The sequence below is a fragment of the Methylobacterium sp. TK26 genome (assembly GCF_055361565.1).
Window position 1 is genome coordinate 451,144 of sequence record NZ_CM143965.1, and the last position, 110,589, is coordinate 561,732.

Annotated in this window: 109 protein-coding genes and 1 pseudogene (2 of these 110 cut by a window edge); 71 read left to right on the forward strand and 39 right to left on the reverse strand. The window is 70.9% G+C overall.

The features are described 5' to 3' along the window. From ACXJ1Y_RS02265 to ACXJ1Y_RS02295, 7 genes are all read left to right on the forward strand, one after another. Positions 1-590: the 3' portion of a hypothetical protein gene (locus tag ACXJ1Y_RS02265; protein ID WP_463848563.1), read on the forward strand. 364 nt of this gene lie to the left of the window's left edge; only the last 590 of its 954 coding nucleotides appear in the window; its start codon lies beyond the left edge, outside the window; the stop codon is at positions 588-590. 65 nt (positions 591-655) lie between these two features. After that, positions 656-1,549 carry a LysR family transcriptional regulator gene (locus ACXJ1Y_RS02270; RefSeq protein WP_463848564.1) on the forward strand — a complete coding sequence of 298 codons (894 nt, stop codon included), beginning with the start codon at positions 656-658 and terminating at the stop codon, positions 1,547-1,549. A gap of 102 nt (positions 1,550-1,651) precedes the next feature. Next, positions 1,652-2,473, forward strand: a complete 822-nt coding sequence (locus ACXJ1Y_RS02275) for a putative hydro-lyase (RefSeq protein WP_463848565.1) — start codon at positions 1,652-1,654, stop codon at positions 2,471-2,473. A 201-nt stretch (positions 2,474-2,674) separates the two neighbouring features. Further along, positions 2,675-3,946, forward strand: coding sequence for an MFS transporter (locus ACXJ1Y_RS02280; protein WP_463848566.1), 1,272 nt, complete (start codon positions 2,675-2,677; stop codon positions 3,944-3,946). Positions 3,947-3,960: 14 nt separating this feature from the next. Further along, positions 3,961-4,737 carry a LamB/YcsF family protein gene (locus ACXJ1Y_RS02285; protein ID WP_463848567.1) on the forward strand — a complete coding sequence of 259 codons (777 nt, stop codon included), beginning with the start codon at positions 3,961-3,963 and terminating at the stop codon, positions 4,735-4,737. Next, entirely contained in the window at positions 4,734-5,462 is a 729-nt protein-coding gene (locus tag ACXJ1Y_RS02290; RefSeq protein ID WP_463848568.1) for a 5-oxoprolinase subunit B family protein, read from the forward strand. Before ACXJ1Y_RS02285 ends, ACXJ1Y_RS02290 begins: the two co-directional genes overlap by 4 nt. Continuing rightward, positions 5,459-6,493: a 5-oxoprolinase subunit C family protein gene (locus tag ACXJ1Y_RS02295; RefSeq protein ID WP_463848569.1), complete on the forward strand. Its 1,035-nt coding sequence runs from the start codon at positions 5,459-5,461 to the stop codon at positions 6,491-6,493. Before ACXJ1Y_RS02290 ends, ACXJ1Y_RS02295 begins: the two co-directional genes overlap by 4 nt. A gap of 62 nt (positions 6,494-6,555) precedes the next feature. Here ACXJ1Y_RS02295 and ACXJ1Y_RS02300 read toward each other — a convergent pair whose 3' ends face one another. Together ACXJ1Y_RS02300 and ACXJ1Y_RS02305 are read right to left on the reverse strand one after the other, a co-directional pair. Next, the gene (locus tag ACXJ1Y_RS02300) at positions 6,556-6,978 is read right to left on the reverse strand and encodes a hypothetical protein (protein WP_342163830.1); all 423 of its coding nucleotides are present in this window, start codon (positions 6,976-6,978) and stop codon (positions 6,556-6,558) included. 137 nt (positions 6,979-7,115) lie between these two features. Continuing rightward, positions 7,116-7,901, reverse strand: a complete 786-nt coding sequence (locus ACXJ1Y_RS02305) for a hypothetical protein (protein ID WP_463848570.1) — start codon at positions 7,899-7,901, stop codon at positions 7,116-7,118. 329 nt (positions 7,902-8,230) lie between these two features. Here ACXJ1Y_RS02305 and ACXJ1Y_RS02310 point away from each other — a divergent pair, with 329 nt between their 5' ends. From ACXJ1Y_RS02310 to ACXJ1Y_RS02320, 3 genes are all read left to right on the forward strand, one after another. After that, a complete protein-coding gene (locus ACXJ1Y_RS02310; RefSeq protein ID WP_463848571.1) occupies positions 8,231-9,265 on the forward strand; it encodes an aspartate-semialdehyde dehydrogenase in 1,035 nt (344 codons plus the stop codon). Positions 9,266-9,377: 112 nt separating this feature from the next. Continuing rightward, on the forward strand, positions 9,378-9,665 hold the full coding sequence (locus ACXJ1Y_RS02315) for a ribbon-helix-helix domain-containing protein (protein ID WP_463848572.1): 288 nt from the start codon (positions 9,378-9,380) through the stop codon (positions 9,663-9,665). 29 nt (positions 9,666-9,694) lie between these two features. After that, positions 9,695-9,955, forward strand: a complete 261-nt coding sequence (locus ACXJ1Y_RS02320; protein ID WP_463850011.1) for a type II toxin-antitoxin system RelE/ParE family toxin — start codon at positions 9,695-9,697, stop codon at positions 9,953-9,955. 58 nt (positions 9,956-10,013) lie between these two features. On the opposite strand, the gene ACXJ1Y_RS02325 is transcribed toward ACXJ1Y_RS02320, so the two are convergent. From ACXJ1Y_RS02325 to ACXJ1Y_RS02355, 7 genes are all read right to left on the reverse strand, one after another. Beyond that, positions 10,014-10,733 carry an ABC transporter ATP-binding protein gene (locus ACXJ1Y_RS02325; protein ID WP_463848573.1) on the reverse strand — a complete coding sequence of 240 codons (720 nt, stop codon included), beginning with the start codon at positions 10,731-10,733 and terminating at the stop codon, positions 10,014-10,016. Further along, complete coding sequence (locus ACXJ1Y_RS02330) at positions 10,726-12,780, reverse strand: branched-chain amino acid ABC transporter ATP-binding protein/permease (protein WP_342163824.1); 2,055 nt, start codon at positions 12,778-12,780, stop codon at positions 10,726-10,728. The genes ACXJ1Y_RS02325 and ACXJ1Y_RS02330 overlap by 8 nt, the downstream gene beginning before the upstream one ends. Positions 12,781-12,785: 5 nt before the next feature. Further along, positions 12,786-13,658 (reverse strand): branched-chain amino acid ABC transporter permease, encoded by an 873-nt coding sequence (locus ACXJ1Y_RS02335; protein ID WP_342163823.1) that lies wholly within the window; start codon positions 13,656-13,658, stop codon positions 12,786-12,788. A gap of 234 nt (positions 13,659-13,892) precedes the next feature. Next, a complete protein-coding gene (locus ACXJ1Y_RS02340) occupies positions 13,893-15,119 on the reverse strand; it encodes an ABC transporter substrate-binding protein (protein ID WP_463848574.1) in 1,227 nt (408 codons plus the stop codon). 263 nt (positions 15,120-15,382) lie between these two features. Continuing rightward, positions 15,383-15,661, reverse strand: a complete 279-nt coding sequence (locus tag ACXJ1Y_RS02345; RefSeq protein WP_463850012.1) for a DUF2312 domain-containing protein — start codon at positions 15,659-15,661, stop codon at positions 15,383-15,385. 105 nt (positions 15,662-15,766) lie between these two features. After that, the gene (locus ACXJ1Y_RS02350; protein WP_463848575.1) at positions 15,767-16,072 is read right to left on the reverse strand and encodes a DUF1244 domain-containing protein; all 306 of its coding nucleotides are present in this window, start codon (positions 16,070-16,072) and stop codon (positions 15,767-15,769) included. A 23-nt stretch (positions 16,073-16,095) separates the two neighbouring features. Next, positions 16,096-16,851, reverse strand: a complete 756-nt coding sequence (locus tag ACXJ1Y_RS02355; RefSeq protein ID WP_463848576.1) for an N-formylglutamate amidohydrolase — start codon at positions 16,849-16,851, stop codon at positions 16,096-16,098. A 256-nt stretch (positions 16,852-17,107) separates the two neighbouring features. Here ACXJ1Y_RS02355 and ACXJ1Y_RS02360 point away from each other — a divergent pair, with 256 nt between their 5' ends. The 7 genes from ACXJ1Y_RS02360 to ACXJ1Y_RS02390 all read left to right on the forward strand — a co-directional run bounded on the left by ACXJ1Y_RS02360 (position 17,108) and on the right by ACXJ1Y_RS02390 (position 21,713). Next, positions 17,108-18,415 (forward strand): glycerate kinase type-2 family protein, encoded by a 1,308-nt coding sequence (locus ACXJ1Y_RS02360; protein ID WP_463848577.1) that lies wholly within the window; start codon positions 17,108-17,110, stop codon positions 18,413-18,415. Positions 18,416-18,578: 163 nt separating this feature from the next. Then, positions 18,579-19,007 (forward strand): DUF1036 domain-containing protein, encoded by a 429-nt coding sequence (locus ACXJ1Y_RS02365; RefSeq protein ID WP_463848578.1) that lies wholly within the window; start codon positions 18,579-18,581, stop codon positions 19,005-19,007. 152 nt (positions 19,008-19,159) lie between these two features. Next, positions 19,160-19,285 carry a type B 50S ribosomal protein L36 gene (ykgO, locus tag ACXJ1Y_RS02370; protein ID WP_238207227.1) on the forward strand — a complete coding sequence of 42 codons (126 nt, stop codon included), beginning with the start codon at positions 19,160-19,162 and terminating at the stop codon, positions 19,283-19,285. 140 nt (positions 19,286-19,425) lie between these two features. Continuing rightward, positions 19,426-20,046 (forward strand): tetratricopeptide repeat protein, encoded by a 621-nt coding sequence (locus ACXJ1Y_RS02375; protein ID WP_463848579.1) that lies wholly within the window; start codon positions 19,426-19,428, stop codon positions 20,044-20,046. A gap of 31 nt (positions 20,047-20,077) precedes the next feature. Then, positions 20,078-21,088 carry an alpha/beta fold hydrolase gene (locus tag ACXJ1Y_RS02380; RefSeq protein ID WP_463848580.1) on the forward strand — a complete coding sequence of 337 codons (1,011 nt, stop codon included), beginning with the start codon at positions 20,078-20,080 and terminating at the stop codon, positions 21,086-21,088. Between the two features lie 39 nt (positions 21,089-21,127). After that, positions 21,128-21,415: a BrnT family toxin gene (locus ACXJ1Y_RS02385; RefSeq protein WP_463848581.1), complete on the forward strand. Its 288-nt coding sequence runs from the start codon at positions 21,128-21,130 to the stop codon at positions 21,413-21,415. Then, positions 21,402-21,713 carry a BrnA antitoxin family protein gene (locus tag ACXJ1Y_RS02390; RefSeq protein WP_463848582.1) on the forward strand — a complete coding sequence of 104 codons (312 nt, stop codon included), beginning with the start codon at positions 21,402-21,404 and terminating at the stop codon, positions 21,711-21,713. Before ACXJ1Y_RS02385 ends, ACXJ1Y_RS02390 begins: the two co-directional genes overlap by 14 nt. Before the next feature lie 4 nt (positions 21,714-21,717). Here ACXJ1Y_RS02390 and pyk read toward each other — a convergent pair whose 3' ends face one another. Then, the gene (gene pyk, locus ACXJ1Y_RS02395) at positions 21,718-23,154 is read right to left on the reverse strand and encodes a pyruvate kinase (RefSeq protein WP_463848583.1); all 1,437 of its coding nucleotides are present in this window, start codon (positions 23,152-23,154) and stop codon (positions 21,718-21,720) included. 238 nt (positions 23,155-23,392) lie between these two features. Between pyk and gntA the strand changes: the two genes are divergently transcribed. Together gntA and ACXJ1Y_RS02405 are read left to right on the forward strand one after the other, a co-directional pair. Then, positions 23,393-24,148: a guanitoxin biosynthesis heme-dependent pre-guanitoxin N-hydroxylase GntA gene (gene gntA / locus ACXJ1Y_RS02400; protein ID WP_463848584.1), complete on the forward strand. Its 756-nt coding sequence runs from the start codon at positions 23,393-23,395 to the stop codon at positions 24,146-24,148. A 35-nt stretch (positions 24,149-24,183) separates the two neighbouring features. Then, positions 24,184-24,783 (forward strand): DUF1989 domain-containing protein, encoded by a 600-nt coding sequence (locus ACXJ1Y_RS02405; RefSeq protein WP_463848585.1) that lies wholly within the window; start codon positions 24,184-24,186, stop codon positions 24,781-24,783. A 3-nt stretch (positions 24,784-24,786) separates the two neighbouring features. Here ACXJ1Y_RS02405 and ACXJ1Y_RS02410 read toward each other — a convergent pair whose 3' ends face one another. Both ACXJ1Y_RS02410 and ubiG read right to left on the reverse strand, forming a co-directional pair. Then, positions 24,787-25,332 carry a YbhB/YbcL family Raf kinase inhibitor-like protein gene (locus ACXJ1Y_RS02410; RefSeq protein WP_463848586.1) on the reverse strand — a complete coding sequence of 182 codons (546 nt, stop codon included), beginning with the start codon at positions 25,330-25,332 and terminating at the stop codon, positions 24,787-24,789. 46 nt (positions 25,333-25,378) lie between these two features. After that, entirely contained in the window at positions 25,379-26,134 is a 756-nt protein-coding gene (ubiG, locus tag ACXJ1Y_RS02415; protein WP_463848587.1) for a bifunctional 2-polyprenyl-6-hydroxyphenol methylase/3-demethylubiquinol 3-O-methyltransferase UbiG, read from the reverse strand. A gap of 222 nt (positions 26,135-26,356) precedes the next feature. On the opposite strand from ubiG, the gene ACXJ1Y_RS02420 reads away from it, so the two are divergent. The 6 genes from ACXJ1Y_RS02420 (at position 26,357) to ACXJ1Y_RS02445 (ending at position 34,647) form a co-directional block, all read left to right on the forward strand. Continuing rightward, positions 26,357-27,592, forward strand: coding sequence for an aspartate kinase (locus ACXJ1Y_RS02420; protein ID WP_463848588.1), 1,236 nt, complete (start codon positions 26,357-26,359; stop codon positions 27,590-27,592). 142 nt (positions 27,593-27,734) lie between these two features. Then, positions 27,735-29,996: a phosphoenolpyruvate--protein phosphotransferase gene (gene ptsP, locus ACXJ1Y_RS02425; RefSeq protein ID WP_463848589.1), complete on the forward strand. Its 2,262-nt coding sequence runs from the start codon at positions 27,735-27,737 to the stop codon at positions 29,994-29,996. Positions 29,997-30,091: 95 nt separating this feature from the next. Further along, entirely contained in the window at positions 30,092-31,177 is a 1,086-nt protein-coding gene (prfA, locus tag ACXJ1Y_RS02430) for a peptide chain release factor 1 (protein ID WP_463848590.1), read from the forward strand. Next, positions 31,174-32,049 (forward strand): peptide chain release factor N(5)-glutamine methyltransferase, encoded by an 876-nt coding sequence (gene prmC / locus ACXJ1Y_RS02435; RefSeq protein WP_463848591.1) that lies wholly within the window; start codon positions 31,174-31,176, stop codon positions 32,047-32,049. The genes prfA and prmC overlap by 4 nt, the downstream gene beginning before the upstream one ends. 493 nt (positions 32,050-32,542) lie before the next feature. After that, on the forward strand, positions 32,543-33,676 hold the full coding sequence (locus ACXJ1Y_RS02440) for a DUF4167 domain-containing protein (protein ID WP_463848592.1): 1,134 nt from the start codon (positions 32,543-32,545) through the stop codon (positions 33,674-33,676). Positions 33,677-33,774: 98 nt separating this feature from the next. Beyond that, entirely contained in the window at positions 33,775-34,647 is an 873-nt protein-coding gene (locus ACXJ1Y_RS02445; RefSeq protein WP_463848593.1) for a cell envelope integrity EipB family protein, read from the forward strand. A 3-nt stretch (positions 34,648-34,650) separates the two neighbouring features. Here ACXJ1Y_RS02445 and ACXJ1Y_RS02450 read toward each other — a convergent pair whose 3' ends face one another. Next, positions 34,651-34,953 (reverse strand): DUF3572 domain-containing protein, encoded by a 303-nt coding sequence (locus tag ACXJ1Y_RS02450; protein WP_463848594.1) that lies wholly within the window; start codon positions 34,951-34,953, stop codon positions 34,651-34,653. A gap of 73 nt (positions 34,954-35,026) precedes the next feature. On the opposite strand from ACXJ1Y_RS02450, the gene ACXJ1Y_RS02455 reads away from it, so the two are divergent. From ACXJ1Y_RS02455 to ACXJ1Y_RS02470, 4 genes are all read left to right on the forward strand, one after another. Further along, positions 35,027-35,398 carry a response regulator gene (locus ACXJ1Y_RS02455; RefSeq protein WP_243930743.1) on the forward strand — a complete coding sequence of 124 codons (372 nt, stop codon included), beginning with the start codon at positions 35,027-35,029 and terminating at the stop codon, positions 35,396-35,398. An 84-nt stretch (positions 35,399-35,482) separates the two neighbouring features. Beyond that, positions 35,483-36,856: a PleD family two-component system response regulator gene (locus tag ACXJ1Y_RS02460; RefSeq protein ID WP_463848595.1), complete on the forward strand. Its 1,374-nt coding sequence runs from the start codon at positions 35,483-35,485 to the stop codon at positions 36,854-36,856. A 108-nt stretch (positions 36,857-36,964) separates the two neighbouring features. Continuing rightward, positions 36,965-37,927 carry an acetyl-CoA carboxylase carboxyltransferase subunit alpha gene (locus ACXJ1Y_RS02465; RefSeq protein WP_463848596.1) on the forward strand — a complete coding sequence of 321 codons (963 nt, stop codon included), beginning with the start codon at positions 36,965-36,967 and terminating at the stop codon, positions 37,925-37,927. Then, positions 37,924-38,655: a DUF1796 family putative cysteine peptidase gene (locus tag ACXJ1Y_RS02470; protein ID WP_463848597.1), complete on the forward strand. Its 732-nt coding sequence runs from the start codon at positions 37,924-37,926 to the stop codon at positions 38,653-38,655. The genes ACXJ1Y_RS02465 and ACXJ1Y_RS02470 overlap by 4 nt, the downstream gene beginning before the upstream one ends. Before the next feature lie 10 nt (positions 38,656-38,665). Here the strand turns inward: ACXJ1Y_RS02470 and ACXJ1Y_RS02475 are convergent, their stop codons facing one another. Next, positions 38,666-39,577 carry a LysR family transcriptional regulator gene (locus ACXJ1Y_RS02475; RefSeq protein ID WP_463848598.1) on the reverse strand — a complete coding sequence of 304 codons (912 nt, stop codon included), beginning with the start codon at positions 39,575-39,577 and terminating at the stop codon, positions 38,666-38,668. 99 nt (positions 39,578-39,676) lie between these two features. Between ACXJ1Y_RS02475 and ACXJ1Y_RS02480 the strand changes: the two genes are divergently transcribed. Beyond that, entirely contained in the window at positions 39,677-40,846 is a 1,170-nt protein-coding gene (locus tag ACXJ1Y_RS02480) for an MFS transporter (protein ID WP_463848599.1), read from the forward strand. 159 nt (positions 40,847-41,005) lie between these two features. Beyond that, positions 41,006-42,493 (forward strand): L,D-transpeptidase family protein, encoded by a 1,488-nt coding sequence (locus ACXJ1Y_RS02485; protein WP_463848600.1) that lies wholly within the window; start codon positions 41,006-41,008, stop codon positions 42,491-42,493. A gap of 12 nt (positions 42,494-42,505) precedes the next feature. On the opposite strand, the gene ACXJ1Y_RS02490 is transcribed toward ACXJ1Y_RS02485, so the two are convergent. Further along, entirely contained in the window at positions 42,506-42,679 is a 174-nt protein-coding gene (locus tag ACXJ1Y_RS02490; RefSeq protein WP_243953360.1) for a YqaE/Pmp3 family membrane protein, read from the reverse strand. 85 nt (positions 42,680-42,764) lie between these two features. Here ACXJ1Y_RS02490 and ACXJ1Y_RS02495 point away from each other — a divergent pair, with 85 nt between their 5' ends. Beyond that, complete coding sequence (locus tag ACXJ1Y_RS02495) at positions 42,765-43,064, forward strand: GIY-YIG nuclease family protein (protein WP_463848601.1); 300 nt, start codon at positions 42,765-42,767, stop codon at positions 43,062-43,064. 139 nt (positions 43,065-43,203) lie between these two features. Here the strand turns inward: ACXJ1Y_RS02495 and ACXJ1Y_RS02500 are convergent, their stop codons facing one another. From ACXJ1Y_RS02500 to ACXJ1Y_RS02535, 8 genes are all read right to left on the reverse strand, one after another. Further along, positions 43,204-44,781, reverse strand: coding sequence for a cytochrome c (locus ACXJ1Y_RS02500; protein ID WP_463848602.1), 1,578 nt, complete (start codon positions 44,779-44,781; stop codon positions 43,204-43,206). An 89-nt stretch (positions 44,782-44,870) separates the two neighbouring features. Further along, positions 44,871-45,191, reverse strand: coding sequence for a hypothetical protein (locus ACXJ1Y_RS02505; protein WP_463848603.1), 321 nt, complete (start codon positions 45,189-45,191; stop codon positions 44,871-44,873). Then, positions 45,191-45,682 (reverse strand): TspO/MBR family protein, encoded by a 492-nt coding sequence (locus tag ACXJ1Y_RS02510; protein WP_463848604.1) that lies wholly within the window; start codon positions 45,680-45,682, stop codon positions 45,191-45,193. Before ACXJ1Y_RS02510 ends, ACXJ1Y_RS02505 begins: the two co-directional genes overlap by 1 nt. After that, a complete protein-coding gene (locus tag ACXJ1Y_RS02515; RefSeq protein WP_463848605.1) occupies positions 45,679-46,896 on the reverse strand; it encodes a geranylgeranyl diphosphate reductase in 1,218 nt (405 codons plus the stop codon). Before ACXJ1Y_RS02515 ends, ACXJ1Y_RS02510 begins: the two co-directional genes overlap by 4 nt. Before the next feature lie 4 nt (positions 46,897-46,900). Beyond that, positions 46,901-48,223: a BCD family MFS transporter gene (locus ACXJ1Y_RS02520; protein ID WP_463848606.1), complete on the reverse strand. Its 1,323-nt coding sequence runs from the start codon at positions 48,221-48,223 to the stop codon at positions 46,901-46,903. Next, on the reverse strand, positions 48,223-49,107 hold the full coding sequence (chlG, locus tag ACXJ1Y_RS02525) for a chlorophyll synthase ChlG (RefSeq protein WP_463848607.1): 885 nt from the start codon (positions 49,105-49,107) through the stop codon (positions 48,223-48,225). Before chlG ends, ACXJ1Y_RS02520 begins: the two co-directional genes overlap by 1 nt. 124 nt (positions 49,108-49,231) lie before the next feature. After that, positions 49,232-50,677 (reverse strand): transcriptional regulator PpsR, encoded by a 1,446-nt coding sequence (gene ppsR, locus ACXJ1Y_RS02530; RefSeq protein ID WP_463850013.1) that lies wholly within the window; start codon positions 50,675-50,677, stop codon positions 49,232-49,234. A gap of 29 nt (positions 50,678-50,706) precedes the next feature. Next, the gene (locus ACXJ1Y_RS02535; RefSeq protein WP_463848608.1) at positions 50,707-51,525 is read right to left on the reverse strand and encodes a cobalamin B12-binding domain-containing protein; all 819 of its coding nucleotides are present in this window, start codon (positions 51,523-51,525) and stop codon (positions 50,707-50,709) included. Positions 51,526-51,836: 311 nt separating this feature from the next. On the opposite strand from ACXJ1Y_RS02535, the gene bchF reads away from it, so the two are divergent. The 16 genes from bchF (at position 51,837) to ACXJ1Y_RS02615 (ending at position 70,190) form a co-directional block, all read left to right on the forward strand. After that, positions 51,837-52,352, forward strand: coding sequence for a 2-vinyl bacteriochlorophyllide hydratase (gene bchF / locus ACXJ1Y_RS02540; protein WP_463848609.1), 516 nt, complete (start codon positions 51,837-51,839; stop codon positions 52,350-52,352). Then, positions 52,349-53,620, forward strand: coding sequence for a ferredoxin:protochlorophyllide reductase (ATP-dependent) subunit N (locus ACXJ1Y_RS02545; RefSeq protein WP_463848610.1), 1,272 nt, complete (start codon positions 52,349-52,351; stop codon positions 53,618-53,620). Before bchF ends, ACXJ1Y_RS02545 begins: the two co-directional genes overlap by 4 nt. A gap of 4 nt (positions 53,621-53,624) precedes the next feature. Continuing rightward, entirely contained in the window at positions 53,625-55,196 is a 1,572-nt protein-coding gene (bchB, locus tag ACXJ1Y_RS02550; protein WP_463848611.1) for a ferredoxin:protochlorophyllide reductase (ATP-dependent) subunit B, read from the forward strand. Next, positions 55,171-58,875, forward strand: coding sequence for a magnesium chelatase subunit H (locus tag ACXJ1Y_RS02555; protein ID WP_463848612.1), 3,705 nt, complete (start codon positions 55,171-55,173; stop codon positions 58,873-58,875). The genes bchB and ACXJ1Y_RS02555 overlap by 26 nt, the downstream gene beginning before the upstream one ends. Next, complete coding sequence (bchL, locus tag ACXJ1Y_RS02560) at positions 58,872-59,765, forward strand: ferredoxin:protochlorophyllide reductase (ATP-dependent) iron-sulfur ATP-binding protein (RefSeq protein WP_463848613.1); 894 nt, start codon at positions 58,872-58,874, stop codon at positions 59,763-59,765. Before ACXJ1Y_RS02555 ends, bchL begins: the two co-directional genes overlap by 4 nt. Next, positions 59,765-60,475 (forward strand): magnesium protoporphyrin IX methyltransferase, encoded by a 711-nt coding sequence (bchM, locus tag ACXJ1Y_RS02565; protein WP_463848614.1) that lies wholly within the window; start codon positions 59,765-59,767, stop codon positions 60,473-60,475. The genes bchL and bchM overlap by 1 nt, the downstream gene beginning before the upstream one ends. Continuing rightward, positions 60,472-61,863, forward strand: a complete 1,392-nt coding sequence (locus ACXJ1Y_RS02570) for a BCD family MFS transporter (protein ID WP_463848615.1) — start codon at positions 60,472-60,474, stop codon at positions 61,861-61,863. The genes bchM and ACXJ1Y_RS02570 overlap by 4 nt, the downstream gene beginning before the upstream one ends. 18 nt (positions 61,864-61,881) lie before the next feature. Next, positions 61,882-62,661, forward strand: coding sequence for a photosynthetic reaction center subunit H (gene puhA, locus ACXJ1Y_RS02575; protein WP_463848616.1), 780 nt, complete (start codon positions 61,882-61,884; stop codon positions 62,659-62,661). Continuing rightward, a complete protein-coding gene (puhB, locus tag ACXJ1Y_RS02580; RefSeq protein WP_463848617.1) occupies positions 62,658-63,308 on the forward strand; it encodes a photosynthetic complex putative assembly protein PuhB in 651 nt (216 codons plus the stop codon). The genes puhA and puhB overlap by 4 nt, the downstream gene beginning before the upstream one ends. Positions 63,309-63,318: 10 nt before the next feature. Beyond that, positions 63,319-63,813 carry a photosynthetic complex assembly protein PuhC gene (puhC, locus tag ACXJ1Y_RS02585; protein WP_463848618.1) on the forward strand — a complete coding sequence of 165 codons (495 nt, stop codon included), beginning with the start codon at positions 63,319-63,321 and terminating at the stop codon, positions 63,811-63,813. Further along, the gene (locus ACXJ1Y_RS02590) at positions 63,813-64,109 is read left to right on the forward strand and encodes an O2-dependent cyclase accessory protein (protein WP_463848619.1); all 297 of its coding nucleotides are present in this window, start codon (positions 63,813-63,815) and stop codon (positions 64,107-64,109) included. Before puhC ends, ACXJ1Y_RS02590 begins: the two co-directional genes overlap by 1 nt. Next, the gene (acsF, locus tag ACXJ1Y_RS02595) at positions 64,106-65,170 is read left to right on the forward strand and encodes a magnesium-protoporphyrin IX monomethyl ester (oxidative) cyclase (protein WP_463848620.1); all 1,065 of its coding nucleotides are present in this window, start codon (positions 64,106-64,108) and stop codon (positions 65,168-65,170) included. The genes ACXJ1Y_RS02590 and acsF overlap by 4 nt, the downstream gene beginning before the upstream one ends. A gap of 1 nt (position 65,171) precedes the next feature. Next, positions 65,172-65,960 carry a putative photosynthetic complex assembly protein PuhE gene (gene puhE / locus ACXJ1Y_RS02600; protein WP_463848621.1) on the forward strand — a complete coding sequence of 263 codons (789 nt, stop codon included), beginning with the start codon at positions 65,172-65,174 and terminating at the stop codon, positions 65,958-65,960. A 134-nt stretch (positions 65,961-66,094) separates the two neighbouring features. Beyond that, on the forward strand, positions 66,095-67,312 hold the full coding sequence (gene hemA / locus ACXJ1Y_RS02605) for a 5-aminolevulinate synthase (RefSeq protein WP_463848622.1): 1,218 nt from the start codon (positions 66,095-66,097) through the stop codon (positions 67,310-67,312). A gap of 224 nt (positions 67,313-67,536) precedes the next feature. Continuing rightward, on the forward strand, positions 67,537-68,547 hold the full coding sequence (bchI, locus tag ACXJ1Y_RS02610; RefSeq protein WP_463848623.1) for a magnesium chelatase ATPase subunit I: 1,011 nt from the start codon (positions 67,537-67,539) through the stop codon (positions 68,545-68,547). After that, on the forward strand, positions 68,544-70,190 hold the full coding sequence (locus ACXJ1Y_RS02615) for a magnesium chelatase subunit D (RefSeq protein WP_463848624.1): 1,647 nt from the start codon (positions 68,544-68,546) through the stop codon (positions 70,188-70,190). Before bchI ends, ACXJ1Y_RS02615 begins: the two co-directional genes overlap by 4 nt. Positions 70,191-70,195: 5 nt before the next feature. On the opposite strand, the gene ACXJ1Y_RS02620 is transcribed toward ACXJ1Y_RS02615, so the two are convergent. Beyond that, complete coding sequence (locus ACXJ1Y_RS02620) at positions 70,196-70,339, reverse strand: hypothetical protein (RefSeq protein WP_463848625.1); 144 nt, start codon at positions 70,337-70,339, stop codon at positions 70,196-70,198. A 242-nt stretch (positions 70,340-70,581) separates the two neighbouring features. On the opposite strand from ACXJ1Y_RS02620, the gene bchO reads away from it, so the two are divergent. The 8 genes from bchO to ACXJ1Y_RS02660 all read left to right on the forward strand — a co-directional run bounded on the left by bchO (position 70,582) and on the right by ACXJ1Y_RS02660 (position 78,385). Further along, positions 70,582-71,490 carry an alpha/beta fold hydrolase BchO gene (gene bchO / locus ACXJ1Y_RS02625; protein WP_463848626.1) on the forward strand — a complete coding sequence of 303 codons (909 nt, stop codon included), beginning with the start codon at positions 70,582-70,584 and terminating at the stop codon, positions 71,488-71,490. Between the two features lie 65 nt (positions 71,491-71,555). Continuing rightward, positions 71,556-72,329 carry a gamma-glutamyl-gamma-aminobutyrate hydrolase family protein gene (locus ACXJ1Y_RS02630; RefSeq protein ID WP_463848627.1) on the forward strand — a complete coding sequence of 258 codons (774 nt, stop codon included), beginning with the start codon at positions 71,556-71,558 and terminating at the stop codon, positions 72,327-72,329. 50 nt (positions 72,330-72,379) lie between these two features. Next, entirely contained in the window at positions 72,380-73,648 is a 1,269-nt protein-coding gene (gene larC / locus ACXJ1Y_RS02635) for a nickel pincer cofactor biosynthesis protein LarC (protein ID WP_463848628.1), read from the forward strand. Next, positions 73,645-74,451, forward strand: coding sequence for an ATP-dependent sacrificial sulfur transferase LarE (larE, locus tag ACXJ1Y_RS02640; RefSeq protein ID WP_463848629.1), 807 nt, complete (start codon positions 73,645-73,647; stop codon positions 74,449-74,451). The genes larC and larE overlap by 4 nt, the downstream gene beginning before the upstream one ends. Next, entirely contained in the window at positions 74,448-75,134 is a 687-nt protein-coding gene (gene larB, locus ACXJ1Y_RS02645) for a nickel pincer cofactor biosynthesis protein LarB (RefSeq protein WP_463848630.1), read from the forward strand. The genes larE and larB overlap by 4 nt, the downstream gene beginning before the upstream one ends. 75 nt (positions 75,135-75,209) lie before the next feature. Then, complete coding sequence (locus ACXJ1Y_RS02650; RefSeq protein WP_463848631.1) at positions 75,210-76,319, forward strand: aldo/keto reductase; 1,110 nt, start codon at positions 75,210-75,212, stop codon at positions 76,317-76,319. A 76-nt stretch (positions 76,320-76,395) separates the two neighbouring features. Continuing rightward, positions 76,396-77,424 carry a cyclase family protein gene (locus tag ACXJ1Y_RS02655; RefSeq protein ID WP_463848632.1) on the forward strand — a complete coding sequence of 343 codons (1,029 nt, stop codon included), beginning with the start codon at positions 76,396-76,398 and terminating at the stop codon, positions 77,422-77,424. 13 nt (positions 77,425-77,437) lie between these two features. Then, the gene (locus ACXJ1Y_RS02660; RefSeq protein ID WP_463848633.1) at positions 77,438-78,385 is read left to right on the forward strand and encodes a 3-hydroxyacyl-CoA dehydrogenase family protein; all 948 of its coding nucleotides are present in this window, start codon (positions 77,438-77,440) and stop codon (positions 78,383-78,385) included. Between the two features lie 301 nt (positions 78,386-78,686). Here the strand turns inward: ACXJ1Y_RS02660 and ACXJ1Y_RS02665 are convergent, their stop codons facing one another. The 11 genes from ACXJ1Y_RS02665 to ACXJ1Y_RS02715 form a co-directional block, all read right to left on the reverse strand. Further along, a complete protein-coding gene (locus ACXJ1Y_RS02665; protein WP_463848634.1) occupies positions 78,687-79,277 on the reverse strand; it encodes a histidine phosphatase family protein in 591 nt (196 codons plus the stop codon). Positions 79,278-79,319: 42 nt separating this feature from the next. Continuing rightward, the gene (locus tag ACXJ1Y_RS02670) at positions 79,320-79,715 is read right to left on the reverse strand and encodes a VOC family protein (protein ID WP_463848635.1); all 396 of its coding nucleotides are present in this window, start codon (positions 79,713-79,715) and stop codon (positions 79,320-79,322) included. Positions 79,716-79,770: 55 nt separating this feature from the next. Beyond that, entirely contained in the window at positions 79,771-80,913 is a 1,143-nt protein-coding gene (gene recF / locus ACXJ1Y_RS02675) for a DNA replication/repair protein RecF (protein ID WP_463848636.1), read from the reverse strand. 23 nt (positions 80,914-80,936) lie between these two features. After that, the gene (locus tag ACXJ1Y_RS02680) at positions 80,937-82,829 is read right to left on the reverse strand and encodes a response regulator (protein WP_463848637.1); all 1,893 of its coding nucleotides are present in this window, start codon (positions 82,827-82,829) and stop codon (positions 80,937-80,939) included. Beyond that, on the reverse strand, positions 82,822-84,528 hold the full coding sequence (locus ACXJ1Y_RS02685; protein ID WP_463848638.1) for a response regulator: 1,707 nt from the start codon (positions 84,526-84,528) through the stop codon (positions 82,822-82,824). Before ACXJ1Y_RS02685 ends, ACXJ1Y_RS02680 begins: the two co-directional genes overlap by 8 nt. Continuing rightward, positions 84,525-85,577 (reverse strand): chemotaxis-specific protein-glutamate methyltransferase CheB, encoded by a 1,053-nt coding sequence (gene cheB / locus ACXJ1Y_RS02690; RefSeq protein ID WP_463850014.1) that lies wholly within the window; start codon positions 85,575-85,577, stop codon positions 84,525-84,527. The genes ACXJ1Y_RS02685 and cheB overlap by 4 nt, the downstream gene beginning before the upstream one ends. 61 nt (positions 85,578-85,638) lie before the next feature. Further along, the gene (locus ACXJ1Y_RS02695; protein WP_463848639.1) at positions 85,639-87,849 is read right to left on the reverse strand and encodes a hybrid sensor histidine kinase/response regulator; all 2,211 of its coding nucleotides are present in this window, start codon (positions 87,847-87,849) and stop codon (positions 85,639-85,641) included. Between the two features lie 11 nt (positions 87,850-87,860). Then, entirely contained in the window at positions 87,861-89,534 is a 1,674-nt protein-coding gene (locus ACXJ1Y_RS02700; protein WP_463850015.1) for a methyl-accepting chemotaxis protein, read from the reverse strand. 25 nt (positions 89,535-89,559) lie between these two features. Continuing rightward, the gene (locus tag ACXJ1Y_RS02705) at positions 89,560-90,093 is read right to left on the reverse strand and encodes a chemotaxis protein CheW (protein ID WP_463848640.1); all 534 of its coding nucleotides are present in this window, start codon (positions 90,091-90,093) and stop codon (positions 89,560-89,562) included. Between the two features lie 2 nt (positions 90,094-90,095). After that, a complete protein-coding gene (locus tag ACXJ1Y_RS02710; RefSeq protein WP_463848641.1) occupies positions 90,096-91,571 on the reverse strand; it encodes a CheR family methyltransferase in 1,476 nt (491 codons plus the stop codon). A 6-nt stretch (positions 91,572-91,577) separates the two neighbouring features. Next, positions 91,578-92,078: a chemotaxis protein CheW gene (locus ACXJ1Y_RS02715; protein ID WP_463848642.1), complete on the reverse strand. Its 501-nt coding sequence runs from the start codon at positions 92,076-92,078 to the stop codon at positions 91,578-91,580. Between the two features lie 165 nt (positions 92,079-92,243). Between ACXJ1Y_RS02715 and ACXJ1Y_RS02720 the strand changes: the two genes are divergently transcribed. The 7 genes from ACXJ1Y_RS02720 to ACXJ1Y_RS02750 all read left to right on the forward strand — a co-directional run bounded on the left by ACXJ1Y_RS02720 (position 92,244) and on the right by ACXJ1Y_RS02750 (position 98,983). Continuing rightward, positions 92,244-92,516: a hypothetical protein gene (locus ACXJ1Y_RS02720; RefSeq protein ID WP_463848643.1), complete on the forward strand. Its 273-nt coding sequence runs from the start codon at positions 92,244-92,246 to the stop codon at positions 92,514-92,516. A 120-nt stretch (positions 92,517-92,636) separates the two neighbouring features. Next, a complete protein-coding gene (locus tag ACXJ1Y_RS02725) occupies positions 92,637-93,434 on the forward strand; it encodes a DeoR/GlpR family DNA-binding transcription regulator (RefSeq protein ID WP_463848644.1) in 798 nt (265 codons plus the stop codon). 74 nt (positions 93,435-93,508) lie between these two features. Further along, the gene (glpD, locus tag ACXJ1Y_RS02730; protein ID WP_463848645.1) at positions 93,509-95,041 is read left to right on the forward strand and encodes a glycerol-3-phosphate dehydrogenase; all 1,533 of its coding nucleotides are present in this window, start codon (positions 93,509-93,511) and stop codon (positions 95,039-95,041) included. Between the two features lie 64 nt (positions 95,042-95,105). Beyond that, entirely contained in the window at positions 95,106-96,623 is a 1,518-nt protein-coding gene (gene glpK, locus ACXJ1Y_RS02735; protein WP_463848646.1) for a glycerol kinase GlpK, read from the forward strand. A 46-nt stretch (positions 96,624-96,669) separates the two neighbouring features. Beyond that, positions 96,670-97,401 carry an MIP/aquaporin family protein gene (locus ACXJ1Y_RS02740; protein ID WP_463848647.1) on the forward strand — a complete coding sequence of 244 codons (732 nt, stop codon included), beginning with the start codon at positions 96,670-96,672 and terminating at the stop codon, positions 97,399-97,401. A 132-nt stretch (positions 97,402-97,533) separates the two neighbouring features. After that, a complete protein-coding gene (gene lipA / locus ACXJ1Y_RS02745) occupies positions 97,534-98,511 on the forward strand; it encodes a lipoyl synthase (RefSeq protein ID WP_463848648.1) in 978 nt (325 codons plus the stop codon). A 16-nt stretch (positions 98,512-98,527) separates the two neighbouring features. Then, entirely contained in the window at positions 98,528-98,983 is a 456-nt protein-coding gene (locus ACXJ1Y_RS02750) for a type II toxin-antitoxin system RatA family toxin (RefSeq protein ID WP_463848649.1), read from the forward strand. 4 nt (positions 98,984-98,987) lie between these two features. On the opposite strand, the gene ACXJ1Y_RS02755 is transcribed toward ACXJ1Y_RS02750, so the two are convergent. Together ACXJ1Y_RS02755 and ACXJ1Y_RS02760 are read right to left on the reverse strand one after the other, a co-directional pair. Further along, entirely contained in the window at positions 98,988-100,151 is a 1,164-nt protein-coding gene (locus tag ACXJ1Y_RS02755) for a GGDEF domain-containing protein (protein WP_463848650.1), read from the reverse strand. 129 nt (positions 100,152-100,280) lie between these two features. Beyond that, positions 100,281-100,781, reverse strand: coding sequence for a CinA family protein (locus ACXJ1Y_RS02760; protein WP_463848651.1), 501 nt, complete (start codon positions 100,779-100,781; stop codon positions 100,281-100,283). 98 nt (positions 100,782-100,879) lie between these two features. Here ACXJ1Y_RS02760 and ACXJ1Y_RS02765 point away from each other — a divergent pair, with 98 nt between their 5' ends. Then, entirely contained in the window at positions 100,880-101,269 is a 390-nt protein-coding gene (locus ACXJ1Y_RS02765; protein ID WP_463848652.1) for an MAPEG family protein, read from the forward strand. Between the two features lie 18 nt (positions 101,270-101,287). Here ACXJ1Y_RS02765 and ACXJ1Y_RS02770 read toward each other — a convergent pair. Further along, positions 101,288-102,543: pseudogene (locus ACXJ1Y_RS02770) on the reverse strand (bifunctional 2-C-methyl-D-erythritol 4-phosphate cytidylyltransferase/2-C-methyl-D-erythritol 2,4-cyclodiphosphate synthase). Positions 102,544-102,699: 156 nt separating this feature from the next. Between ACXJ1Y_RS02770 and dusB the strand changes: the two are divergent. Genes dusB through ntrC form a run of 3 tightly spaced genes read left to right on the forward strand, consistent with a single transcriptional unit; the run spans position 102,700 to position 106,347 of the window. Further along, entirely contained in the window at positions 102,700-103,713 is a 1,014-nt protein-coding gene (dusB, locus tag ACXJ1Y_RS02775) for a tRNA dihydrouridine synthase DusB (protein WP_463848653.1), read from the forward strand. Then, the gene (locus ACXJ1Y_RS02780; protein ID WP_463848654.1) at positions 103,710-104,843 is read left to right on the forward strand and encodes a two-component system sensor histidine kinase NtrB; all 1,134 of its coding nucleotides are present in this window, start codon (positions 103,710-103,712) and stop codon (positions 104,841-104,843) included. Before dusB ends, ACXJ1Y_RS02780 begins: the two co-directional genes overlap by 4 nt. A gap of 34 nt (positions 104,844-104,877) precedes the next feature. Beyond that, positions 104,878-106,347 carry a nitrogen regulation protein NR(I) gene (gene ntrC, locus ACXJ1Y_RS02785; RefSeq protein WP_463848655.1) on the forward strand — a complete coding sequence of 490 codons (1,470 nt, stop codon included), beginning with the start codon at positions 104,878-104,880 and terminating at the stop codon, positions 106,345-106,347. Positions 106,348-106,555: 208 nt separating this feature from the next. Here ntrC and ACXJ1Y_RS02790 read toward each other — a convergent pair whose 3' ends face one another. After that, a complete protein-coding gene (locus tag ACXJ1Y_RS02790; protein WP_463848656.1) occupies positions 106,556-106,831 on the reverse strand; it encodes a hypothetical protein in 276 nt (91 codons plus the stop codon). 91 nt (positions 106,832-106,922) lie between these two features. On the opposite strand from ACXJ1Y_RS02790, the gene ACXJ1Y_RS02795 reads away from it, so the two are divergent. The 4 genes from ACXJ1Y_RS02795 to ACXJ1Y_RS02810 form a co-directional block, all read left to right on the forward strand. Next, positions 106,923-107,099: a ribosome modulation factor gene (locus ACXJ1Y_RS02795; protein WP_243956183.1), complete on the forward strand. Its 177-nt coding sequence runs from the start codon at positions 106,923-106,925 to the stop codon at positions 107,097-107,099. A gap of 122 nt (positions 107,100-107,221) precedes the next feature. Next, complete coding sequence (locus tag ACXJ1Y_RS02800; RefSeq protein ID WP_463848657.1) at positions 107,222-107,461, forward strand: PilZ domain-containing protein; 240 nt, start codon at positions 107,222-107,224, stop codon at positions 107,459-107,461. Positions 107,462-107,532: 71 nt separating this feature from the next. Next, on the forward strand, positions 107,533-108,732 hold the full coding sequence (gene metC / locus ACXJ1Y_RS02805) for a cystathionine beta-lyase (RefSeq protein ID WP_463848658.1): 1,200 nt from the start codon (positions 107,533-107,535) through the stop codon (positions 108,730-108,732). Positions 108,733-108,790: 58 nt separating this feature from the next. Then, positions 108,791-110,589: the 5' portion of an ArnT family glycosyltransferase gene (locus ACXJ1Y_RS02810; RefSeq protein ID WP_463848659.1), read on the forward strand. It continues 106 nt past the right edge of the window; only the first 1,799 of its 1,905 coding nucleotides appear in the window; its start codon is at positions 108,791-108,793; its stop codon lies off the right edge, out of view.

Genomic DNA, 110,589 nt, shown 5'->3' on the forward strand with positions numbered 1-110,589 from the left:
GCAAATGGATCACCGTCGTCGGCACCCCGACCGTCACCGGCCTCATCATCGCCCAGGCGACGCCGGAGGCCGAGACCGAGGAGACGATGCGCAAGCTCGTCACCGACATCGCCGTCCGCGCGCCCCTGTCGCTGACGCAGCAGGTCGATGCTCTGCCCTTCCGCATCGCCGACCCGGCGGGCTTCCGGCCGGTGCGCGTGCTGGCCGGCAATTCGGTCCTGCTGACCAAGGGCCCCAAGGACCAGATGCAGAACCTGGAGCAGCCGATCCTCGTGATCGCCCAGGCGGTGCAGCCCCCGCCCACGGCCGAGCAGCGCGACGCCTTCGCCCGCACGGCCCTCTACGCCAACCAGACCATGAAGGACTTCGTGATCGAGCGCGCCCAGAGCTACCGCTCGAACGGGGTCGATTGGCACGAGATCGTGGCGCGGGCGACCGACATGCCCACCAACAAGCAGGTGGTGGTCGCCCAGACGATCCGCTTCAACCCGGATGGCTACCTCCGCGCCGTGGGCGTGGTCCGCGAGGATCAGCGCGAGGGCGTGCTCGCCGCTTTCCGGCAGGTGGTGGACAGCATCCAGATCAAGTGAGACCCATGCGGCGCCGGGGCCTGAGACCTGCATAGGCCTAGGTAACGGTGCCGGACGGTCGCGCGATGGCGGATTTCCGCAGCTTGGAAGTGTTCTACTGGGTCGCCACGCTCTCCAGCTTCCGCCGGGCGAGCGAGCAGGTGAACACGACCCAGCCCGCCGTCTCGCAACGCATCGCCGCCCTGGAACACGAGTTCGGCACGCTGTTCGAGCGCCGCAGCCGCGACGTGGCGCTCACCGAGCGGGGCCGCGTGCTGCTGGGCTTCGCGGAACGCTTCCTCGCCCTGCAGGCCGAGATGGCCTCGGCCCTCGACGAGACCGGCCGGACCACGGGCACCCTGCGCCTCGGCGTCTCGGAGACCATCGTCCATCTCTGGCTGTCGCGCTTCATCGAGCGGATGCGGGCGGTGCATCCGGGAATCAGCGTCGACATCACCGTCGATATCTCGCCGAACATGCAGGCGGCCCTGGTCGCCAGCGAGCTCGACCTCGCCTTCCTCGTCGGCCCGATCACCGTGCCGAGCCTCGTGAACCGCCCACTCTTCGCGGTTCCGGTCGCCTGGATCGCGGCCCCCGGCCTCGTGCCGGACGAGGAGCCCCTGAGCCTCGGGGCGCTGATGCGCCACCCCCTCGTCACCTATCCCCGCAACACCAGCCCCTACGTGGAGTTGCGCGACCTCGTGCTGAAGGCGAACCTCCTGCCGAGCCAGATCCACACCAGCGCGTCGCTGGCCACCATCGTGAAGATGGGCGTCGAGCGACTCGGCATCTGCGTGATCCCGCCCGCCATCGTCCAGGACGAACTGGCCTCCGGCGCCCTGCGCATCCTGCCGACCGAGCAGGCCCTCTCGGACCTCACCTTCACCGCCACCCACGCCAAGCGCCCCGAGGGGCATTTCGTGGCCGACGCCGCCCGCATCGCGGAGGAGGTCGCGCGGGATTGGGCCGCCGCCCGATAAGGCCGGGTTATCGCCCGCCATTCGCAATAACGATTGGCGCGTAAAGCGGCAGGATGAAATCGTGTCTCATAAAGCGGCAAATCAACCGCCCGACAGGGAGACATGAGCGTGCTCGCGCAACCCGACGCCCCCCGTACGGCCCCGGCCTTCGACGACGCCCGCGCCGCCCGGCGGGCGATCCGCCACGGTGAATGGCGCGGCCACACGTCCGGCCTCGCCCCGGCCCATGTCCAGGGCAACCTCATGATCCTGCCGGCGGCGCTCGCCCCGGATTTCCAGCGCTTCTGCCAGCAGAATCCGAAGCCCTGCCCGGTGATCGGCGTCTCGCAGCCCGGTGCCCGCGACCTGCCGGCCCTCGGCGCCGACCTCGACATCGCCACCGACGTGCCGGGCTACCGGGTCTACGAGCACGGCGAGTTGGTCGCGGAGGTCCCGGACCTGACGCGGCACTGGCGCGACGACCTCGTGACCTTCGTGCTTGGCTGCTCCTTCTCGTTCGAGGCGGCGCTGATCGAGGCGGGCATCCCCCTCCGTCACGTCGCGGAAGGGCGCAACGTCGCGATGTACCGGACCTCGATCCCGACTGTGCCGGCCGGGCCGTTCCACGGCCCCCTGGTGGTCTCGATGCGGCCGATGAAGGCCGCCGACGCGATCAAGGCCGTGCAGGTGACGGCCCGTGTGCCCGCCGTCCACGGCGCCCCGGTCCATCTCGGCGACCCGAGCCTGATCGGCATCCGCGACATCGGGAAGCCCGATTTCGGCGACCCGGTCGCCATCGCGCCCGATGAGATCCCGGTCTTCTGGGCCTGCGGGGTGACGCCTCAGGCGGTGGCGATGGCTGCGCGCCTGCCCCTCTGCATCACCCATTCCCCCGGCTTCATGCTGATCACCGACCTCCTGAACCGGGACCTGCCGTACCGGTGAGCCTGAGAAAAGGAGCGCTGTGACCCTCCAGCGGGGTCGGCGGCTCTGGGTTCCGGGCTCTTGCCTGCGGCAAGCCCCGGAATGACGGCGAGGATTTTGATCATCAATCCCGTCATTCCGGGGCCGCGCAGCGGAGCCCGGAATCCAGAGCCGCCGACCTCCCCAACGAATCCGCCTCCCATCCCCGAAAGGACCCAGACCATGTGGTTGAAAGACACGAGCCCGCCGGAGCGCCGGGTGTTGGGTGCGGCCTTCGCCGGATACGGCGTCGATGCCTTCGATTACATGATCTATACCTTCCTCATCCCGACGCTCACCCTGGTGTGGGGGCTCACCAAGGTCGAGGCGGGCAACATCGCCACCGCCGCACTCGTCACCTCGGCCATCGGCGGATGGGCCGCCGGCATCCTCGCGGATCGCTACGGCCGGGTGGTGATCCTGCAGGCCACCGTGGCGTGGTTCACCGTCTTCACGGTGCTCTCCGGCTTCACCCACTCCTACGAGCAACTGCTCGTCACCCGCGCCCTGCAGGGCTTCGGCTTCGGCGGGGAATGGTCGGTCGGCTCGGTGCTGATCGCCGAGACGATCCAGGCCCGCTACCGGGGCAAGGCGGTCGGGCTCGTGCAATCGAGCTGGGCGGTCGGCTGGGCCTGCGCGGCCATCGCCTTCTGGGCGGTCTTCGCCCTGGCGGAGCCGGCCCAGGCGTGGCGCATCCTGTTCTGGCTGGGAGCCGCGCCCTCGATCCTGATCTTCTGGATCCGCCGCAACATCAAGGACCCGGAGATCTATAGGCAGACCCGCGCCGCCATGCACAAGGTCGGCGACGGCGGCAACTTCCTCGACATTTTCTCCCGCGACCTGATCGGCCGCACGGCCCTGGCGAGCCTCCTCGCGACGGGGATGCAGGGCGGCTACTACGCCGTCACCACCTGGCTGCCGACCTACCTGAAGACCGAGCGCAACCTCTCGGTGCTCAACACCAGCGGCTACCTGCTGATGCTGATCTTCGGCTCCTTCCTCGGCTACCTGACGAGCGCCTACCTCTCCGACCGGATCGGCCGACGCAGGGGCTTCATGCTGTTCGGCTTCTGCGCCGGCCTGCTCGTGCTCGCCTACACGCTGATCCCGATCACCGACACGGCGATGCTGTTCCTCGGCTTCCCTCTGGGCTTCTTCCTCTCCGGTGTCTTCTCCGGCATGGGCGCCTTCCTCAGCGAGTTGTTCCCGAGCCGGGTCCGGGGCTCGGCGCAGGGGTTCTGCTACAATTTCGGCCGGGCGACAGGCGCCGTCTGCCCCGCCCTCGTCGGCTATCTCAGCGCGTCGCTGACGCTGAGCGTCGCCATCGGCGTCGTGGCGGCCTCGGCCTATTGCCTCGTGATCCTGGCGGCGCTTCTCTTGCCTGAGACGGCCGGGCGCGAACTCGACTCACGGGTCGAGGCATCGGCTGAATCCGCCCCGGCGGCGATAGCCTGAGAGGAGTGACGACGATGGGAAACGTCGATCTCAACGCGGATCTCGGCGAGGGCTACGGGGCCTATGCCTGCGGCGACGACGCGGCGATGCTCGCCGTCGTCACCTCGGCCAACGTCGCCTGCGGCCTCCATGCCGGTGATCCCGAGATCATGGCGAGCACCTTCCGCCTCGCAAAGGAGAGGGGCGTGGCGGTAGGCGCCCATCCGGGCTTCCCCGACCTCTGGGGCTTCGGCCGGCGGCGGATGCCCTTCACCCCGGCCGAGATCGAGCGGCTGGTCGCGTATCAGGTCGGCGCGGCCGCCGCGCTCGCCGCCTATGCCGGCCATCGCATCACCTACGTGAAGGCGCACGGAGCGCTCGCCAACTTCGCCGCCGAGGACCGCGCCGTGGCGGATGCCATCGCGGGGGCGGTGCGGGCGGTGGACCGCAACCTCGCGCTGCTCGCCATCGCGCTCACCGCGCAGGTCCCGGCCGGCGAGGCGGCAGGCCTCGACGTGCACCAGGAGATCTTCGCGGATCGCGGCTACACCGAGGACGGCCAGCTCATCGCCCGCAGCCTTCCCGGCGCCCTCATCACCGACCGGGACGAGGCGGCGAGCCGGGTGCTCACCATGGTGCAAGAGGGCGCGATCCTGACCGCCTCCGGCCGGCACCTGCCGACGCCGATCCGCTCCATCTGCGTCCACGGCGATTCGGTCCACGCGGTCGGTACCGCCCGCGCGGTGCGGGCGAGGCTGGAGGGCGCGGGCGTCACCCTCGCGCCGTTCAAGCCCTCGAAAGCCTTGCCGTGAGCGCCGCGCCCCGCATCCTCGACGCGGGCGAGGCGGCCCTGGTGGTCGAGTTCGGCACGAGCGTCGATCCCGCGATCAGCGACCGCGTGCTCGCCCTCGACGACGCGCTCCTGGCCGACAGGCCGGAGGGCATCGCCGAGACCGTGCCGACCTACCGCTCGCTGATGATCCATTACGACCCGCTGGTCCTCGACCGGGACACCCTGGCGGGCCGCGTCCTGGCGCTCGCGGGCGGCGCGTCAAAGCGGGTTACGGCCCCGACCCGGTGGATCCTGCCCTGCTGCTACGGGGCGCCCCACGGGGAAGACCTCGCTTCGGTGGCCGGGCAGATCGGCCGGACGCCGGAGCAGGTCGCGGCACTCCATGCGGGGGCGACCTTCCGCGTCTACATGTACGGCTTCGCGCCGGGCTTCGCCTATTGCGGCGGCCTGCCGGAAGCCCTGGCGGTGCCGCGCCGGCCGAGCCCGCGCCCGCCGCATCCGGCAAACGCGGTGATGATCGGCGGCGGCCTCGCGGCGGTCGCCACCGTGCCGATGCCGACCGGTTGGTACGTCCTCGGCGCAACGCCCTCGCGCCTCTACGCGCCGGAGCGCGCGGAGAGCTTCTTCGTGCGCCCCGGCGACACGATCCGGTTCGAGCCCATCGACGCCGCGACCTTCGCACGGCTCGCCGAGCGGGAGGCGGCGGGCGAGCGGGTCGCCCGGCGGGAGGAGGGGGTTTCGTGAGCGTGCTGGCGATCGAGGCCGCCGGGCCCGGCGTGACCCTTCAGGATGGCGGCCGGAAGGGCTACCTCCGCTTCGGCATCACCGCCGCCGGGCCGATGGACCCGCTGATGTTCGCCACCGCCAACCGGGCGGTGGGCAACCCCCTCGACGCCACGGCGATCGAGGTCTCGACCGGGGGCCTCACCGTGACCGCGCCGGAGGGGCCGCTCGGCCTCGCCCTGGTCTCCGGCGGCTTCCGCGCGACCCTCGACGGCGAGGCGCTGCCGCCTGCCTGCGCGCTCACCCTCGAACCCGGCCAGACCCTCGCCGTGCGGGCGGGTCGCAGCGGCGCCTGGGGCTACCTCGCCGTGGCGGGCCGGCTCGACGTGGCGCCTGTCCTCGGCGCGACGGCCACCCACACCCGCTCGGGCCTCGGCGGCCTGGACGGGCGCGGGCTGCGGGCCGGGGATCGCCTCGGCGTCTCGGAAGCCCGCTCGGGCGACGGGGCGCCCCAGCGCCTGCTCGCCCCCTGGCTCGACCGCGACCCGTCGCACATCCGCGTCGTGCTCGGGCCGCAGGACGATTACTTTGCGGAGGATCAGGTCGCGGCCTTCCTCGCCGGGCCGTGGACGGTCTCGCCGCGCGGCGACCGGATGGCCTGCTTCCTCGACGGCACGCCGCTCACCCATGCGAAGGGCCACGACATCGTCTCGGACGGGGTGGCAATGGGGGCGATCCAGGTGCCGGGCAACGGCCTGCCGATCATCCTCATGGCCGACCGGCAATCGACCGGCGGCTATCCGAAGATCGCCACGGTGATCGGGCCGGACCTCGGACGGCTGGCGCAGGCGCAGGGGGGCACGCGCATCGCGTTCTCGAAGGTCTCCGTCGCGGAGGCCGTCGCGGCCCGCCGGGCTGAGGCCGAGGCCCTTCGCGGCGAGGTTCCGCGCGAACCGCTGCTGCGCACGGACTTCCCGGCGGAATTCCTGCTCGGGCTGAACCTCGTCGGCGGTGTCACCGACGGGTGTGACGGCATCGCCAAGGTCGCGTGAGCCCACGAAAAAGGGCGCGGACCCCTTCGGATCCGCGCCCTGCGTTGGGAAACCGCCGAACCTTAGTACGGGCGGCCGTAGAGCGGCGAGGTCGGGTCGAGCCGGTCCACGAAGGACAGGTCGACGTTGCGCACCGCGCTCGACCGGGCGCCGATGAACGGGCCGTTGGTGATCGGATCGGGCAGGATGCCGGCGCCGTAACGGTCGCTCGGGCCGTAGGGCGGGGTCAGGGCGTTCGAGGCCGCGATCAGGTAAGGGTTCGTGGCCGGGTTCCGCGACCCGCCGGCACCGGGAACACCGGAGGACAGCGGGACGTTGCCGGCATCGAGCCACGAGCGCGGACGGACGCGGATCGGGAGCGGGCGGCTGACCCGGTAGAACGGGCCGGGAGCGACACCGTCCTGAGCCTGGGCCGGCGCAGCGGTCACGGCGGAGAGGCCGGCAGCGGTGAGGGCGCCCAGGAGGGCGATCTTTAGGGAGCGCATGGCCGTCCTTCGGATGAGAGTGACATCATTGTGGCGGCCGAAGCTTAACAGTTCGCCGCCCTTGTGGAGAAGACGTTCGAGGGCCACCATAGTTCCGCTCGAATGGCTGCGCTTGTGCGCTTTGCCACATTGGTGCCTCAATTTTTCGTGGATGCCCGCCGCCGCTCGATGGAACCGGTTCGCCCGGCCGGATCTGAGTTAGCCGCACCAGGCACGTCGCAGGCGCTGCGGCCCTTGGCCTGCCGGAACAGGGCGCTGGCGGTGGGGTCCGACTGATCGTCGAAATCGAGCGCATCGAGGGTGCAGGCGAGTGCCTTCGGCTCGGCCGCGCCTCCGAGGGGCGCGCAGAGGAACCCGTCGATCCGCAGGCCCGCCTGGGCCAGGACGAAGCCGGTGCAGCTACGGGTGAGGGGGCCGGAGAGAGTCGCCTCCGCAATCTCCGCGGGCCCGAACCGGGTCGCGACGACACCGCGCGGGACGATCCGCGACAGGGAGAGGGGCAGCTCGCCCCGCGCGGCCATCGCCGCCCGGCGGGCCACGAGGACGAAGAGGCCGGGCGCCCGCTCGGCGCCGATGCCCCGCGTCACGGCGAGCCGCAACACCGGCGCTTCGAGGGCAGAGAAGCTGCCACGCCCGAGCACGTCCTCGCGCAGGCCGGTCTTCGGGTCGATGCGGCCGGGCTCGACGCGGACGGGGTCGATCCCGGGCTCCGCGAGGCGCAGGGGCGCCGTGCCGACGATGGCCGGCACCGCGCTCGTCCGGTCGAGCATCGGCACCGGCGCGGGGGCGGAGGGCATCCGCGCCGCGATGGCGATGAGGGCGACGATCAGGGACCCCACCGCGATGCGGATGGGCAGGCCGATCGCGGAGAACCCGCGCCCGGAGGGCCCCTCGTCCGCGTCGTCGATGGCTCCGATCCGCATGTGTGTCCCGTGTCCCTCGGCGCCCCGGCCGGCGTCACCCTGCACGGGGCGCAACGACCGAAGGGTTTCCGGGGCGGGGCTTTCACGGGACAGGGTGAATCGTTGCTTGCCGTCGCTGCGGCGCGGCCTTGCGGCCTTGACAGGCCCCCGCCTTCCTGTGCCTTGCTGGCGCCCTGGCCGTGGATGCCGGCCCCGCTGGGGACCGGGTCTGCGGCCGCGCCCGTTTGCGGGCGAGACGGACCGGCGCGAACGATCCGGACGCCGGCACGAACCCGAGGAGAGGCGCAACCCCCGGATCGTTCGGGGTTCAGGACGCGCGGAGACGAGAGATGGGTTACAAGGTCGCCGTCGTCGGCGCCACGGGCAACGTGGGCCGCGAGATGCTCGATATCCTGGCCGAGCGGGCTTTCCCCGCCGACGAGGTCGTGGCGCTGGCCTCGCGCCGCAGCCAGGGCCAGGAAGTCTCCTTCGGCGACAAGACCCTGAAGGTCAAAACCCTCGACACCTACGATTTCTCCGACACGGACATCTGCCTGATGTCGGCCGGCGGCGAGGCCTCCAAGGAGTGGTCGCCGCGCATCGGTCAGCAGGGCTGCGTCGTGATCGATAACTCGTCGGCCTTCCGCTACGACGCCGACGTGCCGCTGATCGTGCCCGAGGTGAATGCCGACGCCGTCGCCGGCTTCACCAAGCGCCACATCATCGCCAACCCGAACTGCTCGACGGCCCAGCTCGTCGTGGCCCTCAAGCCGCTGCACGACGCGGCGACGATCAAGCGCGTCGTGGTCTCGACCTACCAGTCGGTCTCCGGCGCCGGCAAGGAGGCGATGGACGAGCTGTTCCAGCAGACCCGCGCCGTCTTCACCGCCGGCGAGATCAAGCAGGGCGGCAAGTTCACCAAGCGCATCGCCTTCAACGTGATCCCGCACATCGATGTTTTCATGGAGGACGGGTACACGAAGGAAGAGTGGAAGATGGTCGCCGAGACCAAGAAGATGCTCGACCCGAAGATCAAGCTCACGGCCACCGCCGTGCGCGTGCCGGTGTTCATCGGCCACGCCGAGGCGGTGAACGTCGAGTTCGAGCGGCCTCTGTCGGCCGAGCGCGCGACCGAGATCCTGCGCGCGGCGCCGGGCATCCTCGTGATCGATAAGCGCGAGAACGGCGGCTACATCACCCCGCACGAGGCGGCGGGCGAGGATGCCACCTACATCTCCCGCATCCGCGAGGACGCGACGATCGAGAACGGCCTGAACTTCTGGTGCGTCTCGGACAACCTGCGCAAGGGCGCCGCCCTGAACGCAGTGCAGATCGCCGAAGTGCTCGTGAACCGCAAGCTCATCAAGCCGAAGTCGGCGGCTTAAGCCGCCAAACTCTCCCTTCTCCCTGCCGGGGGAGGGGAGATCGCTCTGACGGTCCCGCATGGCCGCGTCATACGAAGTATGATAGCGTATGAGCCCCTTTGGGAGGCGGATCATGCCGGACCTTGAGCGTCTGACGGTCACCGTGCCGGCCGAGATGGCAGTCAGCATCAGGAAGGCGGTCGAGGCCGGCGATTACGCCTCGACGAGCGAAGTCATGCGGGCCGCCCTGCGGGATTGGAAGACCAAGCGCGCCCTCCAATTGGACGAGTTGGCGGCTCTCAAGGCCGATATCGACCAGGGCCTCGCCGACGTGGCTGCAGGGCGTGTCAGGGACTTCGACTCCGATCGCATCGTTGCGCGGGGGAAAAAGCTATTAGCCGACCGCTCGTCCTCCGTCTGACCGAGGCGGCGGAGGCCGATCTCGCCTCGATCTGGAGCTATCTCGAATCCGAAGCGTCAGAGGACGTGGCCAACCGGATGATCGGCCGGATCGAAGGCGCGTGTCGCACGGCCTGCCAATTTCCGGAGTCGGGACCGGCTCGCGTGGCCCTGGCCATCGGGCTGCGCGTGACGTTCGAGGGTCGGTACGCGATCTACTACACCCATGACGAGGTCGCGCTCACGGTCGTCCGTGTGCTGCACGGTGCCCGCGATCTCGCCGCGCTCGTGGATCGGGGCACCTTTACCTGAGCGTGGTCAGCCTTCCCGTCATGGCGCGCACCGCGAAGCGATGACGGCGAGGCCCGCCTCAATGCCCGCCGAGATAAGCGGCGCGTACCGCCGGATCGCTCTTTAGCTGCGCCGCCGGGCCCTGGAAGCGGATGCGACCGTTCTCCAGCACGTAGGCGTGATCCGCCACGCCGAGCGCGGCCATGGCGAACTGCTCCACGAGGAGCATCGTCACCTTCTCTTCCTTCAGCTGGCGGATGATCCGGAAGACCTCCTCCACCAGCTTCGGCGCGAGGCCCATCGAGGGTTCGTCGAGGAGAAGGATCTCCGGCTTCAGCATCAGCGCACGGCCCATGGCCAGCATCTGCTGCTCACCACCCGAGAGGGTGCCGGCCAACTGGTTGCGGCGCTCCTTCAGGCGCGGGAACAGGGCGAAGGACCGGTCCCGGTCGGCGGCGACGTCGCCCTTCGGCCGCGAGCCCGTGAGGCGCGGGAAGGCGCCGAGCGTCAGGTTGTCCTCCACCGACAGCGTCGGGAACACCCGGCGCCCCTCCGGCGAATGGGCCAGCCCCTCGCGGGCGACATCGTGGCTTTCGAGGCCCGCGATGTCCTTGCCGTTCAGGCGGATCGTGCCCGAGCGCGGGCGGATCATACCCGACAGCGCCCGCATGGTCGTCGTCTTGCCGGCCCCGTTGGAGCCGATGAGCGTAACCACCTGGCCCTTCGGCACCTGGAAGGTCAGGCCATGCAGCACCTCGACCAGACCGTAGCCGGCGTGGAGACCCTGGACCTCAAGCATGGGCGGCCTCCGTGGTGGTGCCGCCCATTTCGCCGGGGGCACCGAGATAGGCTTCGATCACCTTCGGGTCGGCCTGCACCTCGCGGGCGCCGCCCTCGGCGATCTTGTGGCCGAAATCGAGGACGCTCACCCGGTCGCAGAGACCCATGACCACGTCCATGTGGTGCTCGATCAGGATGACGGTGATGCCCGCGTCCCGGATCTTGCGGATGATCGCCACCAAGTCGGCGATGTCCGGCGCCGTGAGGCCCGCCGCCGGCTCGTCCAGCAGCAGCAGCACCGGATCGAGCGCCAGGGCGCGGCCGATCTCCAGGAGGCGCTGCTTGCCGTAGGGGAGGTTCCTCGCCTCCGTCTGCGCCAGCGCGTGCAGCCCCATGAAGTCGAGGATCGCCATGGCGCGGGCGCGGGCCTCGCGCTCCTCCCGGCGGCGCCGGGGCGTACCGAGGATCGCGTCGAACAGCGTGCCCTTGAAGGTGTGGTGGAGGCCGACCAGCACGTTCTCCAGCGCGGTCATCTCGCGGAAGAGCTGCACGTTCTGGAAGGTCCGCGCCACGCCCGCGAGGGCGATCTCGGAGGGCGTGCGCCCGTCGAGGCGCTGGCCGCCCGCGACCGCGAGCGTCACCGTGCCGGCGGTGGGTTTGTAGATGCCGGTGAGCACGTTCATCATCGTGCTCTTGCCCGAGCCGTTCGGGCCGATGAGCCCGTGGATCGTGCCGGGCTTCACCGTCAGGTCGACGCCGGCCAGCGCCTTCAGGCCGCCGAACTGCATCAGCGCCTGATCGACCTTGAGAAGCGCCTCGGCCCCCGCATCCCCGCGCTGGGCGATGAGCGCCGAACCCTCGGCCGCCACGCTGCGGCCCTCGGCGGTGTGGGCCGGGCGGAGCGCCGGGATCATCTGGCGCAGGAAGCCCACGATGCCGTCCGGCAGATAGTAGACGACGAACAGGATCAGCAGGCCGAACACCGTCAGGCGGTAATCGGTCACGGATTCCATGGCCATCGTGGCCGGGAAGAACAGGATGCACAGCGCGACGGGGATGAGGATCGCGTAGCGGTTCTCACGCTTGCGCAGGAAGGCCTGCGCCCCGACGACCACGGCGGCGGCCGCGATGATGCCGGCCATGATCCGCACAAGCCCGATATCCGCCAGGATGTTCGGCATCATCACGATGATCACCGAGCCGATCAGCGGCCCGGAGCGCGACTTGCGCCCGCCCATGGTGACGGCGAGCAGGAACAGCACCGTCAGTTCGAAGCTGTAGGTGTTCGGCGAGACATAGCGCTCGGACCACGCGAACAGCGCCCCCGCGAGGCCGGCGAGGCCCGCCGAGACCACGAAGGCATAGACCTTGTAGCGGTAGACCGAGACGCCCATGCAATCGCAGGCGATGGGGGAGTCGCGCAGGGCCTCGAAGGCGCGGCCGAAGGGCGAGCGCACCACCCGGTTCACCAGCACGATGGTGGCGAGCAGGCAGGCGCAGACGAGGTAGTAGAACTCGAGCTTGCGCCCGGCCGAGCCCCAGGGGGCCTGCATCCCGATCAGCGAGAAATCGAGGACGCGCACCGGGGGCAGGGTGATGCCCAGCGGGCCGTTAGTGATCGGCGTCAGCTCGTTGATGAAGATCTGGATGATCGTGCCGAAGGCCAGCGTCACCATGGCGAGATAGGGCCCGCTCACCCGCAGCGCCGGCACCGCGAGGATCGCGCCGAAGGCGGCAGTGAGCCCGATCCCGGCCACGAGGCCGAGCCAGATGCCGATCTTGAAGTGGAAGAACAGGGCTGCGGCGGCATAGGCGCCGATGCCGAACAGGCCGGCATGGCCCAGCGAGACCTGGCCCGTGTAGCCGACGACGATGTCGAGGCCGAGGATCAGTATCGCGTAGATCGCGATCACGATCATCAGGTGCACGTAATAGGTGCTCGTGACGACGTGCGGGAAGCCGGCGAGGAAGGCGACGAGCAGCAATCCCCCGACCCAGCCGATGCCACGGCTGAGGGATGGGGTGGCGGCGGGCTCGGCCGCCGGCGCGAGGGCGGTGTTCGCCATGGCGGTCAGACCTTCTTGATCACGGCCTTGCCGAACAGGCCGACCGGGCGAATCGAGAGCACGACGAGGAGAAGGATCAGGCCCGGCACGTCCTTGTAGCCGGTCGAGATGTAGAAGCCGGTCAGCGTCTCCGCGACGCCGAGGATGAGGCCGCCGACGATGACGCCGAGGCCGGATTCGAGGCCGCCGATGATCGCCACGGCGAAGGCCTTGAGCGCCAGCACCGAGCCCATCGTCGCGCCCGTCAGGGTGACTGGCGCCACCAGCACGCCCGCGAAGGCGGCCGTCATGGCGCTGATCGAGTAGGAGAGGGTGATGACGCGCTTGGTGTTGATGCCCATCAGCCCGGCCGCGTCGATGTCGTTCGAGGTGGCGACGACCGCCTTGCCCCAGATCGACTTGCGATTGAAGATTTCGACCGCGAGCATCATCAAGAGCGCGCCGCCGACGATCAGCATCTCCATGGGGAGGATGCGCACGCCGCCGATCTCGATCGGAGCGTCGGGGAGCGGGGAGGGGAAGGGCAGGTCGTCCCGGCCCCAGATGTTCTCGGCGACGTTCTTGAAGATGATGCCCAGCGCGATGGTGGCCATGATCCACCCGTATTCGGACTTGATCGCGATGGCGGGCCGCACGCCCAGCCGCTCGACCACGGCGCCGAGGCCGAAGCCGAAGACGAGGACGAGGGGGATCATCAGCCAGTAGCCGGTGAAGGGCACCAGCGTGAGGCCGAACAGGGCGCCGACGGCCAGCGCCTCACCCTGGCCGAAGTTCAGGGTCTTCGACGTGGCGAAGGTGAGCTGATAGCCGAAGGCGATGGCGGCATAGATCATGCCGACCGCGACGCCCGAGGCCACGAGTTGCAGGAAGATGGTCATGGACGGCCTGGGGTCCAGTCTGTCGCGAAGGTCGGTCGTGGAAGCGGTCCGGGGTTCACACCCCCGTTCGTCATTCCGGGGCGCCGGAGGCGAGCCCGGAACCCAGAACCGCCGACTTGCGCAAAGCCTGCCGCGTCGGCGGGTCTGGATCCCGGGCTCCGCTGCGCGGCCCCGGGATGACGGTGTGGCGTCATGCGCCCCGGGCTCTCACCCGGGGCGCCCAACCTCGAACGATCAGTTCGAGGACTTTTCCTTCACGCGGACGGTGCTCGCGTTCTTGGCGTCGTCCGGGTTCGAATAGACGATCTTGCCGTCCTGCACCTTGCCGAACACGACCATGTTCCGCGAGATCGCGTTGTGGTCCTTGTCGGTGAACGGGTGATCGTAGGTCGTCACCACGCCCTCGACCTTGGTGTTCAGGTTCTCGAGGGCTTCGCGGATCTTCGGCCCGTCGGTCGAGCCGGCCTGCTTGATCGCGGCGGCGATCAGGTAGATCGAATCGTAGCCCTGCGCGCCGGCCACCGGGGTCGGAATCTTCGAGACGCCGTAGCTCTTGTAGTAATCGTCGAGGAAGGCGGCGCGCTTGGGCACGGACTTATCCTCGATGAAGGTCTGCGGCATCACCACGCCGTTGCCGTTGGTGCCGGCGATATCGATGAAGCTCTGCATCGAAGCCGGCCACGAGGCGATCATCGGCACCTTCCAGCCGAGCTTGGCCATGCCGTTGGTGATCTGCGCCAGCTCCGGGCCGATGCCGTAGGCGAGGATCACTTCGGCGCCGGCCTCCTTCGACTTGAGGAGCTGGGCCGTCATGTCGACGTCCTTGATGTTGAACTTCTCGACGGCGACCGCCTTCATCTTCTTGGCGGCGAGCTGCTTCTCGATGTCCTCGCGGCCGAGCTGGCCATAATTGGTCGAATCCGCAAGCACCGCGATCTTCTTGAAGCCCTGGCGCAGGGCCTCGTCCACCATCATGCCGGCCTGCAGCACGTCGTAGGCGGAGTTCCGGAAGACGTAGTTGTTGTCGTAATCCGGCGCCTTGAACTGCTCGGTGATGACCGTGCCGGTGGCGACGTTGTTGAACACCGGGATTTCGGCTTCCTGGTAGAAGCGCTGGGCGGCGAGCGCCACGCCGGTGTTGATGAAGCCGACGGTGGCGACGACCTTTTCCTTGTTGATGAGTTCCTGCGCGACCTGCGCGCCGACCTCGTTCTTGGCCTCGTCGTCACGCTCGACGAGCTGGATCTGCTTGCCCAGGACGCCGCCGTTCTTGTTGATCTCGGCAGCGGCGAGCTTGGCGCCGTCGCGCATCGAGACGCCCATGGAGGACGAGCCGCCGGTATAGGGTCCGGTCAGGCCGATCTTGATCGCGTCGGCGGCGAAGGCGGCGTGGAAGGGGGCGACGCTGAGGGCGGTCGCGCAAAGCAGCGCACCCACGAGGGCGCGTTTGGTCACGATCATCGTTTCCTCTCCCATGCCGGGACGGCGTTACGGCTCTGACGGTCTTTGAGTCGTACGACCGGCCGCGCCGTCTGCCATCGGGGGCTACGTCGTCGCGGTTCGGTGCCCGCGCGGTCTGCCCTTCATCGTGGCAACTTTCGTGCGGTAACGCACCTTTGAAGGCAACGTCACCGTAACGTCAAGGTCTGGAAGAGGTTTCTGCGTAATGGATACAGGAAAGATCCCGGGAGACGTCACGTCTCCCGGGCTTCCTGGTATATTGGCTACGCCATACCCAGCGCCTGCAGGTACAGCTCCAGGATCGCTTCCTGCTCCTGGCGCTCGCTGTGGTCCTGTTTGCGGATGCGCAGGATGGTGCGGACGGCCTTCGCATCGAAGCCGCGGCCCTTCAGTTCGGCGAACACCTCCTTGATGTCGCCCATGATGCCGGCCTTCTCCTCCTCCAGGCGCTCAAGCCGCTCGATGAACTGCTTGAGTTCGTCGGCGGCCACGCCCTCGGCGGAGGAGACGTCGCCGGAGGCCGGCGTGCCCGCTCGGGGCATCGAATGCGCGTTCATGGAGATCTCCGCTGTTGCGCCAGATCGGGCGCCTCGGACCCGCTGGTTAAGCGGTCAAGCTTACCCGATTCTTATTGCGGGAGTCCCTGTTCAGTGGCCGCCCTCGCGGGGGGAGAAGGCCGCCTGCTGCGCCGGGCTCGCCTCCGTCTGGTGCTGCGCCTTCCACGTCTCGTAGGGCATGCCGTAGACCGCCTCGCGGCTCTCGTCCTTGGTGAGGGCGATGCCCTTCTCGTCGGCCGCGTCCTTGAGCCAGTTCGACAGGCAGTTCCGGCAGAAGCCGGCGAGGTTCATCAGGTCGATGTTCTGCACGTCGGTGCGGTTGCGCAGGTGCGAGACGAGCCGCCGGAACACCGCCGCCTCGAGTTCGGTCTGGGTCGCTGGGTCGATCTCGGCCATGGGATGGGTCCTTCCGTGACGGGTCAGGCGGCGATGAGCGGCGCGAGGATGCGGGCGAACCTGTCCGCCCATTCGCGCTGCCCGTCCTCGCCCGCGATGAGGTCCTGGCGGATCTCCACCAGGGCGTTGGGCAGGCCGCGCAGGGTGGCGTGGCGGTCGATCGTGTCGCCGGGCAGGCCGCCGCCATAGGGGTCGTTGTCGCCGACCGTGAGCCCCGCCGGGTCGGCCTTCAGGGCGTCGATGAGTGGCCGGGCGAGGCGGTCGTCGCGGTCGTAGAGGATGCCGACATGCCAGGGCCGGGGCACGCCGCGCCAATAGGGCGTGAAGCTGTGGATCGTCACCAGCGACGGCACCCGCCCCGCGCCCTCGCCGGCCGCCAGCGCGGCGGCGATGCCGGCATCGAACGGGTCGTAGAAGCGGGCGATGCGCGCCGCCTTGCCGGCCTCGTCGATCCGGGCGTTGCCCGGCACCACGGCGCCGTCCGAGAGGCGCATCACCAAAGTAGGGTCGGCACGCCCGCGATTCGGATCGATGATGAGGCGCGAGAAGTGCGTGAGCACGGCCGGCGCGTTCAGCGCCCGGGCGAGCGCCCGCGTCACGGCGGCGGCGCCGATATCGTAGGCGATGTGCCGGCTGAACTCCTCCGGCGCGACGCCGAGATGGATGTCGGGCGGCACGAAGTTCGAGGCGTGGTCGCAGGCGAGCACCAGCCCGCAGGCGGGGTCTCCCTCGATGATCTCACAGGGATGAGGGGGCGCGTCAGGCTCCGGGCGGATCACGCAAAACTCGCTGGCCGGGACGGGAAGGGCGAAGAGCGCGGCGGATAGCGCGGGCGGCACGCTTGCCGTCGCGCGGCGGCTCGGGCACAGCACCTATCAAGGATCGTGCGCTCACGGCAAGGAACGGGCCCGCCGCCCCGGGAGGGGCGGGGATCGCACGGCCTGGTCGGGCGCTCCCGCCGACGGGAGGGCCCCGGCAATCAAAAACTGCGCGCCGCCCCCCGGGCCACGGCGCCGAGGGAGCCCGTTGCACGCCATGTCCGAAATCCCCGCCACCGACGTCCAAACCCAGCGCGCCCATCTGGACGCCTTCCTCACCGCCGCGATCCGCGCCGCCCATCCGGATCTCTGCCTGCCGGCCCACCTGCCGCCGCCGAGCCCCGGCCGGCTGATCATCCTCGCCGCCGGCAAGGCCGCCGGCAGCATGAGCGCCGTGGCGAGCCGGTTCTACCGGCAGGAGCACGGCCTTGGCGACGACCGCATCGTCGGCCTCGCGGTGGCCCGCCACGGCTACGGCCAGGAGGCGCCCGGCATCCGCATGGTCGAGGCGGGCCATCCGGTCCCCGATCAGGCGGGCATCGACGCCACGGAGGAGGTGCTGCGCCTCGCGGCAGCCGCCGGGCCGGAGGACGAGGTACTGGTGCTGCTCTCCGGCGGCGGCTCGGCCAACTGGATCGCCCCGGCCGGCGACCTTACCCTCACCGAGAAACAGGGCATCACCCGCGCCATCCTGCGCTCCGGCGCGCCGATCGGCGAGTTCAACACGGTGCGCAAGCACATCTCCCGGATCAAGGGCGGGCGCCTCGCCCGCGCCGCGCGCAACGCCCGCTCGGTGCTGACGCTCGCCATCTCCGACGTGCCCTTCGACGATCCCGCCGTGATCGCCTCCGGCCCGACCGTGCCCGATCCCTCGACCCTGGCCGATGCCCGCGCGATCTGCGAGCGCCGGAACATCCCGCTCCCCGAGGCGGCCAAGCGGCTGCTGAACGACCCCGACAACGAATCGCCGAAGCCCGGCGACCCGCTGTTCGCCAACAGCACGTATAAGATCATCGCCCGCCCGCAGGACGCCCTCGACGCGGCGGCGGCGGCGGCGCGGGAGGCCGGCTACGAGCCGGTGATGCTGGGCTCCGACCTCGAAGGCGAGGCCCGCGCCGTCGCCGCCGAGCACGCGGTGCAGGCCAAGCGCTACAAGGATGCCGGCCGGCGCGTCGCGCTCATCTCCGGCGGCGAACTGACGGTGACGATCCGGGGCGAGGGCCATGGCGGCCCGAACCAGGAATACGCCCTGGCGCTCGCCATCGCGCTGGACGGCACCCCCGGCATCAGCGGGATCAGCGCCGACACGGACGGCACCGATGGCGGGCGCGGCCTCGCCACCGACCCGGCCGGCGGCCTCATCGACCCGACGACCCTGGCACGCGCCCGCGCCGCCGGCCTCGATCCGGCCGCGATGCTCGACCAGAACGACTCCACCGCGTTCTTCGCCGCCCTCGGCGATCTGGTGAATCCAGGCCCCACCTGCACGAATGTCAACGACTGCCGCATCATCCTCGTCGGCTGAGCACCTGTCTGGCCGGTCACTCGACGAGTTGACCGGCCTTCTTGCTCCCTGGCTCCCCCTCATCCTGAGGTGCCGCGAAGCGGCCTCGAAGGAGGGCTCAAGGGATCGCCGCGCGTTCCGGAACCCTCCTTCGAGGCCGTCGCTCACGCGACGGCACCTCAGGATGAGGGCGTGGTTGGGACGAACCGGGCTGCTGGCGACCCTGGTCCTCCTCGCCGGGCCGGCGCGGGCCGACCTCCGTCTTTGCAACCAGACCGAGAGCAAGGTCGGGGTGTCCCTGGGCTACCGCGACACGCAGGGCTGGGTGACGGAGGGCTGGTGGGAGTTGAAGCCGAAGGGCTGCGAGACGCTGCTTTCCGGCTCCCTGGCGGCCCGGTTCTATTACGTCTTCGCCGTGGACTACACGCGCGGCGGCGAATGGGGCGGACGCTCGCTGATGTGCACCCGCGACGCGGAGTTCACGATCCGGGGGATCGAGGATTGCCTCGCCCGCGGCTTCGACCGGAACGGCTTCTTCGAGGTCGATACCGGCGAGCAGAAGAACTGGACGATCCAGCTCACCGAGCCGGATCGCTCGACGGCCAAGCCTTAAGGGTTGCCTCCGGGGGACGAATCCTGATATGGCGGCGCCGATCCCGCGATGCCTGAGCCGTCATCGCCGGGCGCGCCTTGCGCGACCGGAGACCGGCCAGACGTTTTCGACGAACCCCGTTCCTGGACGGCCCCTCGCGGGCCGAGAGACCCATGAAGATCCGCAACTCCCTCAAGTCCCTGCTCGGCCGCCACCGCGACAACCAGCTCGTGCGCCGCAAGGGCCGCGTCTACATCATCAACAAGACGCAGAAGCGCTTCAAGGCCCGCCAGGGCTGAAGCCCGCCGCCCGGCTCCGGCCGGGCGCGCCTTTCCGATGGTTTGCGAAGCCGCGTCCGCAAGGGCGCGGCTTTCGCGCGTCGGCCCGCGCGGCACGACGGCGCGTTGACGGGAGCGCCCGTCCGCCGCAGCTTACAACCATGGCGCGCGTGAACCCCTTTCTGCTTCTTCTGGCCGTCCTGCCCCTGGCGGGCGCGGCTGCTGCGGCCCCGTCCGACGGCATGGGACGGCCCGGCCCCCGGTTCGCGCCGGAGAAACCGGCGGCCAAGCCCGTCCCGAAGCCGCCGAGCCTCGACGACCTGTTCGCCCGGCTGAAGGCCAGCGACGACCCGGCCGAGGCCAAGGGCATCGCCCGCCTGATCGAGCAGCGCCTCGACCGTTCCGGCAGCGCCACCGTCGATCTCCTCACCGACCGGGCTCGGCAGGCCATGACCGGCCGCGATTTCGCGCTGGCCGCCGAACTGATGGACCGGGCGACCGCCCTCGACCCCACCTGGTCCGAGGGCTGGAACCGCCGGGCGACGGTGTTCTGGCTGCTTTCCGACAAGAGCGAGGCCCTGGCGGACCTGCAGCGGGCCCTGGTGCTGGAGCCGCGCCATTTCGAGGCGTGGTCGGCCATGGGCAAGATCTACGAATCGATGGACGACAAGGGCCGCGCGCTGGCCGCCTTCCGCCGGGCGTTGGCGCTCTATCCGAAGATGGAGAAGGTGCAGGACGCGGTGGACCGCCTCGCCCCCGACGTGGACGGCCGCGACCTGTGATCGCCCGCACCGGCGCCCCGGCTTGCCTGTGATGGCGCGCGCCTCCGGTCTCCTGCTCGTCCTCCTCGCGCTGCCCTTCGCGGTGGCGGGGCTCGTCCTCGCCCTCGGGGCGGCGGCGAGCCTCGTCATCTCCCTGCGGATCGGCTCCCTCTATCCGCCGGCCGGGCCGTTCGTGGACGTGCCCGGCGGGCGGCTCGCGACGATCCAGGCCGGGCCCGCCGACGGCAAGCCGGTCGTGCTGCTGCACGGCGCCTCGGCCAATGCCGCCGATCCGATGGGCGGTGTGGGGTATCTGCTGGCCGCGCGGGGGTTCCGCGTCATCGCCTTCGACCGGCCGGGCTTCGGCTGGAGCGACCGCCCCCACGGCGGCGCCGATGCCGCGCCGCAGGCCCAGGCCACGCTGATCGCCGACGCCCTCGCGGCGATGGGGGTCGGCCCGGCCATCGTCCTCGGCCATTCCTGGGCGGGGGCGCTGGCCCTGGCGCTGGCCCTCGACCACCCGGAGCGGGTGGCGGGGCTCGTGCTCGCAGCGCCGGTCGGGATGCCGATGCCGGGGCCGATCACCCTGCCGTGGTACTGGCGCCTCGCGCTGAAGCCGCCGATCCTGTGGGTGCTGAGCCGGACGGTGGGGCCGCCCATCGGCCTGGCCTATCTCCGCGAGGCCGGAAACCGGGTGTTCAAGCCCGAGGAGCCGGTGCTCGGCTACATCGAGACCTCCCGCGCCGCCCTCGTCCTGCGCCCGCACACGCTGCTCGCCAACGTGCAGGACCTCGTGGGCCTGACGCCGAGCCTCACTGCCATGAGCCCGCGCTACGGCACCCTGCACGTGCCGACCACCGTCGTCTCCGGCGCGGCCGACCCGATCGTGCGGCCGGACTTGCAGGCCCAGCCCCTGGCCCGCGCCATTCCCGGCGCCCGCCTCGTCCTGCTCACGGGGCAGGGGCACATGATCCACTACACCGCGCCGGAAGCCCTGGCCGGCGCGGTGTCGGACCTCGAGGCGACCATCCGGCGCGACGCGTTGCCCGCCGCGTTGCCGTGAACCTCTTGCGCCGCCAATTATTGTAGCTACAATAATTGGATGACGGCGATGGTCTGGGATGAGGCGAAGCGGGCCAGGAATCTCCTCCCGGAGCCCGATGGTCACGGCCTCGATTTCGCCGATGCCCGTGACCGCTTCGAGTGGGAGACGGCCGTCATCCTGCCGACCCGTGCAAGCCGAACGGGCACGCCGAGACTCAAGGCCATCGGCTTCCTCGACGATGCGCTCGTGACGCTCGTCTTCAGCCCGCTGGGAACCGAGGCGATCTCGGCCATCAGCCTCCGCCCCGCCAGCCGCATGGAGAGGAAGGTCTATGACGAAGCGTAAGGCGCCCCCGATCTCCGATGCCGAGGAAGCCCGCATCCAGGCGATGATCGCCCGCGATCCCGACAACCCGGACGCGACTCCCGAAGAGGCGGCGCGGGCCATGCCCGCCTCGGAGGTGCTGGACCCCGCCCTGCTGGCGCGGCTTGGCCGCCGGGGGCGGCCGCGATCCGAGGCCAGCAAGGTGCTCGTCTCGCTCCGCCTACCCCCCGGCGTGGTCGAGGGCTACCGGGCCACCGGCCCCGGCTGGCAGGTCCGCATGGCCGAGGTGCTGGCCGCCGGGCTCCGGAACCGGGCTTAAGCCCTCACGCCTTCTCGGCGTGCTCCCGCGTGATGAAGGTCAGGCGCACGAGGTTCGTCGCGCCCGGCGTGCCGAAGGGCAGGCCGGCGACGACGATGATCCGGTCGCCCACCGCCGCGAACTTCTCACGAACGGCGAACTTGGCGGCGCGGAAGGACATGTCGTCCACGTCGCTCGCGTCCTTCGTCACGATGGGGTGGACGCCCCAGGCGATGGCGAGGCGCCGCGCCGTCTCGCGGCGGGGCGTCAGGGCGATCACCGAGGCGTTCGGGCGCTCGCGGGTCAGGCGCAGCACCGTCGAGCCGGAATTCGTCCAGGCCATGATCGATCGCAGATCCAGGGCATCGACCATCTGGTGCGCGGCCGCAGCGATGGCGTCGGCGGCAGTGTGGTCGGGCGTGTCCTTCTGCGCGCGGATGATCGACCAGTAGAGAGCATCGCGCTCCACCTGCTCGGCGATCCGGCTCATCGTCGTCACCGCCTCGATGGGGAAGGCGCCGGCCGCGCTCTCGGCCGAGAGCATCACCGCATCCGCGCCCTCGTAGACGGCGGTCGCCACGTCCGAGACCTCGGCGCGGGTCGGGACCGGCGCGGTGATCATCGATTCGAGCATCTGCGTCGCGACGACCACCGGCTTGCCGGAGCGGCGGGCGCCCCGGGTGAGGCGCTTCTGCACCCCCGGCACCTGTTCGAGGGGCATCTCGACGCCGAGATCGCCGCGGGCGACCATCAGCCCGTCCGAGACCTCGATGATTTCATCGAGCCGCGCCAAAGCCTGCGGCTTCTCGATCTTGGCCATCACCAGGGCGCGCCCGGCGCAAACCTTCTTCACCTCGGCCACGTCCTCCGGCCGCTGCACGAAGGACACGGCGATCCAGTCGGCCCCGGCATTGAGACCGGCTTCGAGGTCCAGGCGGTCCTTCTCGGTCATGGCCGGCACCGGCAGGACCGTGTGCGGCAGGGACACGCCCTTCTTGTTCGAGATGCGCCCGCCGACCTCGACGCGCGTCACCGCGCGGTCGCCCGTGGTCTCCAGCACGGTGAGGCGCAGCTTGCCGTCATCGAGCAGGATCGCGTGGCCCGGCTCCAGGGCCTGCAGGATCTCCGGGTGGGGCAGGTGGCAACGGCCGAGATCGCCCGGCGTCGCGTCGCCGTCGAGGACGAAGGTCGCGCCATTCTCCAGGATCACCGCGCCCTCGGCGAACACGCCGAGCCGCAGCTTCGGCCCCTGCAGGTCGACGAGGATGCCGATGGGCCGCTTGGCCTCGCGCTCGATGGCGCGGATCACCTCGACCTTCTCGGGCAGCTTCTCCCGCGACAGGTGGCTCATGTTGAGGCGGAACACGTCGGCGCCGGCCCGGAACAGCCGCTCGATCATCTCCGGCGTGTCGGACGCGGGGCCGAGGGTCGCGACGATCTTGGTGCGACGGGAACGTTTCAACTGGGCGACCCTCCGGGACTCGTCTCGGCCGCCCTCGGCGACCCCCTGGTCCGTTCCGGCGGTCTGAGCATCGGCCGCGCCACGCCGTCAAGCCGCGCCGTCATGCCGGCACGAAAAGCTACCCACAGAACCTTCTGTCGCAGCCAGGAACGCTGCCAGGGGAGTGAGGTTGGCGAAGGGCCGGGCTGGTACTGCCCAAGGCGTAAGCGTTCCTGAGTAATCGAGCAGCAGACCACCAATGGAATTTCCGCGTGACGACCGCGAGCATCCGCAAGCCCAGGCTTTGCGAGAGTTCATCCAAGATCCGCCTTTTCCCTGTGTCGGCGCGAAATCGGCGCTGTCTCGCGGGAAATTGAGGATTGTCGTCGCGCGGGACATCCGATCCGGGTGGGACGACATGCGGATCTACCCCGCTCTTCTGTCGTTCATCGCCAGCTACCGGGAGGCACCGGACCTGTTCCAGAGCTTCGCCGTGGTGTTCGAAGGGCCCGACCGGATCTCCGAGGAGACGTTCGAGGCCAGCCTGTGGCAACGGGCGCAATCGCTGTCGGACAAGGATTCCTGGCTCGGCCAGCCCCATGACGGGCGCGTCGCCACCGATCCGGACAACCCGCATTTCTCCCTGAGCTTCGGCGGCGAGGCCTTCTTCGTCGTCGGCCTGCATCCCGGCGCGAGCCGCCCGGCCCGGCGCTTCCCCTCGCCGGTCATGGTGTTCAACCTGCACGCGCAGTTCGAGCGGCTGCGCAACGAGGGCCGCTATGAGAAGCTGCGTGCCTCGATTCTCCAGCGTGACGAGGCCCTGGCCGGCAGCATCAACCCGATGCTCTCCCGCCACGGCGAGACCTCCGAGGCGCGCCAGTACAGCGGGCGGCAGGTCGGCCCGGAATGGCGCTGCCCCTTCACCCCGCGCACGGAGCGGGCCCCGGCGGACCTCGCCAAGCTGCGGGAATCGGTCCACCCGTTCGATCTCCCCCTGATCGGGGGCGGCGCGTGACCCAGATGTCGGGCACGGGTACCGGAGGGACGGACGTGAGCGACGGGCACCATGAGATTTCACCGCGCTCCGGCGTGGCCTTCACCCTGAACAGGGGCGACCGGCTGACGGTGATCGACCCGCGCGGCGAGCAGGTCGCCGACCTCGTGGCCTTCAACCGCCACGACACGGACGAGGTGATCTCGAACGGCCGCACCCTCGATTACGCCAGCAAGATCTATCTCACGACCGGCGATCCGCTCTATTCGAACCGCTCGAACGTGCTCCTGCGGATCGTCGAGGACACGGTGGGGCGGCACGATTTCCTGCTCACGCCCTGCTCGGCGGACACGTTCCGCATCATCTACGGCGACATGAACCCGCATCGCGGCTGCTTCGGCAACCTCGCGGCGGCGCTCGACCCTTACGGCATCGCGCCGGACCGGATCCCGGTGGCGTTCAACTGCTTCATGAACGTGCCCGTGGACGGCACGACGGGCGCTCTGACCGTCGAGCCGCCCCTCAGCAAGGCGGGGGACCACATCGTGTTCGTGGCGAAGGCCGACCTCATCGTCGGCCTCACCGCCTGTTCGGCGCTGCAATCGAACAACGGCAGCTTCAAGCCGATCCACTACCGGATCGACCCGGCCGGCTGAGGATCAGGTCCGCGCGTAGGTGCCGATCAGGCCACCCTTCGCGAGGACCTTGTCCCGCATTGCATCGACCAGTGCCTCTCGGCCGGAGCCTTCCTCAAGGTCGAGGCGCTGCGACAGCGCGTAGACCTGGAACAGGTACTCGTGGTCGCCGTGGCCGGTGGGCGGATCCGGCGGCAGCCAACCTGTCTTCATGAAGCTGTTCTTGCCGAATGTCGGCCCGGTGGCGCCCTCCGGGAGGGACGCGGCGGGGTCGAGGTTCCAGGCGAGGAGATGGACGAGGGGGCGCGGCGTCGGGCTGCCGGCATCCTCCACGATCACCACGACGGACACGGTGCCCGTGGGCAGTCCGTCCCAGGACAGGGGCGGCGAGACGCCCTCGCCATCGGCGGTGAAGCGTGGGGGCAGGGCGGCGCGGTCGGCGAAGGCGTCGCTGCCGACGCGGATGGTCTCCGTCACGCCGGGGAATTCGGAGAGGTAGGTGGTTCCGTCGAGACCGGCCTTCAGGCCCGACAGGGCCTCGCCCAGCACGCGGGGCATCTTCTCAAGCATCGGGCACTCCTTCTGACGCCGGTCAACGGCGGAAGGGTCGCGCGGTTCAAGCGGGGCGGGCGGCGCTCAGCATGTAGTTCACCGCCGTGTCGCGCCCCATGCGCCAGCCGTCGGTCAGCGGGTTGTAGACGACGCCGGTCGTGTCGGTGACGTCGAGCCCCCCGGCGCGGATCGCGGCCGCGAACTCGTCCGGCTTCACGAACTTCTCCCACGTGTGCGTGCCCTTCGGCAGCCAGCCGAGGACATATTCCGCCCCGACGATGGCGAGCGCGAAGGAGCGCATCGTGCGGTTGAGGGTGGCGGCGAAGAGCAGCCCGCCGGGCTTCACCGCCGCGCAGGCGCTGCGCACGAAGGCCGGCATGTCGGAGACGTGCTCCACCACTTCCATGATGAGCACGGCGTCGAACGTCTCGCCGGCCGCGACGATCTCCTCGATGGTCCGCGCCCGGTAATCCACCGGCACGCCCGTCGCCTCGGCATGGGCGCGGGCGACGGCGAGGTTGCGCTCGGCCGGGTCGAGCCCCGTCACGGTGGCGCCGAGGCGGGCCAGGGGCTCGGACAGGACGCCGCCGCCGCAGCCGACATCGCAGAGCGTCAGGCCGTCGAGGGCGAAGGGCATGGCCGGGTCGCGGCCGTGATGGCGGCACAGGGCGTCGCGGATGTAGCCGAGGCGCACGGGATTGAAGCGGTGGAGCACCCGCATCGGCCCGGCCTCGTCCCACCACGTGGCGGCCATGGCGTCGAACCGCGCGACCTCCTCCCGGTCGACGAACCCGCCCTTGCCTTCACCCGCCGAGACCATGCCGCTTCACCTCAAGGACCCTCCCGCGACCTCCACCCCATCCCGCGCCCGAGCGCAAGACACCGGGCCTGCGGCGCGGCCTCGCGGGCAAGGGCCATGCTCGACCGGCAATTGACAGTGCAGGCAGGCCCGAGTACCCGCGAAACCCGTCCGGGGGCGGGCCCCGGCCGGTCTTCGGCGGGATGCCCGCTCCGGCTGCACGGGCTTGGAAACGTTCGAAGAATGCCCCGTCTGGTAATGAAGTTCGGCGGTACGTCCGTCGCCAACGTCGAGCGCATCCGCAACGTCGCGCGCCATGTCGCCCGCGAGGTCGCGGCCGGCTACGAGGTCGCCGTCATCGTCTCGGCGATGTCGGGCAAGACCAACGAGCTGGTCGACTGGGTGAAGGACGCGAACGCGCTCTACGACACCGCCGAGTACGACGCCGTCGTCGCCTCCGGCGAACTCGTGACCGCCGGCCTTCTCGCCATCGCCCTGCGGAAGGAGGGCATCGCCGCCCGCTCCTGGCAGGGCTGGCAGATCCCGGTCCTCACCTCGGACGCGCACGGCTCCGCGCGCATCGCCGACATCCCCTCGGCCAACCTCGACGCCGGGTTCGCGCGGGGGGAGGTCGCGGTGATCGCCGGCTTCCAGGGCATCCATCCCGAGAGCGGCCGGGTGACGACCCTCGGGCGCGGCGGCTCGGACACCTCGGCCGTGGCGATCGCGGCGGCCATCGGGGCCGAGCGCTGCGACATCTACACCGACGTGGACGGCGTCTACACGACCGACCCCCGCGTCGTGCCGAAGGCCAAGCGCATGGAGCGCGTGACCTTCGAGGAAATGCTGGAGATGGCCTCGCTCGGCGCCAAGGTGCTGCAGGTGCGCTCCGTCGAACTCGCGATGGTGCACCGGGTGCCGACCACCGTCCGTTCCTCCTTCGACCCGCCGGACGCCGCGCGCCCGGGCACCCTCATCTGCGACGAGGACGACATCGTGGAACAGCAGATCATCACCGGGATCGCGTTTTCCCGGGACGAGGCGCAGATCACCCTGCGCCGCGTCAAGGACAGCCCCGGCGTCGCCGCCGCGATCTTCGGGCCGCTGGCCGATGCCAACATCAACGTCGACATGATCATCCAGACGGTCTCGGGCGACCAGTCGACCACCGACATGACCTTCACGGTGCCCTCTGCCGAGTACGAGCGCGCCCGCGCCATCCTCGATCAGGCCCGCGAACATATCGGCTATGCCCAGATCGAGGGCGCCACGGACGTGGTGAAGGTCTCGGCCATCGGCGTCGGGATGCGCAGCCATGCCGGCGTCGCCGCCAAGGCGTTCCGGGCGCTGGCCGAGAAGGGCATCAACATCCGCGCGATCACCACCTCCGAGATCAAGTTCTCGGTCCTGATCGACGCCGCCTACACCGAGCTTGCGGTGCGCACGCTCCACTCGCTCTACGGGCTCGACCAGGCCTGAGGCGCGAGCGCCGCCGGCCTTTGATAAGCCGTGCTTTGATGAACTAAACGCCCCGGGACGGATTGCCGTCCCGGGGCGATTGGCGCCAAGGTTGCAGGGGGCCGACGCCACGGCCGCCCGCCGACGCTGGAACGACGATACGATGCCCGCTGCGCTCGGAGGCCCGCGCCTTCTGCTGCGCCGCCTCCGCGAAGCGATGGCGGAGCCGGTGAGCCCGCAGGCGCGTCTCGACCGGATCGTCGTGCTGATCGCCGCGAACGTGGTGGCCGAGGTCTGCTCGGTCTACGTCCTGCGCGACGACAACATCCTCGAACTCTTCGCCACCGAGGGCCTGAACCGCGAGGCGGTGCATCTCACGCGGATGCGCGCCGACGAGGGCCTCGTCGGCCTCATCGCGTCGACCGCCGAGCCCCTCGCCCTGTCGGATGCGCAGAAGCACCCGGCCTTCTCCTACCGGCCGGAGACGGGGGAAGAGATCTACCACGCCTTCCTCGGCGTGCCGCTCCTGCGGGCGGGCCACACGCTCGGCGTGCTGACCGTCCAGAACAAGACCTACCGCGTCTATTCCGAGGAGGAGATCGAGGCGCTCCAGACCACCGCCATGGTGCTCTCGGAGATGATCGCCTCGGGCGAGCTCGAAGGGCTCGGCTCGCAGGCGAGCACCGCCAACCGCCGCCCGGTGATGGCGCGGGGCGTCTCCCTCTCGGATGGGATCGGGCTCGGCCACGTGGTGCTGCACGAGCCGCGCCTCGTGGTGAAGACCCTCATCGCCGAGAACGTGGACCGGGAGGTCCAACGCCTCGACGCGGCCATCGGGAGCGTCCGCTCGGCCATCGACGCCCTGGTGGAGCGGGGCGACCGGATCGGCACCGCCGAATCCCGCGAGGTTCTGGAAACCGTGCGGATGTTCGCCCACGACCAGGGCTGGCTGCGGCGGATGCGCGAGGCCGTCGCCTCGGGCCTCACCGCCGAGGCCGCCGTGGAGCGGGTGCAATCGGACAACCGGGCGCGGATGCTGCGCCAGTCCGACCCCTACCTGCGCGAGCGCCTGCACGACCTCGACGACCTCGCCAACCGCCTCCTGCGGGCGCTGATCGGCCCCGGCGCGGCGGGACACGCGCCCCTGCCGGAGAACGCGATCCTCGTCGCCCGCACCATGGGTCCGGCGGCGCTCCTCGATTACGATGCGGGGACGCTCAGGGGCATCGTCCTGGAGGAGGGCGGCCCGACGAGCCACGTCGCCATCGTGGCCCGCGCGCTCGGCATCCCCGCCGTGGGCGAGGTCGAGAACGCCACCGCGCTCTGCGAATCCGGCGACGCGATCATCGTGGACGGCGTCGCGGGCGAGATCCACGTCCGGCCGGGGCCGGAGATCGAATCCTCCTATGCCGAGATGGTGCGCCTGCGCGCCCGGCGTCAGGAGCAGTACCGCGCTCTGCGGGACGTCCCCGCCATCACCCGCGACGGGGTGAAGGTCGGCCTCAACCTCAATGCCGGGCTGCTCATCGACTTCAGCCATCTGGACGAGACGGGGGCGGAGGGCGTCGGCCTGTTCCGCACCGAATTGCAGTTCATGGTCGCCCAGCGGATGCCCTCGGCGGCGGAGCAGCAGGTGCTCTATTCCCAGGCCTTCGCGGCCTCGGGCGGGCGGCCGGTGACGGTGCGCACCCTCGATATCGGCGGCGACAAGATCCTGCCGTACATGGCCAAGCTGGAGGAGGAGAACCCGGCGCTGGGCTGGCGGGCGATCCGCATCGGCCTCGACCGGCCGGCTCTCCTGCGGATGCAGCTGCGCGCCCTCCTGAAGGCGGCCGAGGGGCGGCCCCTGAAGATCATGTTCCCGATGGTCGCGACCGTGCACGAGTTCGTGCAGGCGCGGGAGATCGTGGATCGGGAGAAGGCCCACCTTGCCCGGCACGGCTACCGGCTGCCGCAGCCCTGCGAACTCGGGGCGATGGTCGAGGTGCCCTCGCTCCTGTTCCAGATCGACGAGATCGCCCACGAGGCGGATTTCCTCTCGGTCGGCTCGAACGACCTGATCCAGTTCCTCTTCGCCGTGGACCGCGAGAACCGGCGGGTGGCCGACCGGTTCGACCCGCTCTCCGTGGCGGCCCTGCGCGCCTTCCGGCTGATTGCGGAGCGGGCCAACGCCGCCGGCTGCCCGGTGACGGTCTGCGGCGAGATCGGCGGACGCCCCCTCGACGCGATGGCGCTGATCGGGCTCGGCTTCCGCAACCTGTCGATGTCGCCCGCCGCCATCGGCCCCCTGAAGGCGATGGTGCTCAGCCTCGACGCGGGGGAGGTCGCCCGGCTGATCGAGGCCGAGATGGCGACGATGCGGGACGGCCAGACCCTGCGCCCGCTGCTCACCGCCTACGCCCGCGACAACGGCGTCCCGATCTAGCGACGCCCGCCGCACCTTGCGAAACCTTCCGCCGGGGTTGTACCCCCTCGCGGAACCGGGCCGACACACCGACGTCCCCACAGAACAACCGGGCGATGATACCTTTTCCCCCCGAACGCCTCGACGCCATCCTCGTCCGGCACGACCTCGTCACCGCGCAACTCGCCTCCGGCGAGGGCGATGCCGAGACGGTCGTGCAGCTCTCGCGCGAATTGTCCGACCTCGATCCCGTGGTCGCGGCGATCCGCGAGTACCGCTCCGCCCTCGATAACCTGAAGGGCATCGAGGCGATGATCGACGAGGCCGGCTCCGACCCGGAGATGCGCGCCTTCGCCGCCGAGGAGAAGCCGCCGGCCGAGGAGGCCCTGGAGGCCGCCCACCGCGCCCTACAGCTGATGCTGCTCCCGAAGGATGCGGCGGACGAGAAGAGCGCCATCCTCGAAATCCGCGCCGGGACCGGCGGCGACGAGGCGGCCCTGTTCGCGGGCGACCTGTTCCGCATGTACGCCAAGTACGCCGAGACGAAGGGCTGGCGGGTCGAGCTCGTGTCGGAGAGCGAGGGCACGGTCGGCGGCTACCGCGAGGTGATCGCCGAGGTGAAGGGCCGGGGCGTGTTCGCCCGGATGAAGTTCGAGAGCGGCGCCCACCGGGTGCAGCGCGTGCCCGACACGGAAACGCAAGGGCGCATCCACACGTCCGCCGCCACCGTCGCGGTGCTGCCGGAGGCCGAGGATGTCGACATCGTCGTCAACGACGCCGATTTGAAGATCGACACGATGCGCGCGCAAGGCGCGGGCGGCCAGCACGTCAACAAGACGGAATCGGCGATCCGCATCACCCACCTCCCCACCGGGATCGTGGTCTTCGTCCAGGAGGAGCGCTCGCAGCACAAGAACCGGGCGCGGGCGATGTCGCTTCTGCGCGCGAAGCTCTACGACGCCGAGCGCACCGCCAAGGATTCCGCCCGCGCCGCCGACCGCAAGGCGCAGGTCGGCTCCGGTGATCGCTCGGAGCGGATCCGCACCTACAATTTCCCGCAGGGGCGGGTGACGGACCACCGCATCAACCTCACCCTCTACAAGCTCGAAGAGGTGATGGCCGGCACCGCCCTGGACGAGGTGGTGGACGCCCTCATCGCCGAGCACCAGGCGGAACTGCTCGCCGCCGAGGGGATGGCGTGAGCGGGGAGGGCGACCTCGACGCCTCCCTGTCCCTGCGCGATGCGATCCGCCGGGCGGGCGCGATCCTGGCGGCCTCCGGCATCGCGCAGGCCGAGGGGGATGCGCGCTTTCTCCTGCTCGGTCTGCTCGGCCTGTCCTCCCGCGACCTCGCCCTGAACGGCCATCGCCCCATTGGAGGGGAGGCGCCCCGCCTGTCGGAAGCCCTGGCGCGGCGGGTGGCCGGGGAGCCGGTGGCGCGCATCCTCGGCGCATGGGAGTTCTGGGGCCTTCCCTTCGCCCTGGGGCCGGACACCCTGGTGCCGCGCCCGGATACTGAGACCGTCGTGGAGGCGGCGCTCGCCGCCTTGCCCGACAGGCAGGCGCCGCTCCGCATCCTCGATCTCGGCACAGGCTCGGGCTGCATCCTCGTGGCGCTCCTGAGCGAGTTGCCGAACGTCACCGGCTTCGGCCTCGACCGCTCGGAGGCGGCCCTGCGCACCGCCCGCGCCAACGCCGGGGCGAACGGCGTCGGCGGGCGGGCCTGCTTCGTGCGGGGCGATTGGTGCGCCGCCCTGCGGGGGCCCTTCGATCTCGTCGTGTCGAACCCGCCCTACATCGCCGCCGCCATCATCGCCGGGCTCGACCGGGAGGTGGCCGAGCACGACCCCCGCGCCGCCCTCGACGGCGGGGCGGACGGTCTCGATGCCTACCGCCGGATCCTCGGCGAACTCGGGCAGGGCGGGATGCTGAGGCCCGGCGCGCCCGCGATCCTGGAGATCGGATACGATCAGGCCGAGTCCGTCCGAGCAATCGGCGTGGCCAACGGGCTTCGCGTCACGGGATTGTTTCAGGATCTCGCCGGACGCGACCGTGCTCTCAGCTTCGTGCATTGAATTTGGCCGCGAGGGCTCCCAGATCGAGCCTTCGAATACAAGTCGAGCCGTCGCCCGCAGCCTGCGTAGCGCCCGCGAGGAGCCGCAAACCGAAAAAAGCTTGTTGCAGCGCGCATGAGGCGGTAGACTCCGCTTGAAGATCGCGAACGTTTCGTTAAGACGAGCCGCGATAGGGTCGGTGGAGACCACGGCCGCCACGTAGTTCGCCGACCCCCTCAAGATCCGGAACAGGGTGTACGCGAGGCTCGCGCGCCGGTCCGGTACCGCTCGAATCTGACAATCGCCTTGTGGTCCGCGCCGATGCTTCGGCCTGCGACGCAAGCGGTGGCTCAGGCGAACGGTGAGGTTCGTGCGAGGTGTTGCACGGCTGCTTTCGGGCAGTACGGGTCGGGACGACGCACCGGAGCCGTGCGCGATCCCGAACGTCCCTTTGACTTGTCTGGCGTGAACTGAGGGTCACTGAAGACCGATGAGACCGAACCAGAATCGACGGATGCGCGGGCGTAATCGCCCCAAGGGTCCCAATCCGCTGACGCGCTCGTACGAATCGAACGGCCCCGACGTCAAGATCCGCGGTACCGCTCAGCACATCGCCGACAAGTACGCGCAGCTGGCCCGCGACGCGCTGGCGGCCGGCGATCCTGTCGCCGCCGAAAACTACTTCCAGCACGGCGAGCATTACTTCCGCATCATCTCCGGCGCGCAGGAGCAGACTCGCCCTGTCGCCGGCGGCTACGCCGCCCGTGCCTTCGACGAGGAGATGGACGAGGGCGAGGAGGAGGGTCAGGGCCAGGGCGGCCAGCCGAACGGGCACGCCTATAACGGCCAGGGCTACGGCCAGGACGAGTACGGCGACCCCGGCCACCAGCCGCAGCCCTACGAGGCCCGCCAGGATTACCAGGACAACGGGCGCCAGAACCGCGACCGCTTCCAGAACCGCGATCAGCGCCGTTTCGACGGCCAGCCGCGCCAGGACAACGGCCGGCAGGACCGCCAGGATTACAACCGGGACCGTCCGCGCCAAGAGAATCGACAGGACGGGAACCGGCAGGATTACAATCGGCAGGACAGGCAGGATTATCCGCGCCAGGACCGTCAGGAGTATCGCGGCCAGCAGGAGAACAACCGGCAGGACCGTCCGCGCCAGGATTACCAGCGCGGCGAGGGCCAGGAGTTCCGGCAGGAGCGCCAGGACCGCACCGAGCGGCAAGATCGTCCCGAGCGTCAGGACCGCGCCGAGCGGCAGGATCGTCCCGAGCGTCAGGAGCGGCGCGAGTTCCGCCCCGAGACGCCGCGCGGCGAGTTCCAGCGCCCCGAGGCCGCGCCCCGCCGTGAGCGCCGCCGCGAGGAGCCGGCCGCCGTCACCGAGGAGGCCGCAGCCCTGCCGGCCTTCCTGATGGCGCCCGCCCGCCCGATCGCCTCGACCACCCCGGCCGTCCCGACCACCGCGGCCGTTGCGACCACCGCGCCGGAGCCCGAGCAGCCGCCGGCCGCCGAGGCCGCCGCCGCCGCCGACGAGGCGCCCGCGCCGAAGCCCCGCCGCCGCCGCCGTCCGCGCTTCGAAAGCGCCGCCGCCGAGGCGGGTGAGGGCGGTGCTCCGTCCTCCGACGAGACGCCCACCGAGTGAGCCTTCCCCCGCCGCCCCGCCTTCATGCCGGGGCGGCGGGGATTGTCCTGCACCCCAGGGCTGTCTATTTCGCGTCGGCCGTGAAACCCTGGATTCCGATGGCCGCTCTGCCCCGACGTCTCCTCGCAGGCCTGCTGGTGCTCGCGAGCCCCGCGCTCGCCGCCCCCGCCACGCCGGAGCCTTCCGAGGCGCCAGCGCCCGCGCAGGCCCCGGTCGTCCTGGCCAACCACCGGGCGGTCTACGACCTCTCCCTCAGCGGCAGCACGAGCACCCGCGCCGTCGAGGCGGCGCGCGGGCGGATCGTGCTCGACTTCCGGGGCGATGCCTGCCGGGGCTACACGATGCAGACGCGGCAGGTCACGGAGCTGACCTCCGGCGAGACCGGCACCCGCGTTTCGGACCTGCGCAGCACGACCTTCGAGAGCGGCGACGCGCGGGAGTTCCGCTTCAAGACGACCACCGTCTCGGACGGCGACAACGCGGCCCCCGTGGACGGCACGGCCACCGTGGATGCCAGCGGGCTCACGGTGAAGCTGAAGGGCAAGCCGAAGCCCGTCACCGCCTCGGGGCCGGTGCTGTTCCCGAGCGCGCATATGCGCAAGCTCGTGGAGATGGCCCGGGCCGGGCAGACCACGCTCTCGGTCAAGGTGTATGACGGCTCCGACGACGGCCGGAAGGTCTACGACACCTTCGCGGTGATCGGCCACGAGGCGGTCTCCGGCACCGATCTGGAGAAGCCCCTGCAGACGGGGCCCATCGCCTCCGTGAAGCGCTGGCCGGTGAAGCTCACCTACTACACCGAGGGCGCGGGCGAGCGCACGCCGATCTACACCTTGAGCTTCGACCTCTACGAGAACGGCGTCAGCGGCCGGATCAAGCTCGATTACGGCGAATTCGTCCTGGCCGGCACGATGACCACCCTCGATCTGGACACGTCGCCGCCGAAGGCGGGCAAGGACTGCACGCCGTAGACCTCACGCCCACTCGTCGTCGGGCCGGGGCGACAGGCGCTGCCACGCGGCGACGATCCGCTCCGGCTTGATCTCCAGGGCCTGCGCGCAGGCGAGCAGCACCGGCTCGTTCCCCGCGACATGTTCGAGCACGCCCGCGAGGAACGCGGGGTCCTTGGCGCCGGCCCGAACCGCCTCCAAATCAAGCCCGGTGGCCGTGAGGAAAGGAAAAAGCCGGTCTTCGTCCCCAAGGATCCACAGCAGAACATCGAGGGCGATGCCTTCCGCAGGGTCATCCGCTTGGTGCAATTTGCCTTTCGTCAACATGTAACCCTTAAAACCGACGCAATGGGGCTGATGGGTCCTTAATCATGATCGGCTCTGACCGAGGCAAGGAACCATGTCGAAGACGGTGCTCATCGTCGAGGACAACGAACTGAACATGAAGCTGTTCAACGACCTCCTGGAGGCGAACGGCTACGCGACCCTGAAGACCGCCAACGGCATCGAGGCGATCGAGCTGGCGCGCGCCCATCATCCCGACCTGATCCTCATGGACATCCAGTTGCCCGAGGTGTCCGGCCTGGAGGTCACGAAGTGGCTGAAGGAAGACGACGACCTGAAGTCGATTCCGATCATCGCCATCACGGCTTTCGCCATGAAGGGCGACGAGGAGCGCATTCGCGAGGGCGGCTGCGAAGCCTATTTGTCGAAGCCGATCTCGGTCGCGAAGTTTTTGGCAACCGTTCGCGCGTATCTAGAACCGAAATGATGCGGCGCAGCGTCGTCTCCCCCGTCGCGAGACCTTGAGTCGCGTTCGAGGGTTGGCGGCGGCGAGCGACGCAAGCGAGGTAGCATGTCGGCCCGCGTCCTGATCGTCGATGACCTCTTCCCGAACGTCAAACTGCTCGAAACGAAGCTCGGCCTGGAATATTTCGACACCCTCGCGGCGATGAACGGCCCCGATGCCATCGCGATCTGCGAGAAGGGCCTCTGCGACATCGTCCTGCTCGATGTGATGATGCCGGGCATGGACGGATTTGAGGTCTGCCGCCGACTCAAGAGCAACCCCGTCACGGCGCATATCCCGGTGGTGATGGTCACTGCCCTCGACCAGCCCTCCGACCGGCTGAAGGGCCTCGATGCCGGCGCCGACGATTTCCTGACCAAGCCGGTCGACGACACCGCCCTGTTCACCCGCGTGCGCAGCCTCGTCCGCCTGAAGGCCGTGACCGACGAGTTGCGGCAGCGCGCGCTCGCCTCCCGCGCCATCGGGATGGGCGACCCCCTCACCACCGCCGCCGCCGAGACCGGCCTCGACGCGCGCATCCTCCTCGTGGAAGATCGCCCCGGCGCCACGGAGCGGATGGCCATGGCGCTGAGCCAGCTTCACCGCGTGACCGTGGAAGCCGACCCGCTCGTGGCGATCCAGGTGGCGGCCGAGGGTGATTTCGACCTCGCCCTGGTGAGCCTCGACCTTCAGGGCCATGACGGCCTGCGCCTGTGCAGCCAGCTTCGCTCCCTCGACCGGACGCGGGGCATGCCGCTGATCATGGTGGCGGAGGCGCACGACCGCGCCAGGATCGTCCGGGGCCTCGATTTCGGCGTCCACGACTACTTGATGCGGCCCGTCGACCGGAACGAGCTTCTGGCCCGCGCCCGCACCCAGGTCCGCCGCAAGCGCTATTCCGATGTGCTGCGCGGGGCCATGCAGGCCTCCCTGCAGATGGCGGTGACGGACGGCCTCACCGGCCTGCACAACCGCCGCTACCTCGACAACCATCTGGGCGTGCTGTTCTCCGAGGAAGCGATGCGCCACCGGCCGCTCGCCGCGCTCATCCTCGACATCGACCGCTTCAAGGCGATCAACGACACCTACGGCCATGAGGCCGGGGACGAGGTGCTGCGCGCCTTCGCCGAGCGCGTGCGCCAGCACACGCGACCCATCGACATCGTCGCCCGCTACGGCGGCGAGGAGATCGTGGTGATCCTGCCCGATTCCGGCCTCGCCGACGCCCACGCCATCGCCGAGCGCATCCGCGAGCGGATCCAGGCCGTGCCCTTCGCTGTCCAGCGCGACACACGCAGCCTGTCCGTCACCGTCTCCATCGGCGTCGCCACCCGCTGCGCCGACGACGCCTCGCCGGGGGACATGCTGCGCCGGGCCGACGAGGGCCTGTACGAGGCCAAGGCCGGCGGGCGGAACCGGGTCGTCGCGCAGGCGGCCTGACCCGCCGCAGAGGTTGACACCGTCGGCCTTTGCGCCAACACCTCGCGCCGGCCGCGGCCGGGCTCCCCACCGGGCGTGCGACATCCCACGACTCGGTTACGGAACTCCATGGCGGTCACGCGCTCCTATCTCGACTTCGAGAAGCCGGTGGCTGAGCTCGAAGCGAAGCTCGAAGAACTGCGCGCCGTCGGCAACCAGGACGGCGCCGTCTCGATCAGCGAGGAAGTCGGCCGGCTTGAAGCGAAGGCCCGCCAAGCCCTCGCGGAGATCTACGCCGCCCTCACGCCCTGGCAGAAGACACAGGTGGCCCGCCACCCGCAGCGCCCGCATTTCGTGGATTACTGCGCCGGGCTCATCACCGAATTCACCCCGCTGGCGGGCGACCGCACCTTCGGCGAGGACGAGGCCATCGTCGGCGGCTTCGGCCGCTTCAACGGCCGCCCGGTCTGCGTCCTGGGCCAGGAGAAGGGCGCCACCACCGAGGCCCGCCTGCGCCACAATTTCGGGATGGCCCGCCCCGAGGGCTACCGCAAGGCGGTGCGCCTGATGGAGACCGCCGACCGGTTCGGCCTGCCGGTCATCGCCTTCGTGGACACGGCCGGCGCCTATCCTGGCATCGAGGCCGAGGAGCGCGGGCAGGCCGAAGCCATCGCCCGCTCCACGGAAGCCTGCCTCGGCCTGTCGGTGCCCAACGTCGCGCTGGTGATCGGGGAGGGCGGCTCGGGCGGCGCCATCGCCATCGCCACCGCCAACCGGGTGCTGATGCTGGAACACGCGATCTACGGCGTGATCTCGCCGGAGGGCGCGGCCTCGATCCTGTGGCGCGACGGCGGCCGGGCGCACGAGGCGGCCACCGCCATGAAGATCACCGCGCAGGACCTGCTGCGGCTGGGCGTCATCGACGGCATCGTCCCCGAGGCAGTCGGCGGCGCGCACCGGGACCGCGAGGGCGCGGTGCAGGCGGCGGGTCAGGCCATTGCCGAATCCCTCGCCATGTTCGACGGGCTCGACGGGGCCGCGATCCGCGGGCGCCGGGCCGACAAGTTCCTCGAGATCGGCAGGCGCCTGTGACGGCAGCGGCCGGGCTGCGCGGTGCGCTCGGCCGGCTCGGCCGTCGCTTCGGCCGCCGCGACGGCCGCGAACCGGGGGCGTTCAACACGATCTCCCTCGGCTGCAATTGCCAGATGGCGCATGTCCTCAAGACCCTGGACCTGCGGACGTGGTCCGGCCCGTTCGACTGGATCTTCACCCTGCCGGGCATGGTGAGGGATTGCCTGGAGGACGATTTCGCCGCGCTCACCGATTGGCGCGAACTGGAGAGCATCCCCGCGCCTGAGCGCCGGGGCGAGGGCATCTGGAAGGGCCGCCACCGCCTCTACCGCGAGCGTCACGGCCTCGAATGCGTGTTCAACCACCACGACCCGGCCGCCAACCCGGCCGATTACGCCTTCCTCATGGAGGGCGTGCGCCGGATGCGCGTGGCCCTCGACACGCCCGGCACGCGCAATCGCCTGTGGATGATGACCCATCTCTACACCCCCCGCCCGGTGGTGGAGGAGATCGACGCGATCCTCGGCCGGCGGGCGAGTATCAATCATCTCACCTTCGTGCAGCTCATGCCCGGCCAGGGCCACGTTGAGGTGGCCGAGGCCGTGGACGTCTCCGCGAGCCTGCGCTGCCTGACGATCCACAGCCCCACGGAGCCGGTGGGCCTGCGCCTCGCCGATCCAGCCGACGACGCGGCCCTCGTCGGCATCCTCCGCGCCGAGGCGGGACGGCTCCCCGAGCGGCTGGCCTGAGGGGCCGCCACTACGGCGTCGTGTCCCCGCGCAGGGCTTCGACCAGAAAGTCGACCAATGCCCGCACCCGCACCGGCATGGAGGAGCCGCCGACGAACACGGCATGAATCGCCTCGCGATCCTGCGGGTTGAACGGCTCCAGCAGCGGGACGAGGCGCCCGTCGGCCAGGTCCTCGGCAATGTGGAAGTTGCCGACGCGGGTGATGCCGACACCGCGCAAGGCGAGTTGCACCAGCGTCTCGCCATTGTTGGCGGCGACGTTCCCGCGCACCGGCAGGATGAAGTCCTGCCCATCCTCGCGGAACGGCCAGCCTGGCTCGCTGCGGCGGAAGCTGAAATCGAGGCAATTGTGGGCGGCGAGGTCGGAGGGCCGGCGCGGCCTGCCCATCCGTTCGAGATAGGCCGGCGACGCCACCACCGTCCGCCCGGTCTCGCCGAGCCGGCGGGCGGTGAGGGGACTGTCGGCCAGCGGCCCAAATCGAATCGCCACATCGGCCCGGCCGCCGAGCACGTCCGCGAGTTCATCGCTCAGGTCGATCTCGGCGACGATGCGGGGATGGCGCGTCACGAACTCGGCGAGCAGCGGCACGATCACCAACCGGCCGTGGGCGGTGGCCGCGCTGATCCGCACCCGGCCGCTCGGGCAGCCCCGGTCGGCGAGGGTGCGCTCGGTCTCGTCGAGATCCGCCAGGATGCGCCGGGCGGCCCGTCCATAGGTCTCGCCCTCCGCCGTCGGACGCAGGGTCCGCGTGGTGCGCACCAGCAGGCGCACGCCGAGCCGTGCCTCGATCCGGGCGACGATCCGACTGACGGCGGACGGCGTCAGGCCGAGCTTGCGGGCCGCGCCCGAGAGGCTGCCCGCTTCCACCACGGCGACGAACACCGCGAGTTCGCCGAACCGGCCGGGTGAATCGCGATCCATCTATGAATTTTCGGCATAGATCATGGTCCGTTCCGGCCTCTACCGCACTCAATGCGAATCCGCCACTCACCGGATCGGAACGAGTGAGGGTGCGACACAATGACCACCAAGCTACCTCTGCTGTCCCTGGCGATCGGCGCCTTCGGAATCGGCGTGACCGAATTCACCCCGATGGGGATGCTGCCGCTCATAGGCGGGGATCTCGGCGCCTCCATCCCGGCCATGGGCCTCGTCGTGAGCGCCTACGCCCTCGGGGTCCTGTTCGGCGCACCTCTGATGACGCTGGCGACGGCTGGGATGCCCCGCCGCCGGCTCCTGGTCGGGCTGATGGGGATCTTCGTCCTCGGCAACCTCATGGCCGCCCTGGCGACCAGCTATGAAATGCTCATCTTCGCCCGGGTGATCACGTCCCTGAACCACGGTGCATTCTTCGGCGTCGGCTCGGTCGTCGCCGCCGGCCTCGTTGCGCCGGAGCGGCGCGGCGCAGCGGTGGCGACGATGTTCTCGGGGCTGACGGTCGCGGCCATCGTCGGCGGCCCGCTGGCGGCCTGGATCGGCGAGGTCGCGGGATGGCGCACCGTCTTCTGGATCATCACGGCCGTCGGGCTCGCGGCGATGACCGCTCTCCGGTTCGCCCTGCCGCCGCTCCCGGTCGAGGGCCGGGCCGACATGCGGTCGGAATTGCGCGTGCTGGGCCGGGGCTCCGTCCTCGCCGCGCTCGCCCTGACGACGATCAGCTTCAGCGCGATGTTCACCGTGTTCACCTACATCGTGCCGATCCTGCGGATCGAGACGGGAGCGACAACCGCGTTCGTCTCCCTCGTCCTGTTCCTGAGCGGCGTGGGGCTGGCTTTCGGCAACTGGCTGGGCGGGCAACTCGCAGGACGGTCGGTGGACGGGACCATCCTGTGGTCCCTCGTGCTCCATGTCGCCATCCTCGTCCTGTTCGCGTGGGGCATGCGCAGCGCCGTGCCGGCGACCCTGCTGGTCGTCGCTTGGGGCGTGGCGTGCTTCGCAACCGTCTCCCCCCTGCAAATGCGCGTCATGGAGGCGGCGGTCGAAGCACCCAACCTCGCCTCGGCGATGAATATCGGCGCCTTCAACCTCGCCAACGCCATCGGTGCGGCGCTGGGCGGTGCCGTGATCGATGCCGGGTTCGGATACCCCGCCGTGTCGTTCGCCGGCGCGGGCATGGCCGGCGCGGGGCTGCTCCTGCTGCTCGCCCTGCACCTCCGGCGGCCCGTCATGTCGGTGACGGCGGGCTCGTGAAAACAGGGGATCGACGCGCATGGCGCCGGCCCGGTGTTGCACCGGCGCCCTTGCGGTAACGAAGGCGCAAGCTTAACGACGGTAGACGGTTGGGGAGTGACGCCCGAAGCCGGCCGATACCAACGGCCTCCGGGCGAGAGTTCGAGGACGAGGTTCCCCATGACGGCGCGTCCCGCGACTGCGAGGATGCTGGCGGCCGCTGCCTTGACCGCCCTTCTGCTCGGCGCCTGCCAGGATGGCAGCGGGATCAACGGTCCCACGGCCCGCAGCATCGCACCCATCGCCCCGCAGACCCTGGCTCTGATGCAGACCAAGGGGATGCAGCAATCCGACCCGATCCTGATCCGCGCCTACAAGAAGGAAGCGGAGATGGAGGTATGGAAGAAGGGCGGCGACGGGAAATACGCCCTGCTCAAGACCTTCCCGATCTGCCGCTGGTCCGGCCAGCTCGGCCCCAAGACCCGCGAAGGGGATCGCCAGACGCCCGAGGGCTTCTACACGATCACGCCGGGCCTGATGAACCCGAACTCCTCGTACTACCTCTCGTTCGATACCGGCTTCCCGAATGCCGTGGACCGGGCGAACGGCCGTTCCGGGCGCTACCTGATGGTGCACGGCACCTGCTCGTCGGCGGGCTGCTTCGCCATGACCGACGCCACCATCGCGGAGATCTACGCGGTGGCCCGCGAAGCCTTCATCGGCGGCCAGCGCAGCTTCCAGTTCCAGTCCTACCCGTTCCGGATGACGGCCAAGAACATGGCCAAGTTCAGGAACGACCCGAACGCCCCGTTCTGGCGCAACCTGAAGGAAGGGTCGGACTACTTCGAGGCCCTGCGCGAGGAGCCGAAGATCGGCGCCTGCGGCACCCGCTACGTGTTCGGCGGGGCGGATGTCGCGGCCGGCTCGTGCAAGCCGAAGGTCGACCCCCTGGTCGCGGAGAAGCGCGCGGAGGACGAGCGCGAGATCGCCGAACTAGTGGCCAAGGGCACCCCGGCGGTGCGCATGGCCTATCAGGACGGGGGCCAGAACGCGGTCTTCCGCCCGCAGAACAACCCGACCACCTTCGCGAGCCTCGGCGGCACCGAGACGGTCCTGCCCTACGACGCGAAGGAATACGGCCGTCACAACCTCGGTGAGGTGAGCCGGCCCGAGACCCTGGCCGCCGGGCCGGAGGAGGTCGAGATCGACGTGAAGGGCCGTCCGGTGATGCTCGCCGCCGTCCCGTCGCCGACCACCACGTCCTCCACCACGCCGAAGGCCGTGGCCGCCGCCAAGCCGGGGGAGAAGGCGAAGGGTCCCGTGCGGCCGGCGCCGACGACGCTCATGGCCGCCCGCCCCGCGGAGCCCGCCGCCGAGCCGGAGAAGCCCGCGCGGATCGCCGTGGCGGATGCGGACGGCGATTCGGATGGCTACCAGCAACTGCTCGGGAAGCTGTTCACGAAGGATAGGCCGGCCCCGGTCGTCACCCCCGCCACCGACGCGGCGACGGTGGAGCCGATCAAGGTCGCGGCGCGGATCGAGCCCCCGGCGGCGAAGCCCGCCCCCAAGCCCGCCCATGCGGGCAAGGAGCATCCGGAACACAAGGCCGAGGCCAAGAAGACCGAGACCAAGAAGGTCGAGGCGAAGAAGGCGGATGCGAAGCCGTAACGGCTCGCATCCTCAGAGCAGCGGCCGGTCGCGGTTCATCAGCCACAGGGCATGGACCGTGCCGGGCAGCCAGCCCAGGATCCAGAGCACGATGTTCAGCAGAAACTGAATGCCGAAGCCCGTCGTGACGAGCACGGCGATGGGCGGGAAGAAGATCGCGAGCAGGATACGGATCAGGCTGGACACGGGAACTCCGTGGGAGGAGAGGGCGGTTGCGCTGCAGCAACGATGCGGGGCAGCGCCGGTTCCGCCGGAAAGGTCGCGATGCGCGATGGCCCATGCGGTGTACATGCTGGCCAGCAGCCGGCACGGAACGCTCTACGTCGGCGTTACGAACGATCTTGCCCGCCGGGTCTATGAGCATAAAAGCAGCCGAACTGGTGGCTTCACTGCCCGATACGGCGTGACCCGCCTCGTCTGGTACGAGTACTACGAAAAAATCACCGACGCGATCGACCGCGAGAAGGCGCTTAAAAAGTGGCGCCGCGATTGGAAGATCCGGTTGATCGAAGACTTCAACCCGGATTGGTCCGACCTCTACGGGACGCTCACGGGCTGGACCGGCCTTTAGTCACCCCTCGTCATTCCGGGGCTCGCAAAGCGAGAGCCCGGAATCCAGAACTGCGCCAGCTCCGATGGGAAGCGTCGCGCGTCTGGATTCCGGGCTCCGCTGCGCGGCCCCGGAATGACGGGGAGCGTGGGTCAGCGCCTCACTTCGGCGGCGTGGTCGCGCCCGGCATGGAGGTCGGCACGTTCGCCGCCTGCTTCTCCGGGTTCTTCACTTGGCTGTAGGCGACGTTCGAGAACGTGCCGATCACCGCCGGCCAGCTCGGGTTCGCGTATTGCGGGTCATCGCGGCCGACCTTGCAGAAGGCGGTCGTGAGGCCGTTGACGATGTCGTCGTCGGTCACGCCGGTCGGCTCGGCCTTGATCTGCGGCGTCAGGCGGGCCAGCGTCGGCACGAAGTCCTGCTGCTTCAGGCCCTTCAGGCTGTCCTGGATGTTCAGCTTGTCGAAGGCGGCCTTGAGCTTGTCCTGCTCGATCTCGGCGCAGGGCGCCGTGCCGGAGAGCATGGTCTTGGTCGCCGCCCGCGCGTCGGAGGCCTCGGAGCCGGACAGGACCGGCGCCCTGTTGCCCCAGGCGTTGCGAATGTAGTCGGTGACGTTCTTCACCTCGACATCGGTCATCTGCTGGCCGATGGCGACCATCGGCGCGAGGCCGCTCTGAGCGGCGAGGCCGCCATAGATCACCCGCAACACGGTCTCCGGCCCATGGGACTGCACGGAGGTGTTGCCGGCCAGCGCCGGCACGGCGCCATCGATGCCCTTGCCGTCAGGCTGGTGGCAGGAGGAGCAATAGGTCAGGTAGGTCGAGGCGCCGGGGGCGTCCTTGGTGTCGAACGCGGCGAGGTCCTTCGCCTTGTAGGTCTGCTTGGCGGGCACCGTCCGCAGGTAGGCGACCATGGCCTTCAGATCCTCCTCCTTCACCTTGGAGAGGGATTCCATGATGGTCTGGCGCATCGGACCGGCCGCGACGCCCGGCCGGTCGCCGGGGGCGGTGCCGGTCTTGAGGTAGGTCACGACCTGCTCGTCGGTCCAGGCGCCGATGCCCTGGTGGCCGTCCGGAGTGATGTTCGGAGCGTACCAGCCGTCGATGACGCCGCCGCCGAAGCGGCCCGCGAAGCTCGAATTGCCGACGAGCTTGTTCTCGTTGTGGCACATGGCGCAGTGGCCGAGGCCCTCGACGAGGTAGGCGCCGCGGTTCACCTCGGCGCTGGCATTCGGATCGGGCTCGAAGCGCTTTTCTGTGAAGAACGCGGTGCGCCACGTGACGAGGGCGGTGCGGACGCTGAACGGGAACGGGATCTGGCTTTCCTGTCGTTTCTCGTTCACCGCCGGGACCGACTGGAGATAGGCCCAAATCGCCTTGGTGTCCTCGTCGGTGACCTTCGTGAACCAGCCGAAGGGGAAGGCCGGGTAGAGATAGCCGACATTCTTGCTGTAGCCATGACGAAACGCCTTGTCGAAATCGTCATAGCTCCAGTTGCCGAGGCCGGTTTCCTTATCGGGAGTCAGGTTCGGGGTCATGATGACGCCGAAGGGCATGTTGAGGGCGTAGTTGCCGGCGAGATACTTGCCGCCGGGCGCCGTGTGGCAGGCGGCGCAATCGCCCATCGTGACGAGATACTTGCCCCGCTCGACGGGGTCCTGGCTGTCCTGCGCCCAGGCGGGCGCCCCGAGGATGGTGCCGGCGAGCAAGCCGGACGCAAGGACTAAGCTGCGCTGCATGGCCTGCACCTCCGGGGCGAGGACTTTAAAAGAATTCAAAATGGTTGCCGCGCGTGAACGCGGGGTCGGAAACTGTTGTTCCTGCCGCGCTAGCCGCGAACCTGCGGCCAAGCGTCCTTTTGCGGGGCGCCGTGCTTGGATGCCGCAGGGCGCAGGCTCTTCCGGCGCAGGATCAGGTCGGCGACGTGGGCCACGAGCCCGACGAGCATGAAGCCCGCCACCACCGGCCACGCCGAACCGGTGAGGGCCGCGCGCAGGGCCAGCATCAGGGCGGCCCCGGCGGCGATGGTCGCGCCGAAGGGGGCGAACCGGGCCGCGCCCCGGCAGAGGATGGCGAGCAGCACCGCCTCGGCCGCGACGCCGACGAGGATGAGATCCACGATGCGGCCGGAGGCGAACAGCCCCTCCATCACACGAGGCTCCGGCGGGGGTTCAACTGCACGATGCGCAGGTTGAGGCAGGCCGCGACGCTGACCCAGGCGAGATAGGGGATGTTCAGGAGTGCGGCGGTCGAGCTGGTACGGCCCACGGCGAGCATCAGCGCGAGGATCGAGAGCCACAGCATCGCGACCTCGACCAGCGCCCAATCCGGCCGGCGGAAGCGGAAGAACAGCACGCTCCACGCGATGTTGAGCACGCCGTTGACGGCGAAGACGGTGGCGATCAGCGGCCGGGCGGCCGGATCGGCGCCCCAGGCGATGACGCCGGAACTCGCGGTCATGGCGAAGATCGTGGTCCAGACCGGCCCGAAGGCCCAATCCGGCGGCTTCCAGGCCGGCACGCGCAGGCGCTGGTACCAGCCGTCGGTGCGCGTCGCGACGCCGCCGGCCACGGCGACGAGCACGGCGCAGACGGCGGCGACGAGGGCCGTGGGCCAATCCACCTGCGCCAGGGCACTCACGGAGACACCCAGCGGAACAGGTGGGCGAGGTCCTTGAAGAAGATGCGGACATGCGCCGCCGGCTTCGCCCGGACCAATTCCTTGTTCATGTAGGAATCCCAGGTGAGCTGCTGCACGTCCTTGTCGCGGCAGATCGAGACGAAGCGCTCACGCAACCCGTCGCTGCGGTACCAGACCCATTGCATGATGCCGAGGATCAGGAACACGCGGCCGTGCTGCTTCATGAAGCGGCGGCGGGCGAGGCCGAGCGCCTTCGCATCGCCTGTCGCGAGGAACGCCTCCGCCGCTTCCGCCGCGAGTCGCCCGCCGAGCATGGCGTAGTAGATGCCCTCGCCGGAGGCCGGCGCCACGACGCCCGCCGCATCGCCCGCGAGGAGCACGTCGCGGCCGTTGTCCCAGCGCTTCAGGGGCTTCAGGGGCAGGGGCGCGCCCTCGCGCCGAACCGTCTCGGCGTCGGCGAGGCCGGTCGCCTCGCGCAGGGCGCGGATCGAGGAGCGGAGCGAGAAGCCCTTGCGGGCGCTGCCCGTGCCGATGCTCGCGGTCTCGCCGTGGGGGAAGATCCACGAGTAGAAATCCGGCGAGTGCCGGCCCTGGTAGAACACGTCGCAGCGCGCGGGGCCGATGGCCGCCTCGCCGGCCTCTCCGGCGCGGGGCACCCGGACGATTTCGTGATACGCGAAGACCTGCCGCATCTTGTCGTGGCCCGGCACCTCCGCCCGGCCGACCGGCGAGGTGGCGCCGTCCGCGCCGACCACGAGCCGGGCGCGGACGCTGTGGTGTTCCAGGCCCTCGCCCTTGCCGGTGGTGAAGTGGACCACCGCCGCGCCGGCATCCGGCCGGGAGAGACGGTCGAAGGCGGCCTCGCGGAGGTCGGCGCCGGCCTGCGCCGCGCGCTCCCGCAGCCATGGGTCGAAATCCTTGCGGTCGACCATGCCGACGAAGCCGTCGCCGACCGGCATGTCCACTTCCTTGCCGCTCGGCGCGATCATGCGCGCGGCGCGGATGCGGGCGACGAGGAGATGGTCGGGAATCGCGAAGTCGCGGATCAGCCGGGGCGGAATCGCGCCGCCGCAGGGCTTGATCCGGCCCGGCTTGTCGAGGAGCAGCACCGAGCGGCCGGCGGCGGCCAGATCGTGGGCCGCCGTCGCCCCTGCCGGCCCGCCGCCGACCACCACGACGTCGAAGGTTTCGACCGCGCGTTCGTGTTGGGTCATGGCCTCACCTCGCCTCGAATGCCGGATTGAGCGGGAAGGAAGAGGGCGCCGCGTCGAGGCGCAGGGCCACCGCGACCGCCACGAGGAACAGCATGCCCTCGGCCACGAAGACGGTGGCGTAGGCATGGACCGGATCGGCCATGACGAAGCGCATGGCATCGACGGCGAAGGCGCCGAGCACCCCGCCGCCGCCGAAGGCGACGCCCTGCGCCGCCCCCCAGACGCCCATGCGGGTGCCACGTTCGCGTTCGCCGCCGCTCCCGGCCAGCGCCATCATCGAGCCGATGGCCGCGACCGCGTAGATGCCGTTGGCGAGGCCGAGGGCGAAGACCGCGCCGCGCAGGGGAAAATCCGGCCCCGAGGGTCCGCCCGCCGCGATGGCGAACAGGGCGAGGCCCGAGGCGCCGCAGCCGATGGCGATCCAGAGCCGTAGGGAGGCGAGCGCGGTGCCCTTGGCGAGCAGCGTCACCGCCGCCACGAGGAGCATGCCCGCCAGCACGCCGCCATGTTGGAGCCCGGCGAGCTTGGTCGTGGCGCCCGGGCCCATGCCGAAGACGAGCCCGGCATAGGGTTCGAGGATGAGTTCCTGCGCGCTGTAGGCGAGCATGGAGACGAAGACGAAGACCGTGAAGCGACGGGCGACGGGATCGGCCAGCACCTTGCGCAGCACCAGCATGAAGGGCGGCTTGGCCTCCGGCGCCTCGGGCCGGGCGGCCGGAAGCCGGGCTTCGATCCCCATCACCGCGAGGCTCGCGACGCAGAAGGCGATGAGGGACACGCTGCCGGAGACGGCCACGAGGCGCATCACCGTGAAGGGTTCGAGGAAATGCCCGGCGAGCGGCGCGGTGAGCGCGAAGCCGAAGATCATCATCACCCAGACGAGGGTCGCCGCCGCCCCGCGCCGGGCCGGGGCGACGCCGCCCGCGAGCAGGACGAGGAGCGAGGTGCCCGCCGCCCCGGCACCGAGGCCAACGAGGAGGAAGGAGAGGGCAGCGAGCGCCAAGCCGGCGACGAGATGCGTCTGCGCCAGCGCCGTGCCGCAGGCCGCGCCGAAGCCGCCGAGGCAGAGGGCCGCCATGCCGCCAAGGATCCACGGGGTGCGCCGGCCCGTCCGGTCGGAGCCGTAGCCCCAGCGCGGGCGCAGCACCTGCACGGCGTAGTGGATCGCCACCAACAGCCCCGGCACCAGGGCCGGCAGGGCGAGTTCCACCACCATCACGCGGTTCAAGGTCGAGGTCATCAGCACCACGACGCCGCCCAGGGAGGTCTGCACGAGGCCCAGCCGCAGGATCGACGGCCAGGACAGGTGCGCGGGTTCGCGGGCCATCAGGCGCCTCCCACCAGCGGGCGCAGGGCGAAGGCGGTGGCGAGCATCCCGAGCACGTAGAGCGTCGTGCCGGTGCCGTTGTACCACGCCGCCCGGCCGCGGGGGTCGTCGAGGAAGCGGACCATCAGGGCCGCCTGCCCGGCGAGCAGCGCGACGATGATCGCGGCATGCCACGGCCGCCCCCAGGCGAAGAGCAGGCCAATCACCGCGACCTGCGGCAGCGCCATGACGAGGCAGGCGAAGCGCGCGGCCCGCGCCGGGCCGAGTTGCACCGGCAGGGAGCGCACGCCGGTCGCGATATCCCCCTCCACCGACTTGAAGTCGTTCAAGGTCATGATGCCGTGGGCGCCGATGGAATAGAGCAGCGCGGTGAGGAGCACCCGCCAATCCGGCATGGCGGCGGCCATCACCGCCGCGCCGGTGAACCAGGGCAAACCCTCGTAGCAGATCGCCACCGCCGAGTTGCCCCACCAGCCATTGCCCTTCAGGCGCAGGGGCGGCGCGGAATAGACCCATGCCAGCACCAGCCCGAACAGGGCCGCGCCGAGGATCCACGGGCCGAGGGCCGCCGCGACGACGAGGGACAGGGCGGTCCAGCCGAGGGCGAGGTAGAGGCCCCAGCGGCCGGGAATCCGGCCCGAGGGAATCGGCCGGTTCGGCTCGTTGATGGCATCGACGTGCCGGTCGAACCAATCGTTCGCCGCCTGGCTCGTGGCGCAGACCAGCGGTCCCGCCAGCACGATCCCCGCCGCGATCACCGGCCATTGGCCATGCGCGGGGACGCCGGACGAGACCACGCCGCAGGCGAACGCCCACATCGGCGCGAACCACGTTAGCGGCTTCAGAAGCTCGACGACGGCACTGGGAGCGGGCGTGGCGGCCATGGCGGGAGGCTATGCGAGCCCCGCGAGGTGTCAAGTCAGAATGACACCTCGCGCGTCATGTCGCGGTGGTTTACCGGGGAGCGTGAAACCCGTCGGCGTGACGGATTTAATATTCGTCTCCTTGTCAGACGTCGTCGCCGGCATCGAGGTCGCCGACGCCGTAGCGGCGCATCTTGGCGTAGAGACCCTGCCGCGACAGGCCCAGCATCTCGGCCGCCGATGCCCGGTTGTCGCGGGTGATCCGCAGGGCGGCCTCGATGCACAGCTTCTCGATGAGGTCGGTGGTCTCGCGGACCAGGGTCTTCATGGAGACGCGGCCGACGAGTTCGGCCATCTGCTCCACCGAGCGCGGCTCGGCGCGGGTGCCGACATTCAGCGCCGAGCGCGGCGGCAGCGCCCGGATCGAGAGGCCGATGCAGGCCGGCGAACCGGCCGACGCCACGGCCGCGACCTCCACATCCTCCATGCCGCCATAGGCGCCGCGCACCACGGTGGCGAACCGGCGGACGGAGCCGTGATCCTGCAAGGTCGCGAACAGGGTGCGCGCCTCGGTCTCGTCGCGGGCGAGCCATTCCTCGATCGGACGGCCCCGCGCCTGCCCCTCGGCGGCGAGTTGCGCCAGTTCGAGGAAGGCGGCGTTCGCCCAGACCACCTTGTGCCCCGAATCGGTGATGACGAAGCCCTCCGGCATCGCCTCGATCAGGGCACGGGTCGGCAGGGCGGCGGAATTAGCCTGGTTGAGACCGTCGGATGCGCCCTGTTCGGGGATCAGCCTCAGGATCGCGCTGGTCCCGCCCTCGCCCCGGAAGAGGGAGGCCGAGATCGTCACCTCGCCCCGCCCCTGGAGCAGGGCGGCGCGGATGTCGGCCGCCTGCCCGGTCGCGCGCAGCGACCCGTGCTGCGCTTCGAGGGTCCGCAGGCTCGCCGGATCGAACAGCTCGACCATATCGACGCCGATCAGGCGACGCACCGCCCGGCCGAGCAGCCGCGCGGCGGAGGGATTCGCCTCGATGACGCGGCGTGTGGTGGAATCCACCACCAGCACCGCCTCGCCGCAGATCTGGAAGAGCAGGCGGTAGCGGGTCTCCGCGGCGCGGAGGCGGTCGTAATCGCGCTCCAGCGTCTGCTGCGTATCGGCCAGCCGCCGCTGCAAGGCCGCGACGGTGCGCATGTCCCGCCCGAGGACGAGGATAGGCCCGTCCGCCTCGGGACGCAGGGCGGCGTAGCGAATCGGCAGGTCGATGCCGGTGGGCGAGGGGTGGTTCACCTGCCGCCAGCGGGTGACTTCCCCCGGCCCAGCATCGCGGAGCAACTCATCCACCTTGGTGCGGCTCTCGATGGTGACGGTGTCCACGAGGCGCCGGCCGAGCCAGCCGCCGATCTTTTCCTCGGCGAACTCCGCCGCACCGGTCGCACCGCGAATCACCCCGTCCGCATCCACGATGAGCGAGAGGTCTGAAGCAGCGGTCACGGCGAGCCCGGCCGCGTTGCCGCCGAGGAGAGCGGCGACCTTGGGCAGGGCCTCGTTCGAGGCCGGCTCGGCTATGCGTGGTCGTGGCGTCACGAGAATCTGTCGCAGTGCGTCGATTGGACTACCTTTCAGCAAGCCAGTGCCGGTCTGTCCAGCATGGCTTCCGCAAGACCGGGCGCCGACCACGCGTCGGGGGCGTAGGCATCCGCGCCGAAGGTGGCGGGATCGGCGCCGGTGCGCGCGAAGTACGGTCCGCCAACCAACACGAACAGAGAAGGGTTGCGTGAGGCGCGCCGAAGCGCCGGCACGAGGGTTTGAAGCGCGGGCGCGCAGACATCGCAGGAGAGCGACAACCCGAGCATGTCGTACCAGCCGGAGCTGAGAAGTTCGACCGCGTCCGCGTCGGAATGGCCGAGATTCGTCACCTCCCAGCCCGATTCGCGGAAGAAGCTCGCGAGGATCGACAGGCCGTAGACGTGAGTCTCACCGGGGCAGGGCATCAACAGGATACTGCGTCCGCTCGGCGCCGCCGAGCGCTCCATGCCCGCGCAGAGGCGCCGCGTGAGCGCCTGGAGCCGGCCGAGTCCCTCCGTCACCGCGAGGAAATCGCAGGTATCCTCCTCCCACATCGTGCCGAGGCGCTTGGCGGCCGGGGCGAGGATGTCGAGGAGCAGGCTGTCGAGGGAGAGGCCGCAGCCGAGCAGGGCCTCCACCGCCGTGTCGAGATCGAACGCGCCGGGGTGCAGCAGCACCGCCGCCAGCGCTTCGGGATCGTGCAGCGGCGCCACCGGCACGGTGCGCGCCGGGCGGCTGTGGGCCAGCATGAGGCGGGGAAGGATTTCGGCCTCGACCAGCCAGGACAGCACGTCCCGGTCGTCGTCATTCCGGTCGCGGTCGAGCATCAAGCCCGCATAGCCGTCGTCACAGAGGTGCCCCAGATCGTCCATCGGCATCCCTCCCGCCATGGCGGGCTCTGACGGCCCACTCTCTAGGATCGCGTCGTCATACTTGGCTAGTCGCTTATAACCCGCCGTCCCGCGGCTGAAAGGGGCGGACCCGGCAGCACAGGCGGGGACCGAACCTCAACAGCACCACACTACGCCAGAATTAGACTTTGGCAACGCGTCGGCGCGGACAGCTCTCGTAAAAGTGTCACCCATCCAAAGCGTCAAGCGGGATTGACACTTTCGGGCGGCTCGGTAGGTTCAACGGCAACCGGGACGGGTCACGAACCGGATTGGCAGGCGAGGGCGAACCCATGGGTCGGCAGGACCTCGGTCGCGACACCCGGCCGGCATTTCCGCTCTACACGGCAGACGAGCGGCTGCGGCGGGATGCCTCGCCGTGGACGCTGGTTCAGGGCGTGCTCGCCCCCCTGCAATTCGCGATCTTCCTCGTGAGCCTCGGCCTCGTCCTGCGCACGCTTCTCACGGGGGAGGGCGCCGCCGCCGCCCAGGCCTCCGTCGTCGTCAAGACGCTCGCCCTCTACGCGATCATGGTCACGGGCTCGATCTGGGAGAAGGACGTGTTCGGGCGCTACCTGTTCGCCCCGGCCTTCTACTGGGAGGACATGGTCAGCATGCTCGTGCTGGCCCTCCACACCGCCTACCTCGCCGCCCTGACGACGGGGGCGCTGGGGGAGCGGGGCCTGCTGCTCCTCGCGCTGGCGGCCTACGCCACCTACGTCGTCAACGCCGCCCAGTTCGTCCTGAAGCTGCGCGCCGCCCGGCTGCAGGGCGGTTCGGCGCTTCACCCGGCGGGGGTGCTGTCGTGAACGCCCCGCTCCCCCGTTCCGCCTGCGGCGGCATCGACCTCCACCGGGAGGACGGCCAGCGCGCCGTCTTCTGCGGCCTCACCGGCATCGTCTGGCTGCACCGGAAGATCCGCGACGCCTTCTTCCTCGTCGTCGGCTCGCGCACCTGCGCCCACCTGATCCAGTCGGCGGCGGGGGTGATGATCTTCGCCGAGCCGCGCTTCGCGACCGCCATCATCGATGAGCGCGACCTGGCCGGCCTCGCCGATTGCAACGAGGAGCTGGACCGTGTGGTCGCGCGCCTCGTGGAGCGGCGGCCGGACATCAAGCTCCTGTTCCTCGTGGGCTCCTGCCCTTCGGAGGTCATCAAGCTCGATCTCAGCCGGGCGGCACAGCGCCTCTCGGCCAAGCTCTCGTCGGTGAAGGTGCTGAACTACTCGGGCTCGGGCATCGAGACGACCTTTACCGAGGGCGAGGATGCCTGCCTCGCCGCCCTGGTGCCGGACCTGCCGGCCGAATCACCGGACGCGGCGCCCTCGCTCCTCGTGGTCGGGGCGCTGGCCGACGTGGTCGAGGATCAGTTCCTCCGCCTTTTCGCGGCGATGGGCATCGCGGATGTCCGGTTCCTGCCGGCCCGTCACGCCGACGCGATGCCGGCGGTAAGGCGGAACACCCGCTACCTCCTGGCCCAGCCCTTCCTCACCGGCACGGCGCGGGCGCTCGACGAGCGCGGCGCCAAGCGGCTGGCCGCCCCGTTCCCGCTGGGGGCCGAGGGCACCACCGGCTGGCTCGCCGCCGCTGCGGAAGCGTTCGGCGTGCCCCAGGCCACCTTCGAGGCCGCCACCGCCGCCGGCCGGGCGCGGGCCGAGACCGCGCTCGCCCCCTACCGCGAGAAGCTCGGCGGCAAGCGGGTGTTCTTCTTCCCTGATTCGCAGCTTGAGGTGCCGCTGTCGCGGTTCCTGGCGCGGGAGGTCGGGGCGGACCTCGTGGAGGTCGGCACGCCCTACCTTCACCGCGCCCATCTCGCCGCCGAGATCGAGCTTCTGCCCGAGGGCACCCGCGTCACGGAAGGCCAGAGCCTCGACGACCAGCTCGACCGCTGCCGCGCCGCCCGGCCCGACCTGACGGTCTGCGGCCTCGGCCTCGCCAACCCGCTGGAGGCGGAGGGGCTGACGACCAAGTGGTCGATCGAACTGCTCTTCACCCCTGTCCAGGGCTACGAGCAGGCGGGCGACCTCGCCGAACTCTTCGCGCGGCCGCTCGGCCGGCGCGCGCTCTTGGAGGTGTAGGGCCATGCAGCTCACCCTCTGGACCTACGAGGGTCCCCCTCACATCGGCGCGATGCGCGTGGCGACCGCCATGAAGGGTCTCCACTACGTGCTGCACGCGCCGCAGGGCGACACCTATGCCGACCTGCTGTTCACGATGATCGAGCGGCGGGATCACCGCCCGCCCGTCACCTACACGACCTTCCGCGCGCAGGACCTCGGGCGGGACACGGCCGAATTGTTCAAGACCGCCTGCGCCCAGGCCTATGCCCGGTTCCAGCCGCAGGCGATGATCGTCGGCGCCTCCTGCACCGCCGAGTTGATCCAGGACGATCCGGGGGGCCTCGCCAAGGCGCTCGACCTGCCGGTGCCGGTGATCCCGCTGGAACTGCCGGCCTACCAGAAGAAGGAGAACTGGGGGGCGTCGGAGACCTTCTACCGGCTGGTCCGCGCCCTCTCCGGTCAGTTCGAGAAGCGCCCCGCCGGCAGCCGCCCGCTGTGCAACATCCTCGGGCCGACGGCTTTGGGCTTCCGCCACCGGGACGACCTGATCGAGATCCGCCGCATCCTCGCCGACCTCGGCATCGACGTGAACGTCGTGGCGCCGATGGGCGCGAGCCCCGCCGACCTCGCCCGCCTCGGCGCGGCCGACTTCAACGTGGTGCTCTATCCCGAGACCGCCCGCTCGGCCGCCGAGCACCTGAAGCGGGCGCTGGGCCAGCCCTTCACCAAGGAAATCCCCATCGGGGTCGGCGGCACCCGCGCCTTCGTGGAAGAGGTCGCGGCTTTGGCCGGCGTCGATCCGGCGCCGGTCCTCGACGGCGAAGGCTCGCGCCTGCCCTGGTACTCGCGCTCGGTCGATTCGACCTACCTGACCGGCAAGCGGGTCTTCGTGTTCGGCGACGCCACCCATGCGCTCGGCCTCGCCCGGGTCGCGACGAGGGAACTCGGCTTCAAGCTCGTCGGGCTCGGCACCTACACCCGCGAATTCGCCCGCGAGGTCCGCGCCGAAGCGCAGGCCCACGGCATCGAGGCGACGATCACCGACGATTACCTCGACGTCGAGGCCGCCATCCGCGCCGCCGCGCCGGAACTGGTGCTCGGCACGCAGATGGAGCGCCACGTCGCCAAGCGGCTTGGCCTGCCCTGCGCCGTCGTCTCGGCGCCGGTCCATGTGCAGGACTTCCCGGCCCGCCACTCGCCGCAGATGGGGTTCGAGGGCGCCAACGTCCTGTTCGACACCCTCGTCCACCCGCTGATGATGGGTCTCGAAGAGCACCTTCTCGGCATGTTCCGGGAGGATCCCGAATTCCACGATGGCGTCGGGCCGTCGCATCTCGGCGCTGCGCCGGACGTGCGGCCCGAGGCCGTGGAACGGGTGCCGGCTTCCTCCCCTCCGACACCGGCACCCGTTTCCGAGGCAAGCGGCCCGATCGTCCTCACCTGGGCGCCCGACGCCGAGAAGGAACTGAAGAAGATCCCGTTCTTCGTGCGCGGGAAAGCGCGCAGCAACACGGAGACTTTTGCCCGCGAGCGGCGGCTCCCGCTCATCACCCTTGAGACCTTGTACGATGCAAAAGCGCATTTCGGCCGCTAGGCCAGACATCCGCGTCGTCATCGTCACGCTCGACAACCATTTGGCGAGCGCGGTGGAGCGGGCGCGCCTGCGCCTTCGCGGCGCCATGCCGGGCCTGCACCTCGCCTTCCACGCCGCCGCCGAGTGGGACAACGACCCCACCGCGCTGGAAGCCTGCAAGGCCGACATCGCCCGCGCCGACATCGTCCTCTCGGCGATGCTGTTCCTCGACGAGCATGTCCGCGCGATCCTCCCCGCCCTGAAGGCGCGGCGGGATTCCTGCGATGCCATGATCGGCTGCCTTTCGGCGAGCGACGTGGTGAAGACCACCCGGCTCAACCGCTTCGACATGAGCGGCACGAAGCGCAGCGCGCTGGATTTCCTCAAGAAGCTGCGCGGCAAGCCGGGCGCCGAGGGCAACGCCGCGAGGCAGATGGCCCTCGTCCGCAAACTTCCAAAGATCCTGCGCTTCATCCCCGGTTCGGCGCAGGACGTGCGGGCCTACTTCCTCACCCTGCAATACTGGCTCGCGGGCTCGGACGAGAACGTCGCCGCGCTGATCCATTTCCTCGTGCAGCGCTACGCGGCGGGCGAGCGGGCGGTCTGGCGCGAACTTCCGGCCGCCCCGTCGCCGCTGCACTATCCCGAGACCGGCCTCTACCACCCCCGCATGACGGGCCGCGTGGCCGAGGATGCGGCGCGCCTGCCCCGGCGCCAGGGCACGAAGGGCCGCGTCGGCCTGCTGCTGATGCGCAGCTACGTGCTCGCCGGCAACACCGCCCATTACGACGGGGTGATCGCCGCCATGGAGGCCAAGGGCCTCGACGTGGTGCCGGCCTTCGCCGCCGGCCTCGACAACCGCCCGGCGGTGGACGCCTTCTTCATGGCCGACGGGCGGCCGACCATCGACGCCCTGGTCTCCCTCACCGGCTTCTCGCTGGTCGGCGGCCCGGCCTACAACGATTCGAAGGCGGCCGAGACGACGCTCGCGCGGCTCGACGTGCCTTACCTCGCCGCCCACGCCCTGGAATTCCAGACGATCGAGCAATGGGAGGCGGGCGCGCGCGGCCTCTCCCCGGTCGAGGCGACGATGATGGTCGCCATCCCCGAACTCGACGGCGCCACCGCGCCGACGGTGTTCGGCGGCCGCTCCATCGCGTCCGGCGCCGACAACGCCCGCGACATGCGCGCCCATCCCGAGCGCGTCGCGCAATTGTCGGAGCGCGTCGCCCGGCTCGTCGCCCTCCGGCGGACGGCCAAGGCCGCCCGCAAGGTCGCGGTGGTGCTGTTCAACTTCCCGCCGAATGCCGGCGCCACCGGCACCGCCGCCTTCCTCTCCGTCTACGCCTCCCTCCTCAACACCCTGAAGGGGATGAAGGCCGACGGCTATAGCGTCGAGGTGCCCGACAGCGTCGATGCCCTGCGCGACGCGATCCTCGCCGGCAATGCCGGCCGCTACGGCACGCAGGCCAACGTCCACGCCCGCATCCCCGCCGAGGACCATGTCCGCCGGGAGAAGCACCTCGCCGAGATCGAGGCGCAATGGGGCCCGGCGCCGGGCCGCCACCAGAGCGACGGCGCGGGCCTGTTCGTGCTCGGCGCGCAGTTCGGGAACGTGTTCGTCGGCGTGCAGCCGGCCTTCGGCTACGAGGGCGACCCGATGCGGCTGCTCTTCGAGAGCGGCTTCGCCCCGACCCACGCCTTCAGCGCCTTCTACCGCTACCTGCGCGAGGATTTCCGCGCGGACGCCGTGCTGCATTTCGGCACCCACGGGGCGCTCGAATTCATGCCCGGCAAGCAGACCGGCCTCTCGGAGGCCTGCTGGCCGGAGCGGCTGATCGGCGCGATGCCGAACGTCTATCTCTACGCCGCCAACAACCCCTCCGAGGGCACGCTGGCCAAGCGCCGCTCGGCGGCGACGCTGGTGAGCTACCTGACCCCGAGCCTCGCGGCGGCCGGGCTCTATCGCGGCCTCCTCGACCTCAAGAGCAGCATCGAGCGCTTCCGGGGCCTCGACGCAGAGGCCACCATCGAGCGCACCGACCTCGCCGCCCTCATCCAGGCGCAGGGCGCGGCCGTCGATCTCGTGCCGGCCGAGCCCGCCTGGGACGGCGACTTCACCGCCCGCGTCGGCGCCCTCTGGGCCGCCGTCAGCGAACTCGAACAGACGCTGATCCCGTACGGCCTCCACGTCGTGGGCGAGGGCGTGCCGGCGGAAGAGCGCGCCGACCTCCTCGCCGCCGTGGCGGAAGCCTCGCACGGGCTGAAGCCGGAGCGGGCCGCGATCCTCGCCCTGGTGGCGGGGGAGGGCGCCGAGGCGGCGATGCGCCTCTCGGGCCTGCCCGCGACCGACGAGAACCGCGCCGCCTTCGCGAGCCTCGCCGAGACCGACGCGCTGCTCTCGACCGATCACGAGGTGGCCGGCATCCTCACCGCCCTCGACGGGCGCTTCGTACCCCCGGTGGCGGGCGGCGATCTGCTCCGCAGCCCGGCGATCCTGCCCACCGGCCGCAACATCCACGGCTTCGACCCGTGCCGCCTGCCCTCCGCCTTCGCGGTGGCCGACGGCGCGCGGCAGGTGGCCCGCATCCTCGCCCGGCACGCCGAGGAGGGGAAACCCCTGCCCGAGAGCGTCGCCATCGTCCTGTGGGGCACCGACAACCTCAAGAGCGAGGGCGGCCCCATCGCCCAGGCGCTGGCGCTCCTCGGCGCCGCCCCGCGCTTCGACGGCTACGGCCGGCTCGCGGGCGCCGAGTTGATCCCGCTCGAAACGCTGGGCCGCCCGCGCATCGACGCGGTCGTCACCCTCTCGGGCATCTTCCGCGATCTGCTGCCGTTGCAGACCAAGCTCATCGCGGAGGCTTGCTTCCTCGCCGCCACCGTCGACGAGCCGGTGGAGCAGAACTTCGTCCGCAAGCATGCCCTCGCCATCCAGGCCGAGCAGGGTTGCGACATCGAGACGGCGGCGCTCCGGGTCTTCTCGAACGCCGAAGGGGCCTACGGCGCCAACGTGAACCACCTCGTGGATTCCGGCGCCTGGGACGACGAGGACGAGCTGTGCGAGGCGTTCTCCCGCCGCAAGAGTTTTGCGTATGACCGCTCCGGCAAGCCGGCGCCGCAGCGGGCCTTGATGAAGGCGGTGCTCGCCTCCGTCGATCTCGCCTACCAGAACCTCGATTCCGTCGAGGTCGGCGTGACGAGCGTCGATCATTACTTCGACGGCCTCGGCGGCATGGGCCGCGCCGTCGCCCGCGCAAAGGGCGAGGCGGTGCCGATCTACATCAGCGACCAGACCCGCGGCGAAGGCCGGGTCCGCACCCTGCCGGAACAGGTCGCCCTGGAAACCCGGACCCGGATGCTCAACCCCAAGTGGTACGAGCCCCTGCTCGGCCACGGCTACGAGGGCGTCCGGCAGATCGAGGCGCATCTCACCAACACGGTGGGCTGGTCGGCCACCGCCAACGCGGTGCAGCCCTGGATCTACGAGCGCATCACCGAGACCTTCGTCCTCGACCCGGCCATGCGCGAGCGCATCGCCTCCCTCAACCCCACCGCCTCCGCCAAGGTCGCCCAACGGCTGATCGAGGCTCACAAACGCGGCTTCTGGACCCCCAACGCGGAGACCCGCGACGCCCTCGACCGGGCGGAGGAGGAACTGGAAGACCGGCTGGAAGGCGTCACAGCAGGAGTGGCCGCATGAACATCGCCATCCGCAATCCCGTCCCCGTGCGGAAGGAGGAGGGAAGCCTGCAGGTCGCCCTCGATCCCGATCTGAAGATCGACACCGCGAAGGTCTTCGCCGTCTACGGCAAGGGCGGCATCGGCAAGTCGACCACCTCGTCGAACCTGTCGGTGGCCTTCTCGAAGCTCGGCAAGCGGGTGCTCCAGATCGGCTGCGATCCGAAGCACGACTCGACCTTCACCCTCACCAAGCGCCTCGCCCCCACGGTGATCGACGCGCTGGAATCCGTGAACTTCCACTCGGAAGAGTTGCGGGTCGAGGACTTCGTGGTCGAGGGCTACAACGGCGTGATGTGCGTCGAGGCGGGCGGCCCGCCGGCGGGCACCGGCTGCGGCGGCTACGTCGTCGGCCAGACGGTGAAGCTCCTGAAGGAGCATCACCTGTTGGAGGACACCGACGTCGTGGTGTTCGACGTGCTGGGCGACGTGGTGTGCGGCGGCTTCGCCTCGCCCCTCCAGCACGCCGACCGGGCGCTGATCGTCACCGCCAACGACTTCGATTCGATCTTCGCGATGAACCGGATCGTGGCCGCGATCCACGCCAAGTCGAAGAATTACGGCGTGCGCCTCGGCGGCGTCATCGCCAACCGCTCGGCCACGACCGACGAGATCGACCGGTTCAACGATGCGGTCGGCCTCAAGCGTCTCGCCCACTTCCCCGACCTCGACGTGGTGCGCCGCTCGCGGCTCAAGAAGTCGACGCTGTTCGAGATGGATTCGTCCCCCGAACTCGACGCCGTGACCGCCGAGTACATGCGCCTCGCCGAGACCCTCTGGGCCGGCGGCGAGCCCTGCGAGGCGGCCCCGATGAAGGACCGCGACCTGTTCGAGTTCCTGGGGTTCGACTGATGGCCAGCGCCAGCTACGACGCCCGCCGGGGCGAACTCACCACCTATTTCGACCGCACCGCCGTCGAGGCGTGGTCGCGGCTGACCTCGGACGCGCCGGTCAGCAAGGTCCGGGCGACCGTCCGGGCCGGGCGGGACGCGATGCGCGGCACGCTGCTCTCCTGGCTGCCCGCCGACATGACCGGCCTGCGCCTGCTCGATGCCGGCTGCGGCACCGGGGCACTCTCGGTGGAGGCGGCCAAGCGCGGGGCGGAGGTCGTCGCCATCGACGTCTCCCCGACGCTGATCGGGCTGGCGCGGGAGCGCCTTCCCGCGATCACCGGCGCCGGCCGCATCGATTTCCGCGTGGGCGACATGCTCGATCCTGGCCTCGGCCGGTTCGACCATGTGGTCGCGATGGATTCGCTGATCCATTACCGCGCCGCCGACATCGCCCGCGCCCTGGCCCGGCTCGCCGAGCGGACGGACAACTCGGTGCTGTTCACCGTCGCGCCGCGCACCGCCCTGCTGACCGTGATGCACGCGGCCGGGAAGCTCTTCCCCCGCGGCGACCGCTCGCCGGCCATCGTGCCGGTGACGGAGCGTGGCCTGAAGCGCCGCATCGCCTCGGAGGCCGCCCTCGGCGGCTTCGCCTGGGCGCAGAGCCACCGGGTGAACAGCGGGTTCTACCTGTCGAACGCCGTGGCGCTGACGCGGAGCGCGTCGCGATGAACCTCACCCGCACCCTCATGCGCCTCGGCCCGTCGATTCTGCCCTTCGCGGATGCGGCCACCGTCGAGCTGCCGATGGGGCGGTTGCTGCGGCTCGCCCTGTTCCAGGTCACGGTCGGCATGGCCGCCGTGCTGCTGATCGGCACCCTGAACCGGGTGATGATCGTGGAACTCGGCGTGCCGGCCTGGGTCGTGGCGGTGATGCTGTCGCTGCCGCTGGTCTTCGCGCCCTTGCGGGCGATCGTCGGCTTCCGGTCGGACACGCACCGCTCGGTGCTGGGCTGGCGGCGGGTGCCCTACATCTGGTTCGGCACGCTGCTGCAATTCGGCGGGCTGGCGATCATGCCCTTCGCCCTCCTGATCCTGTCCGGCGACACGACCGGCCCGCTCTGGATCGGAGACGTCGCGGCGGCGCTCGCCTTCCTCCTCGTCGGCGCGGGGCTTCACACCACGCAGACGGTGGGTCTCGCGCTCGCCACCGACCTCGCCCCGGCGCATGCCCGGCCGAAGGTGGTGGCGCTGCTCTGCGCCGCGCTCCTGGTCGGGATGATGGCGAGCGCAGTGGTCTTCGGGCTGGCACTTTCGAACTTCTCGCAGGTGCGGCTGATCCAGGTGATCCAGGGCGCGGCCCTCGTCACCATCGTGCTGAACGGCCTCGCCCTGTGGAAGCAGGAGCCGCGCGACCCCAACCGCAGCCGCGAGGCCCCGCGCCAGAACTTCAAGGAATCCTGGCACGCCTATGCCGGCCAGGGCCATGCCCGGCGGCGGCTCATCGCCATCGGCCTCGGCACGGCGGGCTTCTCGATGCAGGACATCCTGCTCGAACCCTATGGCGGGCAGATCCTCCACCTGCCGGTGGCGGCCACCACCGCGCTCACCGCCATGCTGGCGGCGGGCGGCGGCCTCGGCCTGCTCGTCGCCGCGCGCTGGCTGAACCGGGGCGGCGATCCGTTCCGGGTCTCGGCGGCCGGCGCCGGCATCGGCATCCTCGCCTTCTCGGCGGTGGTCTTCGCCGCACCGCTCGCCTCGCAGAACCTGTTCGCCGTCGGCGTCACCCTCATCGGCCTCGGCGGCGGCCTCTTCGCCCACGGCACGCTCACCGCCTCCATGGAGAAGGCCGGGCCGGAGGATACCGGGCTGGCGCTCGGTGCCTGGGGAGCGGTGCAGGCCACCGCCGCCGGGCTGTCCATCGCCGCCAGCGGCATCGTCCGCGATGTCGGCGCCGCCATCGCCCAGACCGGCATCCTCGGCGAGGGGATGAACGAGCCGGCCATCGGCTACCTCATCGTCTACCACATCGAGATCGCGCTCCTGTTCGCCGCCCTCGTGGCCCTCGGGCCGCTGGTGCGCAGCAGCGAGCGTCGCCGGCTCATCGAGAGAACCGCCTGAAGCCAGGGGGAGGATCACATGCCAACGGGTGCCTTGACCGGATATGTCGACGTCGCGCAGGTCGTGCTCTACGCGTTCTTCCTGTTCTTCGCGGGGCTGGTCTTCTACCTGCGCCGGGAGGACCGCCGCGAGGGCTACCCCCTCGAGGACGAGGCGGTTGGCCTGCGCCACGCGCACAACCCATTCCTGATCCCTTCCTCCAAGACCTTCCGCCTGCCCGGCGGCGAGGAGACCTTCGCCCCGCAGGCGATGCAGGGCCGCACGGACATCGAGACCGGCATCCCCGCCCGCAAGGTCGAGCCGTGGCCCGGCGCCCCCTACGAGCGCACCGAAGCCTCGCTCGCGGCCGGCGTCGGCCCCGGCTCCTACGTCATCCGCCACGACGTGACGGACAAGACCTGGGAGGGCGAGGACCGGATGGCGCCCCTGCGGATCGCCACGAACTTCGTGGTCCACGAGCAGGGCCCGAACCCCCTCGGCATGACCGTGTTCGGCACCGACAACGCGGTGGCGGGCGTGGTCGCCGACCTGTGGGTCGACCGGGGCGAGTCCCTGGTGCGCTACTACGAGGTGGAGCTCACCGACGGCTCCCGCCGGCTGATGCCGTCGGTCTTCTGCCGCGCCGGGCGCTTCACGCGGACGGTGAAGTCCGAGGCGCTGCTCGCCGAACAATTCGCGGGCATCCCGACGACCAAGAACCCCGATGCCGTGACCTTCCTCGAGGAGGAACGGATCATGTGCTACTTCGGCGCCGGCACGCTCTACGCCACGCCCGAGCGCGCGGAGCCGATCCTGTGAGCGGCGGCGACTTCCTCCCCGAGGGCACCCTGCGCGGGATGCCCGGCCCGCTGCCGCGCGGCGAGCGGCTGCTCTGGCAGGGCGCGCCGACCACGGCCGGCGTGTTCGTGCGGGTATTCCACGCCCGGCTCGTCGCCCTGTGGTTCTGCGCCTGGGCGAGCATCTTCGCCGCCGGGGCCGGCTCGCCGGTCCGCGCGGCGGTCACGGCGGGCGCTGTCCTGCTGACGGGCGCCGCCGCGCTCGGGTTGCTGTGGCTGCTGTCGTGGCTCACCCACCGCACCACCGTCTACACGATGACCGACCGGCGGGTGGTGCTTCACGCGGGCATCGCCCTGCCGGTGACGCACAACCTGCCCTTCGCGCAGATCGAGAACGGCGCCCTGCGCGCCTTCGGCGACGGCAGCGGCGACATTCCGCTGCGGTTGCAGCCGGGGCTGCGGATCGCCTACCTTCATCTTTGGCCGCATGCGAGGCCCTGGCATGTCTCACGCACCGAGCCCATGCTCCGCTCGGTGCCGGAGGCCGAATCGGTCGCCCGTCTCCTGGTGCAGGCGTTGAACGCCTTCGCCGAGGATGGGGAGCCGCTGGTGCCGGTGGTCGTCGCACGGCCCAAGCCGCAGGCGCCTCGCCTCGTGGCGGCGGAATAGGGAGGACGCGATGGGTGGAGCCATCCCAGGCAGGGGGCTGCGACGGTCGGAGGTCGGGCCGGTGCCCGCCCTGCTGCTGATCGGCGCGGGCGCGCTCCTCGGCTTCACCATGCTCGCCGTGGCCATCGGCCGGGGCGAGGGCGTCGGCCTGACGCAATTGCCCCCCGCCAAGCCGGTCGCCCGCCTCGAATTCCGCGCCGAGGATCAGGCGGACGGCTCCATCGCCCTGCGCAACGCCGCCGACAGCAAGGTCGTCGCCTGGATCCGCCCCGGCGAGGACGGCTTCGTGCGCGGCACGCTCCGGGGCCTCGCCCAGGCCCGCCAGCGCGACGGGCTCGGCCGCGAGCCGCCGTTCAGCCTGACCCGCTTCGACGACGGCCGCCTCGACCTCGCCGACGAGGCGACGGGCCGGCACGTGCCCCTCGAAGCCTTCGGCCCGACTAATTCCGGCGCCTTCGCACGGCTGCTGCCGGGGCAGGGCGCCCCGGCGACGGAGACCCGCTGATGGGCTGGCCCGGCTCCCGCACCGTCACCGTGCCCTGCACGGTCGAACTCGAGAACACGCCCGAGAGCCTGCACGCGCATGTCACCCTCGATGCCGGCTTCGACATCGAGCCCGGCGACGAGGTGCAGGTCCACGACGCGCCGACGCAGGTGCCCTACGGCGAGCGCCTCACCGTGCGCCGCACCGCCACCGTGGTCCGGGCCGGCGCGCTGGAGCGCGCCTGGACCAAGCTCATCGCCCATCTTGAACTGACCGAACTCTACGAGGTCAGCTTTTCCGAACGGAGGACGCTGTGAACGCTCCCGTCCCGAAGTTGCCGATCAACGAATCGACCAAGGCCGCCCAGGAGACGACCTTCCTGTCGCCGCGCTTCTACACGACCGATTTCGTGGAACTGGACCGGACGAACGTCGAGCCGGTCCGCCGCGATTGGGACGTGCTGATCGCCGAGTTGAAGGCGGACCCGAACAAGCGCCACTTCACCCGCAACGAGGAGTTCGATTGCGACCTCTCGGCCATGGAGCCGGAGCTGCGCAAGGAATTCCTCGACTTCCTCGTCTCCTCGATCACCGCCGAGTTCTCGGGCTGCGTGCTCTACGCGGAGATGCGCAAGCGCGCGAAGAACAAGGACATCAAGGAGCTGTTCGGCCTGATGAGCCGTGACGAGGCGCGCCACGCCGGCTTCATCAACGACACGCTCAAGGATTTCGGGATCGGCGTCGATCTCGGCTTCCTCACGAAGTCGAAGAAGTACACCTTCTTCAAGCCGAAGTTCATCTTCTACGCCACCTACCTCTCCGAGAAGATCGGCTACGCCCGCTACATCACGATCTACCGGGAACTGGAGAAGCACCCGGAGCGGCGCATCCACCCGATCTTCAAGTGGTTCGAGAAGTGGTGCAACGACGAGTTCCGCCACGGCGAGGCCTTCGCCCTGCTGATGCGCGCGAACCCGAAGCTGACGAGCGGCGTGAACCGCTACTGGATCCGCTTCTTCCTGCTCGCCGTCTTCGCGACGATGTATGTGCGCGACCATCACCGGCCCGCCTTCCACGCGGCTCTGGGCGTCGATCCGAGCGACTACGATTACAAGGTCTTCCGCATCACCTCGGAGATCTCGAAGCAGACGTTCCCGTTGGAACTCGACATCGACAACCCGAAGTTCCGGGCCGGTCTCGACAGGCTCCTCGCCCATTCCCGCGGCATCGCGGCGGCGAAGGCCCGGGGCGGCGTGGGGGGTAAGCTCGCGCAGGGGCTGCACGCGGCCGGCGCCGCGCTCACCTTCGCGCGCCTCTACCTCCTCCCCGTGAAGGCCAACGCCCTCCCGGCCGACATCCGTCTCCAACCGGTCTGGTAGAATGGCGACATACGCCGCCCCGGTCGTCTACGCGGTCCTGCTCTGGTGGTTCTCCACCGGGCTGATCCTGCTCCTCGACCATGCCCCCCGGCGCACCCATCCGTGGAGCATGGCGGCGGCGACGCTGCTGCTCGCCGGGGCGCTGGTGATGGTGCGGGCGAGCGCCGGGGATACGGGCACGGGCGGGGCCTACACGGCCTTCACCGCCGCCCTGGTCGTCTGGGGCTGGCAGGAGATGAGCTACTACATGGGCTTCATCTCCGGCCCCCGGCCGGTGGCCTGCCCGCCCTCGCTGCGGGGGAGCGAGCGGTTCTTCGCGGCGCTGGCGACCAGCCTGTGGCACGAATTCGCCATCGTGATCGGCGGACTCGCGATCCTGGCCCTCGTCTGGGGCCAACCGAACAAGTTCGCACTCTGGACCTACGCCACCCTGGTGGTGATGAACCTCTCGGCCCGGCTCAACCTGTTCCTCGGGGTGCGCAACCTCCATTCCGAGTTCCTGCCGGACCATCTCGGCTACCTCGCCTGCTACCTGACGCGGGCGCCGATGAACCGGCTCTTCCCGGTCTCCGTCACCCTCGGCACCGCCGCCGCCGCCCTCCTCGGGCGGGCGGCGATCGCCGACGAAGTGCTGGCGCATGAACTGATCGGCTTCACGGTGCTCGCGACGCTGATGGCGCTCGCGACCCTGGAGCACTGGTTCCTGATGCTGCCGCTGCCCTCCGCCGCCCTGTGGCGCTGGAGCCTGCCGGGGCGGGGCCTCGACGGCGCGCGCGGCACGCCGGACTGATCCACCGTGCACGGTTTTCGCTCACGCGGGCGCCGTGCACCCCTCGATTTGGAATTCGTCGTATGCGAGTTCTTGAGCGACACGACGCTAACGAAACAAGCGGGCCGAACCTGCTGCAACCGGGGAGTAGAGGAATGGACTACGAGGCCTTCTTCGGCGCCGAGATCGCCGGTCTCCACCGGGAGGGGCGCTACCGCGTCTTCACCGATCTGGAGCGCCATGCCGGCCGCTTCCCCCACGCCACCCACCACCATGCCGGCGGCACGCGGCCGGTGACCGTGTGGTGCTCGAACGACTATCTCGGCATGGGCCAGCACCCGAGCGTGCTCGGCGCGATGCACGAGGCCCTGGACCGCTGCGGCGCGGGCGCGGGCGGCACCCGCAACATCTCCGGCACGAACCACTACCATGTGCTGCTGGAGCGGGAACTCGCCGACCTCCACCGCAAGGAATCGGCGCTGCTCTTCACCTCGGGCTACGTCTCGAACTGGGCGGCTCTGGGCACGCTCGCCTCCCGCCTGCCGAACTGCGCGGTGTTCTCCGATTCCGAGAACCACGCCTCGATGATCGAGGGAATCCGCTTCAGCCGGGCCGAGCGCCACATCTTCCGCCATAACGATCCGGAGGATCTGGACCGCAAGCTCTCCCTGATCGACCCCTCGCGCCCGAAGCTGGTGGCCTTCGAGTCGGTCTATTCGATGGACGGCGACATCGCCCCGATCGGCGAGATCTGCGACGTGGCCGAGAAGCACGGCGCGCTGACCTATCTCGATGAGGTCCACGCGGTCGGCCTCTACGGCGAGCGCGGCGGCGGCATCTCCGAGCGGGACGGCGTCGCCCACCGGCTGGACGTGATCGAGGGCACGCTGGGCAAGGCCTTCGCGGTCCATGGCGGCTACATCACGGCCTCCGAGAAGCTGTGCGACTTCGTGCGCAGCTTCGCTTCGGGCTTCATCTTCACCACCTCCCTGCCGCCCTCGGTGGCGGCGGGCGCGGCGGCCTCGATCCGCCACCTGAAGGAGAGCGGCGTCGAGCGCGCCCGCCATCAGGAGCGCGTCGCCAAGGTCCGGGCCGCCCTGGAGGACGCCGACATCCCGACCATGCCGAACGACAGCCACATCGTGCCGGTGATGGTCTGCGACCCCGTGCTGTGCAAGGGGATCTCGGACACGCTGCTGGACGAGTTCGGCATCTACGTGCAGCCGATCAACTACCCGACCGTGGCGCGCGGCACCGAGCGCCTGCGCATCACGCCCTCGCCGCTGCACACGGACGAGGATATCGGCCATCTGGTCGATGCCCTCACCACGATCTGGGGCCGCATCGGCCTCCGGCAGAAGGCGGCGGAGTAGGAAAACCCGTCGTCCAACCCTCTTCCTGAGGTGCCCGCGCCAGCGGGCCTCGAAGGAGGGCTCCAGGGATCGCACAGCTTTCTGGAGACCTCCTTCGAGGCCTTCGCTCCGCTTCGGCACCTCAGGATGAGGTCGAGTGTGGAAGAATCGCTGACGTCTCTGTCAGGCTCTCAGGATGAGGGCGATGAAGGGGGCGAGGTCGCCCTTCAACCTTGAGCGTGTCCGTGCCCCCCTTTCCCTTCTCGGCCATCGTCGGCCAGGATGAGATGCGCCAAGCGCTGCTGATCGCGGCGGTGGATCCTGCGGTCGGGGGCGTGCTGGTCTTCGGTGATCGGGGGACGGGCAAGTCCACCGCCATCCGGGCCCTGGCCGCGCTCCTGCCGCCGATGAACGCGGTGGCCGGCTGCCCCTACAATTGCGACCCCGCCAGCCCGGCGGACCTCTGCCCGCATTGCGCGGCGGGGCCCCCGCGCAAAGCCCAGAAGAAACCCGTGCCGGTGGTGGACCTGCCCCTCGGCGCCACCGAGGACCGGGTGGTCGGCACCCTCGACCTCGAACGGGCCCTCGGCGCCGGAGTGAAGGCGTTCGAGCCGGGGCTGCTCGCCCGCGCCAACCGGGGCTTCCTCTACATCGATGAGGTGAACCTGCTAGAAGACCACCTCGTGGACCTGCTCCTCGACGTGGCGGCCTCCGGCGTGAACACCGTCGAGCGCGAGGGCCTGTCCCTGCGCCATCCGGCGCGGTTCGTCCTCGTCGGATCGGGCAACCCGGAGGAGGGCGAGTTGCGCCCGCAGCTTCTCGACCGGTTCGGGCTGGCCTGCGAGGTCGCCACCCCCACCGACATCGCCACCCGGATCGCCGTCGTCCGCGCCCGCGACGCCTACGAGCGCGACCCGGACGCCTTCTGCGCCGCCCACGCGAAGGAAGACGCCGCCCTCCGCAAGCGGATCGAGGCGGCGCGCAAGCGCCTCCCCACCGTCTCGGTGCCGGATGCGGCCCTCGAACAGGCGGCCCGCCTCTGCCTCGCGCTGGGCACGGATGGCCTGCGCGGCGAACTCACCCTGATGCGCACCGCCCGCGCGCTCGCCGCCCTCGACGGCGCCGGAACCGTCACCGACGACCACCTCCGCCGGATCGCCCCGGCGGCCCTGCGGCACCGTCTGCGCCGCAACCCGCTCGATGAATCGGGCTCGACGGTGCGCGTGGAGCGGGCGCTCGCCGAGGTGTTTGCGTGACCACGGCCGGCGAGCCGGAGCGCATCTGGGCCGACGCCCTCCTCGCCCTCCGGCTCCTCGCCAGGGACCCGCACGGCCTCGGCGGCATCGTGGTCCGCGCCGGGCCGGGCCCCGTGCGGGATGCCTGGATCGAGCGCCTGCACGACGCCCTCGGGCCGGAGCGCGCCTTCCGCCGGATGCCCCCCGGCATCGGCGACGAGGGGCTTCTCGGCGGGCTCGACCTCGCCGCGACCCTCGCCGCCGGGCGGCCGGTGACGCGGACGGGCCTCCTCGCGGCGGCCGATGGCGGGGTGATCGTCGTGCCCATGGCCGAGCGGCTGGAACCCGGCACCGCCGCGCGCCTCGCCGCCGCCCTCGATATCGGCCGCGCGGGGCCGGAGGGGGCGCCGGCCCGGTTCGGCCTCGTGCTCCTCGATGAGGGACGGGACGACGAGGCCGCCCCCGTCGCCCTGGCCGACAGGCTCGCCTTCCGCATCGACCTCGATTCCGTGCCGCCGCGCGTCGCCCTCACCGAGGGTCGCGCGTGCGAGGAGCCGGAGGTGGAGGAGCCCGATCCGGTCGCGATGCTGTGCACCCTCGCCACGGCCTTCGGCATCGCCTCGACCCGCGCGCCGATCCTGGCCCTGCGGGTGGCGCGGGCACTCGCCAGGGACAACGCGGCCGTGACGGCGGCGCGGCTCGTCCTCGCCCCCCGCGCCGAGCGCCTGCCCGAACCCGCACCGCCGCCGGAGGCACCGCCGGAGAGCGAACGCGAGGACACCCCGCCGGGGCAGGGCGAGGAGCGCGAGCCCGCGCCGCCGGAGGATGTGGTGCTGGAGGCCGTGCGCGCGGCCATTCCCCCGCGCCTCCTCGACCTGCTGCTCGCCGGGGGCCTGCGCCGGTCGGAGGCGAGGGCGGGGCGGGGCGGCCGGCCGGAGGCGGTGTCGCGCACCGGGCGTCCGGTGGGCCACCGGCCCGGCGACCCGCGACGGGGCCGGCTCGACCTGCTCGCCACCCTGCGCGCGGCGGCGCCCTGGCAGCGCCTGCGCCAGGGGGAGGGCCGCCTGCAGGTCCGCCGGGACGACCTGCGCATCCGCAAGCTGCGTCGCCGCGTGGAGACCACGACGGTGTTCTGCGTCGATGCCTCGGGCTCGGCCGCCCTCGAACGGCTCGCCGAGGCGAAGGGCGCCGTCGAGGCGCTGCTGGCGGAAGCCTATGTCCGGCGGGACCGGGTCGCGCTGGTGGCGTTCCGGGGAACGGGGGCGGATCTCGTCCTGCCGCCGACGCGCTCGCTCACGCGGGCGAAGCGCGGCCTCGCGGGGTTGCCCGGCGGCGGGGGCACGCCCCTGGCCTCCGGGCTCGACGCCGCGCTCACCGTCGCGCTCGGCGTGCGCCGGGGCGGGGGCAACGCCGTCGTGGTTGTGCTGACGGATGGGCGGGCCAACGTCGCCCGCGACGGGGCGGGCGGACGGGCGAGGGCCGGGGACGAGGCGTTGCAGGCGGCCCGCGCCCTCCGGCAGGCGGGGCTCCCGGCCCTGGTCGTGGATACCGGCGCCAGGGGCGGCGGCGCGAAGGCCATGGCCGAGGCCATGGCGGCGCGCTACCTCGCGCTGCCCCGGCTCGACAGCGGTGCCATCGGCGCCGCCGTGAAGGCGATCCGGTGAGGGTCCTACGGCTCGCTGGCGATGCCGAGATCGGCGAGGCGCTGGTGATGGGCGATCCAGGATTCGAACGCCCCGCGCAGGAGGGCGGCGAAGTTCCAGCCGGCGAAGCCGGCGGCGGCGTGCTGGCTGGTGGGGACGAGAGGTATCATGACCTGCTCCTGAGGTGGGGGCGCATGTTCTTGTTGAGTGAGCTTAGGGTGCGCCTCATCCCGCATCGCAACAAGCACCTGACGATCACCCGTGCCATGCGGAGATCGCATGGTCTGCCAATGCTTTACGAAATACTTCCACCCATGAACGATACAGCCGGACGCTGGGCCGCCTTGCCCCCCGATGCTGCGATGCGGCAAGATGAGGCGATCCACCCGGCGAATGCTGCGAGGCCCGTGTTGTGAGCGTCGAGACCCGAGACCGGCCGGATTGGGAGCGGGACGGCCACGATTGGCCCCACCGCGCGGCGAGCCGCTTCGCGAAGGCCGGCGGCCTCACCTGGCACGTCCAGGAATTCGGCCCGGCCGACGCGCCCGTGCTCCTGCTCCTGCACGGCACGGGGGCGGCCAACCATTCCTGGCGGGGGCTCGCGCCGCTGCTCGCCGGCCCGTTCCGGGTGATCGCGCCGGATCTGCCCGGCCACGGCTTCACCGATCCGCTGCCGGCCGGCACGCTCTCCCTGCCGGGCATGGCGAAGGCGGTCTCCGCCCTGGTGCAGGATCTCGGGGTGGCGCCCGCAATCGTGGCGGGTCATTCGGCCGGCGCGGCAATCCTGGCGCGGATGTGCCTTGACGGGATGGTCGCCCCGCGCCTGTTCGCGGCGTTCAACGGGGCGCTGGCGCCGCTGCCGGGAGCGGCGAGCTTCCTGTTCCCGAGCATGGCGCGGCTGCTGTTCCTGAACCCCTTCACCCCGCGCCTCTTCGCCTGGACCGCCGACAGCGCCGCCGTGCGCCGGCTGATCGAGGGCACGGGCTCGCGCCTCGATCCGGTGGGGCTCGATCTCTACCGGCGGCTCTTCGCCCGCGCCGGGCATGTCCGGGGGGCGCTCGGCATGATGGCGAACTGGGATCTCGACCGGCTGCACCGCGACCTGCCCCGGCTCGCGACGCGGACGCTCCTGATCGTCGGCGGCGACGACAAGGCGATTTCTCCCGACACCGCCTTCACCCTCGTGAAGCGCCTGCCCGATGCGCAGGTGAAGCTGGTGCGCGGCCTCGGCCATCTGGCGCACGAGGAAGCGCCGGAGCGTGTGGCCGAGATCCTGCTTGAAGAGGCGCGGGCGCTCGGGATCGTGTCGGCCCCGGGGTAGCGCCCGAACTCCGGCGCGCTTACCTGCGTATTCGAAATACAGTCGACAGGGAGAGCGGTGCGAGGATGGGCAGGCCCGTAATCGGCGTGATCGGCAATGCGCGCCTGCTCGAAAATCGCTTCCCGGCCCAGATCGTGGGCATGAACAACCTGCGCGCCCTGGCCGAAGTGGCGGGCGCCCTGCCGCTGGTCTTCGCCGGCTGCCCGCAGGTGACGGATCTCGGCGATCTCCTCGACACGGTGGACGGCGTGCTGCTCACGGGGGGCCGGGCCAACGTCCACCCGCGCCGCTTCGGCCTGCCGGCGGACCCCGCCCACGAGCCCTACGACGAATCCCGCGATGCCCTGGCCCTGCCGCTGGTCGAGGCCTGCGTGGCACGCGGGGTGCCGCTCTTCGGCATCTGCCGGGGTTTCCAGGAGATGAACGTCGCCTTCGGCGGCACCCTCGACCCGGAGATCCGCAACCTGCCGGGCCGGCTCAACCACCGGATGCCGCGCCTGCCGAACGGCGAGTTGCACCCGGATTTCGAGGTGCTGTTCGCGGATCGCCACGACGTGACGCTGACGGAGGGCGGCGTGTTCGCCCAGTTGATCGGCCGCGACCGGATCCGCGTGAATTCCCTGCACGGGCAGGGTATCCGCGAGAAGGGCGAGCGGATCGTCGTCGAGGGCATCGCGGAGGACGGCACCATCGAGGCGATCCGCATCGACGGGGCGCCGGGCTTCGCGCTGGGCGTCCAGTGGCACGCCGAGCACGGCACCGCCACGAGCGACGTCAACCGGCCCCTCGTGGCGGCCTTCGGCCGGGCCGTGGCGGAGAAGGCAGGACCGCACCGATAGGGCGCGATGTCGCCCTCGACAAAACCGCCGAGCGCCCGACCTCTGAGGGAATGCAGATCCATCTCGATGCCTTGGGCGGCGTCGCCGGCGACATGGTCGTCGCCGCTCTCCTCGACGCCTTCCCCGAGCACGAGGCCGGGGTCGTCCGCAGCGTGCGCGCGGCCCTCGCCGAGGCCGCGCCGGATGCGGCGGGCAGCGTCGCCTGTACCCTCTCCGCGCATTCCGACGGCATCCTCACCGGCCGACGCTTCGCGGTGACGCGCGACGGGCACCCGGCCGAGGAGAACGGGCACGATCACGGTCACGGTCATCACCACCATCACGGGCATCACCACCATCACGCCCACCGGCATTGGGCCGAGATCCGCGATGGGTTGCGCCGGGCCGACCTCGCACCGGAGGTGGCGCGGCACGCCCTGGCGATCTTCGGGCATCTCGCCGAGGCCGAGGGGCGGGTCCACGGCATCCCGGTGGAGCAGGTCGCCTTCCACGAGGTCGGCGCCTGGGATTCCATCGCCGACATCGTGGCCACCGCCCATTGCGTGGCGGCCTTGGATGCGAGCGCCTGGACCGTCTCGGCCCTGCCGCTCGGCGGCGGTCGGGTGAAGACGCAGCACGGCCCCCTGCCGGTCCCCGCGCCGGCCACGACGCTGCTCCTCGACGGGTTCGCCCTGGTCGATGACGGCATCCCCGGCGAGCGCGTGACGCCGACCGGCGCCGCGATCCTGCGTCATCTCTGCGGGACGGCCCGGGTGCCGGGCGCGCGGGTGCTCTCCCGCTCCGGCACCGGCTTCGGCACAAGGCGCCTGCCGGGCATCAGCAATTGCCTGCGAATCCTCGCCTTCGAGGAGGGCGCGGCCCAACGGCCGGCCGGGGCGCGGGAGATCGGCATCGTCGAGTTCGAGGTCGACGACCAGACCGCCGAGGATCTGGCGCAGGGCCTCGACCGGATCCGCGCCCACGAGGCGGTGCTGGACGCGGTGCAGATGCCGGTCTTCGGCAAGAAGGGCCGGATGATGACCCATGTCCGCGTGCTCGCCCGCGCCGACGCCCTCGACGCCGCCATCGGCGCCTGTTTCCGCGAGACCACGACGATCGGCCTGCGTTACCGCAAGGAGGCCGGCATCGCCCTGGAGCGGGATAGCGTGAGCGTCGAGGCGGAGGGCCGGGAGGTCCGGGTGAAGCGCGTGGCGCGGCCGGGCGGGCGCACCGCCAAGGCCGAGGCCGACGACGCCCTCGCGGGTGAGGACCACGCCGCCCGCGCGCGCCTGCGCCGGGCGGCCGAGCGCATCGCCCTCGGGCAGGGAGACGGGGAATGACACGCCTCGAAGAGGTGCTGGCCGGCATCGGCCGGCTCGCCGTCGCGGTGAGCGGCGGCGTCGACAGCCTGACGCTGGCCGCCCTCAGCCACCGGGTGCTCGGGGACGGCGCCGCCATGGTCCACGCCGCCTCGCCCGCCGTGCCCGCCGAGGCGACGGCGCGGGTGCGGCGCGAGGCCGAGCGCGAGGGCTGGGCGCTGACCGTCGTGGAGGCCGGCGAATTCGCCGATCCCCGCTACCGGGCGAATCCGGTGAACCGCTGCTTCTTCTGCAAGACGAACCTCTACGGCACGATCCGCACGGTGACGGACCGGCAGATGGTGTCGGGCGCGAACCTGAACGACCTCGGCGAGTACCGGCCCGGCCTCGACGCCGCCCGCGAGCACGGGGTGCGCCATCCCTATGTCGAGGCGGGGCTCGACAAGGCCGCCGTGCGGGCGCTCGCCCGCGGACTCGGCCTCGGCGACGTGGCAGAACTGCCCTCCGCGCCCTGCCTGTCGAGCCGCGTCGAGACCGGCCTGCGGATCGAGCCGGAGACGCTCGCCTTCATCCACGCGGTGGAGGGGATGGTCGGCGGTGCCCTCGGCGTGGGCGATGCCCGCCGGGCCGTGCGCTGCCGCGTCCGCGCGGCGGGGGTGGCGATCGAGCTCGACCCCGCGAGCCTCGCCGCCCTCGACGTATCTACGCGGGACGATCTCGCCGGCCGGATCGCGGCGGCGGCCCCTGCCGGCCTCGCGGGCGGCGGCGTGCGCTTCCTGCCCTACAAGGTCGGCAGCGCCTTCCTCACCGGAGACGCGGCGTGACGACCAAGGACGAATTCCTCCTCGATTTCGGCCGCGCCGAGCGGATCGGCCTGGAAGAGGCGATCTATTGCGCCGGCAAGTCTGCGGCGCAGATCGACGCCATCCTCGACGCGGCCGCCGAGCGGGGCGCCCGCTTCCTCCTCACCCGCCTGGACGCCGACAAGCTCGACGCCCTGCCGGGTCACCACCGCCGGGCCCTCGATTACTGCCCGGTCTCGCGCACCGCCTTCTTCGGCGAGCCGCGTCCGGTGGAGGCGGTACCCGCCGTCGCCGTGGTGGCGGCCGGCACCTCGGACGTGCCCGTCGCGCGCGAGGCCTTGCGCACGCTGCACTACCAGGGCCGGGGGGCGACCCTCATCGCCGATGTCGGCGTCGCCGGCCTGTGGCGGCTGACCCAGCGGCTCGAGGAGATCCGCGCCCACCCCATCGTCATCGTGGCGGCGGGGATGGATGCCGCCCTGCCGAGCGTCGTCGGCGGCCTCGTCGCCTCCCCCGTCATCGCGGTGCCGACCTCCGTCGGCTACGGCGTCGCGGAGGGCGGCCACACCGCCCTGAACTCGGTGCTGGCGAGTTGCGCGCCCGGCATCACCGTCGTGAACATCGACAACGGCTACGGCGCCGCCTGCGCGGCGCTGCGCCTCCTGCACGCGGCGGAGCGTCTCGCCCGCGCGGCCGAACGATGACGCCCTGCGGCGGTTGAGCCCCACAGCCCGGAGCGCCCCGATGACAGACCCGAAGCGACCCTCACGGAGACCGACATGGAACGCCGCGACTTCCTCAAGGGCGCTGCCCTCGGCGCTGGCCTCGCCACCGCAAGCCCTGCGGGGGCAGCCGTGAGCGACCCCGGACTGCCCAACACCCGCCCGCAGGACCCGGCCGACCTGCCGCTCATCACCGATCCGGGCGAGCGCCGGGGCGAAATGCTCTACCGGAATTTCGGCAAGACCGACGAGAAGATCTCGGCCATCGGCATGGGCGGGTTCCACCTCGGCAAGAGCGCCGTCACCGACGACGAGGCGACCCGGCTGATCCATGCCGGCATCGACCGCGGCATCACCTTCATGGACAATTGCTGGGACTACAACCAGGGCCGCTCCGAGGAGCGGATGGGCATCGCCCTGGAGCAGAACGGCTACCGCAACAAGGTCTTCCTGATGTCCAAGATGGACGGGCGGACCAAGGAGGAAGCCCTCAAGCAGATCGAGCAATCCCTGCGGCGCCTGCGCACCGACCACATCGACCTCGTGCAGCACCACGAGATCCTGCGCTTCGACGATCCCGACCGTGTCTTCGCCGAGGGCGGCGCCATGGAAGGGTTCATGGAGGCCAAGAAGCAGGGCAAGCTCCGCTACATCGGCTTCACCGGCCACAAGGACCCGCGCATCCACCTGCAGATGCTGTCGGTCGCGCAGGAGCGGGGCTTCCACTTCGATTCCTGCCAGATGCCGCTCAACGTGATGGACGCGCATTTCCGCTCGTTCGGCCATCTCGTGCTGCCGCATCTCGTCCGCGAGGGCATCGCGCCGCTCGCCATGAAGACCTTCGGCGACGGGGTGATCCTGAAGTCGGACGCGCCGATCAAGCCGATCGAGTACCTGCACTTCTCCCTGAACCTGCCGGTCTCGGTGGTGATCACCGGCATCCAGAACCAGCGCGACCTGGATCAGGCCTTCGAGGCGGTGAAGACCTTCCAGCCCATGGACAAGGCGAAGGTGGCCGAGTTGCTGTCACGCGCGAAGCCCTATGCGCTCGAAGGCAAGTACGAGCTGTTCAAGACCAGCGCGACCTTCGACGGCACCGCCAAGAACGCGGCGTGGCTCGGTGAGGACGTGCAGAGCGTGCAGAAGCTTGCACCGACGATGGAATGAGGCCCCTTGTCCCGCGCCTCCGGGCGCGGGACATTGCCCGTGACGCCGCACAGACGGCGCGCGAGGGGAGACGCCGATGAACCCGCGCTGGACCCACCGGCCGGAAGGCTCGACCTGGGGCGATTTCGGCCCCGACGACGAGCGCGGCCGGCTCAACCTGCTGACGCCGCACAAGGTGCTCCAGGGCGTCGCGGAGGTGCGCGAGGGCCTGACCTTCTGCCTCAGCCTGCCCCTCGACCTGCCGGGCGGGAACGTCCTGAACGCCCGCCGCCACCCGCCGCGCATCACCCCGACGAAGCGTGCCAACGGCAAGCCGGTGACGAACTTCCTCGTCTGCGAGGAGGTGGACGGCGCGAGCGACGTGATCTGCGACGACCTCGCGGTGATCCACCTGCAATACTCGACGCAGTGGGATTCGCTCGCCCATGTCGGCTGCCTCTACGATCCGGACGGGCGCGGCGCGGGGCCGACCTTCTACAACGGCTTCCGGGGCGGGCGGGACATCGTCGGCCCGAACACCGCCGAGGAGGCGGACAGCCCCTCGCGGGCGAAGCATCTCGGCATCGAACGCCTCGCCGAGGCGGGGATGCAGGGCAGGGCGGCGATGATCGACCTGCGCGCCCATCTCGGTGACGCCAGGACCACCGTGACCTGGGAGATGCTGCGCGGCATCCTCGACGCGGACGGGATCGTCGTGGAGGAGGGCGACATGGTCTGCCTCCATACCGGCTTCGCGCAGCGCCTGGTGGAGATGGGCGGGAACCCCGACCCGGACCTCGTCCACAGCCTCTGCGCGGCGCTCGATGGTCGCGACCCCGGCATCCTCGACTGGATCACCCGCTCCGGCCTCGTCGCCCTCATCGCCGACAACTACGCCGTCGAGACCTATCCCGCCCGCCCGGCCAGGGGTGGGGACTGCGCGATCCTACCCCTGCACCAGCATTGCCTGTTCAAGCTCGGGGTGAATCTCGGCGAATTGTGGCATCTCACGCCGCTGGCCGACTGGCTGCGCGCCCACGGACGCCGCCGCTTCCTCCTTACCGCGCCGCCCCTGCGCCTGCCCGGCGCCGTCGGCTCGCCCGCCACCCCCATCGCCACCGTCTGAGGAGAAGAGCGCCATGGAGATCGCTGTCGTCGGCGGCGGGTTGATGGGCCACGGCATCGCCCTGGTCCTGGCGCTCGCCGGGCACGGAGTGCGCCTCACCGACACGAAGGCGGAGACCCGCGCGGCGGTGCCCGGCCTGATGGCCTCCGCCCTCGCGACGCTCCGCGAGGCCGGCGCCGCACCCGAGGGCTGGGACGAGGCCCGCCTGTCGCGGGCCGTGCGGATCGAGGCGGATCTGGCGGCCACGGTCGCGGGGGCGGGCCTCGTCATCGAGGCGATCACCGAGAACCCGGAGGCCAAGCGCGCCCTCTTCGCCGAACTCGACCGGCTGTGCGGGCCGGAGACGATCCTCGCCAGCAACACGAGCTACCTCGACGTCTTCCCGCTCATGCCGGAATCCCGGCAGGCGCGGGCGCTGGTGATGCACTGGTACACCCCGCCCTACATCATCGACCTCGTGGACGTGGTGCCCGGCCCCGGCACCGATCCTTCGGTGATCGCGGCGATGCGCGACCTCGTGGTCGGCCTCGGCCAAAAGCCCGTGGTGCTGAAGCGCTTCGTGCCGGGCTACATCGCCAACCGCATCCAGCAGGCGATCAGCGCCGAGGTGTTCCACCTGCTGGACGAGGGCTACGCCAGCCCCCGCGAGATCGACGAGGCGATCATTCACGGCCTGTCCTTGCGCATTCCGATCCTCGGGCATCTCGCCAAGGCCGACTTCACCGGGCTCGAACTCATGCAACGGGCGCTGGCCAACGGCAGCTACGCGCCCCCGCTGCAACGCGACCGCTCGGAGACCCTGGACGCCCTCTGCGCCGGGGGGCGCACGGGGGTGATGGCGGGGAAGGGCTATTTCGACTGGGGCGGCCGCGATCCGGCCGACCTGTTCCGCGAGCGCGACCGCAAGCTCCTGGCGCTCAAGGCGGCCATGGCCGGGATCGGCCGGATGGAGGGCGCATGATCGGCGCCGGAGGACATCGCGAAGCGCGCTTCCTACCGGGAGCAGGGGCGGCCTCCATCACGGCCTCCCCCTCATCCTGAGAGTCCGGCAGAGAAGTCGGCGGTTCTCTCACACTCCACCTCATCCTGAGGTGCCGGAGCGCAGCGGAGGCCTCGAAGGAGGGCTCCAGGGATCGCAGCGCTGTCTGGAGCCCTCCTTCGAGGCCGCTGTACGGCACCTCAGGATGAGGTGAGTGAGGGGAGGAATCGACTTTCCGGCCAGACTCTGAGGATGAGGGAGAGGGCTGGAAGTGAATTCCCCCTCAAGCCTCCACCGGCTCGACGTCGAGGTCCAGTTCGATCGTGGCGCAGTTCTCCAGGAACGTGCCGGTCAGGTGGTAGAAGAACGTGCCGTGGCCCACCACCGCGATGGTGCGCTCCGGCCGCGCCCGCAGCCATTCCCGGAAGGCCGCCACCCGGTCGTCGAACAGGTGACGGGGCTCGATCGGCAGGCCGAAGGTGGTCTCCGCGCCGTCCTCGGCGTGCCACCACACCTCCGGCAGGTGCCCGATGTCGAGATGCGGGAAATCCGCCGCCAGCTCGGAGGCCGCCCGGCCGACGTCGCAACTGCTCTCCTGGCATTCCCGGTGCAGCACCTCCACGAGGATGCGCGGCTCGCTCGGGTGCCCGTCGAACGCCAGGGCGGCGGTCTGGATCGCGCGCGTGAGCGGCGAGACCACGATGAGGTCGAAGGGGATGTCCCGGAGCGCGGCGGCGGCGTGGCGCGCCTGCGCCTCGCCCCGGGGGGTGAGGCGCGCATCGCGGTGGTCCGGGTCGATCCCCGTCGCCCGGTGGGCGGCATTGAAGGTCGATTCCCCGTGCCGGAGACAAACGATGCGCGTGGTCTCTCTCATGGTACCTTAAGCTGCCTTTGAAACGCGTGGAGGTGGAGGGGCTTACGAGAAGCGGCCGCCACGCTGGATGACCTCGATCTTGTAGCCGTCCGGGTCGGTGGCGAAGAAGAACGTCGCGAGTTGCGTCTCGCCGTGCTTCAGGGTCTTCACGTCGGTGACGGTGAAGCCCGCCTGCTTATGCTTGGCGTGCTCGGCCTCGAGATCCTCCACCACGAAGGCGATGTGGCCGTAGCCGTCGCCGATGTCGTAGGGCTTCTCACGGTCCTTGTTGACCGTCAGTTCCAGCTCGAACGGCGAGGACGGGTCCTTCAGGTAGAGCAGGGTGAAATCCGGGAAGTCGAACCGGTCGGACGGCTCCAGGCCGAAGGCGCGGGCATAGTAGTCGCGGGAACGCGCCTCATCGCGCACGCGGATCATGCTGTGGACGGGCTTGGCCATGGTCTCGTCGCTTCCGTGGTCGGGTGGTGCCAATGTGGTGCACCGGGGCAAGGCCTCAATGGCCGATGCGGACGGTCTCGATCATCGCCCCGGCCGGGGCGAAGGCCTCCCGGTCGGTGCCGGTCATCCACACTTGACCGGAGAGGGCGTCAAGCGCCTCGAACAGGCCGAGCCTCCGGCGCGGGTCGAGATGGGCGGCGACCTCATCGAGCAGGATCGCCGGGGCGATGCCGCTCATCGCCCGCACCAGCCGGGCGTGGGCGAGGACGAGGCCGATCAGCAGCGCCTTCTGCTCCCCCGTGGAGGCCGTGCCGGCCGGCACGTCCTTCGGGCCGTGGCGGACCACGAGATCGCTCGTCTGCGGCCCGCTGAGGGTGCGCCCCGCCGCCCGGTCGCGGGGGCGGCCCTGGCGCAGGGCCTGCCGGAAACGGTCCTCGGCCTCGATGGCGGGCCAGACGGCCACGAGGTCATCGAGGTCGCCTTCGAGGCGCACCGAGGCCCAGGGGAAGGGCTGGGCGTCGTCGCGGCTCTGGGCGATCAGTTGGTCGAGGCGTTCCACCGTCTCCCTTCGGGCCAGCGCCACCGCGACGCCGAGTTCGGCGATCTCCCGCTCGATGGCATCGAGCCACCGGGCATCCTGGCCCGGCTCCTCCAGGAGGCGGTTGCGGGAGCGGAGCGCCCGCTCCAGGGCCGAGACCCGCGTGCCGTGGCCGGCATCGACGGCCAGAACCAGCCGGTCGAGGAAGCGGCGGCGGTCGCCGGCCGGGCCCCGGAACAGGGCGTCGAAATCGGGGGTGAGCCACACCACCCGGAAGAACTCGCTGAACGCGACGGGCGAGGAGGCCGGGGCGCCGTCGACCCGGCACAGGCGGCTCGCTCGCCCGTCGAAGCCCGGCGGCTCCATGCCGGTGCCGAGGCGGTGCTCGGCCCCGTCCCGGTCGAGGGTGAGGGAGACGGCGAAGCCCCCCGGCCCGCCGTTGCGCGCCATGGCCGAGAACTCGGCCCGGCGCAGGCCCCGGCCGGGAGCGAAGAGGGAGATCGCCTCCAGGATGTTGGTCTTGCCCGCCCCGTTCTCCCCCACCAGAGCGACGAGGCGCGCCCCCGGCTTCAGGTCGAGGTCGGCATGGTTGCGGAAGTCGCGCACGATCAGGCGGCTGAGGCGCTGATCGGGGGCAGCCGGGAGGGACTCGTCGGACATGCGGGGTGCGCCGAGACCGGCCGTCAGGCCGCCCGGCCGGGATCGAGCAGGGCCGAGACGCGGGTGGCGAGGTCCGCCGAGCGGAACGGCTTGGCCAGCACCGGCAGGTCCGCCGGGATCTGCATCGCCTCGGCATGGCCGGTGAGGATCAGCACCGGCATGCCGGGCACCCGCGCCTTCACCTCGGAGGCGAGTTCCACCCCGCTCATGCCCGGCATGGCGAGGTCGGCGACCACGAGGTCGAACCGCTCCCGCGTCAGCAGGTCCAGGGCGGCGTGGCCGTTGCCGGCCTGGGTCTCGTCGTAGCCGAAGCCCGACAGGAACGAGGCGGTGACGTGGCGGACCTCCGGGTCGTCATCGACCACGAGGATCCGGGCCGGGCGGGCGGCGGCGGGCGCGGCGGGCTCGCCCACCTTGTCCACCTCCGGCGCCGAGGCCGCGAAGGGCAGGGCGAGTTCGACCCGCGTGCCCTTGCCGACCTCGCTCTGGATGACGAGCCGCCCCTTCGATTGCTGGGCGAGGCCGAACACCATGGCGAGGCCGAGGCCCGTGCCCTGGCCCACGGCCTTGGTGGTGAAGAACGGCTCGCACACCCGGCGCAGGATCTCCTCCGGGATGCCGGTGCCCTCGTCGCTCACGCGGATGGCGAGGTAGGCCCCGTCCCCGATCTCGGGATCGCCGTCGATCGCCATCTGCCGCGTGGCGATGGTGATGCGGCCGCCCTCCGGCATCGCGTCGCGGGCGTTGATGCAGAGGTTGAGCACCGCCAGTTCGAGCTGGTCCGGATCGACCTGCGCGGCGAGGAGGTCGGGGGCGAGGTCGGTGCAGACGGTGACGAGCCCGCCGAGGCTGCTCTTGAACAGCTCGCTCATGCCCTCGATCAGGGCGTTCACGTCGGTGGCCCGCGCCTGAAGGTCGTGGGCACGGCTGAAGCTGAGGAGCCGCTTGGTGAGGGACGCGCCGCGCTCGGCCGCCCCCCGGGCGTTCTCGATGAGGCGCTGGACGCGCGGCAGGTCGGCGACCTTCGGCGCCGCGAGTTCGAGGCTGCCGAGGATCGCGGTGAGCAGGTTGTTGAAGTCGTGGGCGATGCCGCCGGCGAGCGTCCCGAGGGCCTGCATCTTGTCCGATTGGCGCAGCCGCGCCTCAAGGCTCTTCTGCTCGGTGACGTCCCGCTCGATCACCGCGATATGCGAGACCGCGCCGCTGGCGTCGCGGATCGGCACGCGGGTGAAGTGGCTCCACGTCTCGGCGCCGGGCGGCCCCTCGCTGACGAGGGTCTCCGCGACCGTGCCGAGACGCATCGCCTCCGCGTCGGCGGAAGCCTCGGCCTGGGCCTTGGCCTCGGGAAGGTCGGCCTCGCGCAGGCCGAGGCAATCGGACAGGTCGCGCTTGAGGAGGGCGGCCTTGCGCGCGTTGAGGCGCACGAAGCGCCCGTCCGCGTCCTTGAAGCTGATCGCGTCGGCGGCGTGGTCGAGGAGGCCGCGCAGCAGCGCCCGTTCGGTGGCGAGGTCTCGCCCGAGCTGATGCCGCTGGTAGGCCTGGGCGACGGTGCCGCGCAGGATGCCGGGGTCCCACGGCTTCGTCACGTAGCCGACGATGCCGCCCCGGTTGAGGGCCGCGATCACGGCGGTGATGTCGGCGTATCCGGTGAGGAGGATGGCCTGCGCGTCGTGGAAGGCGCGGGCCTCGGCGAGCAGGGCGTCGCCGGTCAGGCCGGGCATCCGCTGGTCGGAGACGATCACCGCGATGTCCGGCTCGGCGCGGAGGATGTCCAGGGCGTCGGCGGGCCGGCTCGCGGTCAGGACGCGGTAGGAATCCTCGAACAGGTCCTCGAGGGCGATGAGGATATCGGGCTCGTCATCGACAGCCAGAATCGTGCCCGTGCGAGCCGCAAGACCTCCCCCGGTGTCACTCATGAGCGCGCGCCGCCTGCCGCGGAATCCCAATCACGAAGCAGGCACCTCCCCCTGGGGCCGTCTCCACGGTCAGCGAGCCGCTATGCGCCTGAACGACGCTGTATGCAATCGCCAGACCGAGGCCCGTCCCGGCCCCGACTGGCTTTGTGGTAAAGAACGGCTCGAAGATCTTCTCGCGCAAGTCCTCGGGAATACCGGGGCCGGTATCGCTGATGCGGATCTCGTCGCAAGTATCGTCGGAATGGGTGGCCACGCGCACCGTGCCGCCCTCCGGCATCGCGTCGGCGGCGTTGCCGAGGATGTTCATCACCACCTGATTGAGCAGCGCCGGGGTGCAGTGGATCTCCGGCCGCCCGGAGAAGGTGCGCTCCACCGCGATCCGGTCCCCGAGCTTGTGCTGCAGGAGCGCGAGCACGGTCTCGATCGCCTCCGGCACGTTCACGAGGGAGCGCTCGCCCTCGTCGAGGCGCGAGAACTTGCGCAGGTTCAGGACGAGGTCCTGGATCCGCGTCAGCCCGAGCCGCATGGCGCCGACGCGGCTGCGTGCCTTCTCGATGGAGCGGGCGGCGGTCGGATCCCCGGTGGTGGGGAGTTCGCCGAGCACGCGCTCGACCGTGCCCTGGTGCGCGAGGATGAAGGCCAGCGGGTTGTTGATCTCGTGCGCGATGCCCGCGACCAGCTCGCCGAGGGAGGCCATCTTCGCGGCCTGGACCAGCTTCGCCTGCGCGTCGGTGAGGCGGCGGTTGGCGTCGGCGAGGTCCCGGTTCGCCCGTTCCAGGGCGTCGGCGAGGCTCGCCCGCGCCTCGGCGGCCTCGGCCTCGGCGAGCGCCCGCTCCACCGCGCGCTCCCGCTGCCCGAACTCCCCGGCGATGCGGCGGTCGTCCTCCTCCAGCAGGCGGCGGCGGACGTAGCCGCGCACCCGCAGGGCCAGCACCTCCGCATCGGTCTTCGAGATGACGTCGTCGGCGCCGGCCGCGAAGGCCTGGACGAGGAAATCCTTGGCCGGGTCGCTGCCGGAGATGGCGACGAGGTGGAAGCCCGCCCCGGCCGCGCCCTCCCGCCGCCGGCCGATCTCCGCGCAAAGGGTCAGCCCGTCGTAATCGTGGCCCAGCAGGTCAAGGGTCACGCAGTCGAAGGCGTTGCCGTCGCCGTCGAGGGCGGCCAGGGCCGCCCCGGCGCTCTCGGCCACCGTGACCTGATGCCCGTCCTGCCCGAGGAGGCCGGCGAGGAAGGTGCGGTAGGTGGCGCTGCCGTCGATGACGAGGACGCGGCCCCGGCGGAAGGCCGCCGCGCCGGGGTTGTCGTCCCCCGCCCGGCGCTCGCGCAGCAGGGCGCGGATGCGCAGGATCATCAGGTCGCGGTCGGCGGATTTCGGGAGGTAGGCGTCGGCGCCGCTCTCAAGGCCCTGGCGCTCGCCGCCGCTGCCACCGGTCAGCATCAGCACCGGCAGGGCGCGGGTGCGCAGCGACAGGCGCATCTGCCGGATCAACTCGTCGCCGTTCATGCCGGGCAGGTGGTAATCGGCCACCACGAGGTCGGGCTGCGCCTCGTTGAGGGCGTCCAGCGCCGTCTCGGCGCTGGCGCAGCGCGACACGCCGAAGCCGTTGGCTTCGAGGAACAGCCGCAATTCGAGGGCCTGGGTCTCCGAATCCTCCACGAGGAGGATCCGCGCCGGCTCGCCTGCGGCAGACGCCGTCACGGCACCGAACCCGGTACGGCGAGGCGCATGACATGGGCGGCGATGCGGTCCAGCGGCAGCACCGCCCGCGCCGCGCCGAGGCGCACCGCCGCCGCCGGCATCCCGTAGACCACCGCCGTGCTCTCGTGCTCGGCCACCGTCTGGGCGCCGGCCCCGTGCATGTCGAGGAGCCCCGCCGCGCCGTCCTCGCCCATGCCGGTGAGGAGCGCGCCGATGGCCGAGGCCCCCGCATGCCTCGCGATGGAGCGGAACAACACCGTCGCCGCCGGGCGCTGGCCCGAGACGGCGGGGGTGTCGACCACCCGCAGCACCCGGTTGGAGCCGAGTTCGAGGTGGCGGTCGCCGGGGGCGACGTAGACCCGGCCGGGCTCCGCGCGCTCGCCGTCGCGGGCGAGGCCCACGGGCAGGGCGACCACGCTGTCGAGCCACGCGGCGAAGCCTTCCATGAAGGCCGGGCCCATGTGCTGCACCAGCAGGATCGGCAGGGGGAAGGTCTCGGGCAGCGCGCCGATCACCTTGGCGAGGGCCGGCGGCCCGCCCGTCGAGGCGGCGATGCCGAAGACGCTGGGCGACTGGCCCGGCGCGAGGGGCAGGGGCGAGGGAGAGGCGGCGGGCGCGGTGCGCCCGGCCCATTCCGCGCCGATCGGCCGGCGCCGGATCACCGGCACCTGGGCCATGATGCGCAATTGCGTGCAGATCTCGCCCGCCACCGCCTCGTAGCCCGCATGGGTCGTGGCGACGGGCTTCTCCACCACGGAGAGCGCGCCGGCCCGGAGGGCGTTCATCGAGATGTGGAGGGAGGAATCCTCCACCGCGTCGGCGATGACGACGATGGGGGTCGGCCGCTCGGCCATGATCCGCCGGGTGGTCTCCAGCCCGTCGATGCCGGGCAGGCGGATGTCCATCGAGATCACGTCGGGGCGATTGCTGGCGATCGACGCCAGAGCCTCTTCGCCGGAGGCGACGGCCGCGACGAGTTCGAGCCGGGGATCGCGCGAAACGATGTAGCGCAGCAGCTCCCGCACCACGAGGCTGTCCTCGACGATCATCACCCGGACGGGACTCACGGCAGGTCTCCTTCGGGAGCTTCTCGGGCGAAAACGGGCCGGGTCACAGCAATTGTCCGATCGTGTCGAGGAGCTTGCGCTGGTCGAAGCTCTGCTTGGTCAGGTAGGCGTCGGCCCCGAGGTCGAGGCCGCGCGCCACGTCCTCGGCGTCGCCGCGGGAGGTCATCAGCACCGTGGGCAGGCGGGCGAAGCGCTCGTCGGCACGCAGGGCCTTGAGCAGGCCGAACCCGTCGAGGCGGGGCATCTCCACGTCGGCGAGCACGAGATCCACCGGCTCGACCTCGGCGCGCAGCCGGTCGAGGGCGTCCTGTCCGTCCACGCAGACGACGACACGGTAGCCTGCCGCCTCCAAGATGCCCTTCTCCAAGGTGCGGGTGGTGATCGAATCGTCCACGACGAGGATCGTCGTGCGCCCGGTGCCACGCCCGCCGGGTTTCGGCGTGGTGTTCGGGTCCGAACGTGGCGCCTGCCCCTGGGTTCCGGCGGCTCCCGCACGCTCGGCGAGGCCGTCCGGGTCGAGGACGAGGACAGGCCGGTCCCCCGGCAGGATCGCGGTGCCGCCGATCAGCCCGGAATCGCCCCCGACCTCGGGCGCGGGCAGGACGAGGAGGGAGCGCACGTCGCTCAGGCGATCGACCGCGATCGCCGCCCGCCCATGCTCCGAGCGCAGGACGATGGCGGTCAGCCGCGCGGCGTCGGGATCGGGCGCGGCGCCGAGCATCGCGGCGAGGTCGGCGACGGGCAGGGCCTCGCCGTCGTCCTCGGCGGGCAGGACGGTGCGGCCCATGGACTGGGGCAGGTCGGCGCGGGGCAGGCGCACGAGGCGTTCCACCGCCGCCGAGGGCAGGGCGCAGGTATGCCCGCCGGCTTCCACGAGGAGCAGGCTGCGCCGCGCCGCCGAGAGGGGCAGGCTGAACACGAGGCTCGTGCCGGCGGGGGAGCGGGGCTCCAGCCGGGCGCTGCCCTGGAGCGAGCGCGCGGCGTCGGCGGCCACCGAGAGGCCGTAGCCCCGGCCCGACAGGGTGTCGATGGCGTCCGCCGTGGAGAAGCCCGGCTCGAAGACGAGGCGTAACAGCGTCTCCGCGTCGGGGGTGGATTCGGGGGCGAGGAGGCCGCGCTCCCGCGCCACCGCCTCGATCCGGCCGAGGTCCGGCCCCGGCCCGTCGTCGTGCACCGCGACCCGCAGCCGGCCGCCGCGCAGGGCGACTTCCAGCACGAGGCCGAGCGTGTCCGGCTTGCCCGCCGCGCGACGGGTCTCCGGCGGTTGCCATGCATGGCTCAGGGCGTTGCGGAGCGCGTGGAGGAGGGGGTCCTTGAGCGCCTGAAGGGTCGCGCGCTCCACCGGGATGTCGAGGCCGGTGACGGCGAGGTCGACCTCGCGGCCCTGCTCCCGCGCCGTGTCGCGGATCGTGCGGGCGAGGGGGCCGAGCACCGTCTCGGCCGGTACCAGGGCGAGGCGTTCCGTCTCGGCGCGCACCCGCGCCGCCGCGCCCTCGACGGCGCCGAGGGAGGCCGATTGCCGCCGCGCATGCTCGGCGGCCTCCCGCGCCAGGGTCGCGAGCCCGGCGGCGACCGCCCGCGGCCCCGGCCCGGCCTGATCGAGGGAATCGGCCTTGGCCTGAAGGTCGCGCAGGGCGGCGGCGATCCGGCCCATCCCCTCGGCCACCGAGGCCTTCGCGGAGAGGGTCGTGGACAGGTCGGCGCTCGCCCGCAGGAGCGCGGCCACCGTCTCCGCCGGCACCCGCAGGAAGGCGGTGGCGGGCTCCTGCGGCTCGGCCGGGCGCTCCGGCGCGGGCTTCTTCGGGGCGGGCTGAGGCGCGGGCGCTGGCGGGGGAGGCGGCGGGGGCGGCGGTTCCGGGGTGGCGGGGGGCGGGGGCGCGCTCGGGGTCAGGCCGAGGAGCCGGCCCAGCGCGTCGAGGGCATCGCCCGGCATGTCGGGGCCGGTGCCGCCGTCGAGGCCCGCGACATAGGCCTCGATCCGGTCGAGGGCGAGTTCCACCGCCGAGGCCGCCTCGCGGTCCAGGGCCATGCCCCCCGTGCGGACCCGCTCGAACAGCGTCTCCAGGCGGTGCGAGACCGCCTCCACCGGGGGCAGGTCCACGGCGCGGGAGGCGCCCTTGAGGCTATGCGCCCGGCGGAACACATCGTTCCAGTCGGGCGCATCGGCGCGGAGCGCCGCCCGGATCGCCGTGATGTGCTCCCGGTGCTCGACGTCGAAGGCCGCGAGGAGCAGCTGGCGGATGTCCGTCGGCATGGGTTACGCCTTCAGGTGCGGTACCGCTCCGCGAGCGCCATCAGCGCCTGCGCGAGCTCGGTCATGTTGGCCGAGGCGGTCTCGACCTGCCGCGTCCCCGCCGCCGTCTGCTGGCTCGCCTGACGGATGTTCTGCAACGCCCCCATCACCTGCTCGATCCCGAGCTGCTGCTGGTTCGTCGAGGCCACGATCTGCTGGAACGTCTGCACGTTCTCCTCGAACCGCGCCGTGATCTCCTCGATGGTCCGCTGCGTCGTGTCCGAGCGCGTCTTGCCCACCGCCGAACGCTTCACCGCCTCCTCCGTCAGCATCACCGACGTGTTGATGCCCCGCTGGATCTCCCCGAGGATCGCCCGCACCTGGCCCGTGGCCGCCTTCGCCTGATCGGCGAGGAGCTTCATCTCCGAGGCCACCACCGCGAAGCTGCGCCCGCTCTCGCCCGCCGCCGCCGCCTCGATGGCCGCGTTCAGCGCAAGCAGATGCGTGCGCTCCGAGATGTCGTTGACGCTCTCGATGATCTCGCCGATCGCCTGGGTCTTCTCCGAGACGCCGACGATGTTGCCGGCCACCGCCTCGGCCTGCTCGCGGATCGCGTCCATGGCCTGGGCGGTGTCCGAGACCGCGCGCAGGCCCTGGCGTGAGGTCTTGGCCGTGGTCTGGGCGGTGGCGATGACCTCGCTCGCGCGCTTGGAGATCTGCGCGCCGGAATGGGTGATCTCGTCCACCGTGGCGGCGGTCTCCTGCACGGCGGCGAACTGTTCCTCGACGGAGGCCGCCTGCTCCTGCGCCGAGGCGCGGATCTCGGCCGCCGCCGCGTTCAGGTCGGCCGTCGCCGCCCGGTTCGTGCGGGCGAGGTCCGACAGGCTCTCGACCATGCCGTCGAGGGTGCGCCCGAGGCGGGCGATCTCGTCCTGCCCGCCGAGGCGCAGGCGCCCGGTGAGATCGCCGTCGCCGACCTTGCCGACGAAGGCCATCACGGTGTTCAGCGGCCGCACCACGGCGCGGGTGACGAGGTAGGTCACGAGGAAGGCGAGCAGCACTGCCGCCAGCAGCGTGAAGGTGATCGACAGGCGCGAGCGCTCGTAGATCTCTGTGGCCGCCCGCTGGCCCACCGCGACGCTCTCCTCGAGGGAGGCGCGGGCGCGCTCCACCGCCCCCGTGGTCGCCGCGTATTGCCGGCCGAGTTCGTCGTTGCCGTCCTCGACCGCCTGGATGTTGCCGTCCACCGCCGCCTGGATCTGCCGCTCGCCGCTGTCGCGGTAGCGGCGGAACGTGTCGCTCGCCTGGGCCAGGGCGGTCTCCAGCTTCTCGAAGGTCGCCGCCCGGTCGGCCGAGATGGCGGCCTTCTTGAAGTCGCCGGCCTCACGCAGCAAGTCGCCGAACAGCTTGTCGGAGGCCGCGCTGTTCTTGCGCCACTGGGTGAGGATATCCGCCTCGCGGGCCTGCCGCCCCTGTGCCTTCAGGAGCGAGGCGATCACCGCGTCCCGCCGGAGCACGCCGAGGTCGCGGGTCTGGTTCCCGAGCTCGTCGAGCTGGCGCATGATCAGCAGATCGCGCGCGACGATGCGGTCCGTCGTCTCGCGCACGGCGCCGACCTGCCCGATGGCATAGAGGCCCAGCGCCACCAGCACGGCCGTGACGGCGAAGAAGCCGAGGAGGATGCGTCGTCCGATCGAGAGGGTCAGGGCCGGGCTCCGGAGGGTCAGAGGGTCAGGCGATCACCCGACGCAGCACCTGCGCCGGGTCGATGATGGTGAAGTCCGGGCTACCCTCGGCGGCCGGGACATAGGCGGATGCGGAGCCGTTTCCCAGGGGGCCGTCCTCGCCCTCGGGCTGGGCGCCGTCCTGCACGGCGCGCACGATGGCGAGCGCGCGCCCGACGCTGAGGGCGACGGGCGGCTCCCGGCGCAGGACCACGAGGTGGTCGCGGGTGCCGTCCGACGCGTCGGGCCGCCCCAGGGCGCGGGCGAGGCCGATCACCGGCACGATCCTCCCCGAGAGGGCGACATAGCCCGAGAGGGCGGGGGCCGTCCCCGGCACGGGGGTGCAGGGACGGCCGGGCAGGACCTGCGCCACGCTGGCGAGCGGCAGGCCGATCCGGTCGTCGCCGCAGACGCAGACGAGATACGGAAAGGTCGCCCGCTCCGGCGCGGCGGCGCCCTCCGCGCGGCGGGCGAGGGCGAGGGTGCGCGCGGCCTTGATGTCCCGGATGCGGGTGAAATCGCGCTCCGTCGCGTCGCGCATGGTCAGGCCTGCCCCCGCATCGTCCCAAAGCTCCGGCCCAGCGCGGCGGAGACGCCGGCCGCGACATCACGCGCCAGCGCCCCGTCGCCTTCCGGCAGCACCGTGTCGGGGGGAAGGGATTGGCTGAGGGCGAAGGCGTTGTCGAGGGCCCTGACAGCCTCGACCCTGCGGCCGAGGCCAAGGAGGAGCAGGCCGAGATGGTAATGGGCCATCACGAAATGACGGTCGAGGTAGAGCGCGGCCCGCAGCGCCCGCTCCGCTTCCGCATCACGCCCGAGGCTCACGGCGATGAGCCCTTCATAAAAGCGCAAGCCCGCATGGGTCGGATCCGCGTCGAGGGCCTTCCGAAGGACCCGCCACGCCGCGCCGGTCTCGCCGGCATCGGCCAGCATCCGCACGCGGTCGAGGGGGGCGGCCTCCTCGTTCCCCTGTTCGGTCTCTACCTCAACCTCATCCTGAGGTGCCGCGTCAGCGGCCTCGAAGGAGGGCTCCAGGATTCGCCGTGAGACCTCGACCGCCCTTTCGACGCTCGCCAGGACGGGCGGTTCGGGAAGCATGAACGGCACGGGGAGCACCGGCTCGGCCACAGGGCTTCCGCCCGGCCGGTAGGCGACGGTGCCCGGCAGGCTCACCGGATCGAGGAAGGCCGAGAAGGTCGGGTTCGGTTCGGCATGGCCCAGCAGGAGCCAGCCCTCCGGCCGCAGCCGCCGGCCGAGGCCGTGGACCACGCGGGTGACGGTGGCCGCGTCGAAATAGATGAGCACGTTGCGGCAGAGGATGAGGTCGTAGCCCTCCTCGCCGCCACCCGGAGGCTCGGCGACCTTAAGCAGGTTGCCTTGCGCGAACCGGACCATCGCCCGGAATTCCGGGCGCAGGGCGAAGCCGCCCTCACGGCGCAGGCCCGGCTCCGGCGGCAGGTGGGTGAAGTAGCGCAGGCGCTCCTCCGGCGGCATCGTCCGCAGGGCCCAGCGCCCGTATTCGGCCGCCCGCGCCGTGGCGATGGCCTCCGCGCTGATGTCGGTGCCGAGGATCGTCACCCGCCACTCGGGCAGCGCCTCGCCCAGGATCTCGCGCACGAGGATCGCCAGGGAATAGGGCTCGGCCCCCGTGGAGCAGCCCGCGCTCCAGATCCGCAGCCGCTTCTCCGACCGGCGGGAGGCGACGAGATCGGGCAGGATCGTGCCGCGCAGGGCGGTGAACTGCTCGCTGTAGCGGAAGAAGAACGTCTCCCCGATGGTGATCTCGGCTTCGAGCCGCGCCCATTCCGCCTCGCCCTGGGTCGGCTCGTCGAGGAGGGCGGCGAAGCCCGCGAGATCGGGCGCTCCCGTCGCCCGCATCCGGCGGTACAGGCGCTCCAGCAGCAGGTCGTCCTTGTCGCTGTAATAGGCGTGGCCGGTGCGCGCGATGATCCGCGCCTTGAGCGCGGCATAGGCGGGCTCGACGGCGGGGTCGGGTCGGGGCTTGCCCGGCCGGCGCATCCGGGGTCAGGCCGAAGCGGGATCGGGCAGGGCGGACAGGCGCGCGGCGGCGGCACGGGCCAGCCCCTCGACGCGCGCACGCTCGGCATGGGTGAGAAGGCGCTCGGGGTCGAGGGCGGGCACGAGGCGGTCCTTGATGACGAGGCCAGATGCGACGCAACCGTTCAGACTCGCCTCCGGATCCGCCCCGCGGTGCGCATCCGGCGTGACGGCCTTGAGATCCGCCACCCGGTCCACGAGCCACGCGAGGGAGCGGTCGCGGGCCAGGATCAGATGGGCATAGAGTCCTGGCCCGGTGGCGTCGGCGCGCAGGCCGAGCAGCGCGGCGAGGTCGAGCACCGGCACGGGGCGCCCGCCGAGGTTGACGAGGCCGAGCAGCCAGCCGCCGGAGGCCGGCGCGGCCAGCAGCTCCGGCAGGGGCAGCACCTCCGCGACGGCCTCGCGGGGCAGGGCGCAGGCCGTGCCGGCCACGTCCAGAATCAGATAGGCCGTCGATTCGCCCGCCACGTCAGCCTCCCCAGACGGCCCAGGGTGAGCCGACGTTTCTTGATCGGCAATTGCCCACCGAAAATGTCTTAACTGCGGAACCATGTCCTCGTTAGGGGCTTTGGCGAGGCGCGGCGACGCTGTTCATGCGAGTGGCGAGCGCTCGCAGATGGAAGGACTACACCCATGAGGAGCATTCTGCTCGGCGCCGCGGCGCTCACCCTGATCGCCGGCTCGGCCTTCGCCCAGGGCGGCTCGCCCTACAACACGTCCGGCGCGCAGGCCGGCGGCCCCCGTGGCGGTATGGAGCGCCGCATGGGCGATGCCCCGATGACCGGCGCCCCGATGGCCGGTGCCCCGATGGCGGAAGGCCGCCCGATGATGAAGCGTCACCGGATGCACAAGCGCATGCACCACCGCAAGATGCATCACCGCCGGTCGATGCGCCACGGCATGTAAGCCGATCAGGCCCGCGCCTCGCGGGCCTTTTTTTCGCGCAAAGCCCCCGGACGGCGCGTTTGCGCACCCGCGCAACGCCGCTATGTTGCGAAGCGAAAACAACCCGGGCGGGAGGAACGGATGGCGCAGCCGGTGGAGCACCGGGGCGAGGGCGGCGTCGAGGCGCGGCGCGAGGCCATCGTCACCGCCGTGCGCCAGCGCGGCTTCATGACCATCGAGGCCCTGGCCGGTCAGTTCGGCGTCACCGTCCAGACGATCCGCCGCGATCTCAACGAACTCAGCGCCGAGGGCCGCCTGGAACGCTACCGGGGCGGCGGCGGCCTGCCCTCCAGCGTCGAGAACATCGACTACGCCGACCGGCGGGTGACGCTGCTCGCGGAGAAGACGCGCATCGGCCGCCTCGCCGCGAGCCGGATCCCGTCGCATTGCTCGGTCTTCGTCAACATCGGCACCACGCCTGAGGCGGTCGCCCGCGAGCTGACCCGCCATGACGACCTCAGCGTCATCACCAACAACCTGCACGTCGCGCTCTCGCTCGCCGACGCCACGACCTTCCGCATCGTCGTGGCCGGGGGCACCGTGCGCAACCGCGATGGTGCCGTGCTCGGGCAATTGACCAGCGACACGCTCGGCCAGTTCCGGGTGGACGTCGCCGTGATCGGCATCAGCGGCATCGACGCGGACGGGGCGCTGCTCGATTACGATTACGAGGAGGTCCGCGCCACGCAGGCGATCCTCGCCCATGCCAAGCGCACCTTCCTCGTGGCCGACCACACCAAGTTCACCCGGCGCCCGATGGTGCAGGCGGGCCACCTCTCGCAGATCGACACGTTCTTCACCGACCGGCCTCCCCCGCCCGCCGTCGCCGCCATGATGGAGCGGGAGGGCGTCGCCCTGGCCGTGGCCGATGAGCCATAGCGAACATCCAATTTTCGCTTGCGAAAATCCGAATCGGGTTTAGGATCCCCGCCAACGAACAAGCGGAGGAACCCATGGCGACCGCCTCGCCCCCACGCGGAGAGCCCGACGTCTACGATCTCCTCGTCGTCGGCGGTGGGATCAACGGCACCGGCATCGCCCGCGATGCGGCCGGTCGCGGCCTGTCGGTCCTGCTCGCGGAGCGGGGCGATCTGGCCGGGTCCACCTCCTCGTCCTCGACGAAGCTGATCCACGGCGGCCTGCGCTACCTCGAATATTACGAGTTCCGCCTCGTCCGCGAGGCCCTGGCCGAGCGGGAGCGCCTGCTGCGCCTCGCGCCGCACGTCATCTGGCCGCTGCGCTTCGTGCTGCCGCACGACAAGGGTCTGCGCCCCGCGTGGCTGCTGCGGATGGGCCTGTTCCTCTACGATCACCTGGCGCGGTTGCGAACGCTGCCGGGTTCGGAATCGGTCGATCTGCACCGCTCGCCTGTCGGGCGCCCGCTGCAGGACCGGCTGACCAAGGGCTTCCTCTATTCGGATTGCTGGGTGGAGGACAGCCGCCTCGTCGTGCTGAACGCCATGGACGCGCAGACGCGCGGCGCCACGATCCTGACCCGCACCGGCGTCGCCTCGGCGCGGCGGGAGGGCGATCTCTGGGTGGCGCGGCTGCACGACGAGCGCAGCGGGACCGACCGCACCGTGCGCGCCAAGGCGGTGGTGAACGCCGCCGGCCCCTGGGTGAGCAAGACGCTGGGCGGCACGCTGGGCATCAACTCCCGCGCCGCCGTGCGGCTCATCAAGGGCAGCCACATCGTGGTGCGCAAGCTGTTCGAGGGCGATCAGGCCTACATCCTGCAGCAGCCCGACAAGCGCATCATCTTCGCCATTCCCTACGAGCGGGACTTTACGCTCATCGGCACCACCGACGTGCCCTATGACGGCGAGCCCGGCCCGGTCTCGATTTCGGGCGAGGAGACGGATTACCTCTGCTCCTGCATCAACCGCTCGTTCAAGACGGCGATCGGCCCCTCGGATGTGGTGTGGAGCTATTCGGGCGTGCGCCCCCTCTACGACGACGCGGCGGAGAACGCCTCGGCCGTCACGCGGGACTACGTCCTCGATGTCGAGGATGCGGGCGGGCGCCTGCCGGTGCTCTCGGTGTTCGGCGGCAAGATCACGACCTATCGCCGCCTCGCCGAGCACGCGCTGGAGAAGCTGGCGCCGTATTTCCCCGGCCTGAAGCCCGCCTGGACGGGGGAGGGCATCCTCCCCGGCGGCGACATGCCGGACGCCGACTTCGACACGTTCCTCGCGGACCTGAAGCGCCGCCGCCCCTTCCTGCCGGACGAGTTGGCCCGGCGCCTCGCCCGCGCCTACGGCACGAAGGTCGAGATCCTGCTCGGCACCGCGGCCTCGATGGCCGATCTCGGCGAGACCTTCGACGGGGGCCTCACGGCGGCGGAAGTCGATTACCTGCGCGAGCACGAATGGGCGGTGAGCGCCGAGGACATCCTGTGGCGCCGCTCGAAGCTCGGCCTGCGCACGAGCCCGGAGAGCGCGGCACGGCTCTCCACCTATCTCGACCGCCACGCCGTGGCGGCCTGACCGCACCACACCCCGCGACCCCGAACCGGCCTGAGACCGGAGGGGACCGACCAAGGAGGAAACGATGAGCCGTTACGTCGGGGCCATCGACCAGGGCACGACCAGCACCCGCTTCATGGTCTTCGACCGGGAAGGCACGGTGATCACGGTCGCGCAGGAGGAACACGCGCAGATCTATCCGGCGCCGGGCCATGTCGAGCACGACGCCGCCGAGATCTGGGCGAAGACGCGGAAGGTGATGCGGGAGGCCCTGGCCAAGGGCAACCTCACCCCGAAGGACCTTGCGGCCATCGGCATCACCAACCAGCGTGAGACGACGGTCATCTGGGACCGGACGACCGGCAAGCCTCTGCACAACGCCCTCGTCTGGCAGGACACCCGCAACGACCGGCTCGTCTCGGAATTCGCCCACCAGGGCGGGCGCGACCGGTTTCGCGACCTCACCGGCCTGCCGCTGGCGAGCTACTTCTCCGGTCTGAAGCTGCGCTGGCTCCTCGACCACGTGGACGGCGCCCGCGAGAAGGCGGAAGCCGGCGATGTGCTGTTCGGCAACATCGACACCTGGCTCCTCTGGAACCTGACCGGCGGCCCGGAGGGCGGCCTGCACGCCACCGACGTCACCAATGCCAGCCGCACACAGCTGATGTCCCTCAAGTCCCTCGATTGGGACGAGGGGATGCTCAAGGAATTCGGCATCCCCCGGGCGATGCTGCCGAGGATCGTCTCCTCCAGCGAGGTCTATGGCGAGGCCAAGGGTGCCGCGGTGGGCGATTTCGCGGGCGTGCCCATCGCCGGCATCCTCGGCGACCAGCAGGCGGCCCTGTTCGGCCAGACCTGCTTCACCCCCGGCGAGGCCAAGAACACCTACGGGACCGGCTGCTTCGCGCTGATGAACACGGGCGAGGAGGCGGTGCCCTCGAAGGCCGGTCTCGTCACCACGCTGGGCTACCGCCTCGATGGGCAGAAGCCGGTCTATGCGCTGGAAGGCTCCATCGCGATCACCGGGGCCTTGGTGCAGTGGCTGCGCGACAACCTGCACATGATCAAGGACTCGGCCGAGGTCGAGACCCTGGCCGCCACCGTCGAGGACAATGGCGGCGTCTATTTCGTGCCGGCCTTCTCGGGCCTCTACGCGCCGCACTGGAACGAGGGCGCGCGCGGCCTGATCATCGGCCTCACCCGCTACGCCAACCGGGGCCACATCGCCCGCTCGGTGCTGGAGGCGACCGCCTTCCAGACCCGCGAGGTGCTGGCCGCGATGGCCAAGGATTCCGGCATCCCGGTGAAGGAACTGCGGGCCGATGGCGGCATGGTCGCCAACGGGACGCTGATGCAGTTCCAGGCCGACATCCTCGACGTGCCGGTCGTCCGCCCGAAGGTCTCGGAGACGACGGCGCTCGGCGCCGCCTACGTCGCCGGCCTCGCGGTGGGCTACTGGAAGGGCCTCGACGACCTCAAGCGCAACTGGGGCGTCGACAGGCGCTGGACGCCGCAGATGGACGCCGCCCGCCGCGAGACCACCGCGGCCATGTGGAGCCGGGCGGTGGAGCGCTCCTTCGACTGGAAGGCCGACGAGGACTGATCGGCCGACGAACCAGAACAAGACTGCAACAACGGGGAGACACGTCATGGCATCGCCGTTCCTGGGCGAGATGCTGGGCACGATGACGCTCATCGTGCTCGGCGACGGTGTGGTGGCGGGGGCGCTGCTGAAGCGCTCCAAGGGCGAGGCGATGGGCTGGATCGGCATCACCGCCGGCTGGGCCTTCGCGGTGCTCGCAGGCGTGTTCGTGGCGAATGCCACCGGCAGCGCCGACGCGCATATCAACCCGGCAGTGACGCTCGGCGGGGCGATCAGCACGGGCGATTATGCGAAGCTCGCGGTCTACCTGCCGGCGCAGTTCCTCGGGGCCTTCCTCGGCGCGGTGCTGGTGTGGCTGCATTACCTGCCGCACTGGGCGGAGACGCCGGAGACGGACCTGAAGCTCGCCGTGTTCTGCACCGGCCCGGCCATCCGCAACGCGCCGGCCAACATGATCTCCGAGATCGTGGGCACCTTCTTCCTGGTCCTCACCATCGCCGCCCTGGTGGCGAGCACCTCCGGCAATGCCGGCGCCTTCCCGCGCGGCGTCGCGCCCTACCTCGTGGCGATGCTGGTCTGGGGCATCGGCCTGTCGCTCGGCGGCACCACCGGCTACGCCATCAACCCCGCCCGCGACCTCGGGCCCCGCATCGCCCACGCCGTGCTCCCCATCGCGGGCAAGGGTTCGTCCGATTGGGGCTACGCGCCGATCCCCGTGGCGGGACCGGCCATCGGGGCGATCCTGGCGGGATTGTTCGTGCGGCTGCTCGGGATCTGAACCGCGCCGGCCCCGTGACACCGCCCGCATTCGGTCGCGCTCCAGCGTCGCGCCCGTTTGCGGCGGCGGCGCGAAGCGCCTAAGTCAGCGGCATCCTTTCTGAATGCGCGCCCCGGCGCGACCCGGTTCCCCATGGCCGTCGTCCTCGACATCCTCAAGAATGACCCACGGCCGCCGCGCCACCCGGAAAAGGCGCACCGGCCCGACCAGCAGGTCGCGCTGAAGAAGCCGGACTGGATCCGCGTGAAGGCGCCGGGCTCCAAGGCCTGGGGCGAGACGCGGGCCATCGTGCGCGAGCACGGGCTCGTCACCGTCTGCGAAGAGGCCGGCTGCCCGAACATCGGCGAGTGCTGGGAGAAGCGGCACGCCACCTTCATGATCATGGGCGACACCTGCACGCGGGCCTGCGCCTTCTGCAACGTGCGCACCGGCCTCCCGGAGGGCCTGGACGCCGCCGAGCCGGAGAAGATCGGCGATTCGGTCGCCAAGCTCGGCCTGCACCACGTCGTCATCACCTCCGTCGACCGCGACGACCTCAAGGATGGCGGCGCCGGGCATTTCGCCCGCACCATCGCGGCGATCCGCCGGGCGAGCCCCGGCACCACCGTCGAGATCCTCACCCCCGATTTCCTGCGCAAGGACGGCGCCCTGGAAACGGTCGTCGCGGCCCGGCCCGACGTGTTCAACCACAACTTGGAAACGGTGCCTTCGAAGTACCTGACGGTGCGCCCCGGCGCCCGCTACTTCCACTCGGTGCGCCTGCTGCAGCGGGTCAAGGAACTCGATCCGACGATCTTCACCAAGTCCGGCATCATGGTCGGCCTCGGGGAGGAGCGGAACGAGGTGCTGCAACTGATGGATGACCTGCGTTCGGCGGATGTCGATTTCCTCACCATCGGCCAGTATCTCCAGCCGTCGAAGAAGCACCATGCGGTGATGCGTTTTGTCCCGCCGGACGAGTTCAAGGGTTACGAAACCACGGCCTACGCCAAGGGTTTCCTCCTCGTGTCGGCGACGCCGCTGACGCGCTCGTCCCACCATGCCGGCGAGGATTTCGCCCGGCTTCAGGCGGCCCGGCTCGCCAAGCTGTCGCCCGCGCTGTCCGCCTGAGGAAAGTCCTTTCGGAATGCCATCCTTCCGGGTCACGCGCCGGGTGCGGCACACTGCCCAGCAGATGTACGACCTCGTCGCCGACGTCGAACGCTACCCCGAGTTCCTGCCGCTCTGCGAGTCGCTGCGCGTCATCCGCCGCCAGGACATGCCCGAGGGCGGGCAGGTGCTGATCGCGGAGATGGGCGTCGGCTACAAGGCGATCCGCGAGCGGTTCACCACCCGCGTTTCCCTCGATCCCGGGGGGCGGAAGATCGTGGCCGAATACATCGACGGCCCGTTCCGGCATCTGGAGAACCGCTGGACGTTCAAGGAGGCCGAGGGCGGCACCTGCGACGTCGACTTCTTCATCACCTACGAGTTCAAGAGCCGGGCGCTCGGCCTGCTGATGGGCACGATGTTCGACCGCGCCTTCCGCAAGTTCACCGATGCCTTCGAGGGGCGGGCGGCGCGGATCTACGGCGCCGCCTGACCGCTCAGGCCGCCGCCGGCCCCGCCACCTCGACGCGGTTCCGCCCCAGGGCCTTCGCCCGGTAGAGCGCCCGGTCGGCGTTGGCCAGAAGCTGGCCGAGATCGCCCCGGCCGGGCCGCGCCTCCGCGAGGCCGACGCTCACCGTCGCCCGGATGCCCTCGACGGAGGTCTCCGCGAACCGCGCAGCCACCGCCTCGCCGATCCGGCGCGCCTCCGCGAGGCCACGCCCCGGCAACAGCGCCGCGAACTCCTCCCCGCCGAGCCGCGCGACCACGGGGTCCGGTATCTCGACGTCACGGATGAGATCGCGCACCACGACGGCGAACAGGCGGATCACCGCGTCGCCGGCCGCGTGGCCGTGGCGGTCGTTGATCGCCTTGAAGTGGTCGAGGTCGAAGGCGAGCAGCGAGACCGGGGCGTCTCCGCCGCGCGCGGCCAGCATGAACTCGCCCTGCTCGAAGAAGCCGTGCCGGTTCGAGAGGCCGGTGAGGTAATCCGTCCGGGCGGCGGCGCGCAGGCGGTCCTGCGCCTCCTCGCGGACCAGGGAGACGAAGGTCATCGGCACCGCGATGGAATACAGCACCGCCTCGTACATCGTGATGTTGGCGACCACCGAGAGGATGTCGGCGCCGTAGGCGGCGGCGAGCGGCGGCACCACGAAGGCGCGGGCGCAGTAGAACACGGCGTGCCCGGCGGGGATCGCCACGGCGAGGGGCCGGGAGCGCAGGCGCCGCAGGGCCCGGCTGCGGGAGGTGACGAGGGCGGTCAGGCCGCAGATCGCCGCGATGGGCAGCGCGGCGACGTGGTTCCAGAAGGCCGCCGGGAAATGCACCCCCGCCACGGCCCAGAGCAGGGCGAGGCCGAGGAGCAGGGCCGCGTACCAGCGCACCCCGCCGACCGGCCCGTCGAGCCGGCGCACGCCGTGCAGCCACGTCAGGTAGCCCGAGACGAACAGGATGTTGGCCGCCGCGAGCCCGGTGATGCCGGGCAGGCTGAAGCGGTTCATCGCCATGATGGTGCCGGCCGTGAAGATCACGGAGCCGGAGGCCCAGAGGCCGAGTTCCGTCGCGCGGAACGGCTGCGCCATCCGCTCCCACAGCATCATCGCCGCCCCGGTGAGCAGCGTGCCGACGAGCAGGAAGTAGAGAGTGTGAAGATCGATCTGCATCGTGGTCACAGCGGGATGCACCGGCAGTATCACCACCGGGATCGAATAATCCCTTACAACACGGCCTTCGCGTCCGATTGTGGTTAAGGTCGCTTGTCTGTTTTCGCTCGAAAGTCTCGCAGTCGTCCTCTACTCGGCCGGCGCGAGCGCGCCTTCGAGGAGACCGAGCGCGTCGGCGACGGCGGCGCGGCGGATGCCGGCCCGGCCGAGATCGCCGTAGCGGCGTGCGATGTGGCGCGTCCCGTGCGGCCCGGCGACGGCGAGGTGGACGAGCCCCACGGGCTTCTCCGCGCTGCCGCCGCCCGGCCCGGCGATTCCGGTGATGGCGACCGCGACGTCGGCGCGGGAGGCCGCCCGCGCGCCCTCGGCCATGGCGCGGGCCACCGGCTCGCTCACCGCGCCGTGGCGCGCGATCAGGGCCGGATCGACGCCGATGGCCTCCGCCTTGGCCGCGTTGGAATAGGTGACGTAGCCGCGCTCCACCACCGCCGAGGAGCCCGGCACCGCCGTCAGCAGGGCGGCGACGAGGCCGCCGGTGCAGGATTCGGCCGTGGCGCAGGTGCGGCCGGCGCGCGCATAGGCCGCCACGAGGGCGTCCGCGCGGGCGAGGAGGTCGGGATCGTCGATCACGGGCGAGGACTTCCTTGGGCCGCAGGCGCCCTATGTCGCGGAGGCTACGACCTTAGCCCCGCGTTGCAGGGCTGCTCAACCATGGAGACGGTGGCCTCATGATCTTTCCGGCAACGACGGCGTATTACGCGGCGATCCTCGCCCTGGTCTATCTCGGCCTGTCGGGCTGGGTGATGGGCGGGCGCCTCTCGGGCAACGTCCTGCACGGCGACGGCGGCGATGCCGATCTGCAGAAGCGCATCCGCAGCCAAGCCAATTTCGGCGAGTACGTGCCGATCGCGCTGATCCTGATCGGCCTGCTGGAAGGGCGCGGCGCCAGCCACACCACCGTCCAGGCCCTGCTGATCGCCCTGCTCGTCGGGCGCCTGCTGCATCCGGTGGGCATGTTCGCCCCCGCCAACTCCCCGCGTCAGTTCGCCTGCCGGGGCGGCGGCATCCTGCTCACCTTCGGCGCGGTGCTGGTCGCGGCGGTGCTGCTGCTGGTGTGACGCGGGACGGGGGCGCCCTCAGGCGCCCGCCTCCTCGTCCGGCAGGCGCACGGTGGCGGCGGCCTGCGCGGCCAAGCCCTCGGCGCGGCCGACGAAGCCGAGCTTCTCGGTCGTTGTCGCCTTGATCGACACCGCGCTCAGGGGCACCCCGGCGATGGCGGCGATGCGGGCGCGGATCTCCTCGCGGTGCTTGCCGATGCGCGGGGCCTCGGCCAGCACGGTGATGTCGAGATGGTCGATCCGGCCGCCCCGCGCCCGCACCAGCCCGCAGGCATGGGCCAGGAACTGGTCCGACGAGGCACCGCGCCACTTTTCGTCGGAGGGCGGAAAATGAGTGCCGATGTCGCCGTCGGCGATGGCGCCGAGCAGGGCGTCGGTGAGGGCGTGCAGGGCCACGTCCCCGTCCGAATGGGCGAGCACGCCCCGGTCGGCCGGGATGCGGATGCCGCCGAGCCAGACATGATCGCCCTCGGTGAAAGCGTGGACGTCGAAGCCCGTGCCGAGGCGGGTCACATACTGGGTCATGGCTGGCGCTCCGGCGCGGCGGCTGAGAAGGCCCGCTCGGCCTCGATGAGGTCGGCGGCCTGGGTGATCTTGCGGTTGTCGAGGTCGCCCGCGAACACCACGACGGACAGGCCCGCCCATTCGGCGAGGGCCCCGTCGTCGGTGAAGGCGTGGAGATCCCGCGCCGCCGCCGCCCGGTGGGCGTCGAGGAGCGGGCCGAAGGCGAAGGATTGCGGCGTCTGCACCGCGCGCAACGTCTCCCGCGACGGGGTCTCGACCACGCGGCCGATGCCGGGCTCGATCTCCTCGACGCGCTTGACCGTGTCGGTCACGGCCACGCCCGGCACGGCGGCGCCGTAATCCCGCCCGGCGCGGATCGCCCGCGCGATCAGCTCCGGCCGGATGAAGGGCCGCGCCGCGTCGTGGACGAGGACGATGGCAGGCGCCTCGCCCCCGGCCAGGGCTTCGAGCCCGGCGCGCACCGACATCTGCCGCGTCGCGCCGCCCTCGACGGGCTCGGCGATGCGGGCGCGAATCGCCGGGTCGAGGTCTTCGAGGCATTCGCGGAAGAAATCCGCCGCGTCGGCGGCGATCACCGGCTGGATCGTCGCGATGGCCGGGTGGGCGGCGAGCGCCGCGAAGGTCCGGGTGAGCACCGCCTGCCCCCCGACGCGCCGGTATTGCTTGGGCACCCCGCCGCCGATGCGGATGCCGCGCCCGGCCGCCACGACGATGGCGGCGACGCTCTCACTCTCTGCGGGGGCGGACATGGGGCGGTGGGGATCCCGGCTCGAACGGCGGCAGACCTGCCGCGCGGCCGGCGCCATACCTGTGAAACGTGCCCTGCGTTTAAGCGGGGGAGGGGGCGAAATCAACGCGAAGGCCGCGCTTGCGTCCGGCCCCGCTTTGCCTCATTGTTGAGCAGAATGAAGACTGACCATTATTTGGGCGCCCTGCGCCGCGGACGTTCGGCAGAGGACCCACCCCTCTGCCTGCTGGCGCCGCTGTCCGGCGTGACGGACCTGCACATGCGCCGCATCGCCCTGCGCTGCGGGGCGAGCGCGGTCGTCTCCGAGATGGTCGCCGCGCGGGAATTCGCGAAGGGCTCGGCCGAGGCGACGCTTCGGGCGGAAGGGGCCGGCATCGACACCCACATCGTCCAGCTCGCGGGCTGCGAGGCCGCGCCGCTCGCCGAGGCCGCCCGCCTCGCGGAGGCGAACGGCGCCGACGCCATCGACGTGAACATGGGCTGCCCGGCGAAGATCGTGACGGGCATCGCCTCCGGCTCGGCGCTGATGCGCGATCTCGACCATGCCGAGCGCCTGCTCGCCGCCGTGCGCGCGGCGGTGGCGATCCCGGTCACGGTGAAGATGCGCCTCGGCTGGGACGACGCGAGCCGCAACGCCGCCGACCTCGCCGCCCGCGCGGAGCGGCTGGGGCTCAACGCGGTGACGGTCCACGGCCGCACCCGCCAGCAATTCTACAAGGGCCGGGCCGATTGGCCGGCGATCCGCGCGGTCGTCGAGGCCGTCTCGATCCCCGTCATCGCCAACGGCGACGTCACCGGCCTCGACGAGGCCCGCGCCTGCCTGTCCGCCTCGGGCGCGGCGGGGGTGATGATCGGCCGGGCGGCGACCGGGCGGCCCTGGCTCGTGGGGCAGGTGGCGGCGGCGCTCGCCGGCCGCGAGGCGCCGTCCCCGACCCGTGCGGAGCAGGCCGCTCTGGCCGTCGAGCATTACGAAGGGCTGCTGTCGCTCTACGGGCCGCAGATGGGCGTGCGCCACGCGCGCAAGCACCTCGCCGCCTATGCCGAGACCGGCGGGGCCTTGAGCGGGACGGAGCGCACCGCGCTCCTGACCACCACCGATCCGCAGGCGGCGCTCGCCCTCCTGACGCGCGCCTTCGCGGGCGCGGAGCCCATGATGAGGGAAGCGGCGTGAGCGGCGACGACTTTCCCCCTCCCGGTTACAAGCTCTCGGGCAGCGAGGCCGTGCTCAACGCCCTGCCGCTGCCGGTGCTCACCATCGGCGGGGACGAGCGCATCCTCCAGTGCAACCATGCGGCGGAGGCGTTCTTCGAATACTCGGCGCGGCTGATGCAGCGGCGGCGCCTGCGCGACATCATCCCGTTCGGCTCGCCGATCATCTCCCTGGTGAACGAGGTGCGCCGCCGCCGGGCGAGCGTCAGCGAGTACCGGGTGGACCTGACCCAGCCGCGCCTCGGCACCGAGCGCAGCGTCGACGTGTTCGCGACGCCCCTCGATGAGGGCGACGCCGTGGTGATGATGCTCCAGGAGCGCACCATCGCGGACAAGATGAACCGCCAGCTCACCCATCGCGGCGCGGCCCGCTCGATGGTGGCGCTCGGCGCGATGCTCGCCCACGAGATCAAGAACCCGCTCGCCGGCATCCGCGGCGCGGCGCAGTTGCTGGAAAGCACCGGCGCCGAGGAGGACCGGCTGCTCACCCGCCTGATCTGCGACGAATCCGACCGGATCGTGCGCATCGTGGAGCGGATGGAGCTGTTCGGCGACGAGCGCCCGGCCGAGCGCGGCCCGGTGAACGTCCACGGGGTGCTCGATCAGGTGAAGCGCTCGGCGCAGTCGGGCTTTGCCCGTCACATCCGCTTCATCGAGACCTACGACCCTTCGCTGCCGCCGGTCCTCGGCAACCGCGACCAGCTGGTTCAGGTGATCCTCAACCTCGTCAAGAACGCCGCCGAGGCCATCGGCCCGGACGCGGTGGAGGGCGAGATCACCCTGGCGACCGCCTTCCGCACCGGCCTGCGGCTGCAGATCCCCGGCTCGCGGGAACGGGTGAGCCTGCCCATCGAGGTGGCGATCCGGGACAACGGCCCCGGCATCTCCGCCGAGATGCTGAGCGACATGTTCGACCCGTTCGTGACCACCAAAGCACAGGGTTCCGGCCTCGGTCTTGCTTTGGTCGCCAAGATCGTCGGCGACCATGGAGGGATCGTCGAGTGCGATCCCGCCCCACGCCGGACGACGTTCCGCATTCTCCTTCCGATGTCGAGCGCACGCGACGGGCGCGAGCCGACGGTCGAGCCATGATCGGGATGCCTGCCGGAGGTTCTGAGTAACAGTCATGCCGAACGGCCACATCATCGTCGCGGACGACGACGCCGCCATCCGCACCGTCCTGAACCAGGCGCTGTCCCGGGCGGGCTACGAGGTCCGCTCCACGGGCAACTGCGCCACCCTCTGGCGCTGGGTCGCCCAAGGCGAGGGCGATCTCGTCATCACCGACGTGGTGATGCCGGACGAGAACGTGTTCGACCTGCTGCCGCGCATCAAGCGCGTGCGGCCGGAACTGCCGATCATCGTGATGAGCGCGCAGAACACGTTCATGACCGCGATCCGCGCCTCGGAGCGCGGCGCCTACGAATACCTGCCCAAGCCCTTCGACCTGAAGGAGCTGATCGCCATCGTCGGCCGCGCCCTGTCGCGGCCACGCGGCGCACCCGCGCAGGGGGCCGGGCCCGAGAACGAGGACATCCCGCTGGTCGGCCGCTCGCCCGCCATGCAGGAGATCTACCGGGCGCTGGCCCGGCTGATGCCCACCGACCTCACCGTGATGATCACGGGCGAGTCGGGCACCGGCAAGGAACTCGTCGCGCGCGCGCTCCACGATTACGGCCGCCGCCGCACCGGCCCGTTCGTGCCGGTCAACATGGCCGCGATCCCCCGCGACCTCATCGAATCCGAATTGTTCGGCCACGAGAAGGGCGCCTTCACCGGGGCGCTCCAGCGCTCGGCCGGCCGGTTCGAGCAGGCCGAGGGCGGCACGCTGTTCCTCGACGAGATCGGCGACATGCCGATGGAGGCGCAGACCCGTCTGCTCCGCGTCCTCCAGCAGGGCGAATACACCACCGTCGGCGGCCGGGTCCCGATCCGCACGAACGTGCGCATCATCGCGGCCACCAACAAGGACCTGCGGGTCTCGATCCAGCAGGGCATCTTCCGCGAGGATCTGTTCTTCCGCCTGAACGTCGTGCCGCTGCGGCTTCCCGCCCTGCGGGAGCGCTCGGAGGACGTGCCCGATCTCATCCGCCACTTCTTCGTGCTGGTCGAGCGCGAGGGTCTCACCCGCAAGACCCTCGACGGCGACGCGATGGAGAAGCTGAAGCGCTATCGCTGGCCGGGCAACGTCCGCGAGTTGGAAAACCTCGTCCGCCGGCTCGCCGCCCTCTACCCGCAGGAGACGATCACCGGCCCCGTCATCGAGGCCGAACTCGATACCCTGCCGCTCGCGCAGCCGGCGGCGGCCGGGGGCACGAATGGGGCAGGACGCAAGTCCGCTGGGGAATCGGAGAGCCTGTCGAGCGCCGTCGAGCGGCACCTGTCCGACTATTTCTCGGGCTACCGCGACACTCTGCCGCCGCCCGGCCTGTATCACCGCATTCTGCGGGAGATCGAAGGCCCGCTGATCGGCGCGGCCCTCGCGGCGACGCGCGGCAACCAGATCCGCGCGGCAGAACTGCTCGGCGTGAACCGGAATACCCTGCGCAAGAAGGTGCGCGACCTCGACCTGCAGGTGTTCCGCACGGCACGATGACGAGAGGGGCGGGGGAATCCGATGTCCCGCCCATTCCCGCCCTCGACCTCATCCTGAGGTGCCCGCCCCGGCGGGCCTCGAAGGAGGGATCCAGGGATCGCAGCGCTTTCCGGAGCCCTCCTTCGAGGCGGCTCCGCCGCACCTCAGGATGAGGGTGAGGGTGGGATGCGTGTTGCCACGCTTCCCTCTTCGATGGGGTTCGGCCGGCCTACCGGCCCCGCATGATCGGATCGCCCGCCATCAGGGCGCGCAGCCGCTCGGTGTCGTAGCCGTTCGGGATCGCCGGCGCGGCCTTCTTGGGCATCGCCACGGGAGCGGGGAGCGGCGCCGGGATCGAGCCCGTCGCGGAAGGTTCGAAGGCGACGGCGCGGGCCACCGGCGCCGGAGGCGCGAGATGGGTGAGCCTGTCGGCGCTGACGAAGACCACGATGGCGGTCGACAGCGCGACGACGAGGCCGCCGAGGAAGGGACGCAGGATACGCACGCCGCAGGACTCGGGAACACGGGATCGGGACGGCAACAGAATAGGCCCGTGGCCGTTAACGAAGCCCCACCCCCGACGCCCGCGAGACCCCATGTCGAACGTGCAGGCCACCGCCAGCGACAGCCCCTTCATCCAGGGCCGCAACGCCCGACTCTACGGCAAGCCGAAGAGCGAGTGCCCCTATGCCGAGGGCACCGAGGACTACAAGGCCTGGATGCAGGCCTACGATGAAGCACAGCAATCCGACCCGCCGCAAACACTCCGCTAAGGCAAAGTCGTCGGACATCCCGCTTTTCGGCCGATACCAAGAAAATCCGAAGATCGACCGGACGGCCCATTAAGGATCGGCTCCCCCATTATTCGCCCATGAGTTGCGGTGGAGCGAGCCCGATGAGCGCGAGGCAGGGAAAGCGGGTACCCCTCGACCGCCCCGGACGGGTGGTGGCGGGCGAGGGCGCGCAGCATGCCTGCATCGTGCGGGACATCTCGGCGGCGGGCGCCCGCCTGCTCCTGCCCGAGGCGGGGCATGTGCCGGAGACCTTCACGTTGTCCCTCGATCCCGGCGGTGATCCCTGGACCTGCAAGGTGGTGTGGCGCAGCCTCGGCGAGATCGGCGTGCGGTTCAACTGACCGTAAGTCTTGACGGGGGAGGGCGGCCTCGGCTTCGTGCCGGGAACCCTTCACCCTCACCCATGGTCCCGATGTCCCTGACGCCGAAGCCCGATTCGAAGAAGCGGTTTGGCCCCGCCACGCGCCTCGTCCATGCGGGCCGCGATCCGTCCGAGCAGCACGGCTTCGTCAACACGCCGATCTATCGCGGCTCCACGGTCCTGTTCCCGACCTACGACGACCTCCAGCATCGGCGCGGGCGCTACACCTACGGCACCCACGGCACCCCGACCTCGGACGCGCTCTGCGACGCCTGGAGCGAGATCGCCGGGGCCGCCGGCACGGTCGCGACGCCCTCGGGCCTCGCCGCCCTCTCCATGGGCCTGATGGCCGCCGTCTCGGCGGGGGACCATCTCCTCGTGACCGACTCGGCCTACCGCCCGACCCGCATCTTCTGCGACGAGGTGCTGGCCCGGTTCGGCGTCGAGACCACCTATTACGACCCGCTCGTCGGCGCCGGCATCGCCGACCTGATGCGCGGGAACACGAAGGCCGTGCTGGTCGAGGCGCCGGGCTCGCTCACCTTCGAGATGCAGGACATCCCCGCGATCGCCGAGGCGGTGCATGCGCGGGGCGCCTGCGTGATCATGGACAACACCTGGGCGACGCCCCTCCTGTTCCCGCCGCACGAGCGCGGCGTCGACATCGCGGTGGAGGCGGGCACCAAGTATCTCAGCGGCGGCTCGGACCTGCTCCTCGGCCTCACCTCGGCCAACGCCCAGTACTGGCCGGCGCTGAACCGCACCTACCACCAGTTCTCGGTCTGCGCCGGGCCGGAGGACATGTTCCTCGCCCTGCGCGGGATGCGCACCATGGGCCTGCGCCTGCGCGAGCACGAGCGCCAAGCCCTCGACATCGCCCGCTGGCTCCAGGCCCGGCCGGAGGTGCTGCGCGTGCTCCATCCGGCCCTGCCGGAGGATCCCGGCCACGCCCTGTGGAAGCGGGACTTCTCCGGGGCGTCGGGCCTGTTCGGCGTGGTGCTGAAGCCCGTGCCGGAGGCGGCCGTGGCCGCCATGCTCGACGGGCTCGAACTCTTCGGGATGGGCTTCTCCTGGGGCGGCTTCGAGAGCCTGTGCATCCCCTTCGACTGCACGAGCTTCCGCACCGCCACCCGCTGGGAGCCGGGCGGGCCGACGCTGCGCTTCCATATCGGCCTGGAAGACCTCGCCGACCTGAAATCGGACCTCGATGCCGGCTTCGCGCGGCTGCGGGCGACGGCCGGCGGGATTTGACTTTCCCCGCCCGATCCCGATTGAGAAACCGGGACCGGAGAGCCGCGACCCGGAGCTTATGACCACACGCCTCTCAGCCGGCGCGCTCCCGCGCGACGGCGACGCCCCGCCCGGTACTCTGCGCGAAGGCCGCATCGTCCTGCTCGACCGGCTGTCCGACAGCCATGCCCGCGCCTGCGCTGGCCTCGCCCTGCTGTGCCTGCTCCTGTTCCTGCCGGGGCAGATCTCCCTGCAGCCGATGGACCGCGACGAGCCGCGCTTCGCCCAGGCCTCCAAGCAGATGCTGGAGACCGGCGACTTCGTGGCGATCCGCTTCCAGGACGAGGCCCGCAACAAGAAGCCGGTCGGCATCTACTGGGCGCAGGCCGCCGCCGTCGCGGCGGGCGAGGCGCTCGGCGTGCCGCACGCTCGCACCCAGATCGCCCTCTACCGTCTCCCCTCGCTCCTCGGGGCGCTGGGCTCGGTGCTGCTCGCCTATTGGGGGGCGCTGGCCTTCCTGCCCCGCCGGAGCGCGCTCCTCGCCGCCGCCCTCTACGGCGCCTGCCTGATGCTGAACGCCGAGGCGCATCTCGCCAAGACCGACGCGCTGCTGGCCGCCTGCGCCACCGCGAGCCTCGGGGCGCTGGCGCGGGTGTGGCTGCGGCGGGCCGGCCGCGATCCCGGACACTCGCCCGTTGCGAACCTTCCCACCCGCACCCCTCATCCTGAGGCGCCCGCGTCAGCGGGCCTCGAAGGAGGCATCCAGAGCCCTCCGCGATTCCTGGAGCCCTCCTTCGAGGCTGCTCCGCAGCACCTCAGGATGAGGGGGAGGGACGGATCGAGCGTCTCGACCTTCCCGGTCTTCCTCGCCTTCTGGCTCGGCATCGCCGTCGGGATCCTCGTGAAGGGGCCGATGGTGCCCCTGTTCGTGGCGCTGCCGGCGCTGTTCCTGTCGTGGAAGGCGCGCTCGGGCGGGTGGCTGAAACCCCTGCGCCCCTGGGCCGGTCTCGCGCTGACGGCGCTGATCGTCGCCCCGTGGTTCGTGGCGATCACCCTCAAGAGCGGCGGCGCCTTCTATGCCGAGGCGGTCGGCAAGGACATGCTCGGCAAGGTCGGCGGCGCGGCCGAGCGGCATTGGGGCCCGCCCGGCGCCTACAGCCTCGCCTTCTTCGCCACCTTCTGGCCGGGCGCCGCCTTCGCCGCCATGAGCCTGCCGCTGGCGTGGCGCGAGCGCCGGGACGACGCCATCGCCTTCCTGATCGCGACGGTGCTGCCGGCGTGGCTCGTCTTCGAGGCGGTGCCGACGAAGCTGCCGCATTACGTCCTGCCGCTGATGCCCTGGATCGCCGTGCTGACGGTGATCGCCCTGGGGCGGGGCGAGGTCACGCCGCGCCGCCGGGGCGCGCGGGCGGTGGCCCTGCTGGTGCCGGCGATCCCGATTGGGCTGACCCTCGGCCTCTGCGCCACCGGCTGGAAGCTCGACAACCACGCGATCCCCTGGTTCGCCCTGCCGGTGCTCGGCGCCGCCTGCCTCGTGGCCGGGGCGAGCTGGCTCGCCTTCGCCCGCGCCCTACCGGAGCGGGCCTTCGGCCTCGCGATCCTCGCCTCCTGCCTGCTCGGGCCGGGGGTGCTCGGCTTGGCGCAGCGGCAATTGCCGGCGCTGAAGGTCTCGCCGCGCCTCGCCGCCCTGAAGGACACGCTGCCCTGCCGCGACCCGCTGGTCGCGAGCCTCGGCTACCGTGAACCGAGCCTCGTCTTCCTCACCGGAACCGACCTCGACCTCCTGCCCGACGCCGACGCGGCCAAGGCCTTCCTGCAGGGGGGCGGCTGCCGGCTGCTCTTCGTGGAGGGCAGGGAGCGCGATGCGTTCAACTTCGC

What these genes read in the sequence shown, in the direction of transcription:
- ACXJ1Y_RS02270 (WP_463848564.1), top strand. Translation starts at nt 656, where the DNA reads ATGGCGGATTTCCGCAGCTTGGAAGTGTTCTACTGGGTCGCCACGCTC.
- ACXJ1Y_RS02275 (WP_463848565.1), top strand. Translation starts at nt 1,652, where the DNA reads ATGAGCGTGCTCGCGCAACCCGACGCCCCCCGTACGGCCCCGGCCTTC.
- ACXJ1Y_RS02280 (WP_463848566.1), top strand. Translation starts at nt 2,675, where the DNA reads ATGTGGTTGAAAGACACGAGCCCGCCGGAGCGCCGGGTGTTGGGTGCG.
- ACXJ1Y_RS02285 (WP_463848567.1), top strand. Translation starts at nt 3,961, where the DNA reads ATGGGAAACGTCGATCTCAACGCGGATCTCGGCGAGGGCTACGGGGCC.
- ACXJ1Y_RS02300 (WP_342163830.1), bottom strand. Translation starts at nt 6,978, where the DNA reads ATGCGCTCCCTAAAGATCGCCCTCCTGGGCGCCCTCACCGCTGCCGGC.
- ACXJ1Y_RS02305 (WP_463848570.1), bottom strand. Translation starts at nt 7,901, where the DNA reads ATGCGGATCGGAGCCATCGACGACGCGGACGAGGGGCCCTCCGGGCGC.
- ACXJ1Y_RS02310 (WP_463848571.1), top strand. Translation starts at nt 8,231, where the DNA reads ATGGGTTACAAGGTCGCCGTCGTCGGCGCCACGGGCAACGTGGGCCGC.
- ACXJ1Y_RS02315 (WP_463848572.1), top strand. Translation starts at nt 9,378, where the DNA reads ATGCCGGACCTTGAGCGTCTGACGGTCACCGTGCCGGCCGAGATGGCA.
- ACXJ1Y_RS02325 (WP_463848573.1), bottom strand. Translation starts at nt 10,733, where the DNA reads ATGCTTGAGGTCCAGGGTCTCCACGCCGGCTACGGTCTGGTCGAGGTG.
- ACXJ1Y_RS02330 (WP_342163824.1), bottom strand. Translation starts at nt 12,780, where the DNA reads ATGGCGAACACCGCCCTCGCGCCGGCGGCCGAGCCCGCCGCCACCCCA.
- ACXJ1Y_RS02335 (WP_342163823.1), bottom strand. Translation starts at nt 13,658, where the DNA reads ATGACCATCTTCCTGCAACTCGTGGCCTCGGGCGTCGCGGTCGGCATG.
- ACXJ1Y_RS02340 (WP_463848574.1), bottom strand. Translation starts at nt 15,119, where the DNA reads ATGATCGTGACCAAACGCGCCCTCGTGGGTGCGCTGCTTTGCGCGACC.
- ACXJ1Y_RS02345 (WP_463850012.1), bottom strand. Translation starts at nt 15,661, where the DNA reads ATGCCCCGAGCGGGCACGCCGGCCTCCGGCGACGTCTCCTCCGCCGAG.
- ACXJ1Y_RS02350 (WP_463848575.1), bottom strand. Translation starts at nt 16,072, where the DNA reads ATGGCCGAGATCGACCCAGCGACCCAGACCGAACTCGAGGCGGCGGTG.
- ACXJ1Y_RS02360 (WP_463848577.1), top strand. Translation starts at nt 17,108, where the DNA reads ATGTCCGAAATCCCCGCCACCGACGTCCAAACCCAGCGCGCCCATCTG.
- ACXJ1Y_RS02365 (WP_463848578.1), top strand. Translation starts at nt 18,579, where the DNA reads ATGAGGGCGTGGTTGGGACGAACCGGGCTGCTGGCGACCCTGGTCCTC.
- ykgO (WP_238207227.1), top strand. Translation starts at nt 19,160, where the DNA reads ATGAAGATCCGCAACTCCCTCAAGTCCCTGCTCGGCCGCCACCGCGAC.
- ACXJ1Y_RS02375 (WP_463848579.1), top strand. Translation starts at nt 19,426, where the DNA reads ATGGCGCGCGTGAACCCCTTTCTGCTTCTTCTGGCCGTCCTGCCCCTG.
- ACXJ1Y_RS02380 (WP_463848580.1), top strand. Translation starts at nt 20,078, where the DNA reads ATGGCGCGCGCCTCCGGTCTCCTGCTCGTCCTCCTCGCGCTGCCCTTC.
- ACXJ1Y_RS02385 (WP_463848581.1), top strand. Translation starts at nt 21,128, where the DNA reads ATGACGGCGATGGTCTGGGATGAGGCGAAGCGGGCCAGGAATCTCCTC.
- ACXJ1Y_RS02390 (WP_463848582.1), top strand. Translation starts at nt 21,402, where the DNA reads ATGACGAAGCGTAAGGCGCCCCCGATCTCCGATGCCGAGGAAGCCCGC.
- gntA (WP_463848584.1), top strand. Translation starts at nt 23,393, where the DNA reads ATGGAATTTCCGCGTGACGACCGCGAGCATCCGCAAGCCCAGGCTTTG.
- ACXJ1Y_RS02410 (WP_463848586.1), bottom strand. Translation starts at nt 25,332, where the DNA reads ATGCTTGAGAAGATGCCCCGCGTGCTGGGCGAGGCCCTGTCGGGCCTG.
- ubiG (WP_463848587.1), bottom strand. Translation starts at nt 26,134, where the DNA reads ATGGTCTCGGCGGGTGAAGGCAAGGGCGGGTTCGTCGACCGGGAGGAG.
- ACXJ1Y_RS02420 (WP_463848588.1), top strand. Translation starts at nt 26,357, where the DNA reads ATGCCCCGTCTGGTAATGAAGTTCGGCGGTACGTCCGTCGCCAACGTC.
- ptsP (WP_463848589.1), top strand. Translation starts at nt 27,735, where the DNA reads ATGCCCGCTGCGCTCGGAGGCCCGCGCCTTCTGCTGCGCCGCCTCCGC.
- prfA (WP_463848590.1), top strand. Translation starts at nt 30,092, where the DNA reads ATGATACCTTTTCCCCCCGAACGCCTCGACGCCATCCTCGTCCGGCAC.
- ACXJ1Y_RS02440 (WP_463848592.1), top strand. Translation starts at nt 32,543, where the DNA reads ATGCGCGGGCGTAATCGCCCCAAGGGTCCCAATCCGCTGACGCGCTCG.
- ACXJ1Y_RS02445 (WP_463848593.1), top strand. Translation starts at nt 33,775, where the DNA reads ATGGCCGCTCTGCCCCGACGTCTCCTCGCAGGCCTGCTGGTGCTCGCG.
- ACXJ1Y_RS02450 (WP_463848594.1), bottom strand. Translation starts at nt 34,953, where the DNA reads ATGTTGACGAAAGGCAAATTGCACCAAGCGGATGACCCTGCGGAAGGC.
- ACXJ1Y_RS02455 (WP_243930743.1), top strand. Translation starts at nt 35,027, where the DNA reads ATGTCGAAGACGGTGCTCATCGTCGAGGACAACGAACTGAACATGAAG.
- ACXJ1Y_RS02460 (WP_463848595.1), top strand. Translation starts at nt 35,483, where the DNA reads ATGTCGGCCCGCGTCCTGATCGTCGATGACCTCTTCCCGAACGTCAAA.
- ACXJ1Y_RS02465 (WP_463848596.1), top strand. Translation starts at nt 36,965, where the DNA reads ATGGCGGTCACGCGCTCCTATCTCGACTTCGAGAAGCCGGTGGCTGAG.
- ACXJ1Y_RS02475 (WP_463848598.1), bottom strand. Translation starts at nt 39,577, where the DNA reads ATGGATCGCGATTCACCCGGCCGGTTCGGCGAACTCGCGGTGTTCGTC.
- ACXJ1Y_RS02480 (WP_463848599.1), top strand. Translation starts at nt 39,677, where the DNA reads ATGACCACCAAGCTACCTCTGCTGTCCCTGGCGATCGGCGCCTTCGGA.
- ACXJ1Y_RS02485 (WP_463848600.1), top strand. Translation starts at nt 41,006, where the DNA reads ATGACGGCGCGTCCCGCGACTGCGAGGATGCTGGCGGCCGCTGCCTTG.
- ACXJ1Y_RS02495 (WP_463848601.1), top strand. Translation starts at nt 42,765, where the DNA reads ATGGCCCATGCGGTGTACATGCTGGCCAGCAGCCGGCACGGAACGCTC.
- ACXJ1Y_RS02500 (WP_463848602.1), bottom strand. Translation starts at nt 44,781, where the DNA reads ATGCAGCGCAGCTTAGTCCTTGCGTCCGGCTTGCTCGCCGGCACCATC.
- ACXJ1Y_RS02505 (WP_463848603.1), bottom strand. Translation starts at nt 45,191, where the DNA reads ATGGAGGGGCTGTTCGCCTCCGGCCGCATCGTGGATCTCATCCTCGTC.
- ACXJ1Y_RS02515 (WP_463848605.1), bottom strand. Translation starts at nt 46,896, where the DNA reads ATGACCCAACACGAACGCGCGGTCGAAACCTTCGACGTCGTGGTGGTC.
- ACXJ1Y_RS02520 (WP_463848606.1), bottom strand. Translation starts at nt 48,223, where the DNA reads ATGGCCCGCGAACCCGCGCACCTGTCCTGGCCGTCGATCCTGCGGCTG.
- chlG (WP_463848607.1), bottom strand. Translation starts at nt 49,107, where the DNA reads ATGGCCGCCACGCCCGCTCCCAGTGCCGTCGTCGAGCTTCTGAAGCCG.
- ACXJ1Y_RS02535 (WP_463848608.1), bottom strand. Translation starts at nt 51,525, where the DNA reads ATGGACGATCTGGGGCACCTCTGTGACGACGGCTATGCGGGCTTGATG.
- bchF (WP_463848609.1), top strand. Translation starts at nt 51,837, where the DNA reads ATGGGTCGGCAGGACCTCGGTCGCGACACCCGGCCGGCATTTCCGCTC.
- bchB (WP_463848611.1), top strand. Translation starts at nt 53,625, where the DNA reads ATGCAGCTCACCCTCTGGACCTACGAGGGTCCCCCTCACATCGGCGCG.
- ACXJ1Y_RS02555 (WP_463848612.1), top strand. Translation starts at nt 55,171, where the DNA reads ATGCAAAAGCGCATTTCGGCCGCTAGGCCAGACATCCGCGTCGTCATC.
- bchL (WP_463848613.1), top strand. Translation starts at nt 58,872, where the DNA reads ATGAACATCGCCATCCGCAATCCCGTCCCCGTGCGGAAGGAGGAGGGA.
- bchM (WP_463848614.1), top strand. Translation starts at nt 59,765, where the DNA reads ATGGCCAGCGCCAGCTACGACGCCCGCCGGGGCGAACTCACCACCTAT.
- ACXJ1Y_RS02570 (WP_463848615.1), top strand. Translation starts at nt 60,472, where the DNA reads ATGAACCTCACCCGCACCCTCATGCGCCTCGGCCCGTCGATTCTGCCC.
- puhA (WP_463848616.1), top strand. Translation starts at nt 61,882, where the DNA reads ATGCCAACGGGTGCCTTGACCGGATATGTCGACGTCGCGCAGGTCGTG.
- puhC (WP_463848618.1), top strand. Translation starts at nt 63,319, where the DNA reads ATGGGTGGAGCCATCCCAGGCAGGGGGCTGCGACGGTCGGAGGTCGGG.
- ACXJ1Y_RS02590 (WP_463848619.1), top strand. Translation starts at nt 63,813, where the DNA reads ATGGGCTGGCCCGGCTCCCGCACCGTCACCGTGCCCTGCACGGTCGAA.
- puhE (WP_463848621.1), top strand. Translation starts at nt 65,172, where the DNA reads ATGGCGACATACGCCGCCCCGGTCGTCTACGCGGTCCTGCTCTGGTGG.
- hemA (WP_463848622.1), top strand. Translation starts at nt 66,095, where the DNA reads ATGGACTACGAGGCCTTCTTCGGCGCCGAGATCGCCGGTCTCCACCGG.
- ACXJ1Y_RS02620 (WP_463848625.1), bottom strand. Translation starts at nt 70,339, where the DNA reads ATGATACCTCTCGTCCCCACCAGCCAGCACGCCGCCGCCGGCTTCGCC.
- ACXJ1Y_RS02630 (WP_463848627.1), top strand. Translation starts at nt 71,556, where the DNA reads ATGGGCAGGCCCGTAATCGGCGTGATCGGCAATGCGCGCCTGCTCGAA.
- larC (WP_463848628.1), top strand. Translation starts at nt 72,380, where the DNA reads ATGCAGATCCATCTCGATGCCTTGGGCGGCGTCGCCGGCGACATGGTC.
- larE (WP_463848629.1), top strand. Translation starts at nt 73,645, where the DNA reads ATGACACGCCTCGAAGAGGTGCTGGCCGGCATCGGCCGGCTCGCCGTC.
- ACXJ1Y_RS02650 (WP_463848631.1), top strand. Translation starts at nt 75,210, where the DNA reads ATGGAACGCCGCGACTTCCTCAAGGGCGCTGCCCTCGGCGCTGGCCTC.
- ACXJ1Y_RS02655 (WP_463848632.1), top strand. Translation starts at nt 76,396, where the DNA reads ATGAACCCGCGCTGGACCCACCGGCCGGAAGGCTCGACCTGGGGCGAT.
- ACXJ1Y_RS02660 (WP_463848633.1), top strand. Translation starts at nt 77,438, where the DNA reads ATGGAGATCGCTGTCGTCGGCGGCGGGTTGATGGGCCACGGCATCGCC.
- ACXJ1Y_RS02665 (WP_463848634.1), bottom strand. Translation starts at nt 79,277, where the DNA reads ATGAGAGAGACCACGCGCATCGTTTGTCTCCGGCACGGGGAATCGACC.
- ACXJ1Y_RS02670 (WP_463848635.1), bottom strand. Translation starts at nt 79,715, where the DNA reads ATGGCCAAGCCCGTCCACAGCATGATCCGCGTGCGCGATGAGGCGCGT.
- recF (WP_463848636.1), bottom strand. Translation starts at nt 80,913, where the DNA reads ATGTCCGACGAGTCCCTCCCGGCTGCCCCCGATCAGCGCCTCAGCCGC.
- ACXJ1Y_RS02680 (WP_463848637.1), bottom strand. Translation starts at nt 82,829, where the DNA reads ATGAGTGACACCGGGGGAGGTCTTGCGGCTCGCACGGGCACGATTCTG.
- cheB (WP_463850014.1), bottom strand. Translation starts at nt 85,577, where the DNA reads ATGATCGTCGAGGACAGCCTCGTGGTGCGGGAGCTGCTGCGCTACATC.
- ACXJ1Y_RS02695 (WP_463848639.1), bottom strand. Translation starts at nt 87,849, where the DNA reads ATGCCGACGGACATCCGCCAGCTGCTCCTCGCGGCCTTCGACGTCGAG.
- ACXJ1Y_RS02705 (WP_463848640.1), bottom strand. Translation starts at nt 90,093, where the DNA reads ATGCGCGACGCGACGGAGCGCGATTTCACCCGCATCCGGGACATCAAG.
- ACXJ1Y_RS02710 (WP_463848641.1), bottom strand. Translation starts at nt 91,571, where the DNA reads ATGCGCCGGCCGGGCAAGCCCCGACCCGACCCCGCCGTCGAGCCCGCC.
- ACXJ1Y_RS02720 (WP_463848643.1), top strand. Translation starts at nt 92,244, where the DNA reads ATGAGGAGCATTCTGCTCGGCGCCGCGGCGCTCACCCTGATCGCCGGC.
- ACXJ1Y_RS02725 (WP_463848644.1), top strand. Translation starts at nt 92,637, where the DNA reads ATGGCGCAGCCGGTGGAGCACCGGGGCGAGGGCGGCGTCGAGGCGCGG.
- glpD (WP_463848645.1), top strand. Translation starts at nt 93,509, where the DNA reads ATGGCGACCGCCTCGCCCCCACGCGGAGAGCCCGACGTCTACGATCTC.
- glpK (WP_463848646.1), top strand. Translation starts at nt 95,106, where the DNA reads ATGAGCCGTTACGTCGGGGCCATCGACCAGGGCACGACCAGCACCCGC.
- ACXJ1Y_RS02740 (WP_463848647.1), top strand. Translation starts at nt 96,670, where the DNA reads ATGGCATCGCCGTTCCTGGGCGAGATGCTGGGCACGATGACGCTCATC.
- lipA (WP_463848648.1), top strand. Translation starts at nt 97,534, where the DNA reads ATGGCCGTCGTCCTCGACATCCTCAAGAATGACCCACGGCCGCCGCGC.
- ACXJ1Y_RS02750 (WP_463848649.1), top strand. Translation starts at nt 98,528, where the DNA reads ATGCCATCCTTCCGGGTCACGCGCCGGGTGCGGCACACTGCCCAGCAG.
- ACXJ1Y_RS02755 (WP_463848650.1), bottom strand. Translation starts at nt 100,151, where the DNA reads ATGCAGATCGATCTTCACACTCTCTACTTCCTGCTCGTCGGCACGCTG.
- ACXJ1Y_RS02765 (WP_463848652.1), top strand. Translation starts at nt 100,880, where the DNA reads ATGATCTTTCCGGCAACGACGGCGTATTACGCGGCGATCCTCGCCCTG.
- dusB (WP_463848653.1), top strand. Translation starts at nt 102,700, where the DNA reads ATGAAGACTGACCATTATTTGGGCGCCCTGCGCCGCGGACGTTCGGCA.
- ntrC (WP_463848655.1), top strand. Translation starts at nt 104,878, where the DNA reads ATGCCGAACGGCCACATCATCGTCGCGGACGACGACGCCGCCATCCGC.
- ACXJ1Y_RS02795 (WP_243956183.1), top strand. Translation starts at nt 106,923, where the DNA reads ATGTCGAACGTGCAGGCCACCGCCAGCGACAGCCCCTTCATCCAGGGC.
- ACXJ1Y_RS02800 (WP_463848657.1), top strand. Translation starts at nt 107,222, where the DNA reads ATGAGCGCGAGGCAGGGAAAGCGGGTACCCCTCGACCGCCCCGGACGG.
- metC (WP_463848658.1), top strand. Translation starts at nt 107,533, where the DNA reads ATGTCCCTGACGCCGAAGCCCGATTCGAAGAAGCGGTTTGGCCCCGCC.